Annotated in this window: 112 protein-coding genes and 4 tRNA genes (1 of these 116 cut by a window edge); 50 read left to right on the top strand and 66 right to left on the bottom strand. The window is 64.3% G+C overall.

The window, feature by feature from the left end; translation table 11 throughout:
- The first annotated feature begins 108 nt into the window (after positions 1 to 108).
- A complete protein-coding gene (locus tag G7044_RS02280; RefSeq protein WP_166325330.1) occupies positions 109 to 1158 on the top strand; it encodes a dipeptidase in 1050 nt (349 codons plus the stop codon).
- On the opposite strand, the gene G7044_RS02275 is transcribed toward G7044_RS02280, so the two are convergent.
- The 4 genes from G7044_RS02275 to G7044_RS02260 are packed head-to-tail and all read right to left on the bottom strand — an operon-like array spanning position 1109 to position 3923.
- Positions 1109 to 1816 (bottom strand): thiamine diphosphokinase, encoded by a 708-nt coding sequence (locus G7044_RS02275; RefSeq protein ID WP_166325327.1) that lies wholly within the window; start codon positions 1814 to 1816, stop codon positions 1109 to 1111. The genes G7044_RS02280 and G7044_RS02275 overlap by 50 nt on opposite strands.
- Entirely contained in the window at positions 1813 to 2028 is a 216-nt protein-coding gene (locus tag G7044_RS02270) for a DUF2842 domain-containing protein (RefSeq protein WP_166325324.1), read from the bottom strand. The genes G7044_RS02275 and G7044_RS02270 overlap by 4 nt, the downstream gene beginning before the upstream one ends.
- A complete protein-coding gene (locus G7044_RS02265; protein ID WP_166325321.1) occupies positions 2028 to 2627 on the bottom strand; it encodes an NAD(P)H-dependent oxidoreductase in 600 nt (199 codons plus the stop codon). Before G7044_RS02265 ends, G7044_RS02270 begins: the two co-directional genes overlap by 1 nt.
- A 3-nt stretch (positions 2628 to 2630) precedes the next feature.
- Entirely contained in the window at positions 2631 to 3923 is a 1293-nt protein-coding gene (locus tag G7044_RS02260) for an adenylosuccinate synthase (protein ID WP_166325318.1), read from the bottom strand.
- A gap of 235 nt (positions 3924 to 4158) precedes the next feature.
- On the opposite strand from G7044_RS02260, the gene G7044_RS02255 reads away from it, so the two are divergent.
- A complete protein-coding gene (locus tag G7044_RS02255) occupies positions 4159 to 4389 on the top strand; it encodes a hypothetical protein (RefSeq protein WP_166325315.1) in 231 nt (76 codons plus the stop codon).
- Positions 4390 to 4504: 115 nt separating this feature from the next.
- On the opposite strand, the gene alaS is transcribed toward G7044_RS02255, so the two are convergent.
- The 4 genes from alaS to G7044_RS02235 all read right to left on the bottom strand — a co-directional run bounded on the left by alaS (position 4505) and on the right by G7044_RS02235 (position 10923).
- The gene (gene alaS, locus G7044_RS02250) at positions 4505 to 7153 is read right to left on the bottom strand and encodes an alanine--tRNA ligase (protein WP_166325312.1); all 2649 of its coding nucleotides are present in this window, start codon (positions 7151 to 7153) and stop codon (positions 4505 to 4507) included.
- A gap of 67 nt (positions 7154 to 7220) precedes the next feature.
- Positions 7221 to 9509, bottom strand: coding sequence for a glycine--tRNA ligase subunit beta (glyS, locus tag G7044_RS02245; protein WP_166325309.1), 2289 nt, complete (start codon positions 9507 to 9509; stop codon positions 7221 to 7223).
- Entirely contained in the window at positions 9509 to 9994 is a 486-nt protein-coding gene (locus tag G7044_RS02240; RefSeq protein WP_166325306.1) for a DUF6446 family protein, read from the bottom strand. Before G7044_RS02240 ends, glyS begins: the two co-directional genes overlap by 1 nt.
- Positions 9991 to 10923 carry a glycine--tRNA ligase subunit alpha gene (locus G7044_RS02235; RefSeq protein ID WP_166325303.1) on the bottom strand — a complete coding sequence of 311 codons (933 nt, stop codon included), beginning with the start codon at positions 10921 to 10923 and terminating at the stop codon, positions 9991 to 9993. The genes G7044_RS02240 and G7044_RS02235 overlap by 4 nt, the downstream gene beginning before the upstream one ends.
- Before the next feature lie 108 nt (positions 10924 to 11031).
- Here G7044_RS02235 and G7044_RS02230 point away from each other — a divergent pair, with 108 nt between their 5' ends.
- The gene (locus G7044_RS02230; protein ID WP_166325300.1) at positions 11032 to 12453 is read left to right on the top strand and encodes a peptidoglycan-binding protein; all 1422 of its coding nucleotides are present in this window, start codon (positions 11032 to 11034) and stop codon (positions 12451 to 12453) included.
- Between the two features lie 36 nt (positions 12454 to 12489).
- On the opposite strand, the gene G7044_RS02225 is transcribed toward G7044_RS02230, so the two are convergent.
- The 9 genes from G7044_RS02225 to G7044_RS17920 form a co-directional block, all read right to left on the bottom strand.
- A complete protein-coding gene (locus tag G7044_RS02225; RefSeq protein ID WP_166325297.1) occupies positions 12490 to 13941 on the bottom strand; it encodes a TrkH family potassium uptake protein in 1452 nt (483 codons plus the stop codon).
- Between the two features lie 81 nt (positions 13942 to 14022).
- On the bottom strand, positions 14023 to 15009 hold the full coding sequence (locus G7044_RS02220; RefSeq protein WP_166325294.1) for an ABC transporter ATP-binding protein: 987 nt from the start codon (positions 15007 to 15009) through the stop codon (positions 14023 to 14025).
- Entirely contained in the window at positions 15006 to 15995 is a 990-nt protein-coding gene (locus tag G7044_RS02215) for an ABC transporter ATP-binding protein (protein WP_166325291.1), read from the bottom strand. The genes G7044_RS02220 and G7044_RS02215 overlap by 4 nt, the downstream gene beginning before the upstream one ends.
- Before the next feature lie 3 nt (positions 15996 to 15998).
- A complete protein-coding gene (locus G7044_RS02210; RefSeq protein WP_166325288.1) occupies positions 15999 to 16901 on the bottom strand; it encodes an ABC transporter permease subunit in 903 nt (300 codons plus the stop codon).
- Positions 16902 to 16904: 3 nt separating this feature from the next.
- A complete protein-coding gene (locus G7044_RS02205) occupies positions 16905 to 17912 on the bottom strand; it encodes an ABC transporter permease subunit (protein WP_166325285.1) in 1008 nt (335 codons plus the stop codon).
- An 87-nt stretch (positions 17913 to 17999) separates the two neighbouring features.
- Complete coding sequence (locus G7044_RS02200; RefSeq protein ID WP_166325282.1) at positions 18000 to 19586, bottom strand: ABC transporter substrate-binding protein; 1587 nt, start codon at positions 19584 to 19586, stop codon at positions 18000 to 18002.
- Positions 19587 to 19786: 200 nt separating this feature from the next.
- Complete coding sequence (locus tag G7044_RS02195; RefSeq protein ID WP_166325279.1) at positions 19787 to 20212, bottom strand: ACT domain-containing protein; 426 nt, start codon at positions 20210 to 20212, stop codon at positions 19787 to 19789.
- Between the two features lie 137 nt (positions 20213 to 20349).
- Positions 20350 to 20424 (bottom strand) — tRNA-Thr (locus G7044_RS02190).
- Positions 20425 to 20670: 246 nt separating this feature from the next.
- On the bottom strand, positions 20671 to 21291 hold the full coding sequence (locus G7044_RS17920; RefSeq protein ID WP_407947385.1) for an SH3 domain-containing protein: 621 nt from the start codon (positions 21289 to 21291) through the stop codon (positions 20671 to 20673).
- Between the two features lie 321 nt (positions 21292 to 21612).
- Here G7044_RS17920 and G7044_RS02180 point away from each other — a divergent pair, with 321 nt between their 5' ends.
- Entirely contained in the window at positions 21613 to 22605 is a 993-nt protein-coding gene (locus G7044_RS02180) for a 2-hydroxyacid dehydrogenase (protein WP_166325273.1), read from the top strand.
- Positions 22606 to 22739: 134 nt separating this feature from the next.
- On the opposite strand, the gene G7044_RS02175 is transcribed toward G7044_RS02180, so the two are convergent.
- On the bottom strand, positions 22740 to 24386 hold the full coding sequence (locus G7044_RS02175; RefSeq protein WP_328803797.1) for a D-alanyl-D-alanine carboxypeptidase family protein: 1647 nt from the start codon (positions 24384 to 24386) through the stop codon (positions 22740 to 22742).
- A 230-nt stretch (positions 24387 to 24616) separates the two neighbouring features.
- Here G7044_RS02175 and clpS point away from each other — a divergent pair, with 230 nt between their 5' ends.
- Genes clpS through G7044_RS02160 form a run of 3 tightly spaced genes read left to right on the top strand, consistent with a single transcriptional unit; the run spans position 24617 to position 26727 of the window.
- Entirely contained in the window at positions 24617 to 24934 is a 318-nt protein-coding gene (gene clpS, locus G7044_RS02170; protein ID WP_166325270.1) for an ATP-dependent Clp protease adapter ClpS, read from the top strand.
- A gap of 3 nt (positions 24935 to 24937) precedes the next feature.
- Positions 24938 to 25927, top strand: a complete 990-nt coding sequence (locus G7044_RS02165; RefSeq protein ID WP_166325267.1) for a class I SAM-dependent methyltransferase — start codon at positions 24938 to 24940, stop codon at positions 25925 to 25927.
- Positions 25924 to 26727 carry an SDR family NAD(P)-dependent oxidoreductase gene (locus G7044_RS02160; RefSeq protein WP_166325264.1) on the top strand — a complete coding sequence of 268 codons (804 nt, stop codon included), beginning with the start codon at positions 25924 to 25926 and terminating at the stop codon, positions 26725 to 26727. The genes G7044_RS02165 and G7044_RS02160 overlap by 4 nt, the downstream gene beginning before the upstream one ends.
- Before the next feature lie 27 nt (positions 26728 to 26754).
- Here G7044_RS02160 and G7044_RS02155 read toward each other — a convergent pair whose 3' ends face one another.
- Together G7044_RS02155 and G7044_RS02150 are read right to left on the bottom strand one after the other, a co-directional pair.
- Positions 26755 to 27162: a hypothetical protein gene (locus G7044_RS02155; protein WP_166325262.1), complete on the bottom strand. Its 408-nt coding sequence runs from the start codon at positions 27160 to 27162 to the stop codon at positions 26755 to 26757.
- Between the two features lie 64 nt (positions 27163 to 27226).
- Complete coding sequence (locus G7044_RS02150) at positions 27227 to 27622, bottom strand: hypothetical protein (protein WP_166325259.1); 396 nt, start codon at positions 27620 to 27622, stop codon at positions 27227 to 27229.
- A gap of 78 nt (positions 27623 to 27700) precedes the next feature.
- On the opposite strand from G7044_RS02150, the gene hemF reads away from it, so the two are divergent.
- Positions 27701 to 28564 carry an oxygen-dependent coproporphyrinogen oxidase gene (gene hemF / locus G7044_RS02145; RefSeq protein ID WP_166325256.1) on the top strand — a complete coding sequence of 288 codons (864 nt, stop codon included), beginning with the start codon at positions 27701 to 27703 and terminating at the stop codon, positions 28562 to 28564.
- A 10-nt stretch (positions 28565 to 28574) separates the two neighbouring features.
- Here hemF and G7044_RS02140 read toward each other — a convergent pair whose 3' ends face one another.
- Genes G7044_RS02140 through G7044_RS02130 form a run of 3 tightly spaced genes read right to left on the bottom strand, consistent with a single transcriptional unit; the run spans position 28575 to position 30874 of the window.
- Positions 28575 to 29876 (bottom strand): MATE family efflux transporter, encoded by a 1302-nt coding sequence (locus G7044_RS02140; protein WP_166327256.1) that lies wholly within the window; start codon positions 29874 to 29876, stop codon positions 28575 to 28577.
- Positions 29877 to 29931: 55 nt separating this feature from the next.
- Positions 29932 to 30432: a PaaI family thioesterase gene (locus G7044_RS02135; protein ID WP_166325253.1), complete on the bottom strand. Its 501-nt coding sequence runs from the start codon at positions 30430 to 30432 to the stop codon at positions 29932 to 29934.
- A gap of 1 nt (position 30433) precedes the next feature.
- Positions 30434 to 30874 carry a PaaI family thioesterase gene (locus G7044_RS02130; RefSeq protein ID WP_207630139.1) on the bottom strand — a complete coding sequence of 147 codons (441 nt, stop codon included), beginning with the start codon at positions 30872 to 30874 and terminating at the stop codon, positions 30434 to 30436.
- 181 nt (positions 30875 to 31055) lie between these two features.
- On the opposite strand from G7044_RS02130, the gene G7044_RS02125 reads away from it, so the two are divergent.
- The 8 genes from G7044_RS02125 (at position 31056) to G7044_RS02090 (ending at position 39096) form a co-directional block, all read left to right on the top strand.
- Entirely contained in the window at positions 31056 to 31436 is a 381-nt protein-coding gene (locus tag G7044_RS02125) for a MerR family transcriptional regulator (protein ID WP_166325250.1), read from the top strand.
- Positions 31437 to 31585: 149 nt separating this feature from the next.
- Positions 31586 to 31972, top strand: a complete 387-nt coding sequence (locus G7044_RS02120) for a MerR family transcriptional regulator (RefSeq protein ID WP_166325247.1) — start codon at positions 31586 to 31588, stop codon at positions 31970 to 31972.
- A 51-nt stretch (positions 31973 to 32023) separates the two neighbouring features.
- On the top strand, positions 32024 to 33799 hold the full coding sequence (locus G7044_RS02115) for an acyl-CoA dehydrogenase C-terminal domain-containing protein (RefSeq protein WP_166325244.1): 1776 nt from the start codon (positions 32024 to 32026) through the stop codon (positions 33797 to 33799).
- A 57-nt stretch (positions 33800 to 33856) separates the two neighbouring features.
- Complete coding sequence (locus tag G7044_RS02110) at positions 33857 to 34447, top strand: hypothetical protein (RefSeq protein ID WP_166325241.1); 591 nt, start codon at positions 33857 to 33859, stop codon at positions 34445 to 34447.
- A 56-nt stretch (positions 34448 to 34503) separates the two neighbouring features.
- Positions 34504 to 35049, top strand: coding sequence for a hypothetical protein (locus G7044_RS02105; RefSeq protein ID WP_166325238.1), 546 nt, complete (start codon positions 34504 to 34506; stop codon positions 35047 to 35049).
- The gene (locus G7044_RS02100; RefSeq protein ID WP_166325235.1) at positions 35046 to 35672 is read left to right on the top strand and encodes a glutathione S-transferase family protein; all 627 of its coding nucleotides are present in this window, start codon (positions 35046 to 35048) and stop codon (positions 35670 to 35672) included. Before G7044_RS02105 ends, G7044_RS02100 begins: the two co-directional genes overlap by 4 nt.
- A gap of 11 nt (positions 35673 to 35683) precedes the next feature.
- Positions 35684 to 36895 carry an acetyl-CoA C-acetyltransferase gene (locus G7044_RS02095; protein WP_166325232.1) on the top strand — a complete coding sequence of 404 codons (1212 nt, stop codon included), beginning with the start codon at positions 35684 to 35686 and terminating at the stop codon, positions 36893 to 36895.
- 14 nt (positions 36896 to 36909) lie between these two features.
- A complete protein-coding gene (locus G7044_RS02090) occupies positions 36910 to 39096 on the top strand; it encodes a 3-hydroxyacyl-CoA dehydrogenase NAD-binding domain-containing protein (protein ID WP_166325229.1) in 2187 nt (728 codons plus the stop codon).
- 16 nt (positions 39097 to 39112) lie between these two features.
- Here the strand turns inward: G7044_RS02090 and G7044_RS02085 are convergent, their stop codons facing one another.
- Positions 39113 to 39550 carry a helix-turn-helix domain-containing protein gene (locus tag G7044_RS02085; RefSeq protein WP_166325226.1) on the bottom strand — a complete coding sequence of 146 codons (438 nt, stop codon included), beginning with the start codon at positions 39548 to 39550 and terminating at the stop codon, positions 39113 to 39115.
- 69 nt (positions 39551 to 39619) lie between these two features.
- Here G7044_RS02085 and G7044_RS02080 point away from each other — a divergent pair, with 69 nt between their 5' ends.
- From G7044_RS02080 to G7044_RS02055, 6 genes are all read left to right on the top strand, one after another.
- Positions 39620 to 40816, top strand: coding sequence for an MFS transporter (locus G7044_RS02080; protein ID WP_166325223.1), 1197 nt, complete (start codon positions 39620 to 39622; stop codon positions 40814 to 40816).
- A 107-nt stretch (positions 40817 to 40923) separates the two neighbouring features.
- On the top strand, positions 40924 to 42099 hold the full coding sequence (locus G7044_RS02075) for a toxic anion resistance protein (RefSeq protein ID WP_166325220.1): 1176 nt from the start codon (positions 40924 to 40926) through the stop codon (positions 42097 to 42099).
- Between the two features lie 2 nt (positions 42100 to 42101).
- Positions 42102 to 43157 (top strand): DUF2927 domain-containing protein, encoded by a 1056-nt coding sequence (locus G7044_RS02070; RefSeq protein ID WP_328803796.1) that lies wholly within the window; start codon positions 42102 to 42104, stop codon positions 43155 to 43157.
- Between the two features lie 88 nt (positions 43158 to 43245).
- Positions 43246 to 44388: an SPFH domain-containing protein gene (locus G7044_RS02065; protein WP_166325217.1), complete on the top strand. Its 1143-nt coding sequence runs from the start codon at positions 43246 to 43248 to the stop codon at positions 44386 to 44388.
- Between the two features lie 55 nt (positions 44389 to 44443).
- Positions 44444 to 45724 (top strand): zinc ribbon domain-containing protein, encoded by a 1281-nt coding sequence (locus G7044_RS02060; RefSeq protein ID WP_235931107.1) that lies wholly within the window; start codon positions 44444 to 44446, stop codon positions 45722 to 45724.
- Between the two features lie 22 nt (positions 45725 to 45746).
- Entirely contained in the window at positions 45747 to 46658 is a 912-nt protein-coding gene (locus tag G7044_RS02055) for a carbohydrate kinase family protein (RefSeq protein ID WP_166325214.1), read from the top strand.
- Positions 46659 to 46813: 155 nt separating this feature from the next.
- On the opposite strand, the gene G7044_RS02050 is transcribed toward G7044_RS02055, so the two are convergent.
- The 6 genes from G7044_RS02050 to G7044_RS02025 all read right to left on the bottom strand — a co-directional run bounded on the left by G7044_RS02050 (position 46814) and on the right by G7044_RS02025 (position 52743).
- On the bottom strand, positions 46814 to 47134 hold the full coding sequence (locus tag G7044_RS02050; protein WP_090524829.1) for a DUF6280 family protein: 321 nt from the start codon (positions 47132 to 47134) through the stop codon (positions 46814 to 46816).
- 222 nt (positions 47135 to 47356) lie between these two features.
- Positions 47357 to 48430: a DNA polymerase IV gene (gene dinB, locus G7044_RS02045; protein WP_328803795.1), complete on the bottom strand. Its 1074-nt coding sequence runs from the start codon at positions 48428 to 48430 to the stop codon at positions 47357 to 47359.
- 2 nt (positions 48431 to 48432) lie between these two features.
- Positions 48433 to 49158 (bottom strand): CAF17-like 4Fe-4S cluster assembly/insertion protein YgfZ, encoded by a 726-nt coding sequence (gene ygfZ, locus G7044_RS02040; protein WP_166325208.1) that lies wholly within the window; start codon positions 49156 to 49158, stop codon positions 48433 to 48435.
- Entirely contained in the window at positions 49155 to 50894 is a 1740-nt protein-coding gene (locus G7044_RS02035) for an ABC transporter ATP-binding protein (RefSeq protein WP_166325205.1), read from the bottom strand. The genes ygfZ and G7044_RS02035 overlap by 4 nt, the downstream gene beginning before the upstream one ends.
- 41 nt (positions 50895 to 50935) lie before the next feature.
- On the bottom strand, positions 50936 to 51706 hold the full coding sequence (locus G7044_RS02030) for a TIGR02186 family protein (protein WP_166327250.1): 771 nt from the start codon (positions 51704 to 51706) through the stop codon (positions 50936 to 50938).
- Positions 51707 to 51831: 125 nt separating this feature from the next.
- The gene (locus G7044_RS02025; RefSeq protein WP_166325202.1) at positions 51832 to 52743 is read right to left on the bottom strand and encodes a sulfite exporter TauE/SafE family protein; all 912 of its coding nucleotides are present in this window, start codon (positions 52741 to 52743) and stop codon (positions 51832 to 51834) included.
- A gap of 145 nt (positions 52744 to 52888) precedes the next feature.
- On the opposite strand from G7044_RS02025, the gene surE reads away from it, so the two are divergent.
- The 3 genes from surE to G7044_RS02010 are packed head-to-tail and all read left to right on the top strand — an operon-like array spanning position 52889 to position 55369.
- Positions 52889 to 53680 carry a 5'/3'-nucleotidase SurE gene (gene surE / locus G7044_RS02020; protein WP_166325199.1) on the top strand — a complete coding sequence of 264 codons (792 nt, stop codon included), beginning with the start codon at positions 52889 to 52891 and terminating at the stop codon, positions 53678 to 53680.
- Positions 53677 to 54348: a protein-L-isoaspartate(D-aspartate) O-methyltransferase gene (locus G7044_RS02015; RefSeq protein WP_166325196.1), complete on the top strand. Its 672-nt coding sequence runs from the start codon at positions 53677 to 53679 to the stop codon at positions 54346 to 54348. Before surE ends, G7044_RS02015 begins: the two co-directional genes overlap by 4 nt.
- A gap of 52 nt (positions 54349 to 54400) precedes the next feature.
- On the top strand, positions 54401 to 55369 hold the full coding sequence (locus tag G7044_RS02010) for a M23 family metallopeptidase (protein ID WP_166325193.1): 969 nt from the start codon (positions 54401 to 54403) through the stop codon (positions 55367 to 55369).
- 288 nt (positions 55370 to 55657) lie between these two features.
- Here the strand turns inward: G7044_RS02010 and G7044_RS02005 are convergent, their stop codons facing one another.
- From G7044_RS02005 to G7044_RS01995, 3 genes are read right to left on the bottom strand one after another with little or no spacing between them, the layout of a single operon-like run.
- Complete coding sequence (locus tag G7044_RS02005) at positions 55658 to 56476, bottom strand: hypothetical protein (RefSeq protein WP_166325190.1); 819 nt, start codon at positions 56474 to 56476, stop codon at positions 55658 to 55660.
- Positions 56477 to 56505: 29 nt separating this feature from the next.
- Entirely contained in the window at positions 56506 to 57879 is a 1374-nt protein-coding gene (locus tag G7044_RS02000; protein ID WP_166325187.1) for a TolC family outer membrane protein, read from the bottom strand.
- Between the two features lie 11 nt (positions 57880 to 57890).
- Positions 57891 to 58544 carry a protein-L-isoaspartate O-methyltransferase family protein gene (locus G7044_RS01995; protein WP_166325184.1) on the bottom strand — a complete coding sequence of 218 codons (654 nt, stop codon included), beginning with the start codon at positions 58542 to 58544 and terminating at the stop codon, positions 57891 to 57893.
- Between the two features lie 130 nt (positions 58545 to 58674).
- Between G7044_RS01995 and G7044_RS01990 the strand changes: the two genes are divergently transcribed.
- The 3 genes from G7044_RS01990 (at position 58675) to G7044_RS01980 (ending at position 60457) form a co-directional block, all read left to right on the top strand.
- Positions 58675 to 58748 (top strand) — tRNA-Cys (locus tag G7044_RS01990).
- A 34-nt stretch (positions 58749 to 58782) separates the two neighbouring features.
- The gene (locus tag G7044_RS01985) at positions 58783 to 60042 is read left to right on the top strand and encodes a 3-deoxy-D-manno-octulosonic acid transferase (protein WP_166325181.1); all 1260 of its coding nucleotides are present in this window, start codon (positions 58783 to 58785) and stop codon (positions 60040 to 60042) included.
- Positions 60043 to 60055: 13 nt separating this feature from the next.
- The gene (locus G7044_RS01980; RefSeq protein WP_166325178.1) at positions 60056 to 60457 is read left to right on the top strand and encodes a DUF1178 family protein; all 402 of its coding nucleotides are present in this window, start codon (positions 60056 to 60058) and stop codon (positions 60455 to 60457) included.
- A 19-nt stretch (positions 60458 to 60476) separates the two neighbouring features.
- On the opposite strand, the gene G7044_RS01975 is transcribed toward G7044_RS01980, so the two are convergent.
- Genes G7044_RS01975 through G7044_RS01965 form a run of 3 tightly spaced genes read right to left on the bottom strand, consistent with a single transcriptional unit; the run spans position 60477 to position 64750 of the window.
- Positions 60477 to 61175, bottom strand: a complete 699-nt coding sequence (locus tag G7044_RS01975; protein WP_166325175.1) for a fumarylacetoacetate hydrolase family protein — start codon at positions 61173 to 61175, stop codon at positions 60477 to 60479.
- Positions 61176 to 61214: 39 nt separating this feature from the next.
- Positions 61215 to 63458, bottom strand: coding sequence for a phosphoenolpyruvate--protein phosphotransferase (ptsP, locus tag G7044_RS01970; protein ID WP_166325172.1), 2244 nt, complete (start codon positions 63456 to 63458; stop codon positions 61215 to 61217).
- A gap of 32 nt (positions 63459 to 63490) precedes the next feature.
- Positions 63491 to 64750 carry an aspartate kinase gene (locus G7044_RS01965; protein ID WP_166325169.1) on the bottom strand — a complete coding sequence of 420 codons (1260 nt, stop codon included), beginning with the start codon at positions 64748 to 64750 and terminating at the stop codon, positions 63491 to 63493.
- A gap of 258 nt (positions 64751 to 65008) precedes the next feature.
- On the opposite strand from G7044_RS01965, the gene G7044_RS01960 reads away from it, so the two are divergent.
- A complete protein-coding gene (locus G7044_RS01960; RefSeq protein ID WP_166325166.1) occupies positions 65009 to 65410 on the top strand; it encodes a methyltransferase family protein in 402 nt (133 codons plus the stop codon).
- Positions 65411 to 65507: 97 nt separating this feature from the next.
- Here the strand turns inward: G7044_RS01960 and G7044_RS01955 are convergent, their stop codons facing one another.
- From G7044_RS01955 to G7044_RS01940, 4 genes are all read right to left on the bottom strand, one after another.
- A complete protein-coding gene (locus G7044_RS01955) occupies positions 65508 to 66437 on the bottom strand; it encodes a class I fructose-bisphosphate aldolase (protein WP_166325163.1) in 930 nt (309 codons plus the stop codon).
- 235 nt (positions 66438 to 66672) lie between these two features.
- Positions 66673 to 66749 (bottom strand) — tRNA-Asp (locus G7044_RS01950).
- 24 nt (positions 66750 to 66773) lie between these two features.
- Positions 66774 to 66850: transfer RNA gene (locus G7044_RS01945), tRNA-Asp, on the bottom strand.
- 177 nt (positions 66851 to 67027) lie between these two features.
- Entirely contained in the window at positions 67028 to 68152 is a 1125-nt protein-coding gene (locus G7044_RS01940) for an anhydro-N-acetylmuramic acid kinase (RefSeq protein WP_235931106.1), read from the bottom strand.
- 38 nt (positions 68153 to 68190) lie between these two features.
- On the opposite strand from G7044_RS01940, the gene tyrS reads away from it, so the two are divergent.
- Both tyrS and G7044_RS01930 read left to right on the top strand, forming a co-directional pair.
- Positions 68191 to 69429 carry a tyrosine--tRNA ligase gene (gene tyrS / locus G7044_RS01935; RefSeq protein WP_166325160.1) on the top strand — a complete coding sequence of 413 codons (1239 nt, stop codon included), beginning with the start codon at positions 68191 to 68193 and terminating at the stop codon, positions 69427 to 69429.
- A 182-nt stretch (positions 69430 to 69611) separates the two neighbouring features.
- Positions 69612 to 70493, top strand: a complete 882-nt coding sequence (locus tag G7044_RS01930) for a hypothetical protein (RefSeq protein WP_166325157.1) — start codon at positions 69612 to 69614, stop codon at positions 70491 to 70493.
- Between the two features lie 126 nt (positions 70494 to 70619).
- On the opposite strand, the gene G7044_RS01925 is transcribed toward G7044_RS01930, so the two are convergent.
- On the bottom strand, positions 70620 to 71081 hold the full coding sequence (locus G7044_RS01925) for a YaiI/YqxD family protein (protein WP_166325154.1): 462 nt from the start codon (positions 71079 to 71081) through the stop codon (positions 70620 to 70622).
- Positions 71082 to 71194: 113 nt separating this feature from the next.
- Here G7044_RS01925 and G7044_RS01920 point away from each other — a divergent pair, with 113 nt between their 5' ends.
- Positions 71195 to 72340: a 2-methylaconitate cis-trans isomerase PrpF family protein gene (locus tag G7044_RS01920; RefSeq protein WP_166325151.1), complete on the top strand. Its 1146-nt coding sequence runs from the start codon at positions 71195 to 71197 to the stop codon at positions 72338 to 72340.
- 243 nt (positions 72341 to 72583) lie between these two features.
- Here the strand turns inward: G7044_RS01920 and G7044_RS01915 are convergent, their stop codons facing one another.
- The 3 genes from G7044_RS01915 to G7044_RS01905 all read right to left on the bottom strand — a co-directional run bounded on the left by G7044_RS01915 (position 72584) and on the right by G7044_RS01905 (position 74804).
- On the bottom strand, positions 72584 to 73246 hold the full coding sequence (locus G7044_RS01915) for an outer membrane protein (protein WP_166325148.1): 663 nt from the start codon (positions 73244 to 73246) through the stop codon (positions 72584 to 72586).
- A gap of 465 nt (positions 73247 to 73711) precedes the next feature.
- Positions 73712 to 74305, bottom strand: coding sequence for a peptidylprolyl isomerase (locus G7044_RS01910; protein WP_166325145.1), 594 nt, complete (start codon positions 74303 to 74305; stop codon positions 73712 to 73714).
- Positions 74295 to 74804, bottom strand: coding sequence for a peptidylprolyl isomerase (locus tag G7044_RS01905; protein ID WP_166325142.1), 510 nt, complete (start codon positions 74802 to 74804; stop codon positions 74295 to 74297). The genes G7044_RS01910 and G7044_RS01905 overlap by 11 nt, the downstream gene beginning before the upstream one ends.
- Before the next feature lie 152 nt (positions 74805 to 74956).
- Between G7044_RS01905 and G7044_RS01900 the strand changes: the two genes are divergently transcribed.
- Both G7044_RS01900 and G7044_RS01895 read left to right on the top strand, forming a co-directional pair.
- The gene (locus tag G7044_RS01900; protein WP_166325139.1) at positions 74957 to 76156 is read left to right on the top strand and encodes a phosphoglycerate kinase; all 1200 of its coding nucleotides are present in this window, start codon (positions 74957 to 74959) and stop codon (positions 76154 to 76156) included.
- Between the two features lie 36 nt (positions 76157 to 76192).
- Positions 76193 to 77461, top strand: coding sequence for a glutamate-5-semialdehyde dehydrogenase (locus G7044_RS01895; RefSeq protein WP_166325136.1), 1269 nt, complete (start codon positions 76193 to 76195; stop codon positions 77459 to 77461).
- A 25-nt stretch (positions 77462 to 77486) separates the two neighbouring features.
- Here G7044_RS01895 and G7044_RS01890 read toward each other — a convergent pair whose 3' ends face one another.
- Complete coding sequence (locus G7044_RS01890) at positions 77487 to 78149, bottom strand: histidine phosphotransferase family protein (protein WP_166325133.1); 663 nt, start codon at positions 78147 to 78149, stop codon at positions 77487 to 77489.
- 14 nt (positions 78150 to 78163) lie between these two features.
- On the opposite strand from G7044_RS01890, the gene G7044_RS01885 reads away from it, so the two are divergent.
- The 5 genes from G7044_RS01885 to G7044_RS01865 all read left to right on the top strand — a co-directional run bounded on the left by G7044_RS01885 (position 78164) and on the right by G7044_RS01865 (position 81358).
- Positions 78164 to 78343, top strand: a complete 180-nt coding sequence (locus tag G7044_RS01885; RefSeq protein WP_166325131.1) for a DUF3553 domain-containing protein — start codon at positions 78164 to 78166, stop codon at positions 78341 to 78343.
- A gap of 137 nt (positions 78344 to 78480) precedes the next feature.
- A complete protein-coding gene (locus G7044_RS01880) occupies positions 78481 to 79266 on the top strand; it encodes a GNAT family N-acetyltransferase (RefSeq protein WP_166325128.1) in 786 nt (261 codons plus the stop codon).
- Positions 79248 to 80117: a lysophospholipid acyltransferase family protein gene (locus tag G7044_RS01875; protein WP_166325125.1), complete on the top strand. Its 870-nt coding sequence runs from the start codon at positions 79248 to 79250 to the stop codon at positions 80115 to 80117. The genes G7044_RS01880 and G7044_RS01875 overlap by 19 nt, the downstream gene beginning before the upstream one ends.
- Positions 80118 to 80183: 66 nt before the next feature.
- On the top strand, positions 80184 to 80522 hold the full coding sequence (gene fdxA / locus G7044_RS01870) for a ferredoxin FdxA (RefSeq protein ID WP_166325122.1): 339 nt from the start codon (positions 80184 to 80186) through the stop codon (positions 80520 to 80522).
- A gap of 326 nt (positions 80523 to 80848) precedes the next feature.
- Positions 80849 to 81358, top strand: a complete 510-nt coding sequence (locus G7044_RS01865; RefSeq protein ID WP_166325119.1) for a CarD family transcriptional regulator — start codon at positions 80849 to 80851, stop codon at positions 81356 to 81358.
- A gap of 156 nt (positions 81359 to 81514) precedes the next feature.
- On the opposite strand, the gene G7044_RS01860 is transcribed toward G7044_RS01865, so the two are convergent.
- Positions 81515 to 83407 carry a monovalent cation:proton antiporter-2 (CPA2) family protein gene (locus tag G7044_RS01860; protein ID WP_166325116.1) on the bottom strand — a complete coding sequence of 631 codons (1893 nt, stop codon included), beginning with the start codon at positions 83405 to 83407 and terminating at the stop codon, positions 81515 to 81517.
- Positions 83408 to 83413: 6 nt separating this feature from the next.
- Positions 83414 to 86404, bottom strand: a complete 2991-nt coding sequence (locus tag G7044_RS01855; protein WP_166325113.1) for a hypothetical protein — start codon at positions 86402 to 86404, stop codon at positions 83414 to 83416.
- A 140-nt stretch (positions 86405 to 86544) separates the two neighbouring features.
- On the opposite strand from G7044_RS01855, the gene G7044_RS01850 reads away from it, so the two are divergent.
- On the top strand, positions 86545 to 87432 hold the full coding sequence (locus G7044_RS01850; RefSeq protein ID WP_166325110.1) for an SIMPL domain-containing protein: 888 nt from the start codon (positions 86545 to 86547) through the stop codon (positions 87430 to 87432).
- 112 nt (positions 87433 to 87544) lie between these two features.
- On the opposite strand, the gene G7044_RS01845 is transcribed toward G7044_RS01850, so the two are convergent.
- Complete coding sequence (locus tag G7044_RS01845; RefSeq protein ID WP_166325107.1) at positions 87545 to 88831, bottom strand: O-acetylhomoserine aminocarboxypropyltransferase/cysteine synthase family protein; 1287 nt, start codon at positions 88829 to 88831, stop codon at positions 87545 to 87547.
- A gap of 111 nt (positions 88832 to 88942) precedes the next feature.
- Between G7044_RS01845 and G7044_RS01840 the strand changes: the two genes are divergently transcribed.
- The 3 genes from G7044_RS01840 (at position 88943) to G7044_RS01830 (ending at position 91626) form a co-directional block, all read left to right on the top strand.
- Entirely contained in the window at positions 88943 to 89497 is a 555-nt protein-coding gene (locus G7044_RS01840) for an NTP transferase domain-containing protein (RefSeq protein ID WP_166325104.1), read from the top strand.
- A gap of 108 nt (positions 89498 to 89605) precedes the next feature.
- Positions 89606 to 90709 carry a histidinol-phosphate transaminase gene (gene hisC / locus G7044_RS01835; RefSeq protein ID WP_166325101.1) on the top strand — a complete coding sequence of 368 codons (1104 nt, stop codon included), beginning with the start codon at positions 89606 to 89608 and terminating at the stop codon, positions 90707 to 90709.
- Complete coding sequence (locus tag G7044_RS01830; RefSeq protein WP_166325098.1) at positions 90706 to 91626, top strand: prephenate/arogenate dehydrogenase family protein; 921 nt, start codon at positions 90706 to 90708, stop codon at positions 91624 to 91626. The genes hisC and G7044_RS01830 overlap by 4 nt, the downstream gene beginning before the upstream one ends.
- Before the next feature lie 103 nt (positions 91627 to 91729).
- Here the strand turns inward: G7044_RS01830 and G7044_RS01825 are convergent, their stop codons facing one another.
- Complete coding sequence (locus G7044_RS01825) at positions 91730 to 92725, bottom strand: adenosine kinase (RefSeq protein ID WP_166325095.1); 996 nt, start codon at positions 92723 to 92725, stop codon at positions 91730 to 91732.
- Positions 92722 to 93366 carry an endonuclease III gene (gene nth, locus G7044_RS01820; protein WP_166327246.1) on the bottom strand — a complete coding sequence of 215 codons (645 nt, stop codon included), beginning with the start codon at positions 93364 to 93366 and terminating at the stop codon, positions 92722 to 92724. The genes G7044_RS01825 and nth overlap by 4 nt, the downstream gene beginning before the upstream one ends.
- Positions 93367 to 93598: 232 nt before the next feature.
- Between nth and G7044_RS01815 the strand changes: the two genes are divergently transcribed.
- Together G7044_RS01815 and G7044_RS01810 are read left to right on the top strand one after the other, a co-directional pair.
- Positions 93599 to 94258 carry an OmpA family protein gene (locus tag G7044_RS01815; protein WP_328803793.1) on the top strand — a complete coding sequence of 220 codons (660 nt, stop codon included), beginning with the start codon at positions 93599 to 93601 and terminating at the stop codon, positions 94256 to 94258.
- Positions 94259 to 94421: 163 nt separating this feature from the next.
- The gene (locus G7044_RS01810; protein WP_207630137.1) at positions 94422 to 95483 is read left to right on the top strand and encodes a saccharopine dehydrogenase family protein; all 1062 of its coding nucleotides are present in this window, start codon (positions 94422 to 94424) and stop codon (positions 95481 to 95483) included.
- A gap of 85 nt (positions 95484 to 95568) precedes the next feature.
- Here G7044_RS01810 and G7044_RS01805 read toward each other — a convergent pair whose 3' ends face one another.
- From G7044_RS01805 to G7044_RS01785, 5 genes are all read right to left on the bottom strand, one after another.
- A complete protein-coding gene (locus tag G7044_RS01805; protein ID WP_166325086.1) occupies positions 95569 to 96123 on the bottom strand; it encodes a F0F1 ATP synthase subunit B in 555 nt (184 codons plus the stop codon).
- Entirely contained in the window at positions 96123 to 96797 is a 675-nt protein-coding gene (locus G7044_RS01800) for a F0F1 ATP synthase subunit B' (protein ID WP_166325083.1), read from the bottom strand. Before G7044_RS01800 ends, G7044_RS01805 begins: the two co-directional genes overlap by 1 nt.
- A gap of 73 nt (positions 96798 to 96870) precedes the next feature.
- The gene (locus G7044_RS01795) at positions 96871 to 97095 is read right to left on the bottom strand and encodes a F0F1 ATP synthase subunit C (RefSeq protein ID WP_090522652.1); all 225 of its coding nucleotides are present in this window, start codon (positions 97093 to 97095) and stop codon (positions 96871 to 96873) included.
- Positions 97096 to 97155: 60 nt separating this feature from the next.
- Positions 97156 to 97932: a F0F1 ATP synthase subunit A gene (locus G7044_RS01790; RefSeq protein WP_166325080.1), complete on the bottom strand. Its 777-nt coding sequence runs from the start codon at positions 97930 to 97932 to the stop codon at positions 97156 to 97158.
- Positions 97907 to 98272, bottom strand: a complete 366-nt coding sequence (locus G7044_RS01785) for an AtpZ/AtpI family protein (protein WP_166325077.1) — start codon at positions 98270 to 98272, stop codon at positions 97907 to 97909. The genes G7044_RS01790 and G7044_RS01785 overlap by 26 nt, the downstream gene beginning before the upstream one ends.
- A 195-nt stretch (positions 98273 to 98467) precedes the next feature.
- Between G7044_RS01785 and G7044_RS01780 the strand changes: the two genes are divergently transcribed.
- Positions 98468 to 98821, top strand: a complete 354-nt coding sequence (locus G7044_RS01780) for an ArsR/SmtB family transcription factor (protein WP_166325074.1) — start codon at positions 98468 to 98470, stop codon at positions 98819 to 98821.
- Between the two features lie 111 nt (positions 98822 to 98932).
- On the opposite strand, the gene G7044_RS18140 is transcribed toward G7044_RS01780, so the two are convergent.
- The 11 genes from G7044_RS18140 to G7044_RS01730 all read right to left on the bottom strand — a co-directional run bounded on the left by G7044_RS18140 (position 98933) and on the right by G7044_RS01730 (position 105724).
- A complete protein-coding gene (locus tag G7044_RS18140; protein ID WP_268935294.1) occupies positions 98933 to 99064 on the bottom strand; it encodes a hypothetical protein in 132 nt (43 codons plus the stop codon).
- A 103-nt stretch (positions 99065 to 99167) separates the two neighbouring features.
- The gene (locus G7044_RS01775; protein ID WP_166325071.1) at positions 99168 to 99947 is read right to left on the bottom strand and encodes a succinate dehydrogenase iron-sulfur subunit; all 780 of its coding nucleotides are present in this window, start codon (positions 99945 to 99947) and stop codon (positions 99168 to 99170) included.
- Between the two features lie 117 nt (positions 99948 to 100064).
- Positions 100065 to 100418 (bottom strand): hypothetical protein, encoded by a 354-nt coding sequence (locus G7044_RS01770; RefSeq protein ID WP_328803792.1) that lies wholly within the window; start codon positions 100416 to 100418, stop codon positions 100065 to 100067.
- Positions 100388 to 100753 carry a hypothetical protein gene (locus tag G7044_RS01765; RefSeq protein WP_166325068.1) on the bottom strand — a complete coding sequence of 122 codons (366 nt, stop codon included), beginning with the start codon at positions 100751 to 100753 and terminating at the stop codon, positions 100388 to 100390. Before G7044_RS01765 ends, G7044_RS01770 begins: the two co-directional genes overlap by 31 nt.
- Positions 100753 to 102555: a succinate dehydrogenase flavoprotein subunit gene (gene sdhA, locus G7044_RS01760; RefSeq protein WP_166325065.1), complete on the bottom strand. Its 1803-nt coding sequence runs from the start codon at positions 102553 to 102555 to the stop codon at positions 100753 to 100755. The genes G7044_RS01765 and sdhA overlap by 1 nt, the downstream gene beginning before the upstream one ends.
- A gap of 7 nt (positions 102556 to 102562) precedes the next feature.
- Positions 102563 to 102952: a succinate dehydrogenase, hydrophobic membrane anchor protein gene (locus G7044_RS01755; RefSeq protein ID WP_166325062.1), complete on the bottom strand. Its 390-nt coding sequence runs from the start codon at positions 102950 to 102952 to the stop codon at positions 102563 to 102565.
- A gap of 10 nt (positions 102953 to 102962) precedes the next feature.
- Entirely contained in the window at positions 102963 to 103352 is a 390-nt protein-coding gene (gene sdhC / locus G7044_RS01750) for a succinate dehydrogenase, cytochrome b556 subunit (RefSeq protein ID WP_166325059.1), read from the bottom strand.
- Between the two features lie 201 nt (positions 103353 to 103553).
- Positions 103554 to 104159 (bottom strand): hypothetical protein, encoded by a 606-nt coding sequence (locus G7044_RS01745; RefSeq protein ID WP_166325056.1) that lies wholly within the window; start codon positions 104157 to 104159, stop codon positions 103554 to 103556.
- A gap of 2 nt (positions 104160 to 104161) precedes the next feature.
- Positions 104162 to 104368: a DUF1737 domain-containing protein gene (locus tag G7044_RS01740; RefSeq protein ID WP_166325053.1), complete on the bottom strand. Its 207-nt coding sequence runs from the start codon at positions 104366 to 104368 to the stop codon at positions 104162 to 104164.
- Position 104369: 1 nt separating this feature from the next.
- On the bottom strand, positions 104370 to 104924 hold the full coding sequence (locus G7044_RS01735; protein ID WP_166325050.1) for an NnrU family protein: 555 nt from the start codon (positions 104922 to 104924) through the stop codon (positions 104370 to 104372).
- Between the two features lie 71 nt (positions 104925 to 104995).
- On the bottom strand, positions 104996 to 105724 hold the full coding sequence (locus G7044_RS01730) for a sulfite exporter TauE/SafE family protein (protein WP_328803791.1): 729 nt from the start codon (positions 105722 to 105724) through the stop codon (positions 104996 to 104998).
- Between the two features lie 120 nt (positions 105725 to 105844).
- Here G7044_RS01730 and mdh point away from each other — a divergent pair, with 120 nt between their 5' ends.
- From mdh to sucD, 4 genes are all read left to right on the top strand, one after another.
- Positions 105845 to 106807: a malate dehydrogenase gene (mdh, locus tag G7044_RS01725; protein ID WP_166325044.1), complete on the top strand. Its 963-nt coding sequence runs from the start codon at positions 105845 to 105847 to the stop codon at positions 106805 to 106807.
- 433 nt (positions 106808 to 107240) lie between these two features.
- Entirely contained in the window at positions 107241 to 108434 is a 1194-nt protein-coding gene (gene sucC / locus G7044_RS01720; RefSeq protein ID WP_166325041.1) for an ADP-forming succinate--CoA ligase subunit beta, read from the top strand.
- Complete coding sequence (locus G7044_RS01715) at positions 108434 to 108979, top strand: hypothetical protein (RefSeq protein ID WP_166325038.1); 546 nt, start codon at positions 108434 to 108436, stop codon at positions 108977 to 108979. The genes sucC and G7044_RS01715 overlap by 1 nt, the downstream gene beginning before the upstream one ends.
- A 26-nt stretch (positions 108980 to 109005) precedes the next feature.
- Positions 109006 to 109461, top strand: partial view of a succinate--CoA ligase subunit alpha gene (gene sucD, locus G7044_RS01710; RefSeq protein ID WP_166325036.1) — the 5' portion only. Its footprint extends 429 nt past the window's final position; only the first 456 of its 885 coding nucleotides appear in the window; the start codon lies at positions 109006 to 109008; its stop codon lies off the right edge, out of view.

The raw sequence follows: 109461 nt of genomic DNA, 5'->3' as shown, positions 1-109461 counted from the left end.
CTGCGATGGTTTCGGGGCCAGCCTGCCACGGATCTTCGCGCGGGCAAAGCGGGTTGCGGTCACTGCCGCCCCGCCGCAGTATCGCGCCGAACTGCGAAGGAGCGCCACATGACCCCGGTTTTCGACGGCCACAACGATTTCCTGCAACGCCTGATCGAAGACGGCGCCGATGCGCTGAAGATCTGGACCGAAGGCGACGGGACCGGCCAAATCGACCTTCCGCGCCTGCAGACGGGGGGCATGTTCGGGGGCTTCTTTGCGCTTTGGGTGCCTTCGGATGCGGTTGATGACGGGATCGACTGGAAGGCGCGGCAGGAAAACCCGCCCTATGCGGTGCCGCTGGCCGACCCGGTCGGCACCGATGCCGGCATCGCGCATATGTTCCGGCTGACCTCGGCGCTGCTGGCGCTGGAAGGGACCGGGACGCTGTCGATCTGCCGCACGGTCGACGAGATTCTGGCCGCAAAGGATGCGGGCCGCATCGCCGCCATCCTGCATATGGAAGGGGCCGAAGGCATCGCCGACCCGGCAATGCTGCATCTGTGGCACCGGATCGGCCTGCGCTCGCTGGGGCCGGTCTGGTCGCGGTCGAACGCTTACGGGCATGGCGTCCCGTTCGAATTCCCCGCCAGCCCGGATACCGGGCCGGGTCTGACCGCTGCCGGGAAGGCCTTGATCGCCGAATGCGACCGGCTGCGCATTCTTGTCGATCTGGCGCATCTCAACCTGAAAGGGATCGAGGATGTGGCCCGGATCAGCGGCGCGCCGCTGGTCAGCACCCATTCGGGTGCCCATGCCATCAGCGCCTCGACCCGCAACCTGACCGATGCCCAGCTGGAACTGATCGCCGGAACCGGCGGGTTGGTCGGGCTGAACTTTGCCGCCGGTTTCACCCGCGAGGATGGCCGCCGCCTGCCCTTCGACGGCTTCGATCCTTACCTGAGGCATCTGGACCATCTGCTTGAAAAGCTGGGTGAAAATGGTGTCGCGCTCGGCTCTGATTTCGACGGGGCCCAGATGCCCAACGATCTGGCACAGGCCAGCGACCTGCCGCGCCTGATCGACGCCATGCGCCAGCACGGCTACGGCGATGCGTTGATCGAAAAGATCAGCTGGCGGAACTGGATGGATGTCCTGCGCCGGACCTGGGAACGCTAGAGGTGGGCGCGGTAAGCGCCGCCAGCACGATCTGAAGACAATCGCGTGGCAACATCACCATCATCGGCCCTTCCAGCGCCAGCCGCACCGGGCCGGTGGCCTCGTTCGAGGTGCCGATCCGCCCCTCGGGCGCAAAGCGGATCCCGTCGATGGGCCAACGCAAGCCTTCGGACCGGCCAGAGGCTGGACCCATCGGAAACAGCGAAACCCGCGTGCCGGGAGGCAGCGGCAGCGCAAGCGTGGGCGGGGAAAGAAAGACGATATCTTCGGCCGCCAGCATCACGCAGGGCGGCGTGGGGTGGCGGGCCATGACATTCAGCACCGCCAGCGTATGGTCCAGCCGTCGCCCGGAAAAGCCCACGGCAATGACGAAATCGGCGCGGATATGGCGCAGCGCCTTGGCGAAATCGGTGCTGTCCTGTTCGGCCACGTGGATCAGCCGGCCCGGGCCGAGTTCGGCACGGGCGGCTTCACTGATGGAATCGAAATCTCCGATTGCCAGATCGGGGACATGCCCCAGCGCAATCGCCGCATCGGCCCCGCCATCTGCCGCCACCAGCACCGGCGCGGATGCCAGCGCCAGCGCCAGATCCTCGGGCGTGACAGCGCCGCCGCCGATCAGCGTGACACCGCCCTGCACCTGCAGGGGGGCGCTCACTCCTCGCCCTTGCCGATGCCGGAAAAGACCCGCTTGAAGGGCAGGATCCAGATGATCCCAAGCCCCACGACGACCAGAAGCTCTGCCCAGATGGGCAGGCGGCCCCAGGTATCGTCAATCCAGGCCATCAGCATCCAGGCGATGACGATATAGCCGGGAAGCCCCAGCAACAGGATCAACAGGGACAGGCGTTTGCGGGTCTTGAGATCCATCAGCTTTTCCTTCCGCGCCGCAGCCGACCGGCACTCGTTGCCATCTTACGGATGCGAGCGCGCCACTTTTCAAGGTTCTTTTCAGCCCCGCCGCGCCGGACCATACCGAAATATCCCAGCCGGATCGGCTTGAAGCCAACGAAACCCAGCACCTGCCGCTTGTAGCGCCAGCCGATCGGATCGAAATAAACCAGCCGCAGATAAGCCGGCGGCGTGTCCATGCTGACCAGCAGATCCGCCGAGCGGCCTTGCAGCAAGCGGTCCCAGAAAAGGTCCGTCTTGTGGTAACGAAACGCGCGGCGCGGCAACAGGATCCGATCCCAGAACCCCTTCATCCGCGCCGGTTCCGCCCCCCACCACAGCGGGAAGGCCAACACCAGATGGTCGCACCCCTCGATCGCGTCAAGCGCTGCGGCCAGATCCGGCTCCAGCTCGGGCATATCCGTATAGCCGCGGGTAAGATCCGCGTTGAAATCCATGTCGCGAATGGCCAGCCGCGTCACCTCAACCCCTTCCGGCAGGGCCTGCTGATACTCGTCCAGCAGATGCGCCGTCAGCCGGTTGGCATCCGGGTGGCCATCGATCAGCAGGGCGCGCATGGATCAGTCCGCAAAGGGGTCAGTCACAAGGATGGTGTCATCGCGTTCCGGCGAGGTCGACAACAGCGCCACCGGGCACTGGATCAGCTCCTCGACCCGGCGGACATATTTGATCGCCGCCGCCGGCAGATCGGCCCAGCTGCGCGCGCCGGCGGTGGATTCCGACCAGCCCGGCATTTCTTCATAGATCGGCGTCACCTTGTTTTGCAGCGCGGCTGCGGTGGGCAGGTAGTCATAGGTCACGCCGTCGATTTCATAGCCGGTGCAGATTTTCAGCGTCTCGAACCCGTCCAGCACGTCCAGCTTGGTCAGCGCAATGCCGTTCACGCCGGAAATCGCACAGGTCTGGCGCACCAGAACCGCATCGAACCAGCCACAGCGGCGCTTGCGGCCGGTGACGGTGCCGAATTCATGGCCCCGCTCGCCCAGACGCTGGCCGTCTTCGTCCAGCAATTCGGTCGGGAACGGGCCTTCGCCCACGCGGGTGGTATAGGCCTTGACGATGCCCAGCACGAAATCGATGGCGCTTGGCCCCATGCCGGTGCCGGCAGCTGCCTGACCCGCGATGACGGTCGAGGAGGTCACGTAGGGATAGGTGCCAAAGTCGATATCCAGCAGGCTACCCTGCGCGCCTTCGAACAGGATGCGCTTGCCGCCCTTGCGGGCCTCATTCAGCACCTTCCAGACCGGCTGCGCATAGGGCAGCAGCTTCGGCGCGATTTCCAGCAGCTTTGCCTTCAGCTCTGCCCGGTCGATCGGGGTGGCCCCCAGACCCTGGCGCAGCGCATCGTGATGGGCCAGCAGGCGGTCCAGCCGCGAATCCAGCGTTTCCTCATCACCCAGATCAGCCAGGCGAATGCTGCGGCGACCGACCTTGTCCTCATAGGCCGGGCCGATGCCGCGCCCTGTGGTGCCGATCTTGGCTTTGCCGGCGGCTTCCTCGCGCAGCTTGTCCAGATCCTGATGCAGCGGCAGGATCAGCGGGGCGTTTTCCGCGATAATCAGGTTTTCGGTCGAGATCTCGACGCCTTGCGCCGCCAGCTTGTCGATTTCCGCAAACAGCGACCATGGGTCCAGCACGACGCCATTGCCGATGACCGCCAGCTTGCCCTTGCGCACGATCCCCGAGGGCAGCAGCGACAGCTTGTAGACCACATCGCCAATCACCAGCGTATGCCCGGCATTATGGCCGCCTTGAAACCGGGCGATGATCTCGGCCCGTTCTGACAGCCAGTCGACGATCTTGCCCTTGCCTTCGTCGCCCCATTGCGCGCCGACAACCACCACATTGGCCATGCTGCTTTCCTTTTCGCGATCATGAATGCCGCGCATGGTATAGTCGCCCCGCTGCCCGGAAGAAAGTCCATTCGACGGCCTAACCTGCCGGTTATTCAGGCCCCTGCCCGTTTCGTCAGCATCCCGTCTGACGCAATGCTGCGTTGCAGCGAATTCTCTGGATAAGTCAGAACCAATGACTATTCTAACCTCAAGGGAGGAAACCAATCGCAAGACAAGATGCAGAGGTTTCCAAATGTCTGTTCAAACCACCAACACCTCCGCCCAATTCGGCACCGGCCTGCGCAACTGGTTTGCGGGACTGATGAAGCGCCTGGGCGAAAGCATGCAGCAATCGATGGAATTGCGGTCGCGCATGGACAAGATGACCGCGCTGGAAAACAAATCCGACGAGGAACTGGCCAAGCTGGGGATCACCCGCGCCCAGATCCCCTACTATGTTTTCCGCGACCGGATGTGGCTGTAACCGCCAACGGCAACGACCTTTGCGGCGTTGCTAACTTGGTCACTTGCCAAAAATAGCTGGGCGGATCAGCCGCTTTCGGGAATGATCCGCCCAGATTTCAATACTCTCAACCTGATCAGGCCGAAGCAATCACGCCTTCTGCCGCCGCCAGTGCCGCATCCGCGGCCGCCAGCGAGGGCGCACCGCCCTGCGCGCGGTCCGGCCGGCCGCCGCCGCCCTTGCCACCCAGTGCCGCCACCGCCGCCTGCACCAGCGCAACCGCGCTGATCCGGTCGGTCAGATCCGCCGTCACGCCCGAGGCAACCGTGGCCTTGCCGTCAGCCTCGGCCAGCAGCAGCACCGCGCCAGAGCCCAGCTTCTGCTTCATCTCCTCAATCAGCGGCGCCAGTTCCTTGCCCGAGACACCGTCGACCTTGCGGCCGATGAACTGCACGCCCGCGACGTCCTTGGCCTCGTCACCGCCGCCCATCGCCATCTGGCGCTTCAGCGTCGCCAGTTCGCGTTCCAGCGCCTTGCGCTCGTCCGAAAGTGCCTTGACCCGGCCGACGAGATCGCCCGCCTGCGCCTTCAGCAGCCCGGCGATTTCCGCCAGCTGCGCATCGGCGCTGCGCAGCTGATCCAGCGCCGCCTGCCCGGTCAACGCCTCGATCCGGCGCACCCCGGCCGAAGACGCACTGTCGCCCAGCAGAACGAACATGCCGATGTCGCCGGTGCGCCCGACATGGGTGCCGCCGCAGAGTTCCAGCGAATAGGTGTGGCCGTCCCCGCCCTTGCCAGAGTCGGGCTGCTTGCCCATCGACACGACACGCACCTCATCGCCATATTTCTCGCCAAACAGCGCCTGCGCGCCGATGGCGCGGGCATCGTCAGGGGTCATGATGCGTGTTTCGACCGGCGCGTTCTGGCGAATGAATTCGTTCACCTCGGCCTCGACCTTGCCCAGCTCGTCCGCCGTTACCGCGTGGTTATGGCTGAAGTCAAAGCGCAGCCGGTCGGGCGCGTTGAGGGAGCCACGCTGTGCCACGTGATCGCCCAGCGTGCGGCGCAGCGCCTCGTGCAGCAGGTGCGTGGCCGAGTGGTTGGCCCGGATCGCCCCGCGCCGTGCATGGTCCAGCTCCAACTTGGCGGCCTGACCGCGGTTGATCTGGCCCATGGTCACTTCACCGACATGAATGAACACGCCGCCGGATTTCTTGGTGTCGGACACGCGCACCAGCCCGCTTTCGGTCTGGATCGTGCCCATATCGCCGACCTGCCCGCCGGATTCGGCGTAGAAGGGAGACTGGTTCACGACGACCTGAACGGTCTCGCCTTCCCTGGCGGTCTCGATCTCCGCGCCGTCGCGGACCAGCGACAACACCTGCCCTTCGGCGATTTCGGTATCATAGCCCAGAAACTCGGTCGCGCCGTGCTTCTCGCCCAGTTCGAACCAGATCGCAGCGTCCTTCGTCTCGCCGCTGCCAGCCCAAGCAGCACGCGCCTGTGCCTTCTGTTCGGCCATGGCGGCGTCGAAGCCCGCCGTATCCACGCTGCGGCCCTGCTCGCGCAGCGCGTCCTGCGTCAGGTCCAGCGGGAAGCCATAGGTATCATACAGCTTGAACGCCGCCTCACCCGGAAGATCAGCGCCTTCGGGCAGCTTGCCCAATTCGTCATCCAGCAGCCGCAGGCCGCGATCCAGCGTCTTGCGGAAGCGGGTTTCTTCGGACAGCAGCGATTCCTCGATCATCGACTGCGCCCGGCCAAGTTCCGGGTAAGCCGCGCCCATCTGGCGCACAAGCGCGGGCACCAGCTTGTGCATCACCGGATCCTGCGCGCCCAGCATATGCACATGGCGCATCGCACGGCGCATGATCCGGCGCAGCACATAGCCGCGGCCTTCATTGGACGGCATCACCCCATCGGCCAGCAGGAAGCTGGTCGAGCGCAGGTGGTCCGCGATCACCCGGTGATGAACCTTGCCCGGCCCGTCAGGGTCGCTGCTGGTCGCATGGGCCGAAGCCTCAATCAGCGCGCGCATCAGGTCGGTGTCATAGTTGTCGTGCTTGCCCTGCAACAGCGCGCCGATCCGTTCCAGCCCCATGCCGGTGTCGATCGACTGCATGTCGAGGTCGCGCATGGTGCCGTCTTCGAACTGCTCGTATTGCATGAAAACGAGGTTCCAGATCTCGATGAAGCGGTCGCCGTCTTCCTCGGCGCTGCCGGGCGGGCCGCCCCAGATCTTGTCACCGTGATCGTAGAAGATCTCGGTGCAGGGGCCGCAGGGACCGGTCGGGCCCATGCGCCAGAAATTATCGTCAGTGGGGATGCGGATGATGCGGTCGTCGGTCAGACCCGCGACCTTCTTCCACAGATCAGCCGCCTCATCATCGGTATGGTAAACCGTGACCAGCAACTTGTCCTTGGGGATGCCAAAATCCTTGGTCAGCAGTTCCCACGCGAAGGGGATCGCCTGCGACTTGAAATAATCGCCGAAGCTGAAATTTCCCAGCATTTCAAAGAAGGTATGGTGCCGCGCCGTGTAACCCACATTGTCGAGGTCATTATGCTTGCCGCCTGCGCGCACGCATTTCTGCGAGGATGTCGCACGCTGGTAATCTCCCTTCTCGACCCCGGTGAAGCGGTTCTTGAACTGCACCATGCCCGAATTGGTGAACATCAGCGTCGGGTCGTTCCGCGGCACCAGAGGCGAGGACGCGACGACCTCGTGATCGTTGCGCTTGAAGAAATCGAGATAGGTCGAGCGGATATCGTTAAGGCTGGGCATGGCGTTTCCTCGGGCTGGTCGCCCTGATGTAGTTCTGCGCGGGGCCGCTGTCTACGGCCCCGGCCTGTTAACCTTCAATGCGGGTGAAATCCGCGATCTCTCGCCCCGCCGCGCGGATGCGCGACAGCAGGTTCAGCCGGTTGCGGCGCATGATCTGGTTGTCGGTGTTCACCTGCACGGCTTCAAAGAAGGCGTCGATGGGCGCGCGCAGGGCGGCGATGGCGGACATGGCGGCGGGGAAATCCTCGTTCGCCGTGGCGGCCTTGATCGCCGGTTCGGCGGTGTCGAGTGCGGTGAACAGGGCGCGTTCCTCGTCCGTCTCGGCGAATTTCGGATCGGCCCCGAAGCTGTATTCGACGCCGTCCTTTTCCTCGGCCTGCGTCAGAATATTCGACGCCCGCTTGAGGCCCTGCGTCAGGTTCTGCCCGTCCTCGGTCTTCAGCATATCGTTCAGCGCCGTCGCCCGGTTCACCACCAGCACCAGATCGTCATTGCCGGGCTGCGCGAGCACGGCGTCGATGATGTCATGCCGGATGCCCTGATCGCGGAGATAGACTTTCAGGCGGTCGTGGAGGAAAGCGAGGAGGTCTGGTGGCAATGCCATCTTGGCATCATCGGCCAAAGCAATAGTATGCTCCTTATGGGCAATATTCTCGTTCCAAATTTGCAGTTCATTCGCTTTCTCTTCGACCAAGCGTATGACTAGTGATTGAAGTGCACCCCCATCAAGAGTCTTCAAGATCGTTTCGGCTTCCTTCAATTCCTCCGCAATGGAATCGCCAACGTCGTGTGCGTTTGCGATATCGCGCGCCAACTGATCACTGTCGAAAAGCTGCGTACAATGTTGTGCTACGACTTCACGAATATTCAGCCGAATATCGTTTGAAAGCACCAACCGAATAATCCCCAACGCAGCCCGCCGCAGCGCAAAGGGATCCTTCGAGCCCGTGGGCTTCTCATCAATCGCCCAAAAGCCGGTCAACGTGTCGATCTTGTCGGCGAGTGCCACGGCGACGGAGACCGGCGCACTCGGCACATCGTCCGACGGCCCCAGCGGCGAGTAATGGTCGCGGGCGGCGTCGGCCACGGCATCGGGTTCGCCCGCCGCAAGCGCGTAATAGCGGCCCATCACCCCCTGCAGTTCGGGGAACTCGCCGACCATGTCGCTGCGCAGGTCCAGCTTGGCGAGTTCCGCCGCGCGCCCGGCCTGATCCGGGTCAGCACCCACCAGCGGCGCGATCTCGCGCGCCAAAGCCGCGATGCGGGCCACGCGATCCGCCTGCGATCCAAGCTTGTTGTGGAAGGTCACGGATTTCAGCCCCTCGGCCCAATCCGTCATGCCCGATTTCGCCTGACGCAGGTCGTTTTCCCAGAAGAACAGCCCGTCAGACAGCCGCGCCGCCAGCACACGCTGATTGCCGGCAAGGATCATCTGGCCGTCATCGGCGGCCTCGATATTGGCGACGGTGACATAGCCCTCGATCCGGCCGGACTTGGGGTTCTTCGCCGAAAAGAACTTCTGGTGCTCCTTCATCGAGGTTTGCAGCACCTCTGGCGGCAGGGCCAGAAAGCGTTCCTCGATCGCGCCCATCAGCGGCACCGGCCATTCGACCAGCCCGGCGACCTCGGTCAGAAGGCCCTTGTCCTCGACAATCTCCCAGCCGCGCGCGAAGGCCAGGTTCGCGGCTTCCTGCGCGATGGCATCGGCGCGTTCGCCCGCATCCAGCATCACCTTGGCGCGACGCAGCTTGGCGGCGTAATCGTCAAAGCTGGTCACGGCAAAGGCGTCCGGCGCCATGAAGCGGTGGCCGCGCGTGGTATCGCCCGACTTGATGCCATCCACGTCAAGGGCCACGACTTGCGCGCCGCCCTCGTCAGTCAGGATGCACAGGATCGAATGCAAGGGGCGCACCCAGCGAAGCGCGCCAGTGCCCCAGCGCATCGACTTGGGCCAGGGGAAGTTGCGGATGGTCTTTTCCAGCACCTCGGCGACGATATCCGCCGCGGGGCGGCCGGGGCGTTCGATGACGGCGAAATAGACCTGCCCCTTCTTCTCGTCCCGAACCTCCAGCTGATCCTTGGTCAACCCGGTCGAACGCAGAAAACCCTCCAGCGCCTTTTCGGGCGCGTCTGTGCGGGGGCCCTTGCGTTCCTCGCGCACGGGCTTCGATGCCGCGTCCAGCCCTTCGACGGACAGCGCCAGCCGGCGCGGCGTCGAAAACGCCCCGGCGCTGGCATAGGTCAGCCCGGCCTCGACCAGCCCGTCGGTCATCAGCTTCTTCAGGTCCTCGCGGGCCTTCGGCTGCATCCGCGCCGGAATTTCCTCTGAGAAAAGCTCGATCAGAAGGTCGGCCATCAGTCCATCACTCCGCGTTCGGGGGTCTTGTCATTGATCTGGTGCCAGGCAAAGGCGCGGCCATCGGGATAGACGGCGATCACCCGGTCCACGTCCGGGTGGATTTCGGACTGCCCAAGATAGGCCACGGCCGCCCCGCTTTCCAGGTCGGCGGTCAGGCCCTTGGCGGAAAAGCAGGAAAACCAGCGCGGCCCGACCAGCGGCGTCGCGCCTTCGAACTGCTGGGCATCCTGCAGCGCCGCCATGTCGGTGATGCGGAAGCAGGACCGGTAACGCAGGGGTGAGCTGTCGGCGTCGATGCCGCGAAACTCGGTCACGCCCAGCGGAATGGGCTGCATGTCATCGGCAGTGGCGCGGATTTCGGCGGCGCCGGCCGCCTCGTCCAACGGCTCGTAGAACCCGTAGACCTGCAGGTAATAGACCGCGAGGCCGGCCAGCAGCGCCGACAGCACGATCATCGAGGCCATGATTTTTCCGGCGGTCATTCTGCGGCCTTCCCCAGCGGCGTCTGCATGAACAGATCGGCGCATTTCTTGGTCAGCGCGCGGACTCGGCGGATATAATCCGCGCGCTCGGTGACGGAAATCACGCCGCGCGCATCCAGCAGGTTGAACAGGTGGCTGGCCTTGATCGCCTGATCATAGGCCGGCTGCGCCATCAGGATCGCGCGCCCCGCCCCGTCGGTTTCAGCGGCGCTGACGATGCGTTCGCATTCGGTCTCGGCGTCCTTGAAGTGCTGAAACAACGTCTCGGTATCGGCGATGTCGAAGTTCCAGCGGCTGTATTCGCGCTCTGCCTCGCGGAAGATGTCGCCGTAAGTCAGCGGGATCGGGCTGTCGGGATCGTTAAAAGGCATGTCCATGACATGTTCGACGCCCAGCACATACATCGCCAGACGTTCCAGACCGTAGGTCAGCTCGCCCGAAACCGGGTGAGCGTCATAACCCGCGACCTGCTGGAAATAGGTGAACTGGCTGACTTCCATCCCGTCGCACCAGACCTCCCACCCCAGGCCCCAGGCGCCGAGCGTGGGCGATTCCCAGTCGTCTTCGACGAAGCGGACATCATGGGCCAGCGGATCCAGACCAATGGCGCGCAGGCTGTCCAGATACAGCTCCTGCAGGTCCGAGGGCGAGGGTTTGATGATGACCTGATACTGATAATAGTGCTGAAGACGGTTCGGGTTTTCCCCGTAACGCCCATCGGTCGGGCGGCGCGAGGGCTGCACGTATGCCGCGGCCCAAGGGCGCGGCCCCAGCGAACGCAGGGTGGTCGCGGGGTGAAAGGTGCCTGCGCCGACCTCCATGTCATAGGGTTGCAGGATCGCGCAGCCGCTTTTGGCCCAGTGGTTCTGAAGCCGCAGGATCACATCCTGGAAACAACGCGGCTTGTCGTCGCTGCTGGGGCTGGTCATGGGGGCATCCTTTTTCGTATGTCTGCCGGAACGCCCGCGTGTTCTAGGCGGGGCGCGGGCCATGGTCAATCGGACCGGCACGGTGCGGATAACAAGCTGACGGGATACATGATGAAACGACTTGCCATTCTGCTGCTGACGGTGGCGCTTCCGGGGATCGCCGCGGCCGAGGATGTCTTTATCCGCATCGAGGCGAAGCGCGGGACCGCAGCCGCAATGACGGCTGCAACCGATTGGCAGACCCGCGTGGGCGACCTGCCGACGGTGGTCTTCCCGCTGAGCGCGACCTGGACCGCCATCGCGCTTGGCCCCCTGCCGCGCGAGGCCGCCGAGGCGCGCATGGCCGCCCTGAAGGACGCCGGCACCATTCCCGCCGACAGCCTGCTGACCCCGGCCGAAGGGATCGCGGCCACAGCCCTGCCCGATAACGCCATCGACCAGACCGGCGCGGCCAGCATTACCGAAACCCCGGATGCAGGCGCCGCCTCGACCGCCGGGCTGACGCCCACGCCCGAACCTATCGTCGTTGCGCCGCCCTCGCCCGACCGGTTCATCCGCATTGAGGCGTTCCAGAACCGGGCTGACGCCGATGCCGCCCTGACCAAATGGCGCGAGACCATCCCCGAGGCCGGCATGTGGCAAATGCCCGATGGCTGGTTTGCCATCGCCGCCGGCCCGCTGAGCGAGGCCGGCGCGGATCAATGGCTGACGGCATTGAAGAACGGCAAGGCGATCCCGGATGACAGCCTGATCGAACCGGCCGCCGACATGGGCAGCAACGCCGTCCCCGGCACCACGCCGGACTGGCCGGAAAACCCCGAAACCCTGCCCGAGATGCCGCCACTGGCCGAGGTGCAGGAATTGCTGAAATGGGCCGGCATCTATGACGGCGAGGTCGATGGAAAAACGGGCCCGCAGACCCGCGCGGCAATCGCCGCAGGTGTGGCGGCGCAGCGCGCCTCGGCCCACCCGGCGCTGGCGATGCAGAAATTGGCGGAAACCCGCGAGGAATGGCGTGGCCAGATGGGTCTCGCGCCGCTGACCGACGACTATACCGGCCTTTCCCTGACCGCGCCCATGCAGCGCCTTGCCCATGAGCGGACCGAGCGCGCACTGTCGATCTATGGCCCCAAAGACGAATCGGGCGCGGCGCTTATCCTGTTTTCGCAGCCCGGCGGCCAACAGGAGATGCTGGATATGGCGGGGCTTGTCACCGCGCTTGGCTGGGTGCCGGCACCCGAACGCGCCATCACGAAAGGGAATGCCGTGCTTGCGGGCCGGAACGAGACCCATATCGGGCGGGCCGAATCGCGGGTGGCCGACGGGCAGGTCGAAGGCTGGGTGCTGATCTGGCCGGTTGAAGACGCCGAAAATGCCCCGCGCGTCGCCGCCGAAATCCGCGACAGCTTTGCCCGCGCCATGCCGACGCGCGCGGCCCGCGACGCCGAAGCGGCCGTGACGACCGGGGCGGCCACCGACGCGCCGGCAACTGATACACCCGCCGCCGTTCCGGGCACACCGGCGAACTGATCCAAAGGGCTGGTGCGGGGGCGACCTCGCGCCGGCTCAACCCCGCCAGAAACGCGGCAGCAACAGCACCAGCACGCTCATCAGCTCCAACCGGCCCAGATACATGCCAAAGGTCATCAGCCACTTGGCGAGTACGGGGAACTGTTCGATGCTGCCATTGGTGGTGATTTCCGGCCCCCAGACCGGCCCGACATTGGCGATGGCCGTCCAGGCCCCGGTCAGTGCCGTTTTGGGGTGAAGCCCGGTCAGCGCCAGCCCCACGATCAGCAGCCCAAAGGTCAGTACGAACATGGTGAAGAAGGCCATGACCGAATCGACCACGTCCTGCTCCAGCCGCTTGCCGGCCAGTCGCAGCGGGTACAGCCGATGCGGCGACTGCATCCGCTTCAGTTGGGCGCGCACCGCCTGAAACAGTACCTGATAGCGGAAGATCTTGACCGAACAGCCGGTCGACCCTGTGCAGCCCCCGATCAGCGCCACGCAGAACAGAATGGTAAAGGGCAGATGCCCCCATTCAAGCACATTGGTCGACGCAAACCCGGTCCCCGAAAAGATGGTAATGACGTTAAAGGTCGTCTCGCGCAGCGTGTCCCACGGGTCCGCAGTCTGATGGATATAGAGCATCCGATAGATCACGATCACGGCGATCGAGTAGAAGATCCAGCGCAAATATGCCCGCACCTGCGAATCGCGCCACAGCGGCACCACGTTGCCCCGGACCGCCTGAATCATGCGCACGAAGGGGATCGACGCCAGCACCATGAACAGCGACGACACCCATTCCGCGGGACCGATATGCGTGCCGAAGCTGGCATCGTAATTCGAAAACCCGCCTGTCGAGCAGGTCGTCAGCGCATGATAGACCGCATCGTAAAAGCTCATCCCCGTCGCCACGTACAGAAGCGCGCAGGCGATGGTGATGCCCAGATAGATCCAGGTCATTTCCGCCGCGATCTGGCCGGCGCGCGGCAGCACCTTGCCCAGCGTGTCGAACCCTTCCGAGCGGAAGAACTGCATCCCGCCCACCTTCATCACCGGCAGGAAGACCATGGCCACGACGACGATCCCCAAGCCCCCCGACCATTGCAGGATGGCGCGCCACATATTGGCGCCGGGCGGCAGCGTGTCCAGCTGGGGAATGACCGTGGTTCCCGTTGTCGTCAGCCCCGACATCGCCTCGAAAAAAGCGTCCGTAAAACTAAGGTTCGGCGCCCCGATCATCATCGGCACCGACCCGATCAGCGGCAGCACCAGCCACAGCCCCGAGGTCAGCAGGAAGCTCTGCTCGATCGTCAGGCTGCGACTGGCCGAGGCTGTCGCCACCACAACCAGACCCGACAGCACAACCACAAGGACCATGGATTGCGCCATGCGGATCCAGTTCGGATTGCCCGCCGAATAGTCGATCAGGGTCGGAAAAATCATCATCGCCCCAAGGGCCACGCTGATCCTGCCAATGGTATGGGCGACGGGGCGGACATCAATCATCGCCTTTGATTGCCGTGCCGCCCCGGCAGCGTCAAGCGGTGGCGGATGGCCGGGCGCATGTTACCCGCCCATCCGCGTCAATCAGGCCGCAGCCGTTTCGTCTTCCGGCACCGGGTTGTGGCAGGCAAAGCAATGCCCCTGCCCCTGCAATTCCGGCTCGACCGACGTGCAGATGTCCAGCTTGCGCCAGCAGCGCGGGTTGAAGGAACAACCGTCCGGCTTGTTCATCGGCGAGGGAAGCTCGCCCGTCAGCTTGATCCGTTCCTTGCGCATCAGCGGATCGGCCACCGGCGTCGCTGACAGCAGCGCCTTGGTATAGGGGTGGCGCGGTTCTTCGAACAGAACCTCCTTCGGGCCGATCTCTACCGGCTGGCCCAGATACAGGACCAGCACCTCGTCGGCGATATGGCGCACCACCGACAGATCATGGCTGATGAACAGATAGGCCAGATCCATGCGTTCCTGCAGATCCATCAGCAGGTTCAGGACCTGACTCTGGATCGACAGATCCAGCGCAGAAACGGGTTCGTCCAGCACCAGGATCTTCGGCTCCAGCATCAGCGCGCGGGCCACCGCGACCCGCTGCCGCTGCCCGCCCGAGAACATATGCGGATAGCGGTCGAAATGTTCGGGCCGCAGGCCGACCATGGTCAGCATTTCGCGGGCGCGCTTTTCGCGTTCCTGGGCTGAGACATCGGGCCGGTTCAGCAGCAGCGGCTCCATCAGGGTCTGGCCGATGGTCTGGCGCGGGTTCAGACTGCCATAGGGATCCTGAAAGACGATCTGGACCATGGCGCGCAGGTCACGGTCGCCGGCGGCACCGTTCGGGCCGATCTGGCGGCCGCCGATGGTCAATTCGCCCTCGGTCGGGGATTCGATCATCGTGACGACACGGGCGAGCGTGGATTTGCCCGACCCCGATTCGCCCACGACCGCCAGCGTCTTGCCGGGGGTCAGGCTGAAACTGGCACCATCCAACGCGCGGACGATGGCGTTGGGCTTCATGAAGCCGCCCTTCACTTCGTAATGGCGCTTCAGGTTCTTCGCGGTGAGGATCGGTTCGCTCATGCGGCGTTCTCCTTGCCGGTGGGCTGACCGTCGATCAGCGGATAGTGGCACAGCGCATAGCCCAGATCGTGCCCGGCGGGCGTCGGGCGTTCGGCGATGCAGCGCGCATCGGCAAAGCTGCAACGGGGCGAAAACAGGCAGCCCTGCGGCCGGTCGAACTGTCCGGGCACCACGCCCGGAATGGTCGGCAGCCGCTTTTCGGTGGCCCGTTCCGGCAGCGCCGCCAGCAGCGCCGCCGTGTAGGGGTGATGCGGGTTTTCGAACAGCCCGTCGACCTCCTGCAGCTCGACCCGTTGGCCGGCATATTGGACCTGCACGCGCTGCACGGTTTCGGCGACCACACCCATGTCATGGGTGATCAGCACCAGCGCCATGCCGCTGTTCTTTTGCAGATCGGTCAGCAGTTCCAGGATCTGCGCCTGAATGGTCACGTCAAGCGCGGTCGTCGGTTCGTCCGCGATCAGCAGCTTGGGCTTGTTCGCCAGCGCCATGGCGATCATGGCGCGCTGGCTCATCCCGCCGGACAGCTGGTGCGGATAGGCCTGAAGGCGCTTTTCCGGCGCCGGAATGCCGACCTGACGCATCAGTTCGACAGCACGATCCTGCCGCTGGGAACGCGACATGTTGGTGTGCTTGCGCAGGCTTTCCTTGATCTGCCAGCCAATGGTGAAGGCCGGGTTCAGGGACGAAATCGGTTCCTGAAAGATCATCGAAATATCCTTGCCGATGATCCTGCGCCGGGCGCGGGCCGAGATCTTGCGCAGATCGTGGCCGTCAAACTCCAGCTTGTCGGCGGTGACGGTGGCGGTCCAGGGCAGCAGCCCCATCAGCGCCAGCATCGACACCGATTTGCCAGAGCCGGATTCGCCGACGATGGCCAGAAGCTCGCCTTCGTCGACGGTCACGTCGACCCCGTCCACCGCCCGGAACTTGCCCGAATGGGTGGCGAATTCAACGCTGAGGTTGCGGATTTCCAGAAGGGCCATGGCTCAGCTCCGCTTCAGTTTCGGATCGAGCGCGTCACGCAGACCGTCGCCCATCAGGTTGATGGCCAGAACCGTGACCAGAATGCACAGGCCGGGGAAAGTCACCACCCACCAGGCGCTGAGGATGAATTCGCGCGATTCGGCCAGCATGGTCCCCCATTCCGGCGTCGGCGGCTGCGCGCCCATCCCCAGAAAGCCAAGCGCGGCGGTGTCCAGAACGGCGGTCGAAAACGACAGCGCCGCCTGCACGATGATCGGCGCCAGACAGTTCGGAAGCACCGTGCGGAACATGATCCGCAGCGGACGCCCCCCGGCCACGCGGGCGGCGGTCACGTAATCCTTGGACCGCTCGGCCAGCACCGCGGCGCGGGTCAGGCGCACGAAATGCGGCTGCAACACGATCGAAATGGCGATCATCGCGTTCAGCAGGCTCGGCCCCAGAATGGCAACCATCACCAGCGCCAGCAGCAGGCTGGGGAAGGACAGCACGATGTCCATCAGCCGCATGATCAGCGTATCAAGCCAGGTCGGCGCGAAACCCGCGATCACCCCCAGCAACACCCCGAGCGTGGTGGCCAGGGTGACGACGATCACCCCGATGAAGAAGGAAAAGCGCGCGCCATAAATCAGCCGCGACAGCAGGTCGCGCCCAACGGCATCCGTGCCCAGCAGGAAACGGGTGGACCCGCCATCCTGCCAGAACGGAGGCACCAGCAGCGCGTCGCGATACTGTTCCGTGGGCGAATAAGGGGCGAGGATCGGCGCGAAAGCCGCGACGACCAGAAAGGCCAGAAAGACGAACAGGCCGATGACGGCACCGCGGTTTTCGCGGAACGACGACCAGAATTCCTTCAGGCGCGAGGGTGGAACGGCGGGGCGAGCGGGTTGGCTGGCTGCATCTGTCATTGCTCAGCCCTTTCGGATCTTGGGGTTGATGAAGCCATACAGCACGTCGACCAGCAGGTTCACGATCATCACCACCAGCGCGATCAGCAGCAGGCCGCCTTGCACGACCTGATAGTCGCGGCGGAAAATCGAATCGACCATCCACTTGCCGATGCCCGGCCAGGAAAAGATCGTCTCGGTCAGGATGGCGCCGGCCAGCAGCGTCCCGACCGACAGGCCGATCACGGTGACGACCGGGATCAGCGCATTGCGCAGCGCATGCACGCCATTGACGCGGACCGGCGACATGCCTTTGGCGCGGGCGGTGCGGACGTAATCCTCGCCCAGCACTTCCAGCATGGCGGACCGGGTCTGGCGCGCGATCACCGCAAGCGGGATCGTCGCCAGGGCCACGGTCGGCAGGATCAGGTGGGCCACCGCCGAACGGAAGGCGCCCGACTGCCCCGAAAGCAGGCTGTCGATCAACATGAAGCCGGTGGGGCCGTTGATGAAATAGACCAGACCCATCCGGCCCGACACGGGCGTCCAGCCCAGCCAGCCCGAAAAGACGATGATCAGCAGCAAGGCCCACCAGAAGATCGGCATCGAATACCCGACCAATGCGGTGGACATCAGCGCCTGATCGAAAAACTTGCCGCGATTGACCGCGGCGATGACCCCCGCCGGAATGCCGATCAGCGTCGCCAGGATGATGGCGCAAAGGCCCAATTCCACCGTCGCGGGAAACAGCGCCATGAATTCGTCCAGCACCGGCCGCTTGGTCACGAATGAGGTACCCAGGTCGCCCTGGAAAATGCCGGCGACGTAATCCAGATATTGCTGCCAGATCGGCTGATCGAAGCCGAATTGCTGGCGCAGCTGTTCATAACGTTCGGCGCTGACGCCGCGTTCACCGGCCATCAGCAAAATGGGATCGCCCGGTAGCAGGCGAATGAAGGCGAAAGCGATCAGCGTGACACCGACAAAGGTGGGCACGAAGGTCAGCAATCGACGGGCGAGGAAGCTCAGCATCGGCGGGGTCCCGGCTTGGCGAAAGACAAAAAAAACGAGGCGGCCGGGCAGCGTTCACCGCCCGGCCGCTAAGCTGAAGTGTAGCGCTTATTCGGTCAGGCTGACACCGTAGAAGACGTGCCCGCCAAACGGGTCGATCTTATAGCCCTGCACCTTGGTGCTGATCGGTTCGTTCACGACCGAATGGGCGATCGTCAGCCACGGCGCCTGTTCCTTGAAGATGATCTGAGCCTGTTCGTACAGCTTGGTACGCTCGGCCTGATCGGATTCTTCCTTGGCTTGCTTGATGATACCATCAAACTCTTCGTTGCACCATTGCGCACGGTTGGCGTCGCCGACCGCATCGCAGCCCAGCAGGACGGCCAGGAAGTTGTCCGGGTCGCCGTTATCGCCGGTCCAGCCCAGCAGAACCGCACCGTCGCGATCCTCTGCCTTCGAGCGTTCCAGGTACTCGCCCCATTCGTAAGAGACGATCTCTGCCTTCACGCCGACCTTTTCCAGATCCGCCTGCATCATCTCGGCCATGCGGCGGGCGTTCGGGTTATAGGGACGCTGCACCGGCATCGCCCAGATCTTCATCGACAGATCGGTCACGCCAGCAGCTTCCAGCGCGGCCTTGGCGGCTTCTGGATCATAGGCGTCATCAACGGTGGCATCGTTGTAGGACCACATGGTCGGCGGGATCGGGTTCTTCGCCGGGGCGCCTGCGCCCTGGAAGATGCCGTCCACGATGGCCTGCTTGTCGATGGCCTGGTTCAGCGCCTTGCGGACTTCGGGCTTGTCGAAGGGCGCGACCTTGGTGTTATAGGCCAGATAGCCGACGTTCAGACCCTCGCGGCTGACCACGTTGATGTTCGGGTCCGACTTCATCGCTTCCAGATCGGCCGGGTTCGGATAGGGCATGACGTGGCATTCGCCCGCCTTCAGCTTCTGGAACCGGACCGAGGCGTCGGGCGTGATCGCGAAGATCAGGTTTTCGATCGCCGCGGGTTCCTGCCAGTAATCGTCGTTGCGGGCAAAGCGGATCACCGCATCTTTCTGATAGCCGACAAACTTGAACGGGCCAGTGCCAATGGGTTGCTGGTTGAACAGTTCGGGCGTGCCGGCTTCGATCAGCTGATCGGCATATTCCTTGGACCCGATCGATGCGAAGGGCATCGCCAGGTTCGCGATCATCGGCGCCTCGGGGCGGTTCAGAACGAATTTGACGGTGTAGTCATCAATCTTTTCAATGGACTTGATCAGATCCGGCATCGACATCGAGTTATAGTATTCATAGCTCGCGCCCTGGGTCATCGCGTGATACGGGCTGTCGGCGGAACCTTGGCGTTCAAAGCTGAAGATCACGTCATCGGCGTTCAGATCGCGGGTCGGGGTGAAGAAGTCGGTGGTGTGGAACTTCACGCCCTGACGCAGCTTGAAGGTATATTCCAGACCGTCCTCGCTGACTTCCCAGCTTTCGGCCAGCCCCGGCTCGGTCTCGGTTTCGCCGTGCTTGAACTCCACCAGGCTGTTCATCACGTTGCGCGCCGAGGCGTCAAAGGTCGTCCCCGAAGTGTACAGCGCCGGGTCGAAACCCTCGGGCGAGCCTTCGGAACAATAGACCAGATTCGCTGCCGATGCGGCCGAGCCCATCAGCATGGCGCCCAGGCTGAGTGCGATAATTTTCTTCATTATGTTTCTCCTGTTGGACGATGGTCCGCGCGGTCGCGGATCCGTTCCTGCCGACAAGTTGCCCCATCCATGGGCAGTATTGCAAGCAAGATAGTTGCGCGCGCCGCCGCCAGTTCTCGCGATGGGCGAGATGTCCCGGTCCTGTTCGCGCGCCGGAACGAGCGCCCCAGGGCGCCGCATCCGCAAAGCCCGCCCGGCAATCAATCAGCCGCCGCGCTGGCTTGCAGATTCTGCAACAATTCCAACGCCTGCTGGCCGCGATGCGCCGGAACGAAAAGATGATCGTGGTGGAAGGCGGCGATGACATTGCAGGGAATGTCGTGCGCGGCCATCAACTCGGCCACAGCCGCCGTAAGCCCGACGCCGTTAAGGGCTGAATAGACCTTCAGAACAATGCGCACCATGCGCAGGCTGACATCGAACCCATATTCGGCCGCGTCTTCGGCCTTCAGCACCAGGGTGACGCCCTCTTCCTCGCGAAACATCGCGATTGCCCGCCCGATGCGTTCCCCGACTGGCGAAACCTCTGATATGCTGCAGAAAACATAGGTCTCGGGCAGCAATTCCGGGGCAAGAGCCGCCAGCACGTTATTGCCACCGCTGAGGATCGCTGATGTTTCGGGCATATCGTCTTCTCCTTCTGCCCGGCCAGCCGGGCGTAGTCGCCCGACTTCTGACCACAACCTGACGGTTGTCGCAACATTTCAGTGCGAAATTGGTCAACGCAAGACTAACGTCCGTTGCGATCATCCTGGAGAGAGGATGGTGCTGTGAGAGAGGATTGAACTCTCGACCTCTCCCTTACCAAGGGAGTGCTCTACCACTGAGCTACCACAGCGCCGATTGGTCTGTCGACCGTGGGGGCGATTTAGACGAGGGGGCTGCGGGGCGCAAGAGGCCTTCGCAAGTTTTTCCACCCATGTTTCGCGGGATGTGCAAATTCCCCGCTCAACCTCCGCCAAGGCCGGCTTCCCGGCCGCTACTCCGCGGCGGGAATGGTGTCACCGTCCGGTTACCATAAAACACCAACGCCGCCCATCTTCCGATGCGCGGCGGCGGTCGTGATTTAACTGACAGACAGGCCTCAGTCGCGAATCTCGTCGGCATCGACGCCCCAGATCGCGGCCTTTTCGACCCAGCCCTTGGCACCGGCGCCAGAGATCTGACACCAGCCCGTGCCACATTCGCCCAGGCGCACAATGGCACCCCCTTCGGCCATGGCAATGACGCCGGCATTCAGATCCGGCCGGGCACGCAGCTCGACCATTTCCTGCTGAACTATGGCGGTGCGCACGCCGGATAGCAGCCGATAATGCACCCAGCCGCCTGCGCCGTCGCGGTCCTCGACCCGACGCCAATGGCCAAATTCACCCACCACGCGCAGCGGCATCCCGGCATGGCGGAACACCCAATCGATTCGATGTGACAGCGACGGTCCGCGCCGGACATTGCCCTCGTTGCCTTTCAACGAAACGTAGCGCGGCACCGGCAGGCGAGTCACCGGGCCTCGCACCACCTCGGCCGCGGCAGGCGCCGGTTGCACCGCCGCCAATTGCGCCGGACGCGCGGCGGGGCGCACCGGTGCGGGCGTCACCGTCGCCGAAGCCTCAGCCTCAGCCGGCGCGGCGACGACTTCGGGCGCGCGTTCGGGCCGCGGCTGAGGACCGGTCTCGTCATTGCTCAGTGCATGGGCCGGGGCCAGCACCGTGAAGGCGAGGGCGGCCGCCCCTGCCCCCAGCACCGCCTTGGCCCGCCAGCCCAGACCGCGCCAGATTCCACCCAGGCCCGACGCCTGACTGCCACGCCCGAAACCCGATCGTTTCGCCGAGCCGAACGCTCGACGGAATGACGGAGAGATATGTCCCATCTTCTCTACCTGCCCTCGCAGCGGTCGTTGCCGCCTTTGTTCCGCGACTTGCGCCGCCTGCCTCGTGCCGCGACATTGCGCGGCGTCCGGGGTCTTGTGCCTGTGCCCCGATCAGGTGAAGCTTGCCGCAAGGCGCGCCGAGTTGGAAGGGACGATGCGATGACCGACACCAATTCCCGGCTGCGTGTGGCCGTTACGCGACGCTTGCCCGACCCGGTGCAGACGCGCCTGGCCGAGTTGTTCGACGTGACCCTGAACGAGGACGACCACCATTTCTCGCCCGAGGAGCTGCTGACCGCAGTACAGGCAAGCGATGTGATCGTGCCATCGCTGGCCGATCGCATCGATGGGCCGCTGCTGGATCAGGCTGGACCGCGCCTGAAGCTGATCGCGAATTACGGTGCCGGAACCGATCACATCGACCTCAACCACGCGCGCCAGCGGGGCATTCTGGTGACCAACACACCGGGCGTGTTGACCGAGGACACCGCCGACATGACGCTGGCGCTGATCATCTCGGTGACCCGCCGGCTGTCCGAGGGGTTGGCGGTGATGCAATCGGGCAGCTGGGACGGCTGGTCACCCACCGCCTTCCTGGGCGGGCGGATCGGGGGGCGCAAGCTGGGCATCGTCGGCATGGGCCGAATCGGTCAGGCGGTCGCGCGCCGCGCCCGCGCCTTCGGTATGGAAGTGCATTACCACAGCCGCACCCGCCTGCGCCCGGAAATCGAGGCAGAACTGGGCGCGACATGGTGGGAAAGCCTGGACTGGATGCTGAGCCATATGGACATCATCAGCATACATGTCGCCCACAGTCCGGCGACCTTCCACCTGCTGGGCGCGCGTCGGCTGAAGCTTCTGAAGCCCTCGGCGGTGGTCATCAACACCTCGCGCGGCGAGATCATCGACGAAAACGCGCTGACCCGGATGCTGCGCGCCGATGAGATCGCCGGGGCCGGTCTCGATGTCTATGAACACGGCCACGAGGCCAATCCCCGTCTGCGCAACCTGCCCAATGTGGTGCTGCTGCCCCATATGGGCAGTGCCACGGTCGAGGGCCGGATCGAGATGGGCGAGAGGGTCATTCTGAACATACAGACATTCGCAAGCGGTGATAGCCCACCGGACCTGCTGCTGCCGGGAATGCTGTAGGGACCGCCGCCCGCCAATCCGCTTGGGAACGCCCTAGGAAACGCAAGGCGTCCCGCCATCACATCGGCCAAACGAAATGAGCCGCCCCTTGCGGCGCGGCTCATCTTGAAAAACGTGTTCCGGCGGAACTAGCGTCAGGGCGCCGTCACGTCGCAACGCAGGCCTTGCTCGGACAGGCTGGCGCAGGTTTTCGAGGCCGCCGATTTCGACAAGCCGACAAAGGTTGCCTCATACCCCTTGGAGGATTCGCGGATATGACGCAGCGCACCGTCCAGCTGTGCATTTTCCTGCATGGCGATCTGGATCAGCCGCTCATCCGCCCGGTCGCGCGACTTGAAACGTCCCAGCGAAACGCCCCAGGATTGCCCGCCCGAAGAAGATGCGCGAGCGATCTTTTCGGTCGGACGCGGTTCGGGGGCCGATCCGCCACCATCGCCGACGATCACAGTGTCAGATTTGCGCTGCGGCTTCGACGACGAATTCAGCGACAGGTCATCCGCCGAACTTTTCACCACATTGGCTGTGCTGGCTGCCGCAACCGCGACAGGTGCCGATTGACGGGCGCGCGGCGAAGCCTTCGGACGGGCCGACTTGCTGAGGCCACCGCTTGCGGCCACTGCCGGCGCGGCCATGGCGGATCGAACGGCCTCATCAACGGGGCTTGCAGCAGCTGCCACCCTGGCCGGGCGCGCCAGCGGTCGGGCACTGCTGGCCAGTCTAATCCCGGCTTTTCCGCCCGCCGAACCCGTCGCGCGCGGCTGCGGGGCCGGTGGTTCGCTGGCTGCCAGCGCCATCGCCTCATTCAAGGCAGAGTTCAGGCTTTTTGATGCAACCGACGCCCGCGCGACCTGCGCCGGAACCGCAGCCTTGGCAGTCGGCCGGGCAGAGATTGCCTGCGCCGCAGCCACCTTCCGGCTGGATTTGCGTTCGACGATATATTGCGGCGGCTCTGGCTTGATTTCGCGCACGCGGGTCGGCGCCTTGCCAAAACCCATATCCAGAAGCTGCGCCATCACCGCGTTACGCTGCGCGGTCGAGGTGCCGCCGAACACTGTGGCGATGATCCGCTTCGATCCGCGCTGCGCCGAGGCGGTCAGGTTGAAGCCTGCGGCCCGCGTATAGCCGGTCTTGATCCCATCAGCGCCCGCGTAATTGTCCAGAAAGGTGCGATTGGTCGAACGAACCGTCGCAATCCCCGCATCGGCCGAGCGGCGCGAAAAGATCGAGTAATACTGCGGGAAATCATAGAACAGCCGCCGCCCCAGCACGCTCATATCGCGCGCGGTCGAAAAATGCCCCGACTGTGTCAGCCCGTTGGCGTTGCGGAACTGGGTGTTGCGCATCCCCAGCGCCTGCGCCATGCCGGTCATCTGCCCGGCAAATTTCGGCACCGAGCCGCCAAGATTTTCGGCGATCACCGTGGCCGCATCATTGGCCGATTTCACCGCTGCGGCGCGGATCAGATAGCGCAGTTCGATCTGCTGGCCGGCGCGCAGGCCCAGACGCGAGGGCGGTTCGGCAGCGGCCTTGGAAGACACCGTAAAGCGGGTATCCAACCGCACCTGACCACGCTCAATCGCGGTAAACGCCATGTAAAGCGTCATCATCTTGGTCAGCGATGCAGGATGCAGGCGCGTATTGGCATTCTGGGCATGTATCTGCTTGCCTGTTCGCCCATCCATCACATAGGCAGCAAACGGCGCAGCTTGCGCGGCAAGGGGAATCAGGAACGCGAAAAACGTCAGCAATCCTGCGCGGAACAACGTGCGGAATCTGGTCACTGTCTCGATCTCTTCTGCCTGTTGCGGCCTGTTTTGTAAGCGGCCGTCGTTAATTTTTTAACAATAGCACAGAGAATTCCATGCGGAAACCTTGCATTTGACGCATTTTCACGTTCCCGCGACGGGCTCGGCCGGAACCCGCCACCCTCTCTTGCGCATAGGCGGGGTTACATTACGCCCGAAACACCCTATATTCCGCTGCTAATCCTCCTGTCCCGATATTGATTGCCATGCCCCAGGATCCCGTCCACCGCGAGGAGACCGACCTCGCCGTCAAGCCCCGCGCCAAGACCCAGCGACCGCCGATGTACAAGGTTCTGCTGCTGAATGACGACTTCACCCCGATGGAGTTCGTGGTCCATGTGCTGGAGCGTCTTTTTGCGATGACTCACGCGCAAGCCATTGAAATCATGCTGACAGTTCACCGCAGAGGTTTGGCAGTGGTTGGCGTCTTCTCGCATGAAATCGCTGAAACCAAGGTCGCGCAGGTGCTGGAGCTGGCGCGCCGCCAGCAGCATCCGCTGCAATGCACGATGGAAAAAGAATAAGACATGCGCATATCGCGACTGGAACTGGCCTTCCCCGAGGGCGCGGCTGGGCAAACGCTGGTGCTTGGCGCCGATGGCGCCGAGGATCTGTCGCCCTTCGACCGCGCCTCGACGCTGATCGTCGAGGGAATGGCCCAGCATTTCGCGGCGCTGAAGGCGCGCGGCTTTAACGTGGCGACCGAGGCCGATGGCCACTTCGATACGGTGCTGGTGACCCTGCCCCGGTCGCGCGACGCCGCACGCGCGCGGATCGCCCAGGGTGCCGCCCACCTGAAGCCGGGCGGTGCCTTGTGGATCGACGGGCAAAAAACCGACGGAATTGAATCAATTCTGAAAGAAATCAAGAAGCTGGGCGGCATTTCAGACACGCAATCGAAAGCGCATGGCAAGATCGCCCGTGTCGATGATCCCGCGGCAATTCCGGCTGACTGGGCATCCCGACCGCTGACGCCGCTGCCCGGTTTCACCACCCGCGCCGGCGTCTTCTCGGCCGAGGGCATTGATGCAGGCTCTGCCATGCTGGCGGCGGCGCTGCCGGACAAGCTGCCGACGCGCATCGTCGATCTTGGCGCGGGCTGGGGATGGTTGTCGGCGCAGATCCTTGCCCATCCCGGCGTCACCCAGTTGCACCTTGTCGAGGCAGACCATACGGCGCTGGAATGCGCCCGCCTTAACATCACCGATCCGCGCGCGGCCTTCCATTGGGCCGATGCGCGCAATTTCAGCCTGCGAGAGCCGGTGAATGGCGTCATCATGAACCCGCCCTTCCACGAAGGACGGGCCGCCGATCCGGGACTGGGCGCGGCTTTCATCAAGGCGGCGGCGGGGCTGCTGACCAGTGCCGGGCGGCTGTGGATGGTCGCCAATCGCCACCTGCCCTATGAGACACAATTGGGCCAGCATTTCGCCGATGTCGCCGAGATTGGCGGTGACAACCGCTTCAAGATCCTCACCGCGACCGGCGCAGGCGCCCGTAACAGGAGAACGCGATGACCAGCTCGCTTGAGGGCAAGACCGCGATCGTGACCGGGGCCGCGCGCGGCGTCGGGTTGGCGATCGCGCGGGCGCTGTACGAACGCGGCGCCAATGTGATGTTCGCCGATTGCGACGAGGCGGCACTGGATCACGAGATGGCACGCTTCGGCGACGACCCGCGCGTGCGCCAGTTCAACGCCGACATGTCGCAGCGCCTGTCAACGGCGAACCTGCTGTCGGCGACGCTTGTCGCGTTCGACCGGGTCGATATCCTGGTCAATGCGCACCGCATGGTGAAGCTGAACAAGCCGCTGGAATGCACCGAAGCCGATCTGGAGGAGATGCTGCGCCAGAACCTGCTGGCCGGGCTGCGGCTGTCGCAGATCGTCGCCAAGCGGATGATCCAGCAGGCAGAGGGCAGCGACAACGACACCATGGCCGGCGCCATCGTCAATCTGACGACGCTGGCCGCGCAGCGCCCCCACCCCGATCTGCTGGCCTATTCCATCGCCTCGGCGGCGCAGGATCAGGCGACGCGGGCGATGGCGCTGGCGCTGGCGCCGCATCGGATCCGGGTCAATTCGGTCGCTTTCGGCTCGGTCATGACGTCCGAGCTTAAGGCGGCGCTGAAGGACAATCCGGGCCTGCGTGAGGACATCATCAAGGGCACGCCCATGGGGCGGATTGCCGGTTCCGACGAGTTGGCTGATGCCGTTTTGTATCTGGTCGGCGACGGGGCGGGCTTCGTGACCGGGCAGATCATCAATGTCGACGGCGGGCGCAGCCTGCTGGACCCCGTGCAAACGGCAATGTTCTAGGGCCTGCCTTCCAAGGCCTGCAGGCGCCTAGCCTTCCTCGGGATAGGCAAGTTTGCAGGCCGCCACTGCCTGTTCGGCGCGGGCGGTTTCGGTCTTCAGCTTTGTCTCCAGATAGTCACGCTTGCGCTGCTCTGACGCGGGGTCGATCGGCACCCGGTAACGCTCGGTATCGACGACATCGCGCCAGCAGCTGTAAGAGGCATAGACGATATCGCCATCGCGCGTCCGCACCGGCCGGCGGCAATATCCCAACTCGCTACGCACGACCTCGCGTTCCTCCCAGGCGTAACCGCGGGCGAGATTGGCCTGGGTCTCGGTCAGAAGGTTTCGCAACACCCGGTATTCGCGCGTATTTCCGCTGATGCAGCGCTCTTGCGGGGTACCGCAGGCGGCCAGCAGCGACAGTGGCAGCAGAAGGGTGATTTTGCGGATCATGGTCAGACCTCGGCGATGGACGGCACCAGCCTAGCGGCCGCCGCGGCGCACGGCAACTCACCTTTCAATCGCCGCAACTATCTGTGATCGCAGCCAGTCTTGCCGCCAGATCGTCGCGGCGGCGGCCTTCGGCCTCGGCATCTATCGGCGCATGAAGGCGGCGGGGGTCCAGCGGCTGTCGGGGATCATCCTGGTCCAGGTAGACGTGGCGGGTTATCCATTCCGTGACGGGAAGGTGATTGCCGTCAGGGTCCCGGCGGATGACGGGCACCCGCTGCGGCGTGGTCGTGAAGCCGGCGTCGGACGGGCTGCGAATGCGATAGCCGCGATCAAGATTTGCCTGCGCCTCGGTCAACTGCCTTTCGATCCGCTGGCGCAGCTCGGGCGCTGCATCGCAGCCAGCGAATGCGACAGATGGCCCCAGCAGCGGCAGAAACCATATCATCAGGTTGCGGGTCATGGGCATGGCCTTTAAGTCGAGCGTGACAAGGCAGGCCCGCGCCGTTCATCGCGGGCAATTAGCGCGCGGGGGACCAGCATGACCCAGATGACCGAAGAACGCCAGCAGGCGGCGCAATGGTTCCGCAGCCTGCGCGACCAGATCACTGCCGCCTTCGAGGCGCTGGAGGATGCGGGCCCCGGCCCCGCCGATCCGGGCCGGTTCGAGGTGACGCCAACCGCGCGCGCCGATGATGGCGGCGGCGGCATCATGTCGGTGATGCGCGGCGGCCGGGTCTTCGAAAAGGTCGGCGTGAACTGGTCCGAGGTCCATGGCACGCTGCAGCCTCGTGCACAGGCCGCAATGGCCGCGCGCGGCGTGCCGGGCATGGCAGAGGACGCGCGTTTCTGGGCCTCGGGGATCAGTCTGGTCGCCCATATGCAGAACCCCCATGCGCCGGCGGTCCACATGAACACGCGGATGTTCTGGACGCCGCATGCCTGGTGGTTCGGCGGCGGCGCGGATCTGAACCCCTGCATCGAATACCCCGCCGATACCGCGCATTTCCACGCCACGCTGGAAACCGCCTGCAACGCCCACGACCCCGAATATTACCCGCGTTTCAAGGCCTGGGCGGACGAGTATTTCTTTATCCCCCATCGCGGCCGGGCGCGCGGCGTGGGCGGCGTCTTCTATGACGATCTGAACAGTGGCGATTGGCAGGCTGATTTCGCCTTTACCCGCGCCGTGGGTGCGGCCTTCCTGCCCGCATTCCTGCCGCTGGCGCAGGCGCATATGCGCCAGGACTGGACCGAGGCCGACAAGGACGCGCAACTGGTCCATCGCGGACTTTATGCGGAATACAACCTCGTCTATGACCGCGGCACAAAGTTCGGGCTGGAAACCGGCCATAACGCCGATGCCGTGCTGATGAGCCTGCCGCCTATGGCGAAATGGGTCTGACCGTGGGGCGCTAGACCGGGCTGGTCAGGTCCGCCGGATCGGCGTGATGGGGCACGGCCCCGCGCCGGGCGGTGGCGACGGCTTCGGGATAGAAGCGCGCCATGGTCAGGGCGCGCGCGACGTTCAGCACCATCAGCGCCGCCCAAAGCCCGTGATTGCCGAAGGCCGGCACCAGCACCAGCAGCGCCAGCACATAGATCGCCACCGCCTCGATCATCGCCCGCCGCATTCGGCCGGTCAGCGTCGCCCCAATGAAGATGCCGTCAAACATCCAGCTCGCGATGCCCAGGATCGGCGCCAGGACCAGCCAGGGCAGGTAATCGCGCGCCGCAGCGCGGACCTCGGGCGCAGTGGACAGCAGGTCGATCAGCCACGGCCCGGAAAGGGCGAAGGACAGGCCGACCAACACCGCCCCGCCCACGCCCCACAGGCTGGCAATCCGCGCCGCGCGGCGGAATTGGTCGGGTCGGCGCGCGCCGACCGCCTGCCCGATCAGCGATTCGGCAGCAAAGGCAAATCCGTCCAAGGCATAGGCGGTGATTTCCAGAAATTGCATCAGCACCTGATTGGCTGCCAGCGTCACATCGCCCTGCCCGGCCGCCACGAAGATGAAGCTGGTAAAGGCCGCTTGCAACAGGACCGAGCGGACCATGATGTCGCCGTTGACCCGCACCAGCCGCAGCATCCGGTCGCGCGCGAACAGCCCTGCCCGGCCCAGTGCTGCACGCAGGGGCGCGCGGCAGAACCACAGGCCAAGCGCCAGCCCGGCCGTTTCGGCGATCAGGGTGGCAAACGCCACGCCGCCCACGCCCCAGCCAAGGCCCAGGACGAACCACAAATCCAAGGCCACATTCAGCCCGTTCTGCACCAATTGCAGCACCAGCACGCCGCGCGTCCGCTCCATAGCGATCAGCCAGCCGGTAATTGCGTAAAGCGCGATGGTGGCTGGCGCGCCCCAGATGCGGATGGACAGGTAGGTCTGGGCCAGATCTTCGACCTCGGGGCTGGCGGGGGCCAGCCGGAAGGCGCCCGCGAACAGCAGCGGGTGCAGCAGGATCAGGGCCAGACCGGCGGCAAACGCGATGGCCAGGGCGCGGGCCAGATGGGCGCCGACCTCGATTTCATCGCCCGCGCCATGGGCCTGCGCGACAAGGCCGGATGTGCCCATGCGCAGAAAGCCGAAGATCCAGTAGATCGAGCCCAGAATCACCGCGCCGATCCCGACCGCACCGATGGGGGCGGCCTGCCCCAGCTGACCGATCACCCCTGTATCCACCGCCCCCAGAATCGGGATGGTCGCGTTGGACAGCATGATCGGCAGCGCGATCGCCAGCACCCGGCGATGGCTGACCACGCGCGCCACTGTCTTAGCCCTGCGGCATCAGGAAATGCGCCGTGGCCTGCGCGATCAGCTTGGCACGGTTGTCCTGCCATGCCTCGACATGCACGCTGGCATAGCGCCGCCCCGACCGCACCACCCGCGCCCGCGCATAGGCATCGCGCGGCAGGCCGGAACGCAGGTAATCCACGGTAAAATCAATGGTCTTTGGCAGGCGCGGCAGCGATTCGGGCATGGCCGCGTCGGGTGCGATCCTGCCCGATTCGAGATCCTCCCACATCGCCGACCAGCTGAGTTCGACAAGCGCCGCGATTTCCAGAAACGCCGCCGTCGCACCGCCATGGATCGCCGGCAGGAATGGGTTGCCGATCAGCTTTTCGTCAAAAGGCATGGTTGCCGTCAGTTCATCCCCCCGGCGGTCAAAGCGTATCCCCATCCAGCGGATATAGGGCACGCCCTCGACCAGCAGGCGCAGCGCGTTGTCGCGGCGCAGCTTGATCTGCTGCAAGGGCTCATTGCGATCGGTCATCTCAACGCTCCACCGTGAAGGCGCCGGAGGCCGTGGCAACCGGGTTCCCGCTGTCCTCATCCGTCGCCTGCGCGCGCACGAAGGCGACCGAGCGGGTGACGTGATAGCAGGTGGCGCGGGCGGTGATGCGCTGCCCCGGCGCGGCTGCACGCATATAGTCGATACGCAGGTCGATGGTCGCCGTCGAACGTGGCGCGGTCGGATGGCTCAGCACCGCCGCCCCGCAGCAGGTATCCATCAACGCCGAAATCACGCCACCATGAATGATGCCGCTGCGCGGGTCGCCGACGAAATCCTCGTTCCACCCCATCGAGATTTCTGCCTCGCCGCTGCCCAGCTCGTCCAATGACATGCCCAATGCGCGGGCATGGGGTATGGCCTCGATGAATTGGCGCGCAATGCGGTCGCGGGTCTCGTTGGCGATCTGGTCTTTGCTCGTCATCTGGATGCAGCCTTGTTTTCCTTGTGATACCCTTGGCGCCGGCTTCGCGGCAAGTGCGCCCTCGCGGCAAGTTGACGGACGGGGTCTGCGACAACTGCGCCCGCATAACGTGCATCAGGTTGCGGGGGAACGACATCCGGTTTAGCCTGCCAGCAACTTCCCCTTACCTGCAGGACCTGCCATGCCCGGTTCAGAGGAACTCAGCTTCAAAGAAATGTGCGGCCGTTTCGACGTTACGCCGCGCACCTTGCGTTATTACGAGTATATCGAACTGCTTCAGCCCCGGAAGGACGGCCGTTCGCGCTTTTACGGCCCGCGCGAAGTTGCTCGCATGAAATTGATTCTGCGCGGTCGCCGCTTCGGCTTCAGCCTGGAGGAGATACGGCAATGGCTGGAAATCTACGATAAGAAGGGCGACCGCGAACAGTACGAGGTCTGGATCGACATGGCCAATCGCCAGCTTGATCTGCTGGCCACCCAGCAGGCCGATATCGAAAACGCCATCAAGGACCTGCGCACGCTTCGCGACGAAACCTCAGAAATTCTGCGCAACATGGACTGAGAGGCCAGCTTTTGCTGGCTTTCGCGGCAATCGCGTCGACCGTTCGGCGGTCGTGACGCAGCGTTTTCGTTTACGTTCGCGTCAACTTGCGCCATCCTTTCTTCGGAGGTTGCGGGTCGTCCCGCATCAGCAAGAGGGGAGGCGCCGGCATGACCGACGAAATGATGACAATCCGCCAGATGTGCGATGCCTTTGACGTGACGCCGCGCACCTTGCGTTTCTATGAATCACGCGAATTGCTGTCGCCGCTGCGCCGGGGCCAGCATCGCCTTTACGACCGCCGCGACCGCGCCCGGCTGAAGCTGATCCTTCAGGGTAAGCGCTTTGGCTTCAGCCTGGAAGACATCCGGCAATTGCTGGAACTTTATGACCCGCGCGAAAACAACGTCACCCAACTGACCGCCACGATCGGGGCCGCCCATGAGCGGCTGGCCCACATGATCCAGCAGCGCGACGAACTGACGACAGCAATTTCCGATCTGACGGTTCAGATCGGTGAAGTCGAACAGCTGCTTGCCGAACGCAGCCACGGCTGAGCGCGACCGGAACACCCGCAGAATAACCCAATTCACACAACAGGATCGACCATGCCCATCTATAACGCACCCGTCCGCGATATGCAGTTCATCCTTCATGACGTTTTGAACGTCTCGGCCTCGGGCCTGCCCGGCCACGATGAGCTGGACCGCGACTTTACCGAAGCCGTGTTGGATGCGGCAGGCAAGCTGGCGAGCGATGTTCTGGCCCCCCTGAACACCGTCGGCGATCAGGAAGGCTGCGTTTTGGAAAACGGCGTGGTGCGCACGCCCAAGGGCTTCAAGGACGCTTTCGAGGCGATGAAGGAGGGCGGCTGGACGGCACTGGATTGCGATCCCGAATATGGCGGTCAGGGCATGCCCTATCTGCTGGGCCTGGCCACGGGCGAGATCTTTGTGTCCGCGAACATGGCCTTCAACATGTATCAGGGCCTGACCCACGGCGCCTATTCCGCCATTCACGCCCATGGCACGGATGAGCAGAAGCAGAAATACCTGCCGAAGATGGTCAGCTGCGACTGGACCGGCACCATGAACCTGACGGAACCGCATGCCGGCACCGATCTGGGCATGCTGCGCACCAAGGCCGAACCGCAGGATGACGGCAGCTATCTGATTACCGGTCAAAAGATCTTCATCTCGGCCGGCGATCACGACATGGCCGACAACGTCATCCATCTGGTGCTGGCCAAGGCGCCGGGCGGCGGCGAAAGCACCAAGGGCATCTCGCTGTTCATCGTGCCGAAGTTTCTGGTGAACGAAGACGGCAGCCTTGGCGATCGCAACGCGGTCAGCGTCGGCAATATCGAAGAAAAGATGGGCATCCACGGCAATTCGACCTGCGTGATGAACTATGACGGCGCGAAGGGCTGGTTGCTGGGTGACCTGCACAAGGGCATGCGCGCCATGTTCACCATGATGAACGAGGCCCGTCTGGGCGTCGGGTTGCAGGGCTATGCCATCGGCGAGGCGGCCTATCAGAACGCCGTCGCCTACGCCAAGGACCGCCTGCAGGGCCGCGCTGTCACCGGTGCAGAAAACCCGCAAGGCCCGGCCGATCCGCTGATCGTCCATCCCGATATCCGCCGCAACCTGATGGATCAGAAAAGCTTCCTTGAAGGCGCGCGGATGCTGGCCTTCTGGGGCGCGCATCAGATCGACCGCGCCCATGCCGGACAGGCGGATGCCGAAGGGCTGATCTCGCTGCTGACGCCGGTCATCAAGGGCTTCCTGACCGACAAGGGCTTTGACACTGCCGTCAACGCGCAGCAGGTCTATGGCGGTCACGGCTATATCGAAGAACACGGGATGAGCCAGTTCGTCCGCGATGCCCGCATCACCATGATCTATGAAGGCGCGAACGGCGTGCAAGCGCTGGATCTGGTCGGCCGCAAGCTGGCCGCAGATGGCGGCAAGCCGGTCATGGCCTTCTTCGAGACGGTCAAATCCTTCATCAAGGAAAACGAAGGCAACGAGGCGTTGAAGGCCGATTTCCTCGACCCGCTGAAAGCGGCGTCGAAGGATCTGCAGGCGGCGGCGATGTTCTTCATGCAGAACGGCATGAAGAACCCGAACCACGCGCTTGCCGGGTCTTACGACTTCATGCACCTGTTCGGTCACACCGTTCTGGGCTTCATGTGGGCGCAGATGGCTGTCGCCGCGCAGAAATCGCTGGATGCCGGTAATGGCGACGCGAGTTTCCTGAATACCAAGCTGGCCACCGGGCGTTATTACATGAAGCGCCAGCTTCCGGCGACGGCGGCCCATCTGGCGCGCATCGAAAGCGGTGCCGATCCCGTCATGGCACTGGACGCCGAGCAGTTCTGACCCCTCAATGGGCGCGGCGGGATCAGCCGCGCCCATTTGACCGAGCAGGAGCTTTGCATGACCTTTTCACGTTCACGCCTGACCTTCGCCGCAGTGGCGCTGACAGCCGTTCTGGGCCTTGGTGCCTGCGCGACCTCGGTGCCGCCATCGGAAAGCTATGCTGCGACAAGCCTGTTGAACGACGCCGCAAAGCAATCGCTGAAAGCGCGCGTCAACGCCTATGATGCCGAACTGCGCCGCGGCAATCTGGGCGCGACAATCGATTATCTCCCGCCGCGTCTGGCCGCAGTTTTCGCCGAGAAGTCGGGCATCTCGGCACAGCAGGCCAAGGCCAACATGGATGCGCGAGTGGCGGGGACCAGATCCGAGATCAGGATCGCCGGCGGACATGATCTTTCGCAGGCGCTTGTCGGAACCGCCGGGAATGGCATGCCCTACGCCGTCATCCCCGCCGCCGCCCGCGCGACCGCCGGCGGGCTGTCGCTGACCGAACAGGGAAATACACTCGCCGTGCTGGACGGCGGCACATGGTATCTCGCCGCGCTGACCGACGATGAGGCGATTGCCGAGATCCGTCAGGCCTATCCCGAATTCCGCCGCGTTGCCCTGCCGGCATCACAAACCATGCAGTCGACGGCTGCGCCTTGACAGGCGCATCCGCTTGTCCGCCGGACAGCCCCCGCATCCCCGGAAAGGAGAACAGTGTGAAGACGACTGCCGCCTTGATCGCCTGCCTCGCAACTGGCCTGCCCGCCACGGCCCAGACGGCCGAGGATATCGCCACCGTCAACAGCCTGGCCAATGAACTGGAGCGCATCACAATTGCAGGCGATATCGCCGCCAGCCTGCAATTCCTGCCCCCGACGCTGCTCGACAAGAATGCCGAGGCGCAGGGTATGACGCGCGCGGAATTCGACGCGATGATGACCGAAAGCATGACCGAGATGGCACAGCTTTCCAGCGTCCGCGAATCCGTCATCGATACGACGCAGATGGTCTGGCAGGCGCTGCCCGATGGCACGCTTTTCGCGATCATCCCGACGCGAAACGTCCTGGAGGTCACGCTGAACGACGATGAGGCCCCCATGGTGATCGAGGAAAACAGCACCACGCTGGCCCTGCAGGATCAGGGGGCCTGGCGCGTGGTGCGCGCGGGCAGCGCAACCCAGCAGGATTCGCTGCGCAATGCCTTCCCCTGGTTGGGTCAGGTCGATCTGCCCGTGGCAACGACGAAGGTGCTGGAACAATGACCGCGCAACTCTACTGCTTTGGCGAATCCGGCAATGCCTATAAGGCGGCGCTGACCATGGAACTGGCCGGCTATGACTGGCAGCCCGTCTACGTGGACTTCTTCAACGGCGAGACCCGCAGCCCCGAATTTCGTGAAATCAACGAAATGGGCGAGGTTCCGGTCTTCCGCGAGGGCGATCTGACGCTGACCCAGTCGGCGGTGATTCAGCTGCATATCGCGGAAAAGACCAGGAAGTTTCTTGGCCGCGACCGCAACGAAGTGCTGCGCTGGGTCATGTTCGACAATCACAAGCTGTCGGGACAGGTCGGCCCCGCGCGCTTCCTGCAGAACTTCATCCCCGGCGACAAGCGCCCGCAAGCCGCGCTCGACTTTCTGAAGGCACGGTTGAAATCGACCTACAAGATTCTCGACACCCATCTGACGGGACGTAACTGGGTGGCTGACGACACGTTCACCATCGCCGACGCGGCCTGCTGCGGATACCTTTTTTACCCGGAACCCTTCGGCTTCGATCGTGCCGATTGGCCCAATATCGACCGCTGGCTTGACGGCATCGCCGCCCTGCCCGGCTGGAAACACCCATACGATCTGATGCCCGGCAGCCCTGCCGACCGGGCCTGACAGGAGGAACCATGTCTGACGCCTATATCTATGACGCCGTGCGCACCCCGCGCGGCAAGGGCCGCCCCGATGGCAGCCTGCACGAAGTCACCTCGCTGGCGCTGTCTGCGGGTATCCTGAACGCGCTGAAGGACCGCAACAACCTTGAAGGCCACGCGGTCGAGGATGTCATTCTGGGCAATGTCACGCAGGTCAAGGAACAGGGCGGCTGTCTGGCTCGTTCCGCTGTGCTGGCGTCGGATCTGGACGAATCCATCCCCGGCCTTGCGATCAACCGCTTCTGTGCATCGGGCATGGAGGCCGTGAACCTGGCCGCCAATCAGGTCAAGGGTGGTGCGGGCAATGCCTATATCGCCGGCGGGGTCGAGATGATGGGCCGCGTGCCGATGGGCAGCGACGGGGCCGCGATTGCCGTGGACCCCTCGCTAGCTTTCAAAACCTATTTCGTGCCGCAAGGCATCAGCGCCGATATTATCGCAACCGAATACGGTTTCAGCCGCGAAGAGGCCGACGCGCTGGCGGTTGAATCGCAGCGCCGTGCCGCCGAAGCCTGGGCCGATAACCGCTTCGCCAAGTCCATCGTGCCGGTGAAGGACCAGAACGGCCTGACCATTCTGGACCGCGACGAATACATGCGCCCCGGCACCACGGTCGAAGACCTTAGCAAGCTGAAAGCCAGCTTCAAGGATATGGGCGAGGTGATGCCCGGCTTCGACAAGGTGGCGATGCTGAAATATCCGCATCTGGACCACATCAACCACATCCACCACGCGGGCAACTCGTCGGGCATCGTGGACGGTGCGGCGGGCGTCTTGATCGGCAACAAGGAATTCGGCGAACAGTTCGGCCTGAAGCCCCGCGCCCGCATCCGCGCGACCGCCAAGATCGGCACCGATCCGACGATCATGCTGACCGGCCCGGTTCCGGTGACCGAAAAGATCCTCGCCGACAGCGGCATGTCCATCAAGGATATCGACCTGTTCGAGGTGAACGAGGCCTTTGCATCGGTCGTGCTGCGCTTCATGCAGGCCTTCCAGGTCGATCCGGCTCTGGTCAACGTCAATGGCGGCTCCATCGCTTTGGGTCACCCGCTGGGGGCCACCGGCGCCATCATCATCGGCACCCTGCTGGATGAGCTGGAGCGTCGCGACCTGAATGTGGGTCTCGCCACGCTGTGCATCGCATCCGGCATGGGTGCGGCCACCATCATCGAGCGCGTGTAAGGGAGGCACCGGATATGACCGATTTCACCATGAAGAAAGACGCCGACGGCGTCGCCATCATCACCTGGGACGTGCCGAACAAGTCCATGAACGTGCTGTCGGAAAACGGCATCCGAGAGCTGGACGGGCTGATCGACGACGCGCTTGCCGATGACGCCGTCAAAGGCATCGTCATCACCAGCGGCAAGCCCGATTTTGCCGCCGGCATGGACCTGAACGTGCTGGGCGGCATGAAGGAAGCCGGCGGGGCCGAGGCGATCTTCGGGCTGGTGATGCAGTTGCACACCATGCTGCGCAAGATCGAACGTGCTGGCATGGACCCCAAGACCCTGAAGGGCGGCAAGCCGATTGCGGCGGCCCTGCCCGGCACCGCGCTTGGCATCGGGCTGGAACTGCCCTTGTCCACGCATCGCATCTTTGCCGCCGAAAACCCCAAGGCCAAGATCGGCCTGCCGGAAATCATGGTCGGCATTTTCCCCGGCGCGGGCGGAACGACGCGGCTGGTGCGCAAGCTGGGCGCGATGGCGGCTGCTCCGCTGCTGCTGGAAGGCAAGCTGAACGATCCGAAAAAGGCCAAGGCCGCCGGCATCATTGACGAGGTGGTCGAGGATCCGGTCGCCGCCGCCCGCGAATGGGTGTTGAACGCCAAGGACGCCGACATCGTCAAGCCGTGGGACGCCAAGGGCTACAAGATGCCCGGTGGCGAGCCCTATCATCCCGCCGGTTTCATGACCTTTGTGGGTGCGAGTGCGATGGTCCATGGCAAGACGCTCGGTGTCTATCCCGCCGCCAAGGCGCTGCTGAGCGCGGTCTACGAAGGCGCGCAGGTGCCGTTCGATCAGGCGCTGAAGATCGAGGCCCGCTGGTTCACCAATGTACTGATGAACCCGTCGTCGGGTGCGATGATCCGCAGCCTGTTCATCAACAAGGAGGCGCTGGAAAAAGGCGCGAACCGCCCCGATGTGCCGGATGAAAAGGTCAAGAAGGTCGGGGTTCTGGGTGCCGGCATGATGGGTGCGGGCATCGCCTATGTCAGCGCGAATGCCGGGATCGAGGTGGTGCTGATCGACGCCAAGCAGGAATCGGCGGACAAGGGCAAGGCCTACTCGGAAGGGCTGCTGGACAAGGGCATCAGCCGCAAGAAGGTGACCGAGGAGAAGAAGGCCGAAGTTCTGGGCCGCATCACCGCGACCACGGATTACGCCGCGCTGGAAGGCTGCGACCTGATTGTCGAGGCGGTGTTCGAAGACCCCGGCGTCAAGGCCGAAGTCACGAAGAAGGCCGAAGCGGTGATCCCGGATACGGCGATCTTCGCGACCAACACCTCGACCCTGCCCATCAGCGAACTGGCGAAGGCGTCCTCGCGTCCCGAACAGTTCATCGGCATCCACTTCTTCAGCCCCGTCGACAAGATGCTGCTGGTGGAAATCATCAAGGGCAAGCAGACCGGCCCCCGCGCCGTCGCCAAGGCGCTGGATTTCGTGCGCCAGATCCGCAAGACCCCCATCGTGGTGAACGATGCGCGCTTCTTCTACGCCAACCGCTGCATCATCCCCTATCTGAACGAAGGGATGCGGATGACCGCCGAAGGCGTGAACCCCACGCTGATCGAAAACGCCGCCAAGATGATGGGGATGCCGCTGGGTCCGTTGCAACTGGTGGACGAGACCTCGATTGATCTGGGCGTCAAGATCGCCAAGGCGACCAAGGCCGCGATGGGCGATGCCTATCCCGATGGTGCCGTGGACGAGGTGCTGTTCTGGATGGCCGACGAAGGTCGTCTGGGCCGCAAGTCGAACGCGGGCTTCTATGCCTATGACGACAAGGGCAAGCGTCAGGGGCTTTGGGACGGGCTTGAGGCGAAGTTCCCCGAGGCCGACGAACAGCCCGAACTGACCGAAGTGCAGCACCGCCTGATGTTCGCGCAGGTGCTGGAGGCCGTCCGGGCGCTGGAAGAAGGCGTGCTGGAAGACATCCGCGAAGGCGATGTCGGCGCGATCCTCGGTTGGGGTTTTGCGCCCTGGTCGGGCGGTCCGTTCAGCTGGCTCGACATGATGGGCGCCGCCCGCGCGGTCGAGATCTGCGACCACCTGACCGCCGAATATGGCGAGCGTTTCAAGGCCCCGGCCCTGCTGCGCGACATGGCCGCGAAGGGTGAAACCTTCTATGGCCGCTTCGGTGGGCAGAAGAAGGCGGCCTGAGCCACTTGCATGACGATCAGACGGGGGCCTTGCGGCCCCCGTTCTTTCTTGCCCGCCGCTGCATGGTCTTGATGTTGACCCGCATCAGACGCTGAAACGCCTGACAGTCGAACTGCGATTCCGCCTGACAATTGGCGACGTGGCGCACAGCCTTGGCAAGCGCGCCAAGCTCTCGCATCTGGCGCTCCAGCGCATCGGCCTTTTGGTGCAGCTCCTCTCGGGGCAGAACCGGCCTGCCACGATTGCCGAAGATGCTGCCGATCTCGTCCAGCGTAAAGCCGGCGGCCTTGCCCATGCTGATCAGCGTCAGCTGCATCAGGACTTCGGGTTCGTATTGCCGCCGAAGCCCGCGCCGGCCCGCAGGCGCGATCAGCCCCTGTTCCTCGTAGTAACGCAGGGCCGAAGCGGGCAGACCGCTGGCCTCTGACACCTCTCCAATGTCCAGAAGTTTCATGCTTGACCTCAAGTCGGCTTGAGTTGCTAGCCTGCCAGCCGCCTGACGAATCCGCAAGAGGTGCGCAAGATGACACATGCCGAAATCTCTCAACCCGAAGCCATGCGGCGCGATCCGCGCGCTTTGGCGCTGCTGCTGGCGGCAAGCCTGACGGTGATGGCTGCGGCCACCATCAGCCCCGCCCTTCCCGGCCTTGCGCGCCAATTTCCCGACACGCCCGGCAATGCCTTCCTGATCCGCCTGCTGGTGCCCGCGCCGTCGCTTGCGGTGGTGCTGACTGCCGCGCTTTGCGGCATTCTGGCGGATCGGCTGGGACGCAAGCCGTTGCTGCTGGGTGGGGTGGCACTGTTCGCCCTGGCCGGCAGCGCCGGGCTGGTGCTGGCGGATCTGCCGCTGCTGCTGGCAAGCCGGCTGATCCTCGGCATCGCGCTTGCGATGATCATGACGGCGCAATCGGCGCTGATCGGTGACTATTATACCGGCGCCGCCCTGCATGCGCTGTCCGGGGCACAGGTGGCGGCGCGCAACTTCGGCGGCTTTGCCTTCATCACGCTGGCCGGCGTCCTGGCCGGCATCGCGATCCGCCTGCCCTTCGCGATCTATGCGCTTCCGGCCCTGGCCTTGCCGTTCCTTGCACGTGTTCTGACCGAACCTGCCCGGCACGTCCGTCCGGGCGATATGGGGGCTGTGGCGGACGATACGCCCGACTGGCGCCTGCCTGTCGCGCTGTTGGCGCTTGGTCAATGTGTGGTCACCATGCTGTTCTTCACCATGCCCACCCAGCTTCCATTCTATCTGCAATGGCGCGGCTACGAGGCGCCCGGCATGACCGGCAGCGCCCTAGGCGCGCTGATGATCGCAGGCGGTTTCGCCGCGCTGCTTTACCCGAGGATCCGCCGCGCGATCGGCGATTTCGGCGGCTGGGGCCTGGGCTTTACGTTGCAGGCCACCGGCTTCGGTCTGCTGATCAGCAGCGGTGATGCACCGCGGATCTTTCTGGGCACGGCTTTGGTCGGGGCCGGATATGCGCTGTCAATGCCCGGCTTCATCGCGCTGTCGCTGTCGATCACACCGGCACAGGCCCGCGCGACGACCGCAGCCCTGCTGACCGGATCGGTGTTTCTGGGCCAATTCCTGTCGCCATTCACCAGCATTCCGGCAATCCGCACATGGGGTTGGCAGGCATCGGGAACCGGTCTGGCCACCGGTCTGGGCATCGCTGCCCTGATTTCCGTCATTGCTGCCTTGCGGCGCGGCCGGGTGTAACGTGAAGGCCACCAGCGGAACTTTCGCCCGTTCCTACTGTTGATCAGCCGTGAATTCGGCCTATTCTGCGCCGCAACAGACCACGCCTACCGCGAGGAACGAAGACGATGACGACCGAAACTCAACGTGCTGCCGCGCAATCGATGCAAGATATCGAAGAGGCCACATCGGTCGTTCTGCCCGAGCCGCAAGGCGATGTCATGCCGCTGGAGGCCGCCCCCGAACCCGTGGCCGAGGATATCCGCAAACGCATGGACGAAATCGACCTGCGCGATAGCGGCTCGGTCGTTCATTTCGGCACTCGCGCGCAGACCGAATTGCAGGAAATCAGCCAGCAGATGCTGGCCGATGTGAAGAACAAGGATGTCGGGCCCGCGGGCGAATCCCTGCGCAATATCGTCACCACCATTCGCGGCTTTTCCGTCAGCGAACTGGACGTGCGCCGCGAGCGCAGCTGGTGGGAACGGCTGACCGGGCGCGCCGCACCCTTCGCGCGTTTTGTCGCCAATTACGAAGAGGTTCAGGGCCAGATCGACAAGATCACCGAAGACCTGATGACCCATGAACACCTGCTGCTGAAAGACATCAAATCGCTGGACGTTCTGTATGACCGGACGCTGAAATTCTATGACGAGCTGGGCCTGTACATCGCTGCGGGCGACGCCAAGCTGCGCGAACTGGACGAGGACCTGATCCCCGCCAAGGAAGCCGAGGTTCAGGCCAGCCCCACCGATGGGCAGGTGATGGAGGCTCAGCAACTGCGCGACCTGCGCACCGTGCGCGACGATCTGGAACGCCGCGTGCACGACCTCAAGCTGACCCGGCAGGTCACCATGCAGTCGCTGCCCTCGATCCGGCTGGTGCAGGAAAACGACAAGTCGCTGGTGACCAAGATCAACTCGACTCTGGTGAACACCGTGCCGCTTTGGGAAACCCAGCTGGCGCAGGCGGTGACCATCCAGCGCTCGGCTCAGGCTGCTGGCGCGGTCAAGGATGCGACCGACCTGACGAACGAGCTGCTGACGGCCAACGCCAAGAACCTGCGTCAGGCCAATGCGCAGATCCGCACCCAGATGGAACGAGGTGTCTTCGATATCGAATCAATTCGAACTGCCAACGCCGAACTGATCGCCACCATCGAGGACAGCCTGCGCATCGCCGATGAAGGCAAGGCGCGCCGCGCCACTGCCGAGGGCGAGTTGATCCACATGGAGGAAGAACTGCGCCGCACGCTCGCCGCCTCGCGCGCCCAAACGCCCCGGATCGACCAACAGGCCCCCTGACCGTGACCACTGCGACCCTGCCCCTGCGAACGCGCCCCACCCCCGGCCCCTCGGTGTCGGGGGTTTTGGCGATGTTCGGGCTGTTGATGCTGACGGCCTGCGCCGACCGTGGCGCGGACAGCACCCGCCCGACCCAGCCCGTCGCGACCGCGCCGCATCCTCTGGCCTATCCCCAGCCACAGCCGCGCCCCAATGCGGCGCTGCGCGCGGCACGGGCCAAGCGCGCCACCGACGCGGCCGCGCTGGCGGCCCATGCCGCCAATACCCCGGCCAGCCAGACCATGCATGGCTATTTCGTCGGGGTCGAGGATATGCTGGTCGCCCGCGGCCAGTTGCGCCGTGACGATGGCAGCGCCATTCCGGTATCAGCCGACCAGCTGACCCGCGATTTCATCGACATCGCGCTCTACGACGAATACAGCCGTCAGGGCGCTGACCTGATCGCCGATAGCCGCCCCTCGCGGCTGCGCCGCTGGGCGCAGCCGGTGCGGATTGCGGTCGAATTCGGTGCCTCGGTCCCGCCGGGCACCCGGATCCGCGACCGGGCCGAGGTACAGGCCTTTGCCGAGCGGCTGGCGCGGCTGACCGGCCATGACATCGCAGCCACCCCGGCGGCTGGGAATTTCACCGTCATGTTCCTCAGCGAGGACGAGCGCCGCCAGATCGGGCCGCGCCTGTCGCGCATCATTCCCGGCATCCCTGCCGGAGATATCGAGGCGATTCAGGCACTTCCGCCGCAAAATTACTGCACCGTCTTTGCCTATTCGCTGGGCAGCAGCCCGCTCTATTCCGAAGCCGTGGCGATCATCCGGGCCGAGCTGCCGCCCCGGCTGCGCAGTTCCTGCATCCACGAGGAACTGGCCCAGGGCATGGGTCTTGCGAATGACAGTCCGAATGCCCGCCCCTCGATCTTCAACGATGACGAGGAATTCGCCCTGCTGACGCATCACGACGCGCTGCTGCTGCAGATGCTTTATGACAGGCGGCTGATCCCCGGTATGGACGCTGAAACGGCGCGACCCGCGGTGTCCCAGATCGCCGGAGAGCTGGTGAAATGACAACCATCCGGGCGGAAAACCTCACCCCCGCGCCCGGAACCTGAACCCGTTTCGCGGATTGACCCGCAAACCTGCAACGGAGAGACCCATGGCCCTGTTCGACTTCCTCTCGGGCGAGTTCATCGACGTCATCGAATGGACCGACGACACCCGCGACACCATGGTCTGGCGGTTCGAGCGGCGCGGCAATGCCATCAAATACGGTGCCAAGCTGACCGTGCGCGAGGGTCAGGCAGCGGTTTTCGTCCATGAGGGCCAGATCGCCGATGTTTTCGGGCCGGGGCTTTATATCCTCGAAACCAACAACATGCCGATCCTGACCTCGCTTCAGCACTGGGATCATGGCTTCAAATCGCCCTTCAAATCCGAGATCTACTTCGTCAACACGACTCGGTTCAACAACCTGAAATGGGGCACCAAGAACCCGATCATCGCCCGCGACCCGGAATTCGGCCCCGTGCGCATCCGCGCCTATGGCACCTATTCGATGCGCGTGACCGACCCGGCCAAGTTCATGGCCGAAATCGTCGGCACCGACGGCGAATTCACCAGCGATGAGATCACCTTCCAGCTGCGCAACATCATCGTGCAGGAATTCTCGCGGATGATCGCCAGCTCGGGCATCCCAGTGCTGGACATGGCGGCCAATACCGATCAGCTGGGCAAGATGGTTGCCAAGGCGATCGCGCCGACAATCGCGCAATACGGGCTGACCATTCCAGAATTTTACATTGAAAACATCAGCCTGCCGGATGAAGTTGAGGCGATCCTCGACAAGCGCACATCGATGGGGATCGTGGGCGATCTGGATCGCTTCGGCCAATATGCCCAGGCCGAGGCGATGCTGAACGCCTCGAACAACCAGGGCGGCGCTGGGGCCGCGATGGGTGCGGGCATGGGCGCCGCCATCGGCATGGGCATGGCCGCGCAGCGCGGGCCATGGGGACAGGTTGCCGCGCAGGCGCAGCCGCAATCAGCGGCATTGCCGCCGCCCCTGCCCGGCACGCGTGGCGAGACCGTCTGGCATATCGCCATCGACGGTCAGGCCGATGGTCCTTATGGGCGCGGCCATCTGGGCCGGCTGGCCCGCGATGGCAGCTTTACCCGCGAGACATTGGTCTGGGCGCCCGGGCAGGACGGCTGGAAACCCGCCGACGAGGTCGCAGAACTGGCGCAGCTTTTCACCATTGCGCCGCCGCCTCCGCCGTTGTCCGCCCCGAAAACGCCCTGAGCCGCAGCCGGCACGGGCCGCCCCGGTCCGTGCCCTTCAGCCCGCGAAACTGATCATGCCCACCCCTCCCAGCGAATTCCGCTATCCGTGTGAGAATTGCGGCGCCAGCCTGACCTTCTCGCCCGGCGAACAGGTGCTGAAATGCCCCTATTGCGGGCACGTCCAGAAGATCAGCCCCGGTGCAGCGAAGGCGCCCGCGCGATCGGCCCGCGAAGGTTCAGAAGGCGACAGAGTGCTGCTGGAAGAGCCCTCGACCGGCCGCGCGCTGCAATGGGATGCGGGCCGCAAGGCCCCGGAATTGCGGGAAATTCCGCTGGAAAGCGGGCTACGACTGGATGCGAGCGGTGATCTGGCGATTGAGGTTCGGACGCTGTCCTGTCCGAATTGCGGGGCCAAATTCGAACTGGGCGGCGACGATCACGCCACCAACTGCCCCTTCTGCGCCACGCCTGTGGTGACCGATACCGGCGCCACCCGGCTGCTGAAGCCGCAGGGCGTCGTTCCCTTTCTGGTAACCGAGGAACAGGCACGCGCCGCATTGGACGACTGGCTGGGGCGGCTGTGGTTCGCGCCCTCGGGGCTGATCGCCTATGCCCGCAAGGGGCGCAAGATGGCCGGGGTCTATTCACCGTTCTGGACCTTCGACGCCGATACCGCTTCGGAATATCTGGGGCAGCGTGGCGATTACTATTACGAAACCGTCTATGTGACCGAAACGGTCAATGGCCGGACCCGCCGTGTCCCCCGCCAGGTCCGCAAGACCCGCTGGCACGCCGTGCGGGGCCGTGTCGGGCGGGCCTTCAATGATGTGCTGGTGCTGGCCTCCTCGGCCTTGCCGCGCCGCTTCACCGATGCGCTGGCGCCCTGGGACCTGTCGCATCTGCGCACATACGACCCGCAATATCTGGCTGGGTTCAAGGCCGAAGGCTATACCATCCCGCTGCAATCGGGCCACGACATCGCACGTCAGCAAATGGCCGGCGTCATTGCAATGGACATTCGCCGCGATATCGGCGGCGACGAACAGCGCATCGACCGCGCCCAGACCGCCTATTCGGCCGAGACCTTCAAGCATGTCCTTCTGCCGATCTGGTCGGCGGCCTATAAATACAACGGAAAATCCTATCGTTTCGTGGTCAACGGACAATCCGGCCGCGTTCAGGGCGAACGCCCTTGGTCGGTCTGGAAGATCACCGGCGCGGTGATCGCCGGCTTGCTGCTTCTTGCCGCGATCCTGCTGGCCGCGCAGCAATCGGGCTATGTCGAGTTCAGCGGACCCGGCGGCGCGGGCGACATCTTTCCCTCGGATCAGGACTATATTATCCAAGGCTACTGAGTGCCTGGGGGAGGAACTGACGATGATCCTGTGCTGCGGCGAATCGCTGATCGACATGGTGCCGGAAAACGGCATGTATCGCCCGCTGCCCGGGGGGTCGGTCTACAACACTGCCGTGGCGCTTGGCCGGCTGGGGGCAAAGACCGGTTTTCTGTGGCCCTTCTCGGAAGATGCGTTCGGCACCATGCTGCGCGGCCCCCTGACCGAAGCGGGCGTGGACCTGTCGCTGAGCCCTGACAGCCGGCTGCCGACCACGCTGGCGCTGGTGTTCCTGAACAACGGCAATGCGACCTACAGCTTCTATGATGACGGCACCGCCGGGCGCATGTTCGCCCCCGAGGCCCTGCCCGCCCTGCCCGAGGAACTGAATGCGCTGTTCATCGGCGGCATCAGCCTGATCCAGGAGCCCTGCGGCAGCGCGGTCGAAGAGCTTTCTCATCGCGCCTCGGAAGCCGGCAAGGTGATCTCGCTTGACCTCAATATCCGCCCCGGCTTCATCAGCGATGAACGCGCCACGCGCGAGCGTTACAACCGCCTGCTGCGGGTGGCCGATATCGTCAAGATCTCGGACGAGGATGCGGAATGGCTGTTCCCCGACGCCGATCCCAGCCATACCGCCGCGCGCTTGCTGGATGTGGGGCCAAAGCTGATCCTGCGCACGCATGGCTCGGAAGGCGCAACGGCGATCCATGCCTCGGGCAGCTTTACCCATCCGGCGCGCAAGGTGACCGTGGCCGACACCATCGGCGCGGGCGACACCTTCAACGCCGGCTTGCTGACCTCGCTGGCGGAAACGGGCTCGCTCAGCAAGGACGGGCTGGATGGCATCACCGAGGATCTGCTGCGCGCGGCCCTTGATCTGGCCGCCCGCGCGGCTGCCATCACTGTCTCGCGCCCCGGTGCAAACCCGCCTTGGCGGAACGAGCTGGGCTGAAAGCGCGAGGGCATTGCAGAGCCCGACGCAGCGCGACCGGATCCGTCCGACCTTGTTTATCGGCATTTCGGCCCCGCGCCTTCGCATTGAAGCCCAAATGCAAAACGCCGCCCCGAGGGGCGGCGTTTTTATTACAGCCGATATTTGCGCAAGGCTTATGCGGCCTCGGCATCCTCGGCGGCCTGACGGCGCTCGCTTTCCTCGCGCGACAGCGCAACAGAGGTGCGCACGCCCTTGGAAACGAATTCCATCAGCCCTTTGACAACGCGTTCGTTCGGGTCGATCCCCGCGCAGGACAGCACTTCGCGCCCATCGCGCGAGCGTGCCCAACGGGCGATCTGTTCGGGGCCGTTGCCATATTTCTTGTCGTCAGCAATCGCGTCGTCCAATGCCGCCAGTACCACGGCCGCGAACAATTTGCGGGCGCGCTGACCTTGTTCGAAATTGAATGCAGATCCATCTACGAAATCACGCATCTTTACCGTCCTGACCAAATATGTTTCTAATCGCCCCGGATGGGCGTTCTTCCCGGACTCGTTTCTGGGTGGTGGGTGTCTCTACCTCAATGACCCACTGATTCGGTATACCGCTAACCTCATGTCAGCCATGCGTCAGTAGCATACCTCACCGTCCACGCCTTAGTCTTATTTGGGTGCAACGCAAAAGGATCCGTTCCGGTTGCGTTTAAATTTGGGGTTTCATTCAAACAAATCAAGCTGTCCGGGCAGGGTTTCCCTGCCCCCGAAACCCGACAGCGTCACCCCCAGCAACCTCACCCCCCGCTGATCGGGCATGACCCCTGCCAGCAGGGCCTGAGCGATACCACATAGCTCTTCCCCGCTTGACACCGGCCGATTCAGCGAATGCGCGCGGGTGATCTGCTGGAAATTGGCAAATTTGACTTTCAATGTCACCGTGCGTCCGTGCGCGTCCAGCCGCTCTGCATGGCGCCACACTTTCTCAGCCAGCGGTACCAACGCCTCCTGCCCCGCGGCCAGATCATGGAGGTCGTCGAAATAGGTGGTCTCGGCGCCAATCGACTTGCGGACGCGGTCGGGGCTGACAGCGCGGTTGTCGATTCCTTGAGAGATATTCCAGTACCAGCGCCCCGATTTCCCGAAACGCGCCTCTAGGAAAACCTGCCCCATGGCGCGCAGATCGGCGCCGGTCTCGATCCCCAATGCACGCATCCGGGCGGCAGTGGCCGGGCCGATGCCGTGGAACTTGTCGATCGGCAGGGCCGCGATGAAATCCACCCCGCGTTCGGGCGGGATGACGAATTGCCCGTTGGGCTTTCTTTGATCCGAGGCGATCTTGGCCAGAAACTTGCAATAGCTGATGCCGGCGCTGGCGGTCAGGCCGGTCTCGGCCAGGATCGCGGCGCGAATTTCAGCCGCCGTGGCCGATGCGGTCATGCCCGGCGCCAGCCGGTCGGTCAGGTCCAGATAGGCCTCGTCCAGCGACAGCGGCTCGATCAGCGCGGTATAGCGGGCGAAGATCTCGCGGATCTGCTGGCTGACGGCGCGGTAGACCTCGAACCGGGGGCGCACGAAGATCAGTTCCGGGCAGCGCCGCGCCGCAGTGACCGATGGCATGGCTGATCGGACGCCAAAGCGCCGCGCCTCATAGCTGGCGGCCGCCACCACGCCGCGCTTGCTGGCACCGCCCACGGCCACCGGCTTGCCGCGCAATTCCGGGTTGTCGCGCTGTTCGACCGAGGCAAAAAATGCGTCCATATCGACATGGACGATGCGGCGGACAGGCGCGTCCACACTCATTCCGGGTGGACGGGCACCCCTGCGGCGTGCATCCCCTCGGCCATGCGGTCAAAGCGCAGATAGGCGATGCCGCGCCCGCCGGATTGGGTGAAGACGGTGCCAGCCTCGCGCCCGTCGGCGGTCAGGATCGGTGTACCGGGCGGCACCGGCGCATCCAGTGACACGCGGGCAAGACCCTTGCGCAACTGGGTCTTGTGCTTCATCCGCGCGGTAACCTCTTGCCCGACATAGCAGCCCTTGCGGAAATCGACGCCGTGCAGGCGCTCAAACCCCATTTCCAGGATGAAGCTGTCATTCGGGATCAGCTCTGCCCCGGCTTCGGGCACCAGATACGCGACGCGGATCGCATCCCAGTCGGTCGCATCATCCGCGCCCAGACCATAGCCGCGCCAGCCAAGCGCCGGATCGCGCGGATCGGCGATGGCGCCGTCCGGTGCGGGGCCGGTGCCGCGGGTGACGGCGCGCGGATCTTCGGCGATCTCGACCTTGGCGCGCAGCTTGTACATCGCCAGCCGCCGCAGCAGGTCGTCAGCCTGACCCGCCGCCACGTCCAGCAGAAAGCCGTCGCCATCGGCAATGACGAAGAAATCGGCCAGGTACTTGCCCTGAGGCGTCAGCAGCGCCGCATAGATTGGGGCGCGGCGCACATCATTGGTAACCAGACCTTGCAGAAATTCGCCGGCATCCGGGCCGGACAGACGCAGCAGGCGACGCGCATTCATGACGTGGTATCTCCGAATTGCAGATGCACAAGCGCGGCATAAGCCCCGCCTTCGGCCATCAATTGGTCATGGCTGCCCTGTTCCACAACCCGCCCGGCCTCCAACACGACGATCTTGTCAGCATTGCGAATGGTCGAAAGCCGGTGCGCGATCACCAGCGTGGTGCGCCCGCGCGACAGCCCGTCCAACGCCTCCTGCACCAGCCGTTCGGACGCCGCATCAAGGGCCGAGGTCGCCTCGTCCAGCAGCAGCACCGGCGCGTCGCGCAGCACGGCGCGGGCAATGGCCACGCGTTGGCGCTGCCCGCCCGACAGCGCCGATCCGCGCGGGCCGGCCGGGCTGTCCAACCCCAGGGGCATGGCGGCGGCGAAATCGGCGACATGGGCGCTGCGGGTTGCCCGGACCAAGTCGTCTTCGTCAACTTCCCGGCCCAAGGTGATGTTTTCACGCAGGGTTTCGTCAAACAGCGCGGGATCCTGCGACACCACCGAGAACTCGTCTCGCAGCACTGCCAGGTCGAACTCGGGCAGCGCGACCCCGCCCAGCGTGATCTTGCCCCCGTCGGGATCGGTCATCCGCGTCAGCAGGTTGAACACCGTGGTCTTGCCCGCGCCCGACGGCCCGACAAGCGCAGTGGTCTGCCCCGCTTCGGCCACAAAGCTGAGCCCGCGCAGCACCTGCGTATCGCCATAGCTGAGGAACACCTCGTCAAAGGCGATGCGCGTGTCGGGCGGCGGTTCCGTCCGCGGGCCGGACTGGACCGAGGGCTGGATGTCGAGGATCTGATAGATGCGTTCCAGACTGGCGGCAGCAACCTGCCACGACCCGGCCAGCCCACCCAAGCGGCGCAGCGGCTGGAAGGCCAGCGACAGCGCCGCGAAGAAGGCCATGAAATCACCGACGCTGCGCTCGCCCCGCGTGACCTCGGCCCCGCCAAGCGCCAACACGCCGACAAAGCCCAGTCCGGTGACGACGTCGATCAGCGCCGGCACCACGGCACCGGTTGCGGCAATCTTGACCTCCATCCGGCGGATGCGGTCGACGATGGCGGAAAAACGCGCGGTCTGGCGGTCCTCGATCCGGTTCAGCCGCACCGTGCCGATGCCGTGCAGCACCTCGTCGATGCGGGTGGCCCGGTCCGACGCGTTCTGTCGCGAGGCCCGCGTCTTGCGCCGGACATAACGCTGCACCCAGACCGTCGGCAGGATCAGCAGCGGCGCACCGATCAGCGCCGCGACGGTCCATTCCGGGTCGATCTTGATGGCGACATAGAACAGCGCCACCAGCGCCACGATATCGCGCCCGGCCCCGGTGATGAAGGTCTGCCAGATCCCCTGCACCGCCTTGGTGTCGCCCTGAATGCGTTCGATCAGCGCGCCGGGCGGGTTCTGCTGGAAAAAGCTCATGTCCAGCCGCATGATATGGGCCAGCAGGTCGACCTGCATTCTGGTGCCGACCCTCTGCTGGACCGACACCAGCAGGCTGCGGTTGATGACCGAAGTCACGGCCCGGATCACGAACAGCGCAAAGATGCTGCCGCCGACCCACCACATCGCGTCGCTTTCTCCGGCCACGAAGACCCGATCGAACAGCGGCTTAAGCATCCAGCTGAGCACCGCCAGGGTCGAACCCTCGATCACCATGAAGAACAGCGCGACGCTCATCCTCGGCCAGTAGGCCTTCAGATAGTCGCGCCAGACGCGTGCGAAAAGATTGGTCTTCTTGGTCTTTGCCATGGCCCGATCTAGCCCTGTCCGCCCATCGGCTGCAAGCCGCGCTATTCGCGTTGCAAGGCGCGGAACGCCGCTGATGCGCCCCAGCCCGCCACCGCCGCGATCAGCAGCGACATCAGCCCATAGACCAGCGGCTGATCGAAGGCCAGCCGATACAGCCAGCGTTCCAGCCCGACCTTACGCACCTCCAGCGGCGCGGAATAGCTGTCGATGACCCGGCCCTGGCGCAGCAGGAAAATCCGGGTCTTATAGGTGCCCTCGACCAGATTGGCAGGCAGGCGGAAATCGGCACGAAACAGCGTGTCGTCAACCAGCGTCACCGCACCGTCATCCAGCCGATAGCTGCCCTCGGCCATGCGCATGTCGATCATCGCCTCGGTGAACTCCACCGGGTCCTCGACATCAAGCGGCCGGGCAAAGCTGCGCATGGCGGTCGGGATGGAAATGCGGAACCGGGCGTCCTCCTCGGGGTCGAGGATCAGGCGCAGGGGCGCGGTGGTGGCGACGGCATAGAAGCTGGGCGCGGCACCGACGACGACGCTTTCCGTGTTCACCCAGATGCCGAAGCGGCGTTCTTTCCGGCGGATGGTGACGCTGCGCGAGGGCCCCTCGACCGTGGCGATCACCTGCAAGAGGCTGCTGGAGGGGATCGGCGTCTCGCGCTTGACGGCACCGTAAAGCAGGATCTCGGACCCGTCGAAACTGGTGGTGATCGATACCGCATCCGAGGACATGCCAGCCACCACCTGTTCGGGTGCCTGCGGTGCCGACGCGCCGGACGTGCCGCCATTGGTCAACGGCAAGGGATAGGACATGATCGGCGGCACGGTGTCGGTGGCATCGACCTGTGCCGGTGCGGGCTGCGTTTCCGGCTGCGGCACGTCCTGCGCCCAGGCCGCCTGCCCCAGCGCCACCCCCAGACAAAGGATGATCCCGCGCATCACACGATCCCCGGTGTCAGCGAATACAGGTCGTCGGGCGTCAGGAACAGATCCATCGCCAGCTTGACGCAGACCGCCAGCACTACCAGCGCCAGCAGGATACGCAGCTGTTCCGCCCGCAGTCGGGCGCCCAGATAGGCACCGATCTGCGCACCGGTCACACCGCCGACGATCAGCAGCACCGCAAGCATGACATCGACGGTGTTATAGCTGATCGCGTGCATCAGCGTGGTGAAAGCGGTCACGAAGGTGATCTGAAACAGCGACGTCCCGATCACCACCTTGGTCGGCATCCCCAGCAGATAGATCATCGCCGGGACCATAATGAAGCCGCCGCCCACCCCCATCATCGCAGACAGCACCCCCACCAGCATCCCCACAATCAGCGGGGGGATGACGCTGAGATACAGCCCCGAGGTGCGGAACTTCACCTTGAAGGGCAGCGTGTGGATCCAGCCATGGGCGCGGCGCTTGGCGCGCGCGCCTCGCCTGGTCCGGCGCAGCGCGCGCAGGCTTTCGACCAGCATCATCGAACCGACGACGCCCAGCATCACCACATAGCTGATCTGCACCACCAGCTCGACCTGGCCCAGCCGTTGCAGCAGGTTGAAGACCAGCACCCCCAGCGCCGAACCGATCAGGCCGCCGACCAACAGCACCGTGCCCATGCGAAAATCGACCGAGCGCCGTTTGACATGCCCCAGCACCCCCGACACCGACGAAGCCACGACCTGATTGGCCCCGGTGGCGACCGCGATCGCGGGCGGGATGCCGATGAAGAACAGCAGCGGCGTGATCAGAAAGCCGCCGCCCACGCCGAACATGCCGCTCATCAGCCCGACGATACCGCCCAGGCCGATCAGCGTGAAAGCGTTCACCGCAACCTCGGCGATGGGAAGATAGATCTGCATTGCGCGCGCCTGCTCGGGTGGGATCATCTAGCCAATGAGGGGGGCGCTCGTCAAAGGCACATTCGCAAATAATGTGCGGGTTGCCGCCTTGCCGGGCGCCGGATAATCATGGATCCGGCAAGGAAAAAATGGGCGAAGGTACTGCATGCGGATTCTCATCACCAATGACGACGGCATCAACGCCCCTGGATTGCAGGTCGCCGAGGAGATCGCGGCCGAGCTGGCCGGCCCCGATGGCGAGGTCTGGGTGGTCGCACCGGCCTTTGAACAGTCGGGTGTGGCGCATTGCATTTCCTATGCGCATCCGACCATGGTCGCCCGCCTGTCCGAACGCCGCTATGCCGCCGAAGGCAGCCCCGCCGATTGCGTTCTGGCCGCCGTCTATGACGTGATGAAGGACAATCCGCCCGATCTGGTGATCTCTGGCGTGAATGCGGGCAACAATTCGGGCGAAAACGCGGTTTATTCCGGCACGGTCGGCGGCGCGATGGAAGCCGCGCTGCAGGGTCTGCCGGCGGTGGCGCTGTCGCAATATTTCGGCCAGGCGCTGCGCGATCAGCCCGATCCGTTCGAAACCGCCCGCAAGCATGGCGCGGCCATCATCCGGCAATTGCTCGACCGGGCCGACTGGACCTCGGACGCGGATTTCCGCCTGTTCTATAACCTGAACTTCCCGCCCGTTCCCGCCGCCGAGGTCAAGGGCCTGCGGGTTGTTCCGCAGGGCCGCCGGGTCGGGCCGGGCTTCGGGGTCGAGCCCTTCATCGCGCCCAATGGCCGCCGCTTCCTGTGGGTGCGCGGCGCGCCGCAGGACCGCCCCGCGACCCCCGACAGCGATGTCGAGGCGAATCTGGACGGCTATATCTCGGTCACGCCGATGCGCGCGGATCTGACCTGCCACGCCTCGCTGAGCGCCCTGCAGGAGGCGTTGCGGGGATGACCGACGAAGACGACCGCGCCGAAGACGCCGAGGACCTGGCAGAGCGCAAGATGCGTTTCCTGTTCCAGCTGCGGTCGCATGGCGTGACCGATCCGCGCGTGCTGGCGGCGATGGAGTGCATCGACCGCGGCGAATTCGTGCGTGGCCATTTCGAGGATCGCGCCTATGACGACACGCCGTTGCCGATCCAATGCGGTCAGACGATCAGCCAGCCCTCGGTCGTGGGGCTGATGACCCAGGCGCTGAACCCCGGCCCGCGCGATACCGTGCTGGAGGTGGGGACGGGATCGGGCTATCAGGCCGCCGTGCTGTCGGGCCTGTGCCGCCGCGTCTATACGGTGGAACGCCACCGCCGGCTGGTGGCCGATGCCGAGGTGCTGTTCCAGCGCCTGCGGCTGTCGAACATCACCGTCCGGCTGACCGATGGGAGCCACGGCCTGCCCGAACAGGCGCCCTTTGATCGCATCATTGTCACCGCTGCAGCCGAGGATCCGCCCGGCCCTCTCTTGGCGCAGCTGAAAATCGGCGGTATCATGGTGGTGCCGGTCGGACAATCCGATGCGGTGCAGACATTGATCCGGGTCAACCGGACAGAGACAGGCTTTGATTACCACGAGCTGCGCCAGGTGCGCTTCGTGCCCTTGGTCGAAGGTTTGGGCCCCAGCTGAGGCCGCCTTTTGCCGGCCGGACGGTTCGTGGCGGAAGGAATGGGCGCGAAGAATGAGCAGTGCAATCTTCAAAACTGCGGCGACGCTGTCGCTGACCGCGATGCTGGCGGGGTGTCAGGCTTTCCCGGTGGTCCAGCAGGACATCGCGACGCTCGGCAAAGGGATCAGCGCGCGCATGCCGCAACCTTCGGGGGCGACCAGCATGCCGGGCATTCCGGGTGCGGGCGCGACTGCCGGCAGCGGCGCGACAGCCGCCGGCCAGACGGTGACTGACCCCTATGCTGGCCAAGGTGTCGCCACGCCCGACGTGCCCGGCGGGCGCAGTCCTGCCACCAGCCAGACGGCGCAGACCGCCATGACCCCAGCGACCACGCACCGCGTCGTTGCTGGCGAGACCGGCTGGTCGGTTGCGCGCAGATACGGGATCTCTATCCAGGACCTGGCGACGGCCAACAATCTGGACACCAACATGGTGCTGAAGGTCGGTCAGACCTTGAACATCCCCGCCCGGCAAGTGGCTGGCGGCAGCACGCTTACTGCGCCCGGTCAGGGATCGCCCACGCCCATGCCCCCTTCGGCGGCCACGCCCCTGCCGAACGAGAAAACCGCCCCGACGACCACGCCGGTCGCCAAGCCGACAACGCCCGATCTGGGCGCAACCCGGACGGCGGCATCGGGTTCTGGCAAATTCCAGATGCCGGTTGCCGGTTCCATCACCCGGACCTTCAGCAAGGGCCGAAACGACGGCATCGACATCTCTGCCCCAACCGGGACCGAGGTGAAGGCCGCCGGCGGCGGCCGCGTCGCCGCGATCACCCGTGACACCGATGGCGTCCCCATCGTGGTGATCCGGCATGAGGGTGAATTGATGACCGTTTATGCTGGCATGTCGCAACTGTCGGTACAAAAGGGCGACCAGGTCAAAGCAGGTCAGAAGATCGGCACCGCCGGAGGCTCTGGCGCCATCCATTTCGAAGTCCGCAAAGGCTTTGACGCGGTTAACCCGGAAAACTACCTCTAGCCGCGTCGCTCGCCCAATACCTCAGGGAGGCAGCACGCACTGGAAGCTCGCCGCTTTGTTCGCGCCGCATACTGGTTGCAGATATTGCTCTATTCGCCGGACGACGCGCATCTCAGCATGCGCCGCCACCTCCGAGCGCTGGTTTACGGCATGACGCCGGCATCCCGTGTCCGCCCTGTCTTGAACATCGAAAGCCGCCCCGAAAGGCGGCTTTCTACGCGGCGGCTGGAGGGAGCAGCCGCGATTTTCGCTCATATCTCCGCACGTCATCCCGCGCGGCAGCAAGTTTCAGGTGATCTTCAGGCCAGCCTCGATTGCGGAAGCAACCTCCTGACGGACGGCGCGGCGCAGGTTGCGGCTGATGCGATCACCCAATTCACCCTGCAATTCCTGGCGGATTACGTCGCGGACCAGATTGCGCAGTGCATTGCCCCCGGCCATCTGGTCTTCATCCTCGGACATGTCGGCGGCGAACAGATCAAACCCGGTGCCGCTGTGATCGGCCATGGCATTCTTGTAAAGATCAGCGGACGCGGCTTTTTCTGCAAGCATCATGTCAGTCTCCTGTGCATTGATCGTGGGGGCCGGGGTGGCGCCCATATGAGGGGGGATCGTGGTGATCTGGGCCGAGGGCCCGGCAGCAAGGCCAAGACCTGCCGTGCGCGCCTGCTGATAGCGTTGCTCATCAAAGGGGAGTTCGCTCGCCGCGACTTCGGTGGCGCGATCCTCGGCAGGGGCGTCCTGCATGTCGGCGATATCGTCATGGGTCGCAAGCAATGCGCCATCCAGCGGCGTGCAATCCTGCCCCCCATCGCCGCCCTGCATCGAAAGGGCATCCCCCCGCAGGACCAGACGATCATCGGCCTGTTCGATGGCACCCAGTTCGCGTTCGATGACCGAGCGCAGCTTTTCAGCCTTCGGCCCCAAAGGCAGGGCGCTGCGCGGCTTGCCCGAGGAATCCAGCCGGCGCACCGGCCTTGCAAAGTCCGGCCCCGCATTTTCCTGTGCGATCAAACGACGGATCGAGGCCAGAACGTCCCCAATTTCAGGGCCGATCACGGCCCCCGGGACGGTGTTGTTCGGATGAGCGGCCATCTGTTCAGACATGGCCGCCCCCGATCAGTTGGGCGTTAAGCTTATCTGTTGAGGGCGCGCATGACCCGGTCGAGGCTTTCGCCCTGCCGGCTTGTATAGGGGGCGTCACGCACCGCATTGTAGTAGGCTGATGGGTCATAAGTGGGTATTCCCAGTTGCAGGTCTTTCACTGTCAACACACCCATAGCAGCCAATAGTTGATAATGTGCTAACTGCAGATTTGCCTCTGCAGTAATTTTGTCGGCACGCGCCTCCAGCAGCGATTGCTCGGCATCCAACACATCCAGCGTGGTCCGTGCGCCCAACGTCGCCTCTTCGCGGACGCCGTCATAGGCCTGCTGCGCCGCCGAGATCTGCTCGTCAATCGCGCCGATCTGGGCGCGGGCGACGTCGATATTGGCCCAGGCATTGCCCACCGCTTCATTCACCGCGCGCGAGGTGTTCAGCAGCGCCGAACGCGCGGCATCGCGATTCGCCATCGCCTTGCGATGCTGTGCGGACAGCCGACCGCCGGAATAGATCTGCTGCGACAGCTCGACCCCGACCGCCAATTGCTTGTCCTCATTCTTGTCAATCTGGGCTGATGCCGTCCCAGCAAAGGTCGGATTGCGTTCCGCAGCAGCGGCCACCACCGCCAATTCCGAAGCAGCAACCTCGCGGCTGGCCTGCAGGATCGAGGGATGGTTGCGCTGCGCGGCAGCACGCGCTGCATCGGTCGAAGCAGGGCGGCGGGGCAACGGCGGCGGGGCATTCAGCCCCCTCGGCCGGGCACCGGTGGCGGCAAGGTAGCTTTCGCGGGCGATTTCCAGGTCACCCTCGGCCGCGGACAGCGCCGCGCGCGACGCGGCAAGCTGTGCATTCGCCTGGGCCACGTCGGTCACGGTGATCTCGCCCACCTCAAACCGATCTTCGGCTGCCTGCAGTTCCTGCCCCAACAGCCGGACCGAGTTCTGTTGCAGCTCGACCTGTTCAGCCGCCGCGCGGACGTCCATGAAGGCCTGTACCGCGCCCAGCAGGATATCCTGCTCGACCGCAAGCAGCGCATAGCGGGTCGACATCACCGTTTCCTTGGCCATGTCGATGGCCGCCTGCGACCGCCCGAAGTCATAAAGCGTCATGGACGCAGTCAGACCCAGCGTCGTCGTCGTCGCCTCGGCGCCGTTGAAATCGGTAAACTGATGCTGCAGCGCCCATTCCACGACCGGCCGCAACGCCGCCATGGCAGTGGCGACGTCTTCATCGGCAGCGCGCAGAACGGCGCGGTTCTGATCCAGCAGCGCCGAATGGCGATAGGCTGCGACCAGCGTATCGCCCAGCGTCTCTGCCGCCGCGGGGATGGCCGCGCTGCCCAGAATGACCGCAAGCGCCGCACGTTTCAGCACCGTGCGGATCGGATTTTTCTTGTTCGTTACCATTGCCGGCCTCCTCAGAAGACGAACCCCGTCCGCCTGTTGAAGCCCGGCAACACCGGCGCCGAGCCGTTGAACGCAAAGCGCCAGTTGATTTCGCCGTCGATCTTGTAGCCGATCCGGGCCACACCGAGGTTGCCTTCAGAGAAGATCGCGCCGACCCGACCACCTTCGGCCAGCTGATCGGCGAGCGCCTGCGGCAACTCCTCGATGCCGCCGGCGATCAGGATGACGTCATAGGGGGCCTGGCCGGGATAGCCGGCGACCAGCTCGCCCGTGACAACGGCGACATTGTCGATGCCCTGATCGGCCAATGTGGCTTCGGCCTGGGCAGCCATTTCGGCGTGGGATTCCAGCGCCACTACCGCCTGCGCCAATCGCGCTATCACCGCGGCGTCATAGCCAAGGCCGGCGCCCACATTCAGGACCAGTTCGGTTGGTTGGATGTTCAGCCCGTCCAGCATCTTGGCGAAGCTGCGCGGCTCCAGCATCCAGCGGTGGTCGGCCAGCGGCACGTTTTCGCCAACATAGGCCACGGCCTGACGGGCGTCGGGCACGAAGACTTCGCGCGGGACGGTCAGCATCGCCTCGATCACGGGGTATTTGGTCACATCATTGGGGCGGACCTGCGTGTCCACCATCATGGTGCGCGCCTGAGAGAAATCGACCATGGGATAACCTTCGATCTGCGTTGTCCTTTCTTGACATAAAACAGGGCCGGGGCGCAACGGACCGATTGCGCCGGATAGGCGCTTGCAAGGGGCCGCGGCATCGACTAACACAGCCAAACCTCAGACCGGCGGTGGGTTGGCGGAGAGGTTACGCACCGGATTGCAAATCCGTGAAGACCGGTTCGATTCCGGTACCCACCTCCAACGCCTGCCCCTGCCCCGAAACGGATGGAACCTGTTGCTGTATCGCGGCGCATCCTGGCTGGCTGGCGTAGTTTTGCCGCCCTTTGCCACGGGCGAGCTGGCCGAAAGGCTGGTGCTTGACCCTGCGACAACGGACGAAAACGCGCCGATATGGCTGCATGGCGCCAGCGTGGGCGAACTGATGTCGGCCCGCCCGGTGATCGAGGCGCTTGCCGACCGCTGCCCGCTGGTGCTGACCGCCAACACGACCACCGGCCGGGCGCAGGCGCAAAGCTGGGGGATGCTGGCGCGGCTGGCGCCGCTGGATACGCCGCAATCGCTGGACCGTTTTCTGAACCGATTCCGCCCGCGCGTCGCGGTGACGCTGGAAAACGAGCTTTGGCCCAATCGCTCTGCCAGGCTGGCGGCGGCGGGTATAAAACAAATCGTGATCGGGGCACGGATGTCGGAACGCTCGGCCCGGCGATGGGCCAAGCTGCCCTGGCTGATCGGGCCGATGCTGCGCCGCATCGACGGGCTGTCGGCCCAGGATCTTGGCAGCGAAGAGCGGCTGACCCGGCTGGGCCTGCCCACACAGGCACTGCTGCCGCCCATGCAGCTGAAGCTGCTGGCGCCGGCGCGCAGCACCCCCGGCCCACAGCCTGAAACCCGCGATCGCACGATCCTTGCCGCCTCGACGCATGAAGGCGAGGACGGCCCGATCCTCGACGCCTATATGGCCGCGCGACGCAAGCTGGGGGGCGGGTTGCGGCTGATCCTTGCCCCGCGCCACCCCGCGCGCGCCGATGACGTTGCCGCACTGATGGCACAGCACGGGCTGGCACCAGCGCGCAGGTCCGCAGGCGCTGACGAAACCGCACCGGTGCTGCTGGCCGACACCATGGGCGAGATGGCGCGCTGGTATGACGCTGCGTCGATCTGCATCACCGGCGGCTCGCTCGTGGCCAAAGGCGGGCACACCCCATGGGAGCCGGCGGCCCATGGCTGCGCCATCCTGCACGGGCCGCATGTTGCGAATTTCGCCGAGGATTACGCGCTTCTTCATGCGGTCGGCGGGGCGGAAACGCTGCCCGTCGATGCCGGCGCGGCATTGGCGCGGCTGGCGGCTCATCCGGCAGAGGCGGCGCGTATGGGCGCCAATGCACGCGCCCTGCTGCACAAGCGTGCAGGCGACGTGGCCCCGCTGGTGAGGGCGATTCTGGGCGCGGCGGGTCAGCCCGCGGCCGCGCGATTCGCCCCGACTGCATCTGAAAACATTGCGGCAGACGCCGAGGATACCGATATAGGATCCTGAAAGGACTGTTATCGTGATCCATTATGCCCTGACTTGCGAACAGAACCACCGTTTCGACGGCTGGTTCGCATCATCCGCAAGCTTCGAATCACAGCGCGATTCGGGGCAGGTGCAATGCGCCATCTGCGGCAGCACGCAGATCGACAGGGCGCTGATGGCCCCGGCGGTATCGGCCAAGATCGCGCCCGCGCAAGACGCGGAAAAGTCGCCCATCGAGAAACTGCGCGACCATATCGAGAGCAGCTCGGATTATGTCGGTCTGCGATTCGCCGACGAGGCCCGCGCCATGCATGAAGGTCGCAGCGAATCCCGCGCCATCTATGGCGAAGCGCGCCCCGATGAGGCGCGCGCCCTGGTCGAGGACGGCGTGCCCATCGCCCCCCTGCCCTTCATCCCGAAACGGCAGACGAACTGACGGGCGCGCTGCACGCCCCTCAGTCAGGATCGGTGAAGGTGACGCTGACCGGGGCCAGCCCCTCGACATCGCCAACAAGGTGATTGCCGACCGCCACCGGCCCCACGCCCGAAGGCGTGCCCGTCAGCAACACGTCGCCGGGGGCAAGGTGATACAGATGCGACAACCGCGACAGCAGTTCGGGGATGGACCAAACCATGTCCGACAGCGTCGAATCCTGCCGCAGCTCGCCATCCAGCCGCAGCCGGATGCGCTGATCGCTGACCGGCCCGAAGTCCGCCGCCGGGGTGACGGGGCCGATGATCGCCGATTCCTCAACATCCTTGGCCATGTCCCAGGGCTGGCGGTTATCCTTGGCATAGCTCTGCAAATCGCGCCGCGTCATATCCAGCCCCACGGCATAGCCAAAGACGGCCCCGGCGGCCTCGGCCTCGCTGGCCTTGAACAGCGGCTTGCCGACCATCACGCAAAGCTCGACCTCGTAATGATAATCCGAGGTGCCGGGCGGATAGTTGCTTTCCATCCCCGAAGGCAGGAATGCCAGCGCCGATTTGGTGAAGAAGATCGGCTGTTCGCGATTGACCTCTCCGCCCATCTCGGCAGCATGGGCGGCATAGTTCTTGCCCACGCAGAAGATGCGGTGGATCGGATAGCGGCCGGCCTCGCCCTGTACCGGCAGCGCCGGCCAGGGGGGCGAGGGGAACAGGTTTGCGGTCATGTCAGCTCCTCGTGATACCGGCGAAGCCTAGCGCGGCCCTTACAGCTGCGCCAGAAATTCCGTCACCGCACGGCGTACCGGCTGTCGCTTGGCGCGCGCCTCGTCGATCACCTCGCGCAGTTCCTCAAGGCTGATCTGGCGGATCAGGTGCTTGACCGGCCCGATCGAGGCCGGCCGCATCGACAGCCGACGGATGCCAAGCGCCGCGAAGGTCAGCGCCTCGACCGGACGGCCGGCATCCTCGCCGCAGAAGGACAAGGGCACCTGCGCCTCGTTGCAGCGGGCGACGATCTGATCCAGCAGCGACAGGAACGGCTCGCTGAGCGTATCGTACCGGCGGCGCACCAGTTCGTTTTCACGATCGGCGGCAAAGAAGAATTGCTTCAGGTCGTTGCCGCCGATGGACACGAAATCGCAGCTGCGGAAGAAGCTTAGCGGTGCGAAGGCCAGCGAGGGCGTTTCAAGCATGGTGCCGACGCGGATATCCAGCGGAAGGCCCCGGCCAAGCCGTTGTTCACGCGCGATTTCCTCCATCAGCATCTTCTGCGCGGCCTCGAACTCGCTCGGTTCGGCAATGAAGGGGAACATGACATGCAGCGGCCGACCGACGGCAGCGCGGATCAGCGCCTGAAGCTGCATCCTGAGCACGCCGCGCTTGTCCAGACCGACACGGATCGCCCGCCAGCCCATGGCCGGGTTCGGCTCATCCTGCGGCTTCATATAGGGCAGAACCTTGTCTGACCCGATGTCCAGGGTGCGAAACACCACCGGGCGTCCTTGGGCCGCGTCCATGACGCGCGTATACAGAGCCGCCAGTTCGGACCGGCGCGGCACGCGGGTGCGGGTCAGGAACTGCAATTCCGTCCGGAACAACCCCACCCCTTCGGCGCCCGAGCTTTCCATGCTGGGCAGATCCGCCATCAGCCCCGCGTTCATATGCAGATCGATGGCCGTGCCGCAGGTGGTGACCGCCGGCAGATCGCGCAGGCCGGCATAGCGCTTCTGCGCCTCGGCGTGCATGGCGATCTTGTCGCGGAAAGCCTTGGCAACGCTGTCTTCGGGGCGCAGATGGACGATGCCCATGTCACCATCGACCAGGATCGCATCGCCGTTCAGCGCCTCGGACCCGATACGGCTGGCATGGATGATCAGCGGGATCGCCAGCGCACGGGCGACAATCGCCGCATGGCTGCCGACGCTGCCCTCTTCCAGCACAACGCCTTTCAGCTTGCGACCGTAATCCAGCAGTTCCGCCGGGCCGATATTGCGCGCCACCAGGATCGGGTTTTCCGGCATCTCTGCCCCGGTATCGCTGCCCTGCCCGGTCAGGATGCGCAGCAGCCGGTTCGACAGATCGTCCAGATCATGCAGCCGGTCGCGCAGGTAAGGATCGGCCGCCATCTCCAGCCGGGCGCGAGCCTGCGACTGTTCTTTTTCCACCGCCGCCTCGGCCGACAGGCCAAGGTCGATGTCCTCTTCCATCCGCTTCAGCCAGGACCGCGAATGAGCAAACATGCGATAGGCTTCCAGCACTTGCGCGTGGTCGCCCTCGTCGCTCATATCGGCATCGGCCAGCAGCTTGTTGACGCGCGTGCGCAGGGTCTCGACGCCTTCCAGCAGGCGCTTTTTCTCGCGCACGGGATCATCGCCAACAGGGTTCGCCACCACCACGCGCGGCTCGTGCAGCCAGACCCTGCCCTCGGCCGCGCCTTCCTGCGCGCCGGTTCCGCGAAACATGCTTGGGAAGCGGTGGGCCTGCGGCATCCGGTCATCGGCATTGCCCAGAAAGGCACCAAGTTCGGCCATCTCGGCCAGCACCATTGCCACCACTTCCAGCCCGTAGACGTCATCCTCGGTGAACTGCCGCGCCTCGCGCGACTGCACCACCAGCACGCCCAGCTTGTCGCCCACACGCTGAATCGGCACGCCCAGAAAGCTGGAATAAACCTCTTCGCCGGTCTCGGGCATAAAACGAAAGCCGGGCTCGGCCGGGGCATTCGCGGTGTTCACATGCCGGCCGGTGCGGGCCACGCGGCCGACCAGCCCCTCGCCCAGGCGCAGCCGGGTCTGATGGACGGCCGCGGCCTTCAGACCCTCGGTCGCCGACAGCTCCAGCGTATCGACATCGCGGAACAGGTAGATGGAACAGACCTCGGTTCCCATCGAATCGGCGATGTGATGGGTGATCTGGTCAAGCCTGTCCTGGCTGCCCCCCGGGGCCGCCAGCGTGTCGCGAAGCCGCCTGAGCAACCTGCGGGAATCACTGTCCTTGCGTAGCGCCATAGCCCCCTGCCATCGTCGCCCGCGCGACGAGATTACGCGGTTTTTTCCAGTTCAAACGCATCATGCAGTGCCTGCACGGCCAACTCCATGTATTTGCGGTCGATCAGGACAGAAATCTTGATCTCGGACGTCGAGATCACCTTGATGTTGATATTTTCATCAGCAAGTGCACGGAACATGCGCGCCGCAACCCCAGCGTGTGAACGCATCCCGATGCCGACGACGCTGACCTTTGCGACATCGGTATCCACGACCAGATCGTCATACTGGATGTGACCGGCCTTGCGGGCATCTTCCATCGCCTTCTTGGCACGCTCAACCTGATTGATCGGGCAGGAAAAGGTCATGTCGGTGACCGAGCCCTTGTGATGCTCGTAATTCTTTTCCGAAATGTTCTGCACGATCATGTCGACATTGACACCGGCTTCCGCCAAGGGCGCGAAGATCGCGGCGGAAATGCCGGGGCGGTCCTCGACCGTGACCAGCGTGATTTTGGCTTCATCGCGCGAGAAGGCGACGCCAGAAACGACTTTCGATTCCATGATTTCATCCTCATCACAGACCAGGGTGCCCGAGGTTTCGTCGGTATCCTCGAACGAGGACAGCACCCGCAGGCGGACATTATAACGCATCGCCAGCTCGACCGAGCGGGTTTGCAAGACTTTCGCCCCAAGGCTCGCCAGTTCCAGCATCTCCTCGAAGGCGATGCGGTCCAGCTTGCGGGCCTTGGAGGTGATGCGCGGATCGGTCGTATAGACCCCGTCGACATCGGTATAGATATCGCAACGCTCGGCATCGAAGGCGGCGGCGAAAGCCACGGCGGTGGTGTCGGACCCGCCCCGGCCCAGCGTGGTGATCCGGTGATCCGGCGCGATGCCCTGAAAGCCCGCGACCACGGCGACCTTGAAGCCCTCGGCGAATTTCTGGTCCAGATTGGCACGCGGAATGCTTTCAAACCGTGCCGCCGAATGCTGGGCGGTGGTGTTGATCGGCACCTGCCATCCCTGCCAGCTGCGCGCAGGCACCTCCATTTCCTGAAGGGTCAGCGCCATCAGCCCGGCGGTGACATTCTCGCCCGACGACACCACGGCGTCATATTCACGCGCATCGAACAGGGGCGAGGTCTGTTCGACCCAGCCGACCAACTCATTGGTCTTGCCCGACATGGCGCTGACGATGACGATCACGTCATAACCACGTTCGACCTCACGCTTGACCTTTTCGGCCGCGTTGCGGATCCGGTCGAGATCGGCGACGGAGGTGCCGCCGAATTTCATCACCAGCAAGGGCATGCTGTCCCCCTTATTCGTCCCCGGCAGCCGGGGCCTTGAAAACGGGCATCTTCTAGGACCACGGCGGGATGCGCGCAAGGCCGTGCTTTCGCCCACCAGAAAAAAGGCGCCGGGCGAAACCTGACCGCCACCATTCCGTCCAATCACGAAATGGCCTAGCATCGCGCGGACCGGCAAGCCCGGCACGCGATGGAGTGATCGATGAGCGCTATCCGACGCAGATTTCCCGACCTTCCGCCGGTATGGGGATTGGGCATCATGCTCGCTGCAATCTGCATCGGCAGATGGGTCCCACCCGGCCCATTCGAACATGCCGCCTTGCGCTATCTCGGCCTGATCCTGATCCTTGGCGGGCTTGCGCTTATCGGCTGGGCCGCGCTGTGGTTTCGCCGCAAGCGCACCTCGATCTACCCAGGCGACCAGCCGGAACAGCTGATCGTCGAAGGACCGTTCCGGATCAATCGCAACCCGATCTACGCCGGAATGGCGCTTGTCATCTTCGGCGGCGCTTTCATCTGGGGCGGCCCATTCAGCCTGCTGATCGCCGCATTCTTCCCGATTCTTGTGACTCGCCGCTTCATACTGGCTGAAGAAGCAGCCCTACGCGCCGCCTTCGGTGCAGAAGCCGAAAGCTATATCGCCCAGACCCGCCGCTGGTAGCCGCAGCGCGCAACAAAAGGGCCGCCCCAAAGGACGGCCCTTTTCATTCTGGCGCAAATATCCCGGGGGCGCGGGGGCAGCGCCCCCGCATCCGCGATCAGTCGCGGCCCTTGTAGATCTCGACCAGTTTCCCCAGCATCGCCAGCGCATCCTCGCGCGCCCGCTGGAAGCTGTTGCGCCCGATGATCGAGCCGTTGCCGCCGCCGTCACGGATGGCGCGGGCGTCGTCATAGACCGCATCGGCACCCTTCGCCGCGCCGCCCGAGAACACAACGATCCGGCGACCGCCAAAGGCCGCGTCCATGCAATGCTGCACGCGCTTTGCCTGGGTCGAGACGTCGATCTTCTGCGCCTGATAGACCTTCTTGGCATCCTTGTTTTCCAGATGGTCGGTGGACAGCTTGATCTTGATGACATGGGCACCCAGCAGCGCCGCGATCTGGGCGGCATAGGCGGCGATGTCGATGGCGGTTTCGCCATCCTTGCTGATCGCCTCGCCGCGCGGATAGGACCACACGACCGAGGGGATCCCGACCGAGGCCGCCTCGGCGCGCAGTTCCGAGATCTCCTCGAACATATCCAGCGCCATGTCCGAGCCCGGATAGATGGTGAAGCCGATGGCCGCGCAGCCCAGCCGCAGCGCATCCTGCACCGAGGCAGTCACCGCCTGATTCTTGCCCGCCGTATCCGACATCAGGCTGTTGGCCGAGTTCATCTTCAGGATGGTCGGGATCTGACCGGCATAGGTATCAGCGCCGGCCTCCAGCATCCCCAGCGGTGCGGCATAGGCGTTCAGGCCCGCATCGATCGCCAGCTTGTAATGGTAATGGGGATCATAGCCTGCGGCATTCGGCGCGAAGCTGCGTGCGGGGCCATGTTCAAAGCCCTGATCGACGGGCAGGATGATCATCTTGCCGGTGCCGCCCAGCTTGCCTTCCATCAGCATGCGGCACAGGTTGCCCTTCACGCCGGGGTTTTCACCTTCGTAATTGGCGAGAATTTTCTTGACGGTATTCGTGGCCTTCATGGCGTCCCCCAGAAATTGTGTCTGAGGGCGTATTAGCAGAGGATTGCCGCCCGGCAACGGCAGGTTGCGCTAACAACTCGATGTTAGCGACTGCGATGGCAGTGACATGCCGAACAAATGCCTGTGTGGCGGGCGATGCGGCAGGAAGCCTGCCTGCGCCCGAACGCCTGACGGCGCGTGAACGCGAAAACCAGATCGTCGAAGAAGTGTGTGATTTGAGAAGAAAGGCAAATGATGGCGCGGTTGACGGGGCTCGAACCCGCGACCCCCGGCGTGACAGGCCGGTACTCTAACCAACTGAGCTACAACCGCGCATCATCTGTGGGCGAATGGTGGTGGCGCGGTTGACGGGGCTCGAACCCGCGACCCCCGGCGTGACAGGCCGGTACTCTAACCAACTGAGCTACAACCGCATGCTCACCAACCCCAGCATCTTCGCCCGCTGGGGTAGCGGCGATTTACGCGGCCCCACCGGGCACGTCAAGGCGGGAATTGGAAAAAAACGCCGATGCCGGTCGAAAGTTTTGCGCGGCCAGCAAATGCTGGGAGCATGACGGAGCGCAATCCTTTCAGACAAGATTCCGGTGGCCTCAGTTGCGCGGCGCGCTGATGCGCCCACCGCTGACCGGGCCCGGCGCATCCGTGGTCATGGGGCCCGATGTGGGCAGCCCACGCAGCACGCGCACGGCCAGCCAGCCGAATGCCTGCGCCTCCAGCATGTCACCATCCAGGCCAACGGCCTCGACCGGTTCGACCGGGCAACCCAGATGCGCGGAAAGGGCCGCCATGATGGCGGCATTGTGACGGCCGCCGCCGCAGACCAGCAGCCGCGCAGGCGGACTGGGCAAAAAGTCGAACCCCGCCGCGACCGAACCCGCAAGCGCCGCCACCAGCGTCGCAGCGGCGTCCTCGGGCGTCAGACGCGCCACCGCCTGAGCGAGCCCCGCGAAAGCGTCGCGATCCAGCGATTTCGGCGGCTGGCGGGTAAAATAGGGATGAGTCAGGAACTCGGCGACGATGTCGCCATCGGCCTGCCCGGCGGCGGCAAGCGCCCCGCCCTCGTCCCGCGCACCCAATCCCCGCGCACGCATCATGTCATTGATCGGCGCATTGGCCGGCCCGGTATCGAAGGCAAGGCAGCCTTGCTCTGGCCCCTCGGCCAAGGGGTCCACCCAGGTCAGGTTGCCGACCCCGCCGAGGTTCAGAAAGACCACGGGCGCGGGTTCCATCCGCCCTGCCCGGACCGCCCAATCGGCGCAGGCCCAATGAAAGAACGGGGCCAATGGCGCACCCTGCCCGCCCTGTCGCACGTCTTCGGTCCGGAAATCCCAGACCACGCGGCGGCCGGTCCTGTGCGCCAGCGCTGCGCCTGAACCCGCCTGATGGGTGCCGCGCCCGCCCGGATCATGGGCCAAGGTCTGGCCGTGATAGCCGATCAGCTCCGCCTCGGGGAAATCCGCCGCCAGTGCCGCATGGGCCGCGACCGACAGGTCCGCCGCCTCGGCCACGCCGGGATCGCCGGGCCAGCGGCCAAGCGCGTCATGCAGCACCGCCGCCTCATTCCCGCCATAGCCGCGATAGCCGGCGCGACCGAACCCGCCGATCCTGACCCCGTCGGTTTCGATCAGCGCCGCGTCCACGCCATCAAGCGACGTGCCCGACATCATCCCCAGCGCCCGGATCATCCCGTCCATCATGGCTTTCCCTTCTGTCATGGCCCAAGTATATCCGGCGCATCGAAAGGAAAATAGCAATGGCACCGACCGTAAAATCCGACTTCCTGCGCATCATCATCGAACGTGGCTTTCTGGCCGACGCGACAGACCTGACCGCGCTTGACGAAGCTTTGATTGACGGGCCGGTGACGGCGTATATCGGCTATGACGCCACGGCGGCGTCGCTGCATGTGGGCCACCTGCTGAACATCATGCTGCTGCGCTGGTTCCAGAAGACCGGCAACCGCCCGATCACCCTGATGGGCGGCGGCACCACCAAGGTCGGCGATCCGTCCTTCCGCTCTGATGAGCGGCCCCTGCTTGGCCCCGAACAGATCCAGTCGAATATCGACGGGATGCAGCAGGTCTTTGCCCGCTACCTCGATTACGGCGATGGCAAGGCCATGATGCTGAACAATGCCGAATGGCTGGACGGGCTGAACTATCTCGATTTCCTGCGCGACATCGGGCGGCATTTCAGCGTCAACCGGATGCTGTCCTTTGAATCGGTGAAATCGCGGCTGGACCGCGAGCAGTCGCTGTCCTTCCTGGAATTCAACTACATGATCCTTCAGGCCTATGACTTCCTGGAGCAGTACCGTCGTTACGACTGCCGTCTGCAGATGGGCGGCAGCGACCAGTGGGGCAATATCATCAACGGCGTCGATCTGACGCGCCGGGTGCTGGACAAGGAGGTCTGGGGCCTGACCACGCCGCTTCTGACCACCAGCGACGGGCGCAAGATGGGCAAGTCGCAAGGCGGTGCGATCTGGCTGAACGGCGACATGCTGTCGCCCTACGAGTTCTGGCAGTTCTGGCGCAACACGACCGACGCCGATGTGGGCCGCTTCCTGAAGCTGTATACCGAACTTCCGGTCGATGAATGCGACCGTCTGGGCGCGTTGCAGGGGTCCGAGATCAACGAGGGCAAGATCCGCCTTGCCAACGAGGTCACTACCCTTCTGCACGGCGCCGAGGCTGCGGCATCCGCCGAAGCCACCGCCCGCGAGGTGTTCGAGCAGGGCGGCGCCGGCGGCGATCTGGAAATCGTGACGATTGGCGCGGACGCCCTGCCCGTCTCGGTGATCCAGCTTCTGTCCCAGACCGGCATCACCGCGTCGGGCAAAGAGGCCAAGCGCCTGATCGCCGAGGGCGGCTTGCGCCTGAACAACGATCCGGTCAGCGATCCGCAGGTTCAGGTCGATGCCGGGATGATCGGTGACGGGCTGAAGGTGTCGGTCGGCAAGAAGAAGCACCGGATGGTGCGCGTTGGCTAGAGGAAGGGCCGGGCAAACCCGGCCTTTCTTGTTTTGTCTACGCGCCACCCCTTGGCAGCTTTGCGGACGGAGCGGACGTTCGAACCCCAGCATCAAATGTCCGCTTCTCTTGTTGTTCGAGGCGACACGTGGCACTTTCAGCAAGGGTAAAAGCTTTAGTTCTACAGTGAAGCAATTCGATTATGGCAGAGTTGAAGAAGTGCATCGAATGCCAAAAAGAAATTGAGACGGGCGCGAAGCTCTGCGTTGAGTGCGGGTCCCACCAAGATTGGCGTCGGCATATCAAGATATGGACACCTCTTCTCGGATTTCTCCTAGCGTTTCTGGCTTTCGTTTTTTCGATTTCTCCGCAAGTCAAGTCGGCATGGCTTCCACCACCGCCCAAATTTAGCGCACATCTTAGGTCAGTTTCGGAACGTAGCATAACATTCGATGTTTCAAACCTGGGTGAACGGCGGTTGATAATCGACCCAATATTAAAGTGCGTCGCGGCCAACAGAATTGACGAAGAGATTGTCGACTATGAGGAGCCGTTTCGAATTTGGTTCACAACTGTTGAAGGTCAATTAGACAGACCGATAACGGTTGCAGAGCTTGGTGGAAGCGAAATTGTGACCTTTGCTATACCTCAGGTCTTGGAGGGTAGCTGGCTCGAAAATACCGCTGTTTTCCTGCCGCCGGAAGACGAAAGAGTGAGCGGTATTGAAAGGCGTTTCTCATCCGGTTCGAGGCTTAGGCACACATGGTTTGGAGCTAGTAGGGCGTCTAAAATACCTGTCTATCACATCATCGGTAAAGACGGCTTGATATCGCTTCAGCCAGTTTCGGACATAGCGACTTTCTGCCAGTTGACTGCCCTTGACCCAGTTGGCGGTAAAGAGGTTAGCGAAGGTTTTGCTGTTTGGCAGATTGGAAACAATCTTTGGCAAGGCGGACCTGCCAACCACCTTTATGATGTTCTAGGGAGTCGAATTTCTGTTGGTGGAGGTGGCGGTTTGAATGAGACAGACCCAGAGCTGTGCAATTCAGACACTCCGCAGTGGGGCTGTATTACAGAGGACTGAAGTCTGATCTCTTCCTGAAAGCCGTCATTCATCTTTCGTGCAGCATAAGTCACTCTTGTCTCAGAGCGGTAATTCATTCTGAATTCGATAAAGCAAAAGGACCCACCGCCAACCGAAGACGCAAAGCTACCCCTTCCTCACCCGCATCGCCGCCACCATCACCCGGTCCAGCGATTGCAGGAACCGCGCCCGGTCGGCCTTCGCAAAACCCTTGCCGCTGCCCTGCTGGAACGGATTGGCAGAGCGAATGTCCTGCATCAGGTCACGGGTCGCCAGACGCGGGCCGATATTGGCGAGGCTCAGCACCTCGCCATTCGGTTCGACCACCTGCGCGCCAGCCTTCAGGCAGCGGTCGGCCAGTGGGATGTCGGCGGTCACGACAACATCGCCCGGCCCGCATTGATCGGCGATCCATTTGTCGGCCTCGTCCGGGCCTTCACTGACGATCACCAGAGACACGAACGGGTTCGGCGAGGGCCGCAGCCCGCCATTGCAGACCAGCACCATCGGGATGCGCAGCCGGGTTGCCACCCGTTCGGCCTCGGCCTTTACGGGGCAGGCATCGGCGTCAATGTAAAGCGTGGTCATGGGCGGCCCTTCCTGTGCCCGCGCAACATAGTGCCAAGGCCTGGCGAAGTTAACCGCCCGTCTGGACAGGACGCGCCCGATCTTTCAATGATCGCCTGAAACAGGGGGGTATCATGGCGCAGCAACGGATCAGGGCGGTGTTCATGCGGGGCGGGACGTCGAAAGGGTTGGTCTTTCACGAGGCCGAGCTGCCGCCTGCGGGACCTGCGCGAGATGCGGTTCTGCTGGCCGCAATGGGCTCGCCCGATCCGAACATCCGCCAGCTGGACGGGATGGGGGGCGGCATTTCCTCGCTGTCGAAGATCTGCATTGTCGGCCCGTCGACGCATCCGCAGGCCGATGTCGATTTCACCTTTGGGCAGGTCGGGATAGACGCGGGGATTGTCGATTACGGCGGCAATTGCGGCAACATGTCCTCGGCCATCGGTCCCTTCGCGGTCGAGGAAGGGCTGGTCCCTACCCCGGCGGATGGCGAGGCGGTCGTGCGCATCCACAATACCAATACGGGCAAACTGATTACCGCGCGTTTTCCGGTTCGGGACGGCTTTCCGCTGACCCAAGGCGATTTCACGCTGGACGGCGTTGCCGGCACATCCGCGCCGATCCGGTTGGAGTTTCTGACACCGGGAGGCGCGAAGACCGGCGCGTTATTGCCAACCGGCAGGGCGGTGGACCTGATCGACGTGCCGGACCTCGGCCCGGTCGAGGTCAGTCTGGTCGACGCCGCCAACCCGATGGTGTTCATCGCCGCCGAAAGCCTTGGCCTGACCGGGGTGGAAATGCCCGATGAGATCGGCGCCGACCCGGCCCTGATGGCACGACTAGAGGCGATCCGCCGCCGTGGCGCGGTCATGATGGGTCTCGCCCCCGACGAAGCGGCCGCGGGCCGGCTTATCAGCATTCCGAAAATCGCCATGCTGGCCCGATCGCAACCGGCCGCGAAGCTGTCCGGGCAGCAACTAGCCGAAGGCGATGCCGACATCACCGCCCGCACCCTGTCGACGGGCCAACCCCACAGGGCCATTCCGTTGACCGGCGCGCTTTGCCTTGCTGCCGCGATCCGGGTGCCGGGCAGCGTTGCGGCACGCCTCGCCACAGCGACCCAAGGCAGCATCCGCATCGCCCACCCCTCTGGCACGATCAGCGTCGATGCCGCAACCGAGGATCACGACGGCCAGATCCATATCCTTCATGCATCGGTCCTGCGATCCGCCCGCCGCCTGTTCGAAGGCAATGTCTGCATCCCTGTCCAACCGTGACCCGGCCAGAAGAAAGGGCTGGACCATCATCGACCGCCGCGGACGGAAAACGGCGCTGGATGGTCCTGCATCCTGACATGCAAGAACAAGAAAGGCCTATGTAAGCCGGTGACAGTACCGGCAAGGCCCCAACTCCGCCGCGCGGCGATCATACGTGCCTGAAGATCCGTGGGAGAAGGCCACCTTCGTCGGTTGTCAGCCCCATACAGCAACGTCGCAATAGACCAGTTCAGATGCAGATGCTCAGAACGAGTAGCGCATGCCGACAAGCAGGTCGAAGGTCTCAAACTTATCGTCGTAATTATCCCCGCCCGGACCGTCGAACCGGCCCGACTCGGTCTGGAACCAACGTCCCTCTGCGTAGAGGTTCACATTGGGGTTCAGATCGTAGCCGACGCCGCCGAACACTTGATAGGCAAGCAACGTATCGGATTCGTAATCCTGATCGGGAATGCTCGTCTCCACTTTGGCTCCGCCGATGCCGCCGCCCAGATAGGGCCGCATCGCACCGGTCGCGCCCATGCCGTCGAACATGTAGATCGCGTTGACCATCAAGGCATTGGCAGAGGTGTCGCCGTTCGCAATGACGCTTTCGTCATCATCGTCACCGTCCGTGATCTCAACGTCGGCGCTGCGGTGGGAATACTCGATCTCCATCGAGAAATTCGGTGTGATGGCCGCACCGACCGCAACGCCCAGCGTATACCCGGTGTCATAGTCGAAACTGGGGCTGGCGATCTGCTCGCCGTCCTCTTTGAGCGTGGTGTCAAAGTTCGACGGCCAGGTCGCGCCTCCAAAACCTTTGACGTAGATATCTCCCAGCGAAAGCGTCTGAGCGGACGCGATCCCCGCGCCCCCCGCCAGTGCCGCGATCGCTACGACTGCAGCCGATCTTGCCTGTTTCATGACTAACTGTTCCCTGTCCACAGCCTTGGCCCGGAAGGCTATCCCACCTGTGACGTTGTATAAGTCGACATTCCCCAAGTAGGATGCCGACCTTTCCACGGTGCACCCACTTTGCGCAGTGGTCAAGTTTCATGGTGCCGGCGAGCCGTAACAGTCGAATCTGCGGCCAGAACTGAGCACAGTCTATGCTTGAGCAGCAAACTCCAAGACTGGTGGGGATGAGCTAACTGCCGGAAACACTGACACGGCGGTAAAGTCCAAATCGACTGTCCGCTCCGAGCCGGCGGAAGTTAAACTTACATCTTGCACCCGCGAGAACCTCCGCGACGAGCTCCGCCTATGCAAGTTCCTTCCCGCCATTTGAGTGCCGCTTGCGCTCGCGCTGCATCGGCCGTCACACTCGACTGTCGTCCACAAAAAAAGGCCCCGCATCGCTGCGGGGCCTGCAAATGGGTGAACCGGCGCTTATTCCGCCACGGTCACTTTCAGCATGTAATCCGGCGTCTCGACCGAGCCATTGGCGGCGGCATCGCCTTTCTTGACTGCGTTCAGCACGTCCCAGCCGTCAACCAACTGTCCGACGACGGTATATTGGCCGTCAAGGAACGGCGCAGGCGCCAGGTCAATGAAGAACTGGCTGTTGGCGCTGTTGGGATCCTGCGAACGGGCCATGCCGACGGTGCCCTGCTGGAAAGACACGTCGCTGAATTCCGCCGCCAGATCAGGCAGTTCCGACCCGCCCATGCCGGCCATCGCGGTGTCTCCGCCCTGCTTGCCGTGCTGGACGTCGCCCGTCTGGGCCATGAAGCCGTCAATCACGCGGTGGAACACGACACCGTCATAGGCGCCGGATTTCGCCAACTCGACCAGCCGAGCCACATGGTTCGGCGCCTTGTCGGCATACAGGTCCAGCGTGATCGTGCCCTTCGAGGCCCCGGACGCGTCCGCCACCTCGATCAGCAGGTTCGGGCCGGGGCCATCGGTGACGCCCGGCAGGCCCTCGGCTGCGGCGGAACCTGCGGTCAGGACCAGTGCGGGGATCAGCAGATTACGCAACATCGGCTGCCACCTTGACCGAGATCATGCGGTCGGGGTTTGCCGGCGGCTCGCCCTTCACGATCTTGTCGACATGTTCCATCCCTTCGATGACGCGACCGTAAACGGTGTACTGGCCGTTCAGGAAATGGTTGTCCTTGAAGTTGATGAAAAACTGGCTGTTGGCGCTGTTCGGGTTCTGCGAACGCGCGGCACCCAGCGTGCCACGGTCATGCGGCAGCTTGGAAAACTCGGCCGGCAGATCCGGCAGCTCCGAGCCACCCGTGCCGCAACGGCGCGCGTTATAATCGTTTTCCATATCGCCATGCTCGACATCGCCGGTTTGGGCCATGAAGCCGTCGATCACGCGGTGGAAGGCCACGTTGTCATAGGCACCGGCGCGGGCCAGTTCCTTCATCCGTTCGGCATGCTTGGGGGCGACATCGGGCAACAGCTCGATGGTGACCGGGCCGTCCTTCAGCTGGATGATGATTGTGTTTTCGGGATCCTTGATCTCGGCCATGAGGGCCTCCTCTGTTGTCGGTCGCAGCTACAGCTAAACCGTCCTGCCACGTCCTGCAACGCACGAACCCGTCACGCCGCCCCCGTCACGCGCATTGACGATGCCGTGAGGATGCCCCACAAACCCAGCAAAGCAAATTTGCAGAGGCCGCCATGAAATTCAACCGCATTGAAGATCTGGATATCGACGGAAAAGTTGTACTGACCCGCGTCGACCTGAACGTGCCGATGGATAACGGCGTCGTCACCGACACCACCCGCATCGACAAGATCGTGCCGACCGTGAAAGCCATTCAGGAAGCAGGCGGCAAGCCGGTGTTGCTGGCCCATTTCGACCGCCCCAAAGGGCAGCGTGTCGAATCGATGTCGCTGCAACAGATCGTCCCCGCGCTGGAATCCGCACTTGGCCAGAAGGTCACCTATGTCGAGGAAGCCGTCGGCGGTCCGGCCAAGCGCGCGGTCGCGGCGATGGGCACTGATGATATCATCCTGCTGGAAAACACCCGTTTCTATGAGGGCGAGGAACAGAACGACCCGACCTTCGCGGCCTCGCTTGCCGCCCTGGGCAGCGCCTATGTGAACGACGCCTTTTCGGCGGCGCACCGCGCCCATGCCTCGACCGAGGGCATCGCGCGGCTGCTGCCCGCCGCCGCAGGCAAGCTGATGGAGGCCGAACTGGACGCTTTGAACGCCGCACTCGGCGATCCGCAGCGCCCGGTCGTGGCGGTCGTGGGCGGGGCCAAGGTTTCGACCAAGCTGGAATTGCTGGGCAATCTGGTCGAAAAAGTCGACCATCTGGTGATCGGCGGCGGCATGGCCAATACCTTCCTGCTGGCCAAGGGGGCCGAGATCGGCAAATCGCTGGCGGAACGCGACATGACCGACACGGCGCTGGAAATCCTCGACAAGGCCGAAAAGGCCGGCTGCCAGATCCACCTGCCCGTCGACCTGGTCGTGGCGCGCGAATTCAAGGCCAATGCCGATTTCGAGATCCTGCCGGACGAGGAATGCGCCCCCGACGTGATGATCCTCGATGCGGGCCCCGCCACCGTTGATGCCATCACCGGCGTGTTCGAGAATTGCCGCACGCTGATCTGGAACGGCCCGCTTGGCGCTTTCGAGATCCCGCCATTCGACGCCGGCACCAATGCCGCAGCGCAGGCCGCAGCCCGGCTGACCCGCGAGGGGCGGCTGATCTCGGTCGCGGGCGGCGGCGATACGGTCGCGGCGCTGAACAAGGCGGGCGTGGCCGATGATTTCACCTTCATCTCCACGGCGGGCGGTGCCTTCCTGGAATGGATGGAGGGCAAGGAACTGCCGGGGGTCGCCGCGCTTGTGGATGCGCGCCGCTGATCCCATCTTGGGGCTGCGACCCCGGAAGGAGACGACATGGACGGCGCCATCGAGAATGCCGAAACCCTGATCGCGCGCATGGGCGAAGCCGCCCGTGCCGCTGCGTCTGAACTGGCCTTTGCCAGCGCCGAGCGCAAGCATGCGGCGCTGATCGCGGCGGCGGATGCCGTGCAGCAGCGCGAGGGCGAGATCCTCGCCGCCAATGCGCGGGATCTGGCCTATGCCGCCGAAAAGGGCCTGTCGCCGGCGATGGTCGACCGGCTGACCCTGACGCCCGCGCGTCTGCGCGACATTGTGGACAGCCTGCGCGCGATTGCCGAACAGCCTGACCCGGTCGGCCGGGTGCTGACCGAATGGGACCGTCCGAACGGGCTGCATATCCAGCGCGTTTCGACGCCTTTGGGGGTGCTGGGCGTGATCTATGAAAGCCGTCCCAACGTCACCGCCGATGCGGGGGCGCTGGCGCTGAAATCGGGCAATGCGGTGATCCTGCGGGGCGGCACCGATTCAATCCATTCCTCGGCCGCGATCCATGACTGCATGGTCCTTGGCCTGCGCGCCGCAGGCCTGCCGGAAACCGCGATCCAGATCGTGCCCATCCGCGACCGCGAGGCGGTGGCCGCGATGTTGCGCGCGCAGGGGCTGATCGACGTCATCATCCCGCGCGGCGGCAAGGGGTTGGTCGGTCTGGTGCAGCGCGAAGCGCGGGTACCGGTCTTTGCCCATCTGGAAGGCATCTGCCACGTCTATGCCGATGGCGATGCCGATCTGGACAAGGCGCGGCGCGTGGTTCTGAACGCCAAGACACGGCGCACGGGCGTTTGCGGATCCGCCGAATGCCTGCTGATGGACCGCGCCTTTTATACCAAACACGGCGATGTGCTGATCCGCGACCTGCTGGACGCGGGCGTCGAGGTCCGGGCCGAAGGTGTGCTGGCGGATATCCCCGGCACCACCCCCGCCCGTCCCGAAGATTTTGGCCATGAGTTTCTGGACAGCATCATCGCCGCCCGGCTGGTCAATGGTGTGGACGAAGCGATCGCCCATATCCGCTGCCACGGCTCGGGCCACACCGAATCGATCCTGACAGAAAATGACGCCACCGCCGCCCGCTTCTTCCAGCGGCTGGACAGCGCCATCCTGATGCGCAACGCCTCGACCCAATTCGCCGATGGTGGAGAGTTCGGGATGGGCGCGGAAATCGGCATCGCCACCGGCAAGATGCACGCGCGCGGCCCGGTGGGCGCCGAACAGCTGACCAGCTTCAAATATCTGGTCACCGGCGACGGCACGACCCGGCCCTGACCGGGTGGCGCCGGGGCCGGGTCGATCAGAATCGGATCTCTGCCCCGGTTTCGGTCAGCGACCAGCGGATACGGCGGTCCATCTCGGCCGCCGCCAGTCCCAGCAGCGGGAAATGCACCTCGGACGCGGCGGGCTCGGGCTGGCCGGGACGCGGGCCGTCCAGCCAGGCCCACAGTGCCGGGTCATGGCGGGTGCGTTCGGCATCGGCCGAAACGGTCCAGTCCCGCCCCTGCTGGCGGATGGTGATGCGCGCGCCCCAGGGCATCGCAGTTTCCAGACACATCAGCGCCAGCATCATCAGCTTCACATGACCCCGCCCGTGATCGCCGGGCGCGTCAAGCGTGACGCGCATCCGGCCTGCCCTCTCGACATCGGCGATCAGGGCAGCCAGTTCCGCCGGGCTGACACGCTGCGCCCCACCGGTCGCGCCAAAGGCGATGCGGAAACAGGTGATGCGGGCCCGCGCGGCGTGCAGCGCATCCTCGATCAGCGACATTTCCGGACTTTTCTGCAGGCCCGGCCATTCGCCCGCCATCTGCAGCAGCTCGACCCCGTTGCCGATCGCGCCCAGGGGTGAGATCAGGTCATGGCACAGCCGCGATCCGACCAGCGAAACGATTCGCGCCGCCAGATCGGTCTCGCTTGCCGCAGGCGTTGCGATGCGTGCTGTGGTGGCGTATTCCGTCATGATGGGACTTTCCGATGAATGAATTTCTGGAACCGGGGATGATCGTCCGCCACCCGCAAGCCCCCGAATGGGGGCTTGGGCAGGTGCAATCGCGCGTCGGCGACCGCATCACCGTGAACTTTGCCGAGGCCGGCAAACGCGTCATCGACGGCGCCCATGTAACGCTGGAGCTGGTCGAGACTGACGCCGAATGATGCAGACATGTCGCCAGCGTGAACACAACCATAGGCTGTGTCAATGCATCAATATGCTTAACCAATGTCGCCGCCATGCTGTTGCAATGAAGCGGCGTATTTTCTAGATACATCTCGTTCCGAATTCAGGAAGGTCCATGACTCTGGACAATAATTTCTTCGAAATCCGCCTTGCCCGTGACAATACCGACCTCATGGCCGCGCAGCGCCTGCGCTATCGTGTCTTCGTCGAGGAGCTGGGCGGCGACGGTCCACTGGTCGACCACGAGGCCCGGCTGGAGCGTGACGAATTCGACCCGATCGTGGATCACCTGGTGCTGATCGATACCCGCCGCGATGCAAGCCAGTTGGATCACGTCGTAGGCGTCTATCGCCTTCTGCCCGGTGATCGCGCCGCCGAATTCGGGCGCTTCTATTGTGACAGCGAATATGACCTGTCGAAGCTGAAGGCCTCGGGCCGGCCGCTGTTGGAACTGGGGCGTTCCTGCGTGCTGGACGAATATCGCGGCGGTGCCGGGCTGTTCCTGATGTGGAAAGCGCTGTCGGAATATGTGCTGGCGCGCGGGGTCGAGATCCTGTTCGGCGTCGCGTCCTTCCACGGCACCGATGCGCAACCGCTGGCACAACCGCTTGGCTGGTTGCACCACCACCACCTTGCACCCGAGGCGCTGCGCCCCGTCGCCCGGCCCGAGGGTTTCCAGCGCATGGACCTTCTGGGCAAGGACGAACTGGACCGCCGCGCCGCCATGCTGGGCATGCCACCGCTGATCAAGGCATATCTGCGGCTGGGCGGCACCATTGGCGAGGGTGCATTTCTGGACCGCCCCTTCAACACCACCGATGTGCTGCTGATGATGGATACCGCCGCCATGTCCGCGAAGCACCGCGATTTCTATACCGCCCGATGGCAGACGAACGGCTGACCGCCCAGACCTGGCGGGGCGGCGCGCCGCCCGCCCTTGCCCGGCCCGACCTGATGGGTTGGGTGCGGGTGATCCGGCGCGGGTTGCCCGCGGTTATGGTGCTGGCCCTTGGCGTGCCGTTGCTGATGCTGCTGCGCTTGGCCGAGCGGCCTTTTGCCGGTCGCCGCCGGCCGCTCAGTGGGCCGTTCGTGCAGGGGGTCTGTCGGGCGGTGCTGTTCTGCATCGGCATGGGCTGGCGGCGCATCGGCACGCCCATGCGAGGGTCAGGCGCTGTGGTGGCGAACCATTCCAGCTGGCTGGACATCTTCACCATGAACGCCGCCATGCCGATCTTCTTCGTGGCGAAATCCGAGGTCTCGACTTGGCCCGGCGTCAATATCCTGACCCGGGTGACGGATACGCATTTCGTCACACGCGATCCGCGCCTTGCCAGCGAACAGGCGGCCGAATTTGCCGCGCGGACCCGCGCCGGCCACAGGCTGCTGTTCTTCCCCGAGGGCACCTCCAGCGACGGACGGCGCGTGCTGCCGTTCAAGCCGACGCTGTTTCAGGGCTTCCTTGCCCCCGAAATGCCGCAGGCACTGGTGATTCAGCCCCTCACCGCAGTCTATCACGCACCGAAAGGTGAAGACGCGCGCTTCTATGGCTGGTGGGGCGACATGTCACTTGGGCCGCATATTCTTTCGGTGCTGGCCGTCAAGCGACAGGGTTCGGCAGAAATCCTGCTGCATGAACCAATTCCCGTTGCGGGCAAAGACCGCAAAATACTGTCCCGCGCGGCCGAAACCGCGATCCGGGCGGCGCTGCCCTTTGATGGCGCCAACAGTCCCTCAAACACGGAAAATCCTTAGCAAACCGGCTTGAAAGGCCCGCCGCAGCGGTCTAGGTGAAAGCCGAATGCCGAAAGGGACGCGCCAATGACCTATGTCGTCACCGACAATTGCATCATGTGCAAATACACCGACTGCGTCGAGGTCTGCCCCGTGGATTGCTTCTACGAGGGCGAGAACACGCTGGTGATCCATCCCGACGAATGCATTGACTGCGGCGTCTGTGAACCCGAATGCCCCGCCGATGCGATCCGCCCCGATACCGAGCCGGACATGGAGCCCTGGGTGGAGTTCAACCGGAAATATGCCGATCAATGGCCGGTCATCACCCGCAAAAAGGACCCGATGCCCGGTTACGAAGAAATGGATGGCGTTTCCGGCAAGCTGGAAAAATACTTCAGCCCGACCCCGGGCGAAGGCGATTGAGCCGCGGCGATTCTGTCTGGACGGTGCCCATTACGGGCGCCGGTTCCGATCCAACACCTTGAAACGCCTTTCGGACCGTCCCATCTGTGCCACCAGCGTGTGGCATGGTGAGGCGGCTTTTTTCGCACGGAATTTTGTGATATAGTCCTGTTACAAACTGCCGGGCGAACGCCCTGTCCTGGCATGGAACGAAAGGATGTCCATCGTCTGCCCGATGGAATGATGAATCAGAAAACCCGGCCTGCGGAAGGGGTATCGCCCCGCCGTCAGGCCGTTTGTGCCGCTTGACCCTGCGCAGCAGCGGCGCCCAATGGAAGGAATATTGAATGTCCAAGACCAAGAAATCCGAATTCCGCCCCGATGACTTCGTCGTCTACCCTGCCCATGGCGTGGGCAAGATCGTTTCGATCGAGGAACAGGAAGTCGCCGGCATGAAGCTGGAAATGTTCGTGATTTCGTTCGAGAAGGACAAGATGACCCTGCGCGTCCCGACTGCGCGCGCCACTGAAATCGGCATGCGCAGCCTGGCCAGCCCCGATCTGGTCGATCAGGCCCTGGCGACGCTGAAGGGCAAGGCCCGTGTCAAGCGCGCCATGTGGTCGCGCCGGGCGCAGGAATATGAACAGAAGATCAACTCGGGCGACCTGCTGGCCATCGCCGAGGTGGTGCGCGACCTGCACCGCAACGACGATCAGCGCGAACAGTCCTATTCCGAACGTCAGCTTTACGAAGCCGCCCTCGACCGCCTGACACGCGAAGTCGCCGCCGTGGCCGGCATCGACGCCTCGGGCGCGCAGAAGAAAGTGGACGAGGTTCTGCTGGCTCGCGCCGCCTGATCGCGGATTGCAATGGCGATGTGAAGGGCCGCACAAGCGGCCCTTTTTTATTGCAACCCGCGCAGGGCCCGCGCCCTTTCGATTGCGGGAAACGACGCAGGTCGAACAGCGCGAGGACAGGCGTTCCCCCCCTTCCCGACCGCTCGGCCCTGAAGTTCAGGAATTCAGGATATCCTCTGGCTCTGGCCCCCTGTCAGGCACGATCGGACCAGCGGCGGGGCCATGGGAAAAACGCTCCATCAGTGCCGCTTCCAGCTTCTGGTTGATCTGGACGGTGCGGTTGATATAGGCCTCATTCTCTTCTATCGGCACGGCGGGATCCCACAGCTCGGCCAGTTCGCGCAGGCTGGCGCGGTCGATCTTGTAAAAGATCGTCTCGGCCTCATGCGCCTCGTACTCGGAAAAGCCAGCATTTTCCAAGGCATACCGGCCGGCCCTCAAGCTGGCATCGAACATTTCGCGGACGATGTGATCGGCACCTGCGGCATAAAGCTGATAAACGGTGATGCGGTCGCGCGCGCGCGCGATAATCTTCAGATCGGGCCGCTTTTCGCGGGCATAGCGGACCAGCTGGACATTACTGTCAGGGTTATCCAGTGCGGCAACAAGGATCTGCGCCCTGTCCAGCCCGGCGGCGGCCAAGACCTCGGGCCGGGTCGGATCGCCGAAATAACCCTTGAATCCATAGCGCCGCATCAGCTGGATCAGCTTCAGGTCGTGATCCAGCACCGTCGTCTTTAACCCGGAATGGGTGACCAGCCGGTTGACCACCTGCCCGAAACGGCCAATGCCAGCAATGATGATCGGCTGCTGTTCCTCGATCTGGTCGGGGCGATGGGGCTGTTCGGCGGCGGCTTCGGCAAGGCGGCGGCTGATCTTGTCATTGGCGATGAACAACAGCGGCGTAACCAGCATCGACAGCGCGATGACCAGCAGGAAACCCTGCGCCAGCCGGTCCGGCAACACCCGCAGCGCCACGGCATAGGAAACCAGCACAAAGCCGAACTCGCCCGCCTGCGCCAGTGACAGCGTGAACAGGGCCCGGTCCCGCGGCGCCATCTTGACCGAGCGCGCAATCAGATGCAGCACGCCCGCCTTGATCGCGATCAGCACCGCCGTCACGCCGATCACAATGATCGGCATTTCGGCAAACAGCGCGAAATCCATCCCGGCACCGACGGTGATGAAGAACAGCCCCAGCAGCAGGCCCTTGAAGGGCTCGATCTGGCTTTCCAGTTCGTGCTTGAATTCGGAACTGGCCAGCATCACGCCTGCTAGAAAGGTCCCAAGCGCGGGCGAGAGGCCGACGAAACTCATCAGCGAGGCGATACCCACGACGATGAACAGCGCCATGATCGTGTCCATCTCGCGCAGGCGGGCCGTGTGGACAAAGCGGAACAGCGGCCGGATCGCGTAATTGCCGATCAGGATGACAATGGCAATCGCGGCCAGCGTCACGACTGCGGCGGCCCAGCCCGGAAGCTGCGCCATGAAGGCCCCGCCCAGCGATTCATCACCCGCCACGACGCGAATGGGCGAAGTCGCAAGCAAAGGCATCAGCGCCAGCATCGGGATGACCGCGATGTCCTGCGTCAGCAGCACCGCAAAGGCATCACGCCCGCCTCGCGTCTGCATCAGGTTCTTTTCCGAAAGCGTCTGCAGCACGATCGCCGTCGAGCTGAGTGACAGGATCATCCCCAGCGCCAGCGATACCTGCCAGGTCTGGTTCAGCGCCAGCGCGGCCAAAAAGATCAGCCCCAGCGTCCCCATGATCTGCACACCGCCCAGCCCTACCAGCCGCTTGCGCATCCCCCACAGCACGCGCGGCTCCAGTTCCAGCCCGATGATGAACAGCATCATCACCACGCCGAATTCGGCGAAATGCTGCAGATCGTGCATCTCGTGCCCGGACAGGCCCAGCACCGGGCCGATGATAATCCCGGCGATCAGATAGCCCAGCACCGACCCCAACCCCAGCCGGGTCGAGACAGGCACGGCCACGATCATCGTCGCAAGATAGACCGTCGCAAGTAACAGGAAGTCGGCCATCCGCGATCAGCGCCCGTTCAGAATGGGCAATGAATATTGCTTGCCTGCCTTGACGTATCGCAGCCCGCCATTGCCGATCTGGGTGATCTGGCCGCCATTGATCTTGTCGCCCAGCCGCACGGTCACGATCTTGCCATTGCGCAGCCGGATCAGCCCCCGGCTGGCCTTTCCGGCGCCGACGGTCCCGATCAGCTGGGTCGCGTTCAGGTCGATGCCGCGATTGGTGGCCGCTCCGGCAGTGGAGGTGTTTGTGGGGGCCGAGGGCGCTGCGGCGACCTCGGGTTCGTTATCGACCTCGGGCGGGCGATAGCGCTGGTTCTTGCGTGCGGCAGCGGCGGCCTCTGCCTCGGCCTGCGCGCGGGCGCGTGCTTCAGCGGCGGCCTTTGCCTGGGCCGCGGCCTGGGCATCGGCCGCGGCGCGGTTGCGCGCCCGCTGTTCGGCCTGGCGCTGCAATTCATCATCAAGCCGGCGGCGCTCGGCCAGGGCAGCAGCTTCGGCGGCGGCTTTTGAGGCAGCGGCCGCATCCGGGACGGGGGCCAGCGTGCCTTCCTGCCCGCTCGCGCTGCCGCCACGTTCGGCGGGGGCCTGCGCGGGCACATTGCCCCGGCGCTGCGGCCGCGCTGAACTGCGCAGCGCGGTCAACGCCACCCGACCCGGCACCGCAGCCGAGGAACTGACGGCGGCGGCGATCGCTTCCTCAACCGCGGCATTGGTCGCCGCCGACAGGCCCGACGTGCTGGCCGAGCCAGCGCTTGCCAGGCCCGAAGGCCGGTGACGCGGACGATCCGAACGGCCAAGCGCCCCCCTGGCAGGGGCGGCGGTCGAGGCAGCGCTCGAGGCGCGCGCGGCCGGACGGTCGGCCGCGATGGCAGCCGCCACTGCATCGTCGACAGCATCGCTGCGGGTTGGCTTGCGCGAGGGCCGCGCCTGCGCAGTGCGGATCAGCGGAATGGCGACTTCGGTGCGGGTTTCGGCCCAGGGCCGATCCAGCCGATCCAACATTGCGGCATGGCCCGCCTGAGTGAACATGCTCAAACGAATAGGCGCCGGCTGCGTATGCAGCGCGGCGCCCTGATTGCTGGATCCTGCCGGCTTCGGCGGAGGCCGGCTGCCTGTCGGTTCAGGCTGGGCCCGCCGCTCATAGGGCTGCGGATTGCGCGGAACAGCGGGGCGCGTATCGGGCTGGGCAGAGGCCTGCGCCGGCGCACTGCGCGAGGGCGCCGTCTTCGGTCGGGCCGAACTGCGCAGCGTGCTGCTGTCAGGCGCGCCGGGGCTGCGGCTGGCCGAGCTCCGTGCCGCTGGTTCCTGCGCCGGGCGCGAGGCTGGCCGCGCCGCCGGAGCCGCTGCGGGCGTGTTGTTGCCGGCGCTGGCAGACGGCGCGCTGCTGCGCGACGGCTCGGCTGTGGGGGTGCTGACGCGGGCCAGGTCGGCAGGGCGCGATTTCGGCCGGGCCGAACTGGCCACAGCCGGGCGTGCTTCGGGTTTCGCCGCTACTGCCGGCACTTGCGCGACGGCGGGCGGGGTCTGCGCCGCCGGGGCAGGGTCCTGCGCCGCCGTTGCGGGTTGCGGCACTTGTTCCGGTGCGGCTGCGGTGGCGGCGGGTGCTGGGCTTTGCCCCAGCAGGTCCGACGCGCCAGAGATCACCTGCTGCGGCGGTGCGACAGCGGGAACGCTCGCGGCGGAGGTCTGGGCCTGCCCGGCATTCGTGTCCGTCACCGGGGTTTGACTGACCGCTTCCTGCGGCACGGCAGCGGCTGGTGCCGGGACAGACGGGCCCGTTGCAACCACGGCGGGGTTCTGCGTCGGCGCAGGCGCCGCGGCCGCCGGTGCCGTACGGGGAACGGTCGGCACCGCGTTCTGCGCGGCGGGTGCGGGCACGCTGGTTGTCGCCGGCGGTGTTGCGACTGCCGGGGCCGATGCGGGCGCAGTGGCCGCAGGCGCGGTGGTCACGGCCGCAGTCGGCGCGTCGGCTTCAGGAGCCGGATCGCGGCTGGAAATCGCAGCAGCGATGCCAAGACCCAGCACCAGCAGCCCGACCATCGGCAGCGCCCCCGACAGGCCCATGCGGCGCCCGGCCGCCGGGCGTTCGCGCGCAGGCGCTGCAAGCGGCGGGCGCATCTGCCGCGCAGCTTGCGCGCGTTCGTGGAAGGCCCGCGCCCGGTCCGGCATCACCTTTTCGGGACGCGCAGCCTGCGGCGGGTCGGTGACCATTGGCCCGGCCGGGGTATCCGGGGCGACCGGGGTCTCGGCGGGCTCGGCCCCTGCGTCATCGCCCAGCAGCACGATAGAGCCGAGATTGACCGAGGCCGCAGGCTCTGCCGGGGCGGCAATATTGACGACATGACGCGTGATTCGGCTTATGACCGGGCCGGGCGCGGCAACGGCGCTTGTCGCGGCCGCGACCAGGGACAGCTCGGGCTGGGCGGCTGGTTCGGCTGCCTCATTGCCAAGGTCATCGGCGATTTCGGTCGCATGGGCCCATTCGGCGGCCAGTTCGGTGGCGCCGAAATCCGGGGCATGGGGGAACTGGTCAGCTTGCGGCGCGGCCACGAAACGGTCGGGCGCAAAGCCGTGGCGGACGGCGAAATCCTCGGCCTCTTGCAGGGTCTGGCGCGCGACGGCTGCGACCTTCACCATGCTACCGGGGGCCGCATCTGTGGGCGCGTAATCGAAAGCCAGATCCTCAACCCGGTAAGGCGTCAGCCCCTCCAGCCCTGCATGCAATGCCGCATCGGCACTGGCTGCCGGGGGCAGCTGCAGTTCGGTATACAGGATCTGGTCGCCCGGAATGACCAAGGCCAGCCCCGGCGCGTTGGCGGCGCGCAATTGCTGCACGAAGCCGCTGAGGGCTCCGCGCAGATCCCCGTCGAAGGGGGCACGGCCAAGCTCCGCCCAAGTGCCGCCGTTGCGGGACAACAGCTGCACGCCATCAGGCTGGAAGCCAAGCGCAAAATCCATGGCCGGGGCGATGGCCCCACGTTTCGTCTGCTCGTTCATATGCTGTGCCTTGTTCGGCCGGCGTTGTTTTTTTCTGAATACCCCGAACCGTGCCATATGGAAAGAACGCGCGCGTTCGTGAATGAACAAATCCGGTTCGGATGCGTTGCCGACCGACACTTAAAACGGAGTTTACAACTATGTCTGATCGTCAAATTCGCCCTATGCGTGCATTGCTGGCCGGAACGGTTTCCTTGGCGCTGCTGGCCGGCCCTGCACTTGCCGCCCCGGGCGGCCCGGCGGGCCATGGCGGTACGGGCATGGGCGGCTGCGGCCATCCGGGCATCCTGACGGTGGCCGGCCACGGCGAATCGCGCGTCGCACCCGATCAGGTCATGATCTCTCTTGGCGTGACCACTCAGTCGCAGACCGCCGCGCAGGCCATGACGGACAACTCGGCCCGACAGCAGGCGGTGCTGGACACGCTGAAAGGCGTGGGCATCGAGGAGGCGGATATCCAGACCTCTGGCCTGACGCTGAACCCGATGATGAACTATCCCGAAAACGCCCCGGCGACGATTACCGGCTATATGGCGCAGAACCTGCTGACCGTGCGGGTGACCGATATCTCACGCGCGGGAGAGGTGCTGGACAGCATCGTGACTGCCGGCGCGAACGAGATGCAGGGCATCCGTTTCATCCGCGAGGATTCGCAATCGACCGAGGACGAGGCCCTTGGCACCGCTGTGGCCGACGCCACCCACCGCGCCGGTGTCATGGCTGAAGCCGCCGGGCTGGAATTGGGCCCCATCATCCGCATGGGCGAGCCCCGGCAGGGAATGAACGGCCCCGAGCCGGTGATGATGCGGGCCATGGGCGCCGATGCGGCAGGCAAAAGCATTCCGGTCGAGGGCGGCGAGGTGGCCTTCACCGCCGATGTCGAGGTGACCTATGCCCTGAAAGGCGGAGAGGCATGTGCCATGCCGATGCCGGCCCCGCAGGACACCGGCGCCGCGCCTGCTGACACCGCAGCCGATGCATCTGCCGAGACCCCGGAGGCCAACGCCGAAGACGCCCCCGCGAACTGACCACCATTCCCGCCGCCCAGCTTGGGCGGCGGGTCCGCTTTGTGCCCCCTGCGCGCAAGGGAAGGCCCGGCCGGTGCATCCTCCCGGCCGGGCCTTTTCATGTCGGCAGCCTTCAGGCGGTGGCCGCGCTCAGCGCCTGATCGAGATCGGCGATCAGATCGTCCGCGTCCTCGATCCCGATGGACAGGCGCACCACGTCAGGGCCGGCCCCGGCGGCGATCTTCTGTTCGTCGGTCAACTGGCTGTGCGTGGTCGAGGCCGAATGGATCACCAGCGACCGCGCATCGCCCAGATTGGCGACGTGGCTGAACAGTTTCAGACTGTCGACCAGCTTAACCGCCGCCTCATACCCGCCTTTCAGCGAAAAGGTGAACAGCGCCCCTGCCCCCTTCGGATAAACCCGCGCCTTGACCCCAGCCTGCGGCGACGATGCGAGCCCACCATAGCTGACCGAACCGACGCGCGGATCCTGCGCAAGCCATTCAGCAATCTTCTGGGCGTTTTCGACATGCCTGGGCATGCGCAGGCCAAGGGTCTCGATCCCCATCAGCGTGTAATGCGCGCCCTGCGGGTTCATGGTCATGCCCAGATCGCGCAGCCCGATGGCAATGCCGTGGAAGGTAAATGCCATGGCACCGAGCGCTTCGTGGAATTTCAGCCCGTGATAGGCGGGCTCGGGCTCCGACAGGCTGGGGAACTTGCCGCTGGCCGACCAGTCAAACTTGCCGCTGTCAACGACGACGCCGCCGGTCACGGTGCCGTTGCCGGTCATGTATTTGGTCAGGCTGTGGACGACCAGCGTGGCGCCCATCTCAATCGGGCGGCACAGATATGGCGTGGCGAGTGTGTTGTCGACGATCAGCGGCAGGCCTGCCTCGTCGGCGATTTTCGCGATGGCGGGAATATCGGTCAGATAGCCGCCGGGATTCGAGATCGATTCGCAGAAGATCGCCCGCGTGTCATCATCAATTGCGGCGCGCACGGCCTCGGGATCGTCCAGATCGACGAATTTCGCCGACCAGCCGAAGCGCTTGATGGTCTGGCTGAACTGCGTGACGGTGCCGCCATACAGCCGGGTCGAGGCGACGATATTCCTGCCCGGCCCCATCAGCGGGAACAGCGCCATGATCTGCGCCGCGTGACCCGAGGAACAGCAGACCGCGCCCGCCCCGCCTTCCAGATCCGCGATGCGGGCCTGCAAGGCGGCCACGGTGGGATTGGTCAGCCGCGAATAGATATAGCCGACCTCTTGCAGGCCAAACAGCCGGGCAGCGTGGTCGGCGTCGCGAAAGACATAGGCCGTGGTCTGGTAGATCGGCACCTGCCGCGCGCCGGTGGCCGGGTCGGGATCAGCGCCGGCATGGATGGCGCGGGTGTCAAAGCCCAAAGTCTCGGTCATGGTAGTTCCCCCTTGATGCGCCAGCACCTTAGGACCCGCGCGCCCCACCACGCAACGGGGAACTGGCAGGGGGGTTACCGGGGTGCTAACCTGTCGCAGATGACTGGGCCCTTGCCTCAACCCATTGCCGCTGTCCTGCTGGCCGCCGGGCGCAGCAGCCGGTTCGGCGGTGACAAACTGGCCGCCGATTGCGGCGGAATGGCAGTGCTGACCCGCGCCGCGCAGGCATTGCGCGCTGCTGCCCCCGGCCCGCGCCTTGCCGTGCTGCGCCACCCCGCCCATGCCGCGCTGCTGCCCGAGGGATTCGAGACCGCCTTCTGCGAAGGCCAGCAAAGCGACAGTCTGCACAGGGCGCTGGATTGGGCACAGTCCCTGCGCGCACCCAGTCCAGTACCGGGCCTGCTGATCGCGCTTGCCGACATGCCCTTTGTCAGCCCCGACCTGCACCACGCCGTCATGGCCCGCATGACCGACCTGCCCGCCTGCGCGCTTGGGGAAACTCCATCGCCGCCGGCCGCCTTCTCCGCCGCATGGTTCCCGCGCCTGCGCGCGCTGATCGGCGACCGTGGCGCGGGCGCGTTGCTGACCGAGCTTCCCGCCGCGCAATACGTCCCTGCCACCATGCAAGAGCTGCGTGACATCGACCTGCCGACTGACCTGCCCTGACTGTCGGGCCCTGACCCGTTTGCCACAGCCTGCCACGCTCGCGTTTTCCCCGGCTTTCCAACCGCCTGCCGCAAGGCTAAGACAACCGGGCTTGACAGGAGTCCGATCATGACCGAACGCCCCCGCCCGCTGCCGCAACCCGGCATCATGGACATTGCCCTTTATGTGGGCGGCGCGGCGCAGATTGCGGGCCATGACAACGTGGTCAAGCTGTCCTCGAACGAGAACCCATATGGTCCGTCCGAAAAGGCGCGCGAGGCCGCCGCCCGCGCCGCCCATCAGATGCACCGCTATCCCAATACCGACCATGCCAGCCTGCGCGCGGCGATTGCCGAAGTCCACGGCCTCGACCCCGACCGCATCATCTGCGGCGTCGGATCCGACGAGGTGCTGCAATTCGCCGCGCAATGCTTTGCCGGTCCGGGCGACGAGGTCATCATGACCGAGCACGGATTTTCGATGTATCCGATCCTGACCCGCGCCGCCGGGGCGGTGCCGGTGGTGGTCCCCGAAACCGAGCGCCGGGTGAATGTCGACGCGATCCTGGCGGCGGTGACACCACGAACCCGCATCGTCTTTCTGACCAATCCCGGCAACCCGACCGGCACCATGCTGACCGAAGCCGAGATCCGCCGACTGGCCCAAGGCCTGCCCGGCAATGTGCTGCTGGTCCATGACGGTGCCTATACCGAATTTGCCGAGGAAAACTATCGCCGCGACTTCGCCCTTGCTGACGATTTCCCGAACGTGCTGGCGACGCGGACATTTTCCAAGATCTACGGGCTGGGCGGGCTTCGGATCGGCTGGGGCTATGCCGACCGGGCGCTGATCGACGTGATGAACCGGGTCCGCCAGCCCTTCAACCTGTCGGGCGTGCAGCTGGCCGCGTCCGAGGCCGCCATGAAGGATCGCGCACATTTCACCCGCTGCCAGACCGAAAACACCAAATGGCGCGATTGGTTGCGCCGGGCGCTGCTGGATCTTGGGATCGACTGCGACGAAAGCCATGCCAATTTCGTGCTGGCCCGCTTCGCCGATGCCGAAACCGCCAATGCCTGCGACGCGGCGCTGCAGGCCGAGGGGCTGATCGTGCGCAAGGTCGCGGGTTACGGCCTGCCCAACTGCCTGCGCATCACCATCGGGGACGAACCCTCCTGCCGCCGGGTCGCCCATGTCATTGGCCGCTTCATGGCCGGAAGGGATCAAGCATGAGCGTGATTTACAACAAGGTCGCGCTGATCGGCCTGGGCCTGATCGCCGGATCCATCGCGCTTGCCGCGCACGAGGCGGGCGTGGTCGGCAAGATCTCGGGCACCTCGCGCAGCGCCAAGACCCGCGCCGCAGCCCGCGACCTGAAACTGGTGGACGAGGTCGTCGACAATGCCGCCGCTGCCGTTCGCGACGCCGATCTGGTGATCCTTTGCGTGCCAGTGGGCGCGATGGGCAAGGTCATGGCAGAGATCAAGCCGCATCTGAAACCGGGCGCGGTGGTCACCGATGTAGGTTCCGTCAAGCAGGAGGTGATCGCCCAGGTCAGCCCCCACCTGCCGGCGAATGTCCATTTCATCCCCGGCCACCCGCTAGCCGGCACCGAACATTCCGGCCCCTATTCCGGTTTCGCCGAACTGTTCCAGAACCGCTGGTGGCTGCTGACGCCCCTGCCCGATACCGACCCCGAAGAGCTGTCGCGCCTGCGCCGCTTCATCCGCGCGCTTGGCGCCAATGTCGAGGATATGGAGCCGGCCCATCACGACCTGGTTCTGGCCGTCACCAGCCACACCCCGCACCTGATCGCCTATACCATGGTGGGCGTGGCCGATCACCTGAAGCGGGTGACCGAATCCGAGGTCATCAAGTATTCCGCCGCCGGGTTTCGCGACTTTACCCGGATCGCGGCCTCGGACCCGACGATGTGGCGCGACGTGTTCCTGACCAACAAGGAAGCCGTGCTGGACATCCTCGGACGCTTCACTGAAGAACTGTTCATGCTGCAACGCGCGATCCGCATGGGCGACGGCGAACAGCTGCACGACTATTTCACCCGCACCCGCGCCATCCGTCGCGGCATCATCGAGGCCGGGCAGGACACCGCCGCCCCGGATTTCGGGCGCGGCGCGAAAAAGAACTGACGGCCGGGGCGCTGCCCCGGACCCCGGGATATTGGTACCAGAATGAAAGCATCTTTCGCTCTGGCCCAAATATCCATCTGACCTTGCAGCAGGCGCGCACGCCTCAGATGAGGCCGGCCGCCTTGAAGTCGACAAGCAGGTCGCGCTCGGGGCGGGCACCGACATGGCTGATGACCTCGGATGCGGCCATCACCGCCATGCGTCCGGCCGTTTCAAGATCCCTGCCCGAGGCAAGGCCGAAAATAAGCCCGGCCGCGAACTGGTCGCCCGCGCCGGTGGCGTCCACGGGGATAACGCGATGAACCGGCACCTCGACGCGCTGATTGCCGCGGATGAGGATCGCCGGATCGCCCGAGCGGGTGCAGATCACGGTGTGGCAATCGGCAGAGGCCAGCCGCAGCGCCTCGTCGAGATTGGTCTGATAGAGCGATTCCCATTCATGGGCGTTACCGATGACATAATCCATCGTTTCCGAGACCAGCTTGCGGAAGTCATCGCGGTGGCGGTCAACGCAGAACGGATCGGAAAGCGCGATGCCCGCCTGCCCACCCGCGCGGTGGCAGGCATTGGCGGCTGAAAGGAAGGCCGCCTTCCCCGCCGGTTTGTCGAACAGATATCCTTCAAGGAACAGCCATTTGTTGCCTTCGAAAACGGCGTCATCGACATCATCGGGGCCGAGATTGGCCGAGATACCCAGATAAGTGTTCATCGAGCGCTCGCCGTCCGGCGTCACGAAAATGATCGAGCGCGAGGTCGGCAGATTGCCGCCCGGAACCGGGGCATTGATGAACCGGGTGCCCTCGGCCTCGGTATCATGGGCATAGGCCTGGCCAAGTTCGTCATCGGCGACGCGGCCGATGAAGGCCGTGTTCAGGCCGAGCCGGCCGATACCGGCCAGCGTATTGGCGACCGATCCGCCCGGAACCAGCCGCGCCTTGCCGCGCCGGGCCTGCTGGGCCAGCAGGAACTCGGACCGCTCGCGTTCGACCAGTTGCATGATGCCCTTCTGGACGCCCATGTCGATCAGGTCCTGATCCTCGGTCGATTGGATGACGTCGATGATGGCATTGCCGATGCCGATGACGTGAAATGCGGTCATGCGGTCTTCTCCTCATAGGGGCAGAGATCGTTGATGGGGCAGATCTGGCAGCGCGGCCGCCGGGCCTGACAGACATAGCGGCCGTGCAGGATCAGCCAGTGATGGGCGTTCTGCTGGAAGGGCGCGGGGACGTTGTCCTCGATGGCGCGCTCAACCTCGTCCACATCGCGGCCGGGGGCGATATGGGTTCGGTTGCCGACGCGGAAGATATGGGTGTCGACCGCCTGCGCGGGCTGACCGAAGACACAGTTCAGCACCACATTCGCGGTCTTGCGCCCTACCCCCGGCAGCGACATCAGCGCCGCGCGGCTGGAGGGCACCTCGCCGCCGTAATCCTCGGCCAGGATGCGCGACAGCTTCATGACGTTCTTCGCCTTCTGGCGGAACAATCCGATGGTCTTGATATGATCGAGCAGCGCCGCTTCGCCCAGATCCAGCATCTGCTCGGGCGTGGTCACCTGCGCGAACAGTTCCTTCGTCGCCCGGTTGACGCCGGCATCGGTCGCCTGCGCCGACAGCGCCACCGCGACCAGCAGTTGGAAGGCGTTATCGTGATGCAGTTCCGTGACCGGCGCCGGTTCAGCATCGCGCAGCCGCGAGAAGATCGCGACCTGCTGGGCATAGGGCAAGGGCTTGGGCATACGGGCCATGGCCCGCCTCTTGCCTGCAGGGCGGTGCCAGATCAAGCGCAGATCGCGAAATCCGGCGTGCGAGGGGGACGGAATCTCGGCAAGATGTGACCGATTATCAGCGCGCTGCCGGGGTTGCTGCCTAGGAAACCGGCGGAACATATGCAAGGATAACGGCGTTTTCGGAACAATGCGTGCTGTGACGGCACGACGATCAACGGACTGAGAGGCTTTTTATATGAACATGCGTGTTTCCCTTCTTCTGGGCGCAGCCGGAGTGATGGCGCTTGGTGCCTGTGCAACCAATCCCGACGGCACGATGGGCACCACCCTCAGCAAGACCCAGCAAGGGGCGCTGATCGGCGCGGTTGCCGGGGGCGCACTGGCCGCTGGCCGTGACGACGACAAGAACAATCAGGGCAAGGACTTCGTGAAGGGCGCGGTGCTGGGCGCGGCTGCCGGTGCCGTTGTCGGCAACGTCATCGAAGCGCAGGAAAAGCAACTGCGTCAGGTGATGACCTCGCCGGGCGTGCAGATCATCAACCGTGGCGATCACCTGCAGGTCATCATGCCCTCGGGTCTGCTGTTTGCATCCGACAGCGCCGCCGTTTCGGGTCAGGCCCAGAATGACCTGTATGGTCTGGCGCAAAGCCTGCAGCAATATCCGAACAGCCGCGTGGAAATCTACGGCCACACCGACTCGACCGCATCGGACGCGCATAACCTCGACCTCTCGCAGCGTCGCGCGCAGTCGGTCGGCGGCATCCTGACCGCATCGGGCGTGTCTTCGTCGCGCCTGGTCATGGTTGGCCGCGGCGAGACCCAGCCGATCGCCACCAACGACACCCAGGACGGCCGGGCGCAGAACCGCCGCGTGGAAATCCTGATCCGCCCGACCCGCTGATCGGGCAGAACTGCATGGAAAGGCCGGGCCGCGCGCCCGGCCTTTTTCGTTACGTCGTGACCCCGCGTAAGACGAAAGGCCAGTTTGCAGCGGCAAGCCCCATCCCTACATTCATGGTGGAGCTGACGAACAGAGCGAACGCCCCCCTTCGATGAGGTCTGCCATGCAGGACATGATGATTTACGGCGCCTATGGCTATACGGGCGAGTTGACCGCGCGCGAGGCGGTCCGGCGCGGAGAACGCCCGATCCTGGCCGGGCGCAGCGACGCAAAACTGAAACCCCTCGCCGAGGAACTCGACCTGCCCTTCCGCGCCTTCGACGTGACCGAGGCGGCCAGCCAGCTTGATGGGGTCAAGGTGCTGCTGAACTGCGCCGGGCCCTTCGCCCGCACCGCCCCGGCACTGATCGACGCCTGCATCGCCGCCGGGGTCCATTACGTCGACATCACCGGCGAAATCGCAATCTTCGCACATTGCCAGGAACGCGATGCCGACGCGCGCGCGGCCGGGGTCATCCTGTGCCCCGGCGCGGGGTTTGACATCGTGCCGACCGATTGCCTTGCCGCAGAACTGAAGGCGCGCCTGCCCGAAGCCGAGACCATCAACCTCGCCTTTTCCTTCGGCACCAAGCCCAGCATCGGCACCGCCACCACCGCCATTGAAGCGATGAAGGATGGCGGCATGATCCGTCGCGATCACAAGCTGGTCCCGGTCGGTAACGGCTATCGGATCCGCCGCATCAGCTTTCCCGACGGCCGGCAATGGGCGGTGACCTTGCCATGGGGCGATGTCTACACGTCGGGCGTCTCGACCGGGGTGCCGAATGGCATGGTCTATGCGGCGGTGCCGCTGCCGATGGCGCTGGCGATGCGGCTGACCTCGCCTTTCCGGGGCCTCACGGCGAAGCCTGCGATCCGCACCCGGCTGGACCGGATGGTGAAGAAATTCTTCTCGGGCGGCCCCGATGATGCGGCCCGCGCCACCCAGCGGACCGAGTTCTGGGGCGAGGCCATCGCGCCGGGCGGCAAACGCCTCGCGCTGCATTTTTCGGCCCCGAATGTCTACAGTCTGACCGTCGACACCTGTTTCGAGATCGCCCGCTGGTGCCAATCGCAAAGCGGCCATGCCGGCTTTCAAACGCCTTCGATGCTGCTGGGGGCGGATTTCATCACCAGCCGGCCGGAGGTGACAGCGATGACCGAGGTCGGCGCGGCTGCGGCTTAAAGGCCCGGCACCGCAGTCCGACCATGGAAAAGGCCCGGCACGCTTGCGCGGCCGGGCCTTCGATCCCTGTCCCTCGGGATTTGTATCAGTGCAGGCGCTGCGCCACTTCGTTGATGGCGGCGTCAATGCCTGCGCTGCGGTCTGCCGCGACACCCTGCTGACGCAGAACTTCGCTCGCGGCGGAAACGGCTGTTTGAACGGCACTGTCACGCACGGCGCGGACGGCATCGCCTTCGGCCGAGGCAATCTGATCCTCGGCCGCTTTCAGGCGGCGCTGGATCGAGGTTTGCAGATCGGCCTTGGCCTTGTCGGCCTGGGCAATCGCCTCGCGCTTGGCATTGGCGACGATCTCGTCGGCCTGGCCCTTCACTTCGCGCTGGCGACGCTCGTAGGAAGCATAGATTTCCTGTGCTTCTTCACGCAGCCGGCGTGCCTCTTCCAGGTCGGCGCGAATGCCTTCGGCCCGCTTGTCCAGCAGACCACCGATCAGCTGCGGCACCTTGTAGTAAACGAGGATGCCGATGAAGACCAGGAAGGCGAGGGTGACGACGAAGTCGGTGTTGCGCAGGCTGAAGAACGGACCCGAGGCGGCAAGCGCCGGGGTCGCGGACAGCGACAGCAGAATAGCGAGTTTCTTCATCACGCAGCCCCTTTCAGACGCGCATCGACGGCGGCGTCGATGGCCGCGTCATCCGCCTTGCCACCGAAAGCACGCACCAGCTCGGCCGTGACTTCGCGGGCGACGCTGCGGGCGTCGGCGGTCGCGCTGTCGCGGATGGCGGCAATGCGCGTTTCCGATTCCGCGGCTCGCGCCGAAATCTCGGCATCTGCCTTGGCGACGGCGGCATCCAGTTCTTTCTGGATGTCGGCCTTTTGCGCGGCAATGATCTTGCCGGCCTCGGTCCGGGCATCGGCAAGCGCCTTGCCATAGGCCGCCTCGGCGTCCTTGGCTTTTTTCTTGAATTCCTCGGCCTGCATCAAGTCGCCGGTAATGGCGCCCTGGCGGTCCGAAATGATGGCGTCGATCCGCGGCAGCGCCACTTTCGACAGCACCCAATACAGCACGGCCAGCGTGACCAGCAGCCAGAAGATCTGGTTGCCGAAGGTCGAAACGTCGAGCTGGGGCATGCCCGCGCTTTGGGCCGCGTGGCCCGCATCGGCAGTGGCATGGGCCGCAGCGCCTGCCGCTTCCGCAGCATGGGTCGCATCCGCGCCGTGACCAGCCGCAGCGGCTGCTGCATCGGCGTTGGCGGGGGCCGCGTGGGTATCGGTTTCGGCGGCTGTGGTGGCCGCCTGTTGCAACAGGCTGAACATGTCCTACCTCTGGCCTTTCAAGTCACAATCGGGTGGGGGCACGGCCCCCACCCAACCGCAAGGATGGCAGGGATCAGACTGCGAACAGCAGCAGCAGCGCGACCAGGAACGAGAAGATGCCCAGGGCTTCGGCGAAGGCCATGCCGATGAACAGCGTGGCGGTTTGCGAAGCGGCAGCCGACGGGTTGCGCAGGGCGCCCGACAGGTAGTTGCCAGCAACGTTGCCCACACCGATGGCGGCGCCCGCCATACCGATGCAAGCGAGACCCGCGCCGAGGTACTGACCCAGTTGTTCCATTGTTATTGCTCCTTGAGGCTATGGAATGGATGGATTGATGAACCGACCTTTGCCGACCCGTCAGTGCGACGGGTGCAGCGCGTCCTTCAGATAGACGCAGGTCAGAATGGTGAAGACGTAAGCTTGGATGATCGCAACCATGATCTCCAGCGCATAGACGCCGACGATGCCCAGGATCGACAGCGGCGTCACGACGATACCGATGACGGGGCTGATCAGCAGCATCGCGCCGAAAGCGGCGAAAACCTTCATCACGGCGTGGCCCGCCATGATGTTGCCGGCAAGTCGGATGGAGTGGCTGACCGGGCGCACGAAATACGAGATCAGTTCGATCACGGCCAGCACCGGGCGCAGCGCCAGCGGCGCCGACTTGACCCAGAACAGGCCCAGGAAATGGGTGCCGTTCTTGACAAAGCCCAGCACGGTAACGCCGACAAAGACCATCACCGCCAGCACGGCCGTAACCGCGATCTGCGAGGTGGTCGAGAAGCTTTTCGGCAGCAGGCCCAGATAGTTCGCGAACAGGATGAAGCAGAACAGCGTCATCACGAAGGGGAAGTATTTCAGCCCGTCCTTGCCGGTGACATCCTCGACCATCTTGTGGATCATGCCATACAGCATTTCCGCGATCGACTGGACCCGGTTCGGGATGATGGCGCGGCCGCGGGTGCCAAAGACCAGCAGAGCCACGATGGCCAGCAGCGTCAGACCCATCCACAGCGTCGCGTTGGTCGGCGTGTACCAGCTGATGGGGCCATCGCCGAACAGCGGCTTGACCACGAACTGGTCCATCGGGTGAAAGGAGAGGCCTTCAGCTTCCGTCGCCACTTGTGTCATCCCTCGTCTTTTGCAGGTCGCCCTGCATGTTCGCCGCAGCTTTTCGCTGCAATTCCTGGGCGGTCCCCAGCATCACCTTGACGCCGGCCGCCAGCCCCGCAAGCAGGAACAGGACCAGAAAGATCGGCATGGTGCCGAAAAACCAGTCCAGCCCGTAGCCGATCCCGAACCCGATCCCGAGTCCTGAAACCAGCTCGATCACCATACGCCAGGCCGTATCGGCATGGTGCAGCGTGACCGCCGTCTGCGAGGGCGTCTTGGGTGCCTTGGCCTGCGCCAGCCGCTCTTCCAGTCGGCGCAGCCTGTCAGGATCCGGGCCGCCGTGGTCGCGATTGGGCAAGTTTCACACCCCTGTTATCTTGGGGGCGGTGATAGGGGGCAGACGGCCCCGAGTCAAGCAGAAGGAAACATCGCGTAACTCATTGATTTTATTTGATGCGTGCAGAGGCGCAGATCGACCGTGACCGGTTGCACCCGGCTGCGCACTCCCCCATAATTCAACCGATAAGTTGAGCGTTGAGGCAGAAATATCCCCATGTCCGACACCGATCTGCATCTGGATCAGATATTTTCCGCGCTTGCCGACCCGACCCGGCGGCGGATCATGTCGCTGCTGCTAGAGGATGACATGGCCGTCAGCGATGTCGCCGCCCCCTTCGATGTCAGCCTGGCCGCGGTGTCGAAACACCTGGTCGTGCTGGCCTCTGCCGGGTTGATCCAGCAGGAAAAGCGCGGCCGCATCACCTGGTGCCGGATCGACCCAGAGGGCATGCGCCGGGCCTCCATCTGGATGCAGGGCTTCGGACAGTTCGATCCCGTTGATCTTGACGATTTCGAAAGGTTTCTTGCCCAGTCCCTGAATGAAGAAGCCGCTTTCGACGAAAACTGAGCACGGCGGCGCAGGCTTTCGCCTTCCGTGTAGAGAGGGTTCCTCCCTAAGCTGCCCGCCGCGCCCCACTAAACGCGTTGTGGCGCGGGCCGTAACCCGCGCCACATCAGATCACGCCGCGCGTGCCAGCGGCTTTTCCAGCGGCAGCGCTTCATGGGTGTAATAGGCAAACATCTGTTCCAGCACCGCTTCGGCAGCTTTTGCTTCGGGCTTCGGGGCGGCAGGCATATTCGAGGCTTTCATCGTCGAACCTTTGGTCTGATGGTTCCTCCCGTTGCCGCAAAAATAATGCCGCGCCGCAGCATATTCAACTGCGACGCGGCGTTAGGGGTTGCGACGGATCGTCTCAGACGATGCGGTCAACCAGCATATGCTTGATCTCGGCGATGGCTTTCGCCGGGTTCAGCCCCTTCGGGCAGGTATTGGTGCAGTTCATGATCGTGTGGCAGCGATACAGCTTGAACGGATCTTCCAGCTCATCCAGCCGTTCCGGCGTCGCCTCGTCCCGGCTGTCGATGATCCAGCGATAAGCCGCCAGCAGAGTCGCCGGGCCCAGATATTTGTCGCCATTCCACCAGTAGCTCGGGCAAGAGGTCGAGCAAGAGGCGCACATGATGCACTCATACAACGCGTCCAGCTTCTTGCGGTCTTCGATTGATTGGCGCCATTCCTTGCCGGGTTCCGGCGAATGGGTGATCAGGTAGGGCTTGATGCTGGCATGCTGGGCATAGAAATGCGTCAGGTCGGGGATCAGGTCCTTGACCACCGGCATATGCGGCAGCGGATAGATGTTCACGTCGCCAGAAATTTCGTCCATGCCATAGATGCAGGCCAGGTGGTTGCCGCCGTCGATATTCATCGCGCAGGATCCGCAGATGCCTTCGCGGCAGGACCGGCGGAAGCTGAGCGTCGGGTCGATTTCAGACTTGATCTTGATCAGCGCGTCCAGAACCATCGGGCCGCAGCGGTCCATATCGACGAAATAGGTGTCGAGGCGCGGATTCTCGCCCGTGTCCGGGTCCCAGCGATAGATCTTGAACTTGCGCAGATTGGTGGCGCCTTCCGGCTTCGGCCAGGTCTTGCCGACCCGGATCTGGCTGTTCTTGGGCAGAGAGAATTCGACCATGGTCAGGCTCCTTGCTTCTGGGTCATGCGGACCTGGAAGGCGTCATATGGCCGGTCCGGGGACCAGCGGGTATTTCATTCCACGCCAGCAGGCGCGGGCTGGGCCGGACGGCCCCCATCATGACCGGCGGGGACGATAGGTGTCCCAGCCGGGGCGTTCGTAAAGCGGTCGCGATGGCGGCTGCCCGGATCGGCGCTGCACGCATGTTGCATAGACATCCGCCGGATCGCGCCCCATCACATAGTCAGAGCTGACAGACATCTCGAAGCTGCCGAAGGTCCGCCCTCCGCTGCCAACCCCTACCCCGACCGAGCCGCGCGGCCCGGTCGCAAGATAGGCGTCTTCCATGCAGATACGCTCGGCCTGCTCCAACGGCACCGGCCCGCAGGCGGCAAGCGCCACCGGACCGAGTGCCAGCAGGAAAAGCGCCGCGCCACGCATCAGGCGGTCGCCGCGACCTTGGCGATGCATTGCGTCGTTTCAGGACGCTGCACGATCACCGCAACCGAGGAGGCCGCCGAGGTGGTGTCGTTCACGCCGCGCGCGGCGATGTCCGACAATTCCGCCATCGAGGCGTTGTTGACGACGCAGTCGCTGTAGGGCGCGACATTGCGGCCCGGCAGACGCTTGGCCATCTCGCGGTTCACGACATCGCGGGCGACCGCGCGGGTCGAGCTGTCCAGCGTGCTGGTCGGCGGCGCGACGGGCGGCGGATTGACGATCGGCGCCGTCGGCGCGGTGGTGACAGGGGCCACGCAGCCGGCCAAAGCCAGCGACACGGCACCAAGGGACAGTAACAGACGCATCAGTAAACCCTTTTCTTCGGTGCAATCTTCTTCAGATCGATACCACCATCCGATTCTTTCGTCAGCGGTTCAAGATGGACGGGCCGGTAGGCCAGGGTCACATGATTGCCATCGACCCAGGCAAGGCTGTGCTTGCGCCACTCGCCGTCATTGCGGTCGGGATAGTCCTCATGGGCGTGAGCGCCGCGCGATTCCTTGCGTGCCTCGGCCGCGACGATGGTCGCCAGCGCGTTGGGCATCAGGTTCTCCAGCTCCAGCGTTTCCATCAGGTCGGTGTTCCAGATCAGACCCCGGTCGGTGACGTGCAGATCGTCCAGCTTGGCGGCGATTTTACCCATCTTTTCAACGCCCTCCGCCAAGGTCTTGTCAGTGCGGAACACCGCTGCATCGGCCTGCATGGTGCGCTGCATTTCGTCGCGCAGCGCGGCCGTCGGGGTGCCGCCGCTGGCATTGCGGATGCGGTCGAAGCGGTCGAGGATCTTGTCCACGGCGGCGGTATTGGTGGCGGGAACGGGGACGCTGCGGTCGACGACCTCGCCCGCCTTGATCGCCGCCGCACGGCCAAAGACCACAAGGTCGATCAGCGAATTCGAGCCGAGGCGGTTCGCGCCATGCACGGATGCACAGCCCGCCTCGCCCACCGCCATCAGGCCGGGGAAGATCGCATCGGGATGTTCCGGCGTCGGATTCAGCACCTCGCCCCAATAGTTCGTCGGGATGCCGCCCATGTTGTAATGCACGGTCGGCAGAATCGGGATCGGCTGCTTGGTCACATCGACGCCTGCGAAGATCTTGGCGCTTTCGCTGATCCCCGGCAGGCGTTCGTGCAGCGCCTCGGGCGGCAGGTGCATCAGGTTCAGATACATATGGTCCTTGTTCTCGCCCACCCCGCGACCCTCGCGGATTTCGATGGTGATACAGCGCGAGACCACGTCGCGGGACGCCAGATCCTTGTAGGTCGGCGCATAGCGTTCCATGAAACGCTCGCCTTCCGAGTTGGTCAGGTAACCGCCCTCGCCCCGTGCGCCTTCGGTGATCAGGCAGCCCGAGCCATAGATGCCGGTCGGGTGGAACTGCACGAATTCCATGTCCTGAAGCGGCAGCCCCGCGCGGGCAACCATGCCGCCGCCGTCGCCGGTGCAGGTATGGGCCGAGGTGGCGCTGAAATAGGCGCGGCCGTAACCGCCCGTCGCCAGCACGACCATCTTGGCGTTGAAGACGTGCATGGTGCCGTCGTCCAGCTTCCAGCAGACGACGCCGGTGCATTTGCCATCGGTGATGATCAGGTCGAGCGCGAAATATTCGATGAAGAATTCCGCGTTGTTCTTCAGCGACTGACCGTAAAGCGTGTGCAGGATCGCGTGGCCGGTGCGGTCGGCGGCGGCACAGGTGCGCTGCACCGGCGGGCCTTCGCCGAATTCGGTGGTGTGGCCGCCGAAGGGGCGCTGATAGATCTTGCCCTCCTCGGTCCGCGAAAACGGCACGCCGTAATGTTCCAGCTCGTAAACCGCCTTGGGCGCCTCGCGCGCGAGGTATTCCATGGCGTCGGTATCGCCCAGCCAGTCGGACCCCTTGACGGTGTCATACATGTGCCACTGCCAGTTATCCGGCCCCATGTTCGACAGCGAGGCGGCGATTCCGCCCTGTGCTGCGACCGTATGCGAACGCGTCGGGAAAACCTTGGTCACGCAGGCGGTGCGCAGCCCCTGTTCGGCCATGCCCAGCGTCGCGCGCAGGCCCGCGCCGCCAGCCCCCACCACGACCACGTCGTAATCGTGAACCTGATATTCATATGCGGACATGGTGACCTCAGATCTGGGCCGTGGCGAGCAGCATGCGCGCCATGGCGAAAAGCGTGGTGGCGATGACGGTCCAGCCGAAGACGGCGGCCACGATCAGCCCGACCTTGCGGGCGGTGTGCTGCAGATAGTCGTCGATCAGGATCCGCGTGCCCTTGATGAAATGCATCATCCCCAGCGTCATATAGGCGGCGATGACGATGGCCGGATAGGGATGGCTGAAATATGCCAGGATCTCAGGTCGGCCGGGCAGTTGCAGCGCGGTGCCCACGACCATCAGGAAGGAGGGCGTCAGCAGCGCCAGTGCTGCCGAACTGACGGTCATCCACCAGTGATGCTCCGTCCCAGTATGCGACGCGCCGAGACCGACGGCGGCTTTGCGCGGGGTGATGTAACGCATGGCTTCCCCCTTACAGGCAGTAGATGATGAGGCTCAGCACGGTCAGGACGACCGAACCGGCAAGGATGGCGATGCTGGACTTGCGGGCGGTTTCAATCTCCATCCCGTGACCGGAATCATAGAAGAAGTGACGGATCCCGGCGAGGAAGTGGAACCACAGTGCCCAGGTCGAGCCGAGGAAGACGATGAAGCCAAACCAGCTGCGCGCCAGCGCATCGGCGCAGGCCCACAGACCACCGCCCACTGCCGCACCCAGCAGCCAGAATGCCAGCAGCAGCAGACCTGCCACCATCGCCTGCCCGGTCGCCCGGTTCAGGATCGAGGTTTTTGCGGCCAGCGGCAGTCGATAGACTTGCAGATGCGGTGAAAGCGGCCGGTTTCCCCGGTTCACATCAGCCATGTCGTCCCCCTTCATATTGCGTGCGGGCCCACGGCGTCAGCTGGCGTGCGGGCTGGCTGGAATTTGCGAGATGTCTTACGGCTTTTTTCGCGCCTGTCACGTGGCCTTGTCCAGCCCCGGGGCGAAATCGGTGGAAATTAGGGATTTGTGATCACAGCAAACGGGCGTGTGATCACACCGAAAGGGAATCGCCCTTCCGGCCTATCGCGCGGTAAAGAACCAGGGCAGGATGGCGGCGAAGTCCTGCGGGGCGATCTGGCCGGGCACCACCTCAAACCGGGCCAGCCGACCGTTCAGCGCGGCGCGCGGAATGATCTTTTCCACATGATGGTAATAGGCGCGGTCGGCATAGTCATCGAACAGCACGGTCAACGGCTTACGGCAATGCATCATGCAGGCAGCAAGGCAGGCCGTCCGAAACCGCCCGTCGATCAGCACCAGATCGGGATCAAAGCCGGGATCCTGCCACAGCGCGAAGGGATAGGTCCAGAAACTGGTCCATTTCGCCATATTCGCCGGCCGGCCCCATGGTCCTGTCGGGCCAATATCGCAATGTTGCACGGTGATCCGGTCGGCATCGGTGGCGTGAAGGTCGATCCACTCCTGCAGTTTCTGCACCCATTCCCGGTCGCTTTCGATGCTGAGCACGCGGGCGGTGCATTCGGTTGCGGCGAAGGCGGTCGAGCCCCCTGCCCCGTATTCGCCGATGACCAAGGCGGCGCGGTACGCCTCGCGCAGGGCCTCGGCCTCGGCCTCGGGCATATGGATCTTCGGATTGAAAGCGGCGGATTCCGGTACTGTCGTCACTGTTACTGCTGGCCCAGTTTCATGTCGGGGTCATAGTCGCCCTCGATTTCCTTGGTGACTGCCTGACCGCAGCGCATGACGCCACGCGCGGCATCAAAGGCCATGGTCGGCGGCCCATAGGGCTGCCAGCCACCCGCCAATGCGGCGCTGACCTTGTGGCAAAAAGCCGAGGTGTCGTCCTCGGTCAGGAAGCGGTAAAGGGTCGTCATATCACGCTCCGAACGGGTTATAACCAAGCCAGGCATGGATCATGCCGACGCCGCCAAAGACGACCAGCGTGCCAAGCACCGCCATGCCTTCCTTGCGGACGGGCACCAGATGGGCGGGGGACTGCCAGCGCTGATCGGCCCGGTTGATGACGACGATTTCGACGATCGCCCATGCCAGCAGCCCGCCGAACAGCACGAACGAGGGCAGATCCCCGTTCACCAGCAGATGCGCAACGGCCCAAAGCGCGAATCCCACCAGCTGCGGGTGGCGGATGCGGCGGGTGATCCCGGTCTTCATCCCTGCGGCCGCGAACAGATAGACGGCCAGCAGCACCAGCAGATTGTTGATCCCCTTCATCATCGGCGAAGGCCCCCACCAGACATCACCCATCGGTGCGGTGCGATAGCCCCAGATCATCAGCAGCACCGAGATCAGCAGCGCCGCAGTGACTGCCGCCTTGCCTGCCTCGCCCATGCCGCGGCGGGCCTGCGGTGCGACGCGCTTGAACAGATGCGCCGCCGACCACAGCGCGACACCAAGGATAAGGATCAGCATCCGGGAATCCTTTCAGGATGATCTTTTCGCGCGCAATTTGACACCATCGTGCCAGCGCGGCAACCGGAAGCCTAGGCGCCAAAGACGGCGGCACCGTCCCAGATCAACTTGAGCGAGACCAGCAGCAACCCCCAGGTAATCAGCTTGTAGAACAGCTGTTGTGGGATGATCCGCAGCAACTGAAGCCCAAGCCAGACACCGAAAATCGCCGGCAGACACAGGATTGCGGCCACCTGCAGATTGTCAGGGTTCAACTGGCCAAGCGCGGCATAGGGAATCAGTTTCACCGCGTTGACGATGGCGAAAAATACTGTCGTCGTGCCGGCATAGACCCCGGATGCCAGCCCCATCGGCTGCACATAGATCTGATAGGGCGGCGCGCCGGAATGGCTGACAAAGCTGGTATAGCCGGCAATGCCGCCCCAGATCGTCCCGGCCCGCCAGCGCGGCCCCCGCATCGCGCCAAGGCGTGGCCGGATCAGCGCGTTCAACGCGAAAACCGCCCCGATCAGCCCGACGATCAGCATTACCGCGTCGTCGCTGACCAGATGCGCCGTGGCCCAGCCCAGACCGATCCCCGCAATTGCCCCCGGCAGCAGCGTCACCAGAACCCGGCGGTCAAAGCTGCGCCGAAAAGCGATCAACCCGCCAATATCCGAGATGATATAGACCGGCAGCAAGATCCCCGCCGCCGTCACCGGCGACATGGTCAGCGCCATCAGCGGCACCGAGATCATGCCCACCATGCTCAACCCGCCCTTGGCGATACCCACCGCAAGCGCGGCGATAACGGCAAGCACCCAGGATGTTTGCGATAACTCCACCCCTGCCCCCCGCGTCAGGTCGAATCGAACCTTGAAAGCGATACGGCAAGCGACTAACCCATGCCACGACCATTTGACCATTTCCCGGAGGAAAACATGGCTCGTCCCAAAATCGCTCTTATCGGCGCCGGCCAGATCGGCGGCACTCTGGCCCATCTGGCGGCCATGAAGGAACTGGGCGACGTCGTCCTGTTCGACATCGCCGAGGGCACGCCGCAGGGCAAGGCGCTGGATATCGCGCAATCCGGCCCGTCCGAGGGCTTCGACGCCGTGATGAAGGGCGCCAATGATTATGCCGATATCGCTGGCGCTGACGTTTGCATCGTCACCGCAGGCGTGCCGCGCAAGCCGGGGATGAGCCGCGACGACCTGCTGGGCATCAACCTGAAAGTGATGAAATCGGTCGGCGAAGGCATCAAGCAGCACGCCCCGAACGCCTTTGTCATCTGCATCACCAACCCGCTGGACGCGATGGTCTGGGCACTGCAGCAATTCTCGGGCCTGCCGGTCGAGAAGGTCGTGGGCATGGCCGGCGTGCTGGATTCGGCACGCTTCCGTCACTTCCTGTCGCTGGAATTCGGCGTCTCGATGCGTGACGTGTCGGCCTTTGTGCTGGGCGGCCACGGCGACACCATGGTGCCGCTGACCCGCTATTCGACGGTGGCCGGCATTCCGCTGCCGGATCTGGTCAGCATGGGCTGGACCACGCAGGACAAGCTGGACGCCATCGTGCAGCGCACCCGCGACGGCGGCGCCGAGATTGTCGGCCTGCTGAAGACCGGTTCGGCCTTCTACGCCCCCGCCACCTCGGCGATCGAGATGGCCGAGGCCTATCTGAAGGACCAGAAGCGCGTCCTGCCCTGTGCGGCCTATGTGAAGGGCGCTTACGGTCTGGACGGTCTTTATGTCGGCGTGCCGACCGTGATCGGCGCGGGCGGCATCGAGAAGGTCATCGACATCAAGCTGAACCCGGCCGAACAAACCATGTTCGACAAGTCGGTCGACGCCGTGAAGGGTCTGGTCGCGGCCTGCAAGCAGATCGATTCCTCGCTGAACTGATCGCGCGTCCCACATCGGAACAATAGAAGGCGGCAGGGCAACCTGCCGCCTTTTTCAATTGGGCTAAAGGCCATGTGCCGCCATCAAGTGATTTCGACCCAGCCGGCGCAAGTTTCTTCAAACGGTCATGGCCTTGTCATTCGGATGATATAAATACCATTTGCGCCTTTCAGTCGCGGAGCCGGTGGGCCGGCAAGGTGGCGGCTTCGGCGCGTGGCTCGATTCTGGCGGATGGCCCTGTCATATGTAGGCTCAGCCGGCGGATTCGATGCTGCAGCGCCGCAATTCTGCCCATTGTGATCACACCCCAGAAAGCTGTGATCACAAACATCAAAATGCGTGGGTTTTTTGGCTTTAGAGGGCGTAAACCCCTTTGAGTGCGCCTGCCGGTTATGGCAAAAGCCGACCGAACCGATAACCACGGGGAAACATCATGAACATCCACGAATACCAGGCCAAGTCGCTGCTGCGCGATTATGGCGTTCCTGTCAGTGACGGCCGCGTCGTGACCCGTGCCGAAGACGCCAAGCGTGCCGCGGGTGAACTGGACGGCCCGCTTTGGGTGGTCAAGGCCCAAATCCATGCTGGCGGTCGCGGCAAAGGCAGCTTCAAGGAAGCCGAAGCCGGCGAAAAAGGCGGCGTGCGTCTGGCCAAGTCGACCTCGGAGGCCGAGGAAATGACCCGCCAGATGCTGGGCCGCACCCTCGTGACCCATCAGACCGGCCCGGCCGGCAAGCAGGTCAACCGCATCTATATCGAAGACGGTTCGGACATCGAAACCGAACTGTACCTCGCCCTGCTGGTCGACCGCGGCACCTCGCGCGTCAGCTTTGTCGCCTCGACCGAAGGCGGCATGGACATTGAAGAAGTCGCGGCCTCGACCCCGGAAAAGATCGTCAGCTTCAGCGTCGATCCGGCCTCGGGCCTGTCGGATTTCCACGGCCGCCGCGTGGCCTTTGCCCTGGGGCTGTCGGGCCAGCAGGTCAAGCAATGCGTCAAGCTGGTGAAGGATCTGTATCGCCTGTTCCTCGACAAGGACATGGAGATGCTGGAGATCAACCCTTTGATCGTCACCACCGACGGCAACCTCAAAGCGCTCGACGCGAAGATGGGTTTTGACAACAACGCCCTTTATCGCCACGGCGACATCTTCTCGCTGCGCGACGAGACCGAGGAAGACCCCAAGGAACTCGAAGCGTCGAAATACGACCTGAACTATATCGCGCTGGATGGCGAGATCGGCTGCATGGTCAACGGCGCAGGTCTGGCGATGGCCACCATGGACATCATCAAGCTGTATGGCGCTGAACCGGCCAACTTCCTTGACGTGGGCGGTGGCGCCACCAAAGAAAAGGTGACCGAGGCGTTCAAGATCATCACCTCTGACCCGAACGTCAAAGGGATCCTCGTCAACATCTTCGGCGGCATCATGCGCTGCGACATCATCGCGGATGGCATCGTCGCCGCCGTCAAGGAAGTCGGCCTGAAGGTTCCGCTGGTCGTGCGTCTGGAAGGCACCAATGTCGAAGAGGGCAAGCGGATCATCAACGAAAGCGGTCTCGACGTGATCGCCGCAGACGACCTGAAGGACGGTGCGGAGAAGATCGTGAAGGCAGTGAAGGGCTGATGTCCAGACTGCCGGCTCCTGCGCGCCTGTTGGCTGCGATTGCCCTTGGGGCGGTCGCGGCCTGTGGTGGCATGGCGGATGATTCCTCATTCGCCGAACGGCAGGAGCTGGCCAACATCAAAACCAAGAACGTCGTCCCGCTGTCTTCAGGTGCAACCCTGATGAACACGTTTCAGACCTACTGCCTGAACGGCGACCCGTCGCCCACAGCGCGCGCGGCGCGGCTTCGGGCAGCGGGATATGTCCCGGACGGCGGCTGGCGCAACGGCGTGCGCCGCTTCGTCACTGACAACTCCAAGCCGATGGTTCAGCTTTCGCAGGACGGAGGTCTTTGCGGCGTTCATGCGCGCGCCCGCACCGGGCAGGACGCGGAAATTCGGCGACGCATCTCGATGTGGTTCCCCGAAGCCACGCCGGTGGCAAGCACCGACCCGTTGAAAACCATCTGGAACACCGGCCGCGCCCCGAATGAAGGGATTGGCATTCTACGCAATCCACGCGGGCGCGGCGAAAATGAAATCTCGGTCGCCCTGCTGCGGCCTTAACTCACACGACAAGGACACGGAAAGAAATGGCCATTCTCGTCGACAAGAACACCAAGGTTATCACCCAGGGCATCACCGGCTCGCAGGGCACCTTTCACACGGAACAGGCGATTGCTTACGGCACGCAGGTCGTCGGCGGCGTGACCCCCGGCAAGGGCGGGTCCGAGCATCTGGGCCTGCCGGTCTTCAATTCGGTCCATGAGGCCGTGGCGACAACCGGCGCGAACGCGACCGCGATCTATGTGCCGCCGCCCTTCGCGGCGGATTCGATCCTGGAAGCCATCGACGCCGAAATCCCGCTGATCGTGGCAATCACCGAAGGCATCCCGGTGCTGGACATGATGAAGGTCAAGCGCGCGCTGGAAGGCTCGAACTCGCTGCTGATCGGGCCGAACTGCCCCGGCATCATGACGCCCGAAGAATGCAAGATCGGCATCATGCCCGGTTCGATCTTCAAGCGCGGCTCGGTCGGCGTGGTCAGC

The organism is Paracoccus xiamenensis, assembly GCF_011308835.1.
GTDB classification, from domain to species: Bacteria; Pseudomonadota; Alphaproteobacteria; order Rhodobacterales; family Rhodobacteraceae; genus Paracoccus; species Paracoccus xiamenensis.
Note: the sequence above shows the minus strand (reverse complement) of the source record. Positions and strands in the feature narration are given on the sequence as shown.

What these genes read in the sequence shown, in the direction of transcription:
- G7044_RS02280 (WP_166325330.1), top strand. Translation starts at nt 109, where the DNA reads ATGACCCCGGTTTTCGACGGCCACAACGATTTCCTGCAACGCCTGATC.
- G7044_RS02270 (WP_166325324.1), bottom strand. Translation starts at nt 2,028, where the DNA reads ATGGATCTCAAGACCCGCAAACGCCTGTCCCTGTTGATCCTGTTGCTG.
- G7044_RS02265 (WP_166325321.1), bottom strand. Translation starts at nt 2,627, where the DNA reads ATGCGCGCCCTGCTGATCGATGGCCACCCGGATGCCAACCGGCTGACG.
- G7044_RS02260 (WP_166325318.1), bottom strand. Translation starts at nt 3,923, where the DNA reads ATGGCCAATGTGGTGGTTGTCGGCGCGCAATGGGGCGACGAAGGCAAG.
- G7044_RS02255 (WP_166325315.1), top strand. Translation starts at nt 4,159, where the DNA reads ATGTCTGTTCAAACCACCAACACCTCCGCCCAATTCGGCACCGGCCTG.
- alaS (WP_166325312.1), bottom strand. Translation starts at nt 7,153, where the DNA reads ATGCCCAGCCTTAACGATATCCGCTCGACCTATCTCGATTTCTTCAAG.
- glyS (WP_166325309.1), bottom strand. Translation starts at nt 9,509, where the DNA reads ATGGCCGACCTTCTGATCGAGCTTTTCTCAGAGGAAATTCCGGCGCGG.
- G7044_RS02240 (WP_166325306.1), bottom strand. Translation starts at nt 9,994, where the DNA reads ATGACCGCCGGAAAAATCATGGCCTCGATGATCGTGCTGTCGGCGCTG.
- G7044_RS02235 (WP_166325303.1), bottom strand. Translation starts at nt 10,923, where the DNA reads ATGACCAGCCCCAGCAGCGACGACAAGCCGCGTTGTTTCCAGGATGTG.
- G7044_RS02230 (WP_166325300.1), top strand. Translation starts at nt 11,032, where the DNA reads ATGATGAAACGACTTGCCATTCTGCTGCTGACGGTGGCGCTTCCGGGG.
- G7044_RS02225 (WP_166325297.1), bottom strand. Translation starts at nt 13,941, where the DNA reads ATGATTGATGTCCGCCCCGTCGCCCATACCATTGGCAGGATCAGCGTG.
- G7044_RS02220 (WP_166325294.1), bottom strand. Translation starts at nt 15,009, where the DNA reads ATGAGCGAACCGATCCTCACCGCGAAGAACCTGAAGCGCCATTACGAA.
- G7044_RS02215 (WP_166325291.1), bottom strand. Translation starts at nt 15,995, where the DNA reads ATGGCCCTTCTGGAAATCCGCAACCTCAGCGTTGAATTCGCCACCCAT.
- G7044_RS02210 (WP_166325288.1), bottom strand. Translation starts at nt 16,901, where the DNA reads ATGACAGATGCAGCCAGCCAACCCGCTCGCCCCGCCGTTCCACCCTCG.
- G7044_RS02205 (WP_166325285.1), bottom strand. Translation starts at nt 17,912, where the DNA reads ATGCTGAGCTTCCTCGCCCGTCGATTGCTGACCTTCGTGCCCACCTTT.
- G7044_RS02200 (WP_166325282.1), bottom strand. Translation starts at nt 19,586, where the DNA reads ATGAAGAAAATTATCGCACTCAGCCTGGGCGCCATGCTGATGGGCTCG.
- G7044_RS02195 (WP_166325279.1), bottom strand. Translation starts at nt 20,212, where the DNA reads ATGCCCGAAACATCAGCGATCCTCAGCGGTGGCAATAACGTGCTGGCG.
- G7044_RS02180 (WP_166325273.1), top strand. Translation starts at nt 21,613, where the DNA reads ATGACCGACACCAATTCCCGGCTGCGTGTGGCCGTTACGCGACGCTTG.
- clpS (WP_166325270.1), top strand. Translation starts at nt 24,617, where the DNA reads ATGCCCCAGGATCCCGTCCACCGCGAGGAGACCGACCTCGCCGTCAAG.
- G7044_RS02165 (WP_166325267.1), top strand. Translation starts at nt 24,938, where the DNA reads ATGCGCATATCGCGACTGGAACTGGCCTTCCCCGAGGGCGCGGCTGGG.
- G7044_RS02160 (WP_166325264.1), top strand. Translation starts at nt 25,924, where the DNA reads ATGACCAGCTCGCTTGAGGGCAAGACCGCGATCGTGACCGGGGCCGCG.
- G7044_RS02155 (WP_166325262.1), bottom strand. Translation starts at nt 27,162, where the DNA reads ATGATCCGCAAAATCACCCTTCTGCTGCCACTGTCGCTGCTGGCCGCC.
- G7044_RS02150 (WP_166325259.1), bottom strand. Translation starts at nt 27,622, where the DNA reads ATGACCCGCAACCTGATGATATGGTTTCTGCCGCTGCTGGGGCCATCT.
- hemF (WP_166325256.1), top strand. Translation starts at nt 27,701, where the DNA reads ATGACCCAGATGACCGAAGAACGCCAGCAGGCGGCGCAATGGTTCCGC.
- G7044_RS02140 (WP_166327256.1), bottom strand. Translation starts at nt 29,876, where the DNA reads ATGCTGTCCAACGCGACCATCCCGATTCTGGGGGCGGTGGATACAGGG.
- G7044_RS02135 (WP_166325253.1), bottom strand. Translation starts at nt 30,432, where the DNA reads ATGACCGATCGCAATGAGCCCTTGCAGCAGATCAAGCTGCGCCGCGAC.
- G7044_RS02130 (WP_207630139.1), bottom strand. Translation starts at nt 30,874, where the DNA reads ATGACGAGCAAAGACCAGATCGCCAACGAGACCCGCGACCGCATTGCG.
- G7044_RS02125 (WP_166325250.1), top strand. Translation starts at nt 31,056, where the DNA reads ATGCCCGGTTCAGAGGAACTCAGCTTCAAAGAAATGTGCGGCCGTTTC.
- G7044_RS02120 (WP_166325247.1), top strand. Translation starts at nt 31,586, where the DNA reads ATGACCGACGAAATGATGACAATCCGCCAGATGTGCGATGCCTTTGAC.
- G7044_RS02115 (WP_166325244.1), top strand. Translation starts at nt 32,024, where the DNA reads ATGCCCATCTATAACGCACCCGTCCGCGATATGCAGTTCATCCTTCAT.
- G7044_RS02110 (WP_166325241.1), top strand. Translation starts at nt 33,857, where the DNA reads ATGACCTTTTCACGTTCACGCCTGACCTTCGCCGCAGTGGCGCTGACA.
- G7044_RS02100 (WP_166325235.1), top strand. Translation starts at nt 35,046, where the DNA reads ATGACCGCGCAACTCTACTGCTTTGGCGAATCCGGCAATGCCTATAAG.
- G7044_RS02095 (WP_166325232.1), top strand. Translation starts at nt 35,684, where the DNA reads ATGTCTGACGCCTATATCTATGACGCCGTGCGCACCCCGCGCGGCAAG.
- G7044_RS02090 (WP_166325229.1), top strand. Translation starts at nt 36,910, where the DNA reads ATGACCGATTTCACCATGAAGAAAGACGCCGACGGCGTCGCCATCATC.
- G7044_RS02085 (WP_166325226.1), bottom strand. Translation starts at nt 39,550, where the DNA reads ATGAAACTTCTGGACATTGGAGAGGTGTCAGAGGCCAGCGGTCTGCCC.
- G7044_RS02080 (WP_166325223.1), top strand. Translation starts at nt 39,620, where the DNA reads ATGACACATGCCGAAATCTCTCAACCCGAAGCCATGCGGCGCGATCCG.
- G7044_RS02075 (WP_166325220.1), top strand. Translation starts at nt 40,924, where the DNA reads ATGACGACCGAAACTCAACGTGCTGCCGCGCAATCGATGCAAGATATC.
- G7044_RS02065 (WP_166325217.1), top strand. Translation starts at nt 43,246, where the DNA reads ATGGCCCTGTTCGACTTCCTCTCGGGCGAGTTCATCGACGTCATCGAA.
- G7044_RS02060 (WP_235931107.1), top strand. Translation starts at nt 44,444, where the DNA reads ATGCCCACCCCTCCCAGCGAATTCCGCTATCCGTGTGAGAATTGCGGC.
- G7044_RS02055 (WP_166325214.1), top strand. Translation starts at nt 45,747, where the DNA reads ATGATCCTGTGCTGCGGCGAATCGCTGATCGACATGGTGCCGGAAAAC.
- G7044_RS02050 (WP_090524829.1), bottom strand. Translation starts at nt 47,134, where the DNA reads ATGCGTGATTTCGTAGATGGATCTGCATTCAATTTCGAACAAGGTCAG.
- ygfZ (WP_166325208.1), bottom strand. Translation starts at nt 49,158, where the DNA reads ATGAATGCGCGTCGCCTGCTGCGTCTGTCCGGCCCGGATGCCGGCGAA.
- G7044_RS02035 (WP_166325205.1), bottom strand. Translation starts at nt 50,894, where the DNA reads ATGGCAAAGACCAAGAAGACCAATCTTTTCGCACGCGTCTGGCGCGAC.
- G7044_RS02030 (WP_166327250.1), bottom strand. Translation starts at nt 51,706, where the DNA reads ATGTCCTATCCCTTGCCGTTGACCAATGGCGGCACGTCCGGCGCGTCG.
- G7044_RS02025 (WP_166325202.1), bottom strand. Translation starts at nt 52,743, where the DNA reads ATGCAGATCTATCTTCCCATCGCCGAGGTTGCGGTGAACGCTTTCACG.
- surE (WP_166325199.1), top strand. Translation starts at nt 52,889, where the DNA reads ATGCGGATTCTCATCACCAATGACGACGGCATCAACGCCCCTGGATTG.
- G7044_RS02015 (WP_166325196.1), top strand. Translation starts at nt 53,677, where the DNA reads ATGACCGACGAAGACGACCGCGCCGAAGACGCCGAGGACCTGGCAGAG.
- G7044_RS02010 (WP_166325193.1), top strand. Translation starts at nt 54,401, where the DNA reads ATGAGCAGTGCAATCTTCAAAACTGCGGCGACGCTGTCGCTGACCGCG.
- G7044_RS02005 (WP_166325190.1), bottom strand. Translation starts at nt 56,476, where the DNA reads ATGTCTGAACAGATGGCCGCTCATCCGAACAACACCGTCCCGGGGGCC.
- G7044_RS02000 (WP_166325187.1), bottom strand. Translation starts at nt 57,879, where the DNA reads ATGGTAACGAACAAGAAAAATCCGATCCGCACGGTGCTGAAACGTGCG.
- G7044_RS01995 (WP_166325184.1), bottom strand. Translation starts at nt 58,544, where the DNA reads ATGGTCGATTTCTCTCAGGCGCGCACCATGATGGTGGACACGCAGGTC.
- G7044_RS01975 (WP_166325175.1), bottom strand. Translation starts at nt 61,175, where the DNA reads ATGACCGCAAACCTGTTCCCCTCGCCCCCCTGGCCGGCGCTGCCGGTA.
- ptsP (WP_166325172.1), bottom strand. Translation starts at nt 63,458, where the DNA reads ATGGCGCTACGCAAGGACAGTGATTCCCGCAGGTTGCTCAGGCGGCTT.
- G7044_RS01965 (WP_166325169.1), bottom strand. Translation starts at nt 64,750, where the DNA reads ATGCCCTTGCTGGTGATGAAATTCGGCGGCACCTCCGTCGCCGATCTC.
- G7044_RS01960 (WP_166325166.1), top strand. Translation starts at nt 65,009, where the DNA reads ATGCTCGCTGCAATCTGCATCGGCAGATGGGTCCCACCCGGCCCATTC.
- G7044_RS01955 (WP_166325163.1), bottom strand. Translation starts at nt 66,437, where the DNA reads ATGAAGGCCACGAATACCGTCAAGAAAATTCTCGCCAATTACGAAGGT.
- G7044_RS01940 (WP_235931106.1), bottom strand. Translation starts at nt 68,152, where the DNA reads ATGACAGAAGGGAAAGCCATGATGGACGGGATGATCCGGGCGCTGGGG.
- tyrS (WP_166325160.1), top strand. Translation starts at nt 68,191, where the DNA reads ATGGCACCGACCGTAAAATCCGACTTCCTGCGCATCATCATCGAACGT.
- G7044_RS01930 (WP_166325157.1), top strand. Translation starts at nt 69,612, where the DNA reads ATGGCAGAGTTGAAGAAGTGCATCGAATGCCAAAAAGAAATTGAGACG.
- G7044_RS01925 (WP_166325154.1), bottom strand. Translation starts at nt 71,081, where the DNA reads ATGACCACGCTTTACATTGACGCCGATGCCTGCCCCGTAAAGGCCGAG.
- G7044_RS01920 (WP_166325151.1), top strand. Translation starts at nt 71,195, where the DNA reads ATGGCGCAGCAACGGATCAGGGCGGTGTTCATGCGGGGCGGGACGTCG.
- G7044_RS01915 (WP_166325148.1), bottom strand. Translation starts at nt 73,246, where the DNA reads ATGAAACAGGCAAGATCGGCTGCAGTCGTAGCGATCGCGGCACTGGCG.
- G7044_RS01910 (WP_166325145.1), bottom strand. Translation starts at nt 74,305, where the DNA reads ATGTTGCGTAATCTGCTGATCCCCGCACTGGTCCTGACCGCAGGTTCC.
- G7044_RS01905 (WP_166325142.1), bottom strand. Translation starts at nt 74,804, where the DNA reads ATGGCCGAGATCAAGGATCCCGAAAACACAATCATCATCCAGCTGAAG.
- G7044_RS01900 (WP_166325139.1), top strand. Translation starts at nt 74,957, where the DNA reads ATGAAATTCAACCGCATTGAAGATCTGGATATCGACGGAAAAGTTGTA.
- G7044_RS01895 (WP_166325136.1), top strand. Translation starts at nt 76,193, where the DNA reads ATGGACGGCGCCATCGAGAATGCCGAAACCCTGATCGCGCGCATGGGC.
- G7044_RS01890 (WP_166325133.1), bottom strand. Translation starts at nt 78,149, where the DNA reads ATGACGGAATACGCCACCACAGCACGCATCGCAACGCCTGCGGCAAGC.
- G7044_RS01885 (WP_166325131.1), top strand. Translation starts at nt 78,164, where the DNA reads ATGAATGAATTTCTGGAACCGGGGATGATCGTCCGCCACCCGCAAGCC.
- G7044_RS01880 (WP_166325128.1), top strand. Translation starts at nt 78,481, where the DNA reads ATGACTCTGGACAATAATTTCTTCGAAATCCGCCTTGCCCGTGACAAT.
- G7044_RS01875 (WP_166325125.1), top strand. Translation starts at nt 79,248, where the DNA reads ATGGCAGACGAACGGCTGACCGCCCAGACCTGGCGGGGCGGCGCGCCG.
- fdxA (WP_166325122.1), top strand. Translation starts at nt 80,184, where the DNA reads ATGACCTATGTCGTCACCGACAATTGCATCATGTGCAAATACACCGAC.
- G7044_RS01865 (WP_166325119.1), top strand. Translation starts at nt 80,849, where the DNA reads ATGTCCAAGACCAAGAAATCCGAATTCCGCCCCGATGACTTCGTCGTC.
- G7044_RS01860 (WP_166325116.1), bottom strand. Translation starts at nt 83,407, where the DNA reads ATGGCCGACTTCCTGTTACTTGCGACGGTCTATCTTGCGACGATGATC.
- G7044_RS01855 (WP_166325113.1), bottom strand. Translation starts at nt 86,404, where the DNA reads ATGAACGAGCAGACGAAACGTGGGGCCATCGCCCCGGCCATGGATTTT.
- G7044_RS01850 (WP_166325110.1), top strand. Translation starts at nt 86,545, where the DNA reads ATGTCTGATCGTCAAATTCGCCCTATGCGTGCATTGCTGGCCGGAACG.
- G7044_RS01845 (WP_166325107.1), bottom strand. Translation starts at nt 88,831, where the DNA reads ATGACCGAGACTTTGGGCTTTGACACCCGCGCCATCCATGCCGGCGCT.
- hisC (WP_166325101.1), top strand. Translation starts at nt 89,606, where the DNA reads ATGACCGAACGCCCCCGCCCGCTGCCGCAACCCGGCATCATGGACATT.
- G7044_RS01830 (WP_166325098.1), top strand. Translation starts at nt 90,706, where the DNA reads ATGAGCGTGATTTACAACAAGGTCGCGCTGATCGGCCTGGGCCTGATC.
- G7044_RS01825 (WP_166325095.1), bottom strand. Translation starts at nt 92,725, where the DNA reads ATGACCGCATTTCACGTCATCGGCATCGGCAATGCCATCATCGACGTC.
- nth (WP_166327246.1), bottom strand. Translation starts at nt 93,366, where the DNA reads ATGCCCAAGCCCTTGCCCTATGCCCAGCAGGTCGCGATCTTCTCGCGG.
- G7044_RS01815 (WP_328803793.1), top strand. Translation starts at nt 93,599, where the DNA reads ATGCGTGTTTCCCTTCTTCTGGGCGCAGCCGGAGTGATGGCGCTTGGT.
- G7044_RS01810 (WP_207630137.1), top strand. Translation starts at nt 94,422, where the DNA reads ATGCAGGACATGATGATTTACGGCGCCTATGGCTATACGGGCGAGTTG.
- G7044_RS01805 (WP_166325086.1), bottom strand. Translation starts at nt 96,123, where the DNA reads ATGAAGAAACTCGCTATTCTGCTGTCGCTGTCCGCGACCCCGGCGCTT.
- G7044_RS01800 (WP_166325083.1), bottom strand. Translation starts at nt 96,797, where the DNA reads ATGTTCAGCCTGTTGCAACAGGCGGCCACCACAGCCGCCGAAACCGAT.
- G7044_RS01795 (WP_090522652.1), bottom strand. Translation starts at nt 97,095, where the DNA reads ATGGAACAACTGGGTCAGTACCTCGGCGCGGGTCTCGCTTGCATCGGT.
- G7044_RS01790 (WP_166325080.1), bottom strand. Translation starts at nt 97,932, where the DNA reads ATGACACAAGTGGCGACGGAAGCTGAAGGCCTCTCCTTTCACCCGATG.
- G7044_RS01780 (WP_166325074.1), top strand. Translation starts at nt 98,468, where the DNA reads ATGTCCGACACCGATCTGCATCTGGATCAGATATTTTCCGCGCTTGCC.
- G7044_RS18140 (WP_268935294.1), bottom strand. Translation starts at nt 99,064, where the DNA reads ATGAAAGCCTCGAATATGCCTGCCGCCCCGAAGCCCGAAGCAAAAGCT.
- G7044_RS01775 (WP_166325071.1), bottom strand. Translation starts at nt 99,947, where the DNA reads ATGGTCGAATTCTCTCTGCCCAAGAACAGCCAGATCCGGGTCGGCAAG.
- G7044_RS01770 (WP_328803792.1), bottom strand. Translation starts at nt 100,418, where the DNA reads ATGCATCGCCAAGGTCGCGGCGACCGCCTGATGCGTGGCGCGGCGCTT.
- G7044_RS01765 (WP_166325068.1), bottom strand. Translation starts at nt 100,753, where the DNA reads ATGCGTCTGTTACTGTCCCTTGGTGCCGTGTCGCTGGCTTTGGCCGGC.
- sdhA (WP_166325065.1), bottom strand. Translation starts at nt 102,555, where the DNA reads ATGTCCGCATATGAATATCAGGTTCACGATTACGACGTGGTCGTGGTG.
- G7044_RS01755 (WP_166325062.1), bottom strand. Translation starts at nt 102,952, where the DNA reads ATGCGTTACATCACCCCGCGCAAAGCCGCCGTCGGTCTCGGCGCGTCG.
- sdhC (WP_166325059.1), bottom strand. Translation starts at nt 103,352, where the DNA reads ATGGCTGATGTGAACCGGGGAAACCGGCCGCTTTCACCGCATCTGCAA.
- G7044_RS01740 (WP_166325053.1), bottom strand. Translation starts at nt 104,368, where the DNA reads ATGACGACCCTTTACCGCTTCCTGACCGAGGACGACACCTCGGCTTTT.
- G7044_RS01735 (WP_166325050.1), bottom strand. Translation starts at nt 104,924, where the DNA reads ATGCTGATCCTTATCCTTGGTGTCGCGCTGTGGTCGGCGGCGCATCTG.
- mdh (WP_166325044.1), top strand. Translation starts at nt 105,845, where the DNA reads ATGGCTCGTCCCAAAATCGCTCTTATCGGCGCCGGCCAGATCGGCGGC.
- sucC (WP_166325041.1), top strand. Translation starts at nt 107,241, where the DNA reads ATGAACATCCACGAATACCAGGCCAAGTCGCTGCTGCGCGATTATGGC.
- G7044_RS01715 (WP_166325038.1), top strand. Translation starts at nt 108,434, where the DNA reads ATGTCCAGACTGCCGGCTCCTGCGCGCCTGTTGGCTGCGATTGCCCTT.